This is a genomic window from Rhodococcus sp. 077-4, assembly GCF_047782425.1.
Classification (GTDB): domain Bacteria; phylum Actinomycetota; class Actinomycetes; order Mycobacteriales; family Mycobacteriaceae; genus Rhodococcoides.
The window spans coordinates 1,092,713-1,208,055 of sequence record NZ_JAJPWC010000002.1; the positions used below are offsets into that span (position 1 = coordinate 1,092,713).

108 protein-coding genes and 4 tRNA genes (2 of these 112 running past the window's edge) are annotated in these 115,343 nt (G+C 65.4%); 80 read left to right on the forward strand and 32 right to left on the reverse strand.

Going from position 1 to position 115,343, the window contains the following annotated elements; all coding sequences use genetic code 11:
* Positions 1–217, reverse strand: the 5' portion of a protein-coding gene (locus tag ACNEOT_RS14415) for a hypothetical protein (protein WP_415974681.1). 272 nt of this gene lie to the left of the window's left edge; 217 of the gene's 489 nt are visible here — the first part of the coding sequence; it begins with the start codon at positions 215–217; its stop codon lies beyond the left edge, outside the window.
* Positions 218–283: 66 nt separating this feature from the next.
* Here ACNEOT_RS14415 and ACNEOT_RS14420 point away from each other — a divergent pair, with 66 nt between their 5' ends.
* On the forward strand, positions 284–745 hold the full coding sequence (locus ACNEOT_RS14420; RefSeq protein WP_415974682.1) for a hypothetical protein: 462 nt from the start codon (positions 284–286) through the stop codon (positions 743–745).
* A 602-nt stretch (positions 746–1,347) separates the two neighbouring features.
* On the opposite strand, the gene msrB is transcribed toward ACNEOT_RS14420, so the two are convergent.
* The 4 genes from msrB to ACNEOT_RS14440 form a co-directional block, all read right to left on the reverse strand.
* Entirely contained in the window at positions 1,348–1,776 is a 429-nt protein-coding gene (gene msrB, locus ACNEOT_RS14425; protein WP_415974683.1) for a peptide-methionine (R)-S-oxide reductase MsrB, read from the reverse strand.
* Positions 1,777–1,785: 9 nt separating this feature from the next.
* Positions 1,786–3,042: a glycosyltransferase family 87 protein gene (locus tag ACNEOT_RS14430; RefSeq protein ID WP_415974684.1), complete on the reverse strand. Its 1,257-nt coding sequence runs from the start codon at positions 3,040–3,042 to the stop codon at positions 1,786–1,788.
* Between the two features lie 78 nt (positions 3,043–3,120).
* Complete coding sequence (locus ACNEOT_RS14435; protein WP_415974685.1) at positions 3,121–4,695, reverse strand: alpha/beta hydrolase; 1,575 nt, start codon at positions 4,693–4,695, stop codon at positions 3,121–3,123.
* A 9-nt stretch (positions 4,696–4,704) separates the two neighbouring features.
* Positions 4,705–5,493, reverse strand: coding sequence for a pyrimidine reductase family protein (locus tag ACNEOT_RS14440; protein WP_415974686.1), 789 nt, complete (start codon positions 5,491–5,493; stop codon positions 4,705–4,707).
* A gap of 34 nt (positions 5,494–5,527) precedes the next feature.
* Here ACNEOT_RS14440 and zapE point away from each other — a divergent pair, with 34 nt between their 5' ends.
* Positions 5,528–6,541 (forward strand): cell division protein ZapE, encoded by a 1,014-nt coding sequence (gene zapE / locus ACNEOT_RS14445; RefSeq protein WP_415974687.1) that lies wholly within the window; start codon positions 5,528–5,530, stop codon positions 6,539–6,541.
* Between the two features lie 6 nt (positions 6,542–6,547).
* Here zapE and ACNEOT_RS14450 read toward each other — a convergent pair whose 3' ends face one another.
* The 7 genes from ACNEOT_RS14450 to ACNEOT_RS14480 form a co-directional block, all read right to left on the reverse strand.
* On the reverse strand, positions 6,548–7,075 hold the full coding sequence (locus tag ACNEOT_RS14450; RefSeq protein ID WP_415974688.1) for a GNAT family N-acetyltransferase: 528 nt from the start codon (positions 7,073–7,075) through the stop codon (positions 6,548–6,550).
* Complete coding sequence (locus tag ACNEOT_RS14455; protein WP_415974689.1) at positions 7,072–7,524, reverse strand: hypothetical protein; 453 nt, start codon at positions 7,522–7,524, stop codon at positions 7,072–7,074. Before ACNEOT_RS14455 ends, ACNEOT_RS14450 begins: the two co-directional genes overlap by 4 nt.
* A gap of 16 nt (positions 7,525–7,540) precedes the next feature.
* A complete protein-coding gene (locus ACNEOT_RS14460) occupies positions 7,541–8,248 on the reverse strand; it encodes an alpha/beta fold hydrolase (protein WP_415974690.1) in 708 nt (235 codons plus the stop codon).
* Positions 8,241–8,525, reverse strand: coding sequence for a hypothetical protein (locus ACNEOT_RS14465; protein WP_415974691.1), 285 nt, complete (start codon positions 8,523–8,525; stop codon positions 8,241–8,243). Before ACNEOT_RS14465 ends, ACNEOT_RS14460 begins: the two co-directional genes overlap by 8 nt.
* Positions 8,526–8,651: 126 nt before the next feature.
* A tRNA-Val gene (locus ACNEOT_RS14470) sits at positions 8,652–8,726 on the reverse strand.
* Positions 8,727–8,763: 37 nt separating this feature from the next.
* A tRNA-Cys gene (locus ACNEOT_RS14475) sits at positions 8,764–8,834 on the reverse strand.
* A 17-nt stretch (positions 8,835–8,851) separates the two neighbouring features.
* A tRNA-Gly gene (locus ACNEOT_RS14480) sits at positions 8,852–8,923 on the reverse strand.
* A gap of 242 nt (positions 8,924–9,165) precedes the next feature.
* On the opposite strand from ACNEOT_RS14480, the gene ACNEOT_RS14485 reads away from it, so the two are divergent.
* From ACNEOT_RS14485 to pdxS, 9 genes are all read left to right on the forward strand, one after another.
* Positions 9,166–9,237 (forward strand) — tRNA-Val (locus ACNEOT_RS14485).
* 100 nt (positions 9,238–9,337) lie between these two features.
* A complete protein-coding gene (locus ACNEOT_RS14490) occupies positions 9,338–9,760 on the forward strand; it encodes a TIGR02611 family protein (protein ID WP_415975183.1) in 423 nt (140 codons plus the stop codon).
* A 101-nt stretch (positions 9,761–9,861) separates the two neighbouring features.
* A complete protein-coding gene (gene thrS, locus ACNEOT_RS14495; RefSeq protein WP_415975184.1) occupies positions 9,862–11,922 on the forward strand; it encodes a threonine--tRNA ligase in 2,061 nt (686 codons plus the stop codon).
* Positions 11,923–11,924: 2 nt separating this feature from the next.
* Positions 11,925–12,467, forward strand: a complete 543-nt coding sequence (locus ACNEOT_RS14500) for an HIT family protein (protein ID WP_415974692.1) — start codon at positions 11,925–11,927, stop codon at positions 12,465–12,467.
* Between the two features lie 25 nt (positions 12,468–12,492).
* Entirely contained in the window at positions 12,493–13,176 is a 684-nt protein-coding gene (gene pgsA, locus ACNEOT_RS14505; protein ID WP_415974693.1) for a phosphatidylinositol phosphate synthase, read from the forward strand.
* The gene (locus ACNEOT_RS14510; protein ID WP_415974694.1) at positions 13,173–14,078 is read left to right on the forward strand and encodes a phosphatidylinositol mannoside acyltransferase; all 906 of its coding nucleotides are present in this window, start codon (positions 13,173–13,175) and stop codon (positions 14,076–14,078) included. Before pgsA ends, ACNEOT_RS14510 begins: the two co-directional genes overlap by 4 nt.
* Complete coding sequence (locus ACNEOT_RS14515) at positions 14,075–15,199, forward strand: glycosyltransferase family 4 protein (RefSeq protein ID WP_415974695.1); 1,125 nt, start codon at positions 14,075–14,077, stop codon at positions 15,197–15,199. Before ACNEOT_RS14510 ends, ACNEOT_RS14515 begins: the two co-directional genes overlap by 4 nt.
* Positions 15,199–16,224 (forward strand): NUDIX hydrolase, encoded by a 1,026-nt coding sequence (locus ACNEOT_RS14520; protein WP_415974696.1) that lies wholly within the window; start codon positions 15,199–15,201, stop codon positions 16,222–16,224. Before ACNEOT_RS14515 ends, ACNEOT_RS14520 begins: the two co-directional genes overlap by 1 nt.
* A 241-nt stretch (positions 16,225–16,465) precedes the next feature.
* Positions 16,466–17,341 (forward strand): pyridoxal 5'-phosphate synthase lyase subunit PdxS, encoded by an 876-nt coding sequence (pdxS, locus tag ACNEOT_RS14525; RefSeq protein ID WP_415975185.1) that lies wholly within the window; start codon positions 16,466–16,468, stop codon positions 17,339–17,341.
* Positions 17,342–17,351: 10 nt separating this feature from the next.
* Here the strand turns inward: pdxS and ACNEOT_RS14530 are convergent, their stop codons facing one another.
* Positions 17,352–18,002 carry a hypothetical protein gene (locus ACNEOT_RS14530; protein WP_415974697.1) on the reverse strand — a complete coding sequence of 217 codons (651 nt, stop codon included), beginning with the start codon at positions 18,000–18,002 and terminating at the stop codon, positions 17,352–17,354.
* A 37-nt stretch (positions 18,003–18,039) separates the two neighbouring features.
* Here ACNEOT_RS14530 and ACNEOT_RS14535 point away from each other — a divergent pair, with 37 nt between their 5' ends.
* The 12 genes from ACNEOT_RS14535 (at position 18,040) to ACNEOT_RS14590 (ending at position 31,225) form a co-directional block, all read left to right on the forward strand.
* Positions 18,040–18,891 carry an acyl-CoA thioesterase gene (locus ACNEOT_RS14535; protein ID WP_415974698.1) on the forward strand — a complete coding sequence of 284 codons (852 nt, stop codon included), beginning with the start codon at positions 18,040–18,042 and terminating at the stop codon, positions 18,889–18,891.
* Positions 18,888–19,490 (forward strand): pyridoxal 5'-phosphate synthase glutaminase subunit PdxT, encoded by a 603-nt coding sequence (gene pdxT, locus ACNEOT_RS14540; protein ID WP_415974699.1) that lies wholly within the window; start codon positions 18,888–18,890, stop codon positions 19,488–19,490. Before ACNEOT_RS14535 ends, pdxT begins: the two co-directional genes overlap by 4 nt.
* 87 nt (positions 19,491–19,577) lie before the next feature.
* Complete coding sequence (locus tag ACNEOT_RS14545) at positions 19,578–20,336, forward strand: YebC/PmpR family DNA-binding transcriptional regulator (RefSeq protein ID WP_415974700.1); 759 nt, start codon at positions 19,578–19,580, stop codon at positions 20,334–20,336.
* A gap of 106 nt (positions 20,337–20,442) precedes the next feature.
* Positions 20,443–21,060, forward strand: coding sequence for a crossover junction endodeoxyribonuclease RuvC (ruvC, locus tag ACNEOT_RS14550; protein WP_415974701.1), 618 nt, complete (start codon positions 20,443–20,445; stop codon positions 21,058–21,060).
* The gene (ruvA, locus tag ACNEOT_RS14555; RefSeq protein WP_415974702.1) at positions 21,057–21,662 is read left to right on the forward strand and encodes a Holliday junction branch migration protein RuvA; all 606 of its coding nucleotides are present in this window, start codon (positions 21,057–21,059) and stop codon (positions 21,660–21,662) included. Before ruvC ends, ruvA begins: the two co-directional genes overlap by 4 nt.
* Before the next feature lie 54 nt (positions 21,663–21,716).
* On the forward strand, positions 21,717–22,745 hold the full coding sequence (gene ruvB / locus ACNEOT_RS14560) for a Holliday junction branch migration DNA helicase RuvB (protein ID WP_415975186.1): 1,029 nt from the start codon (positions 21,717–21,719) through the stop codon (positions 22,743–22,745).
* A 138-nt stretch (positions 22,746–22,883) separates the two neighbouring features.
* Positions 22,884–23,291, forward strand: a complete 408-nt coding sequence (gene yajC, locus ACNEOT_RS14565) for a preprotein translocase subunit YajC (RefSeq protein ID WP_415974703.1) — start codon at positions 22,884–22,886, stop codon at positions 23,289–23,291.
* Positions 23,292–23,470: 179 nt separating this feature from the next.
* On the forward strand, positions 23,471–25,258 hold the full coding sequence (secD, locus tag ACNEOT_RS14570) for a protein translocase subunit SecD (protein ID WP_415974704.1): 1,788 nt from the start codon (positions 23,471–23,473) through the stop codon (positions 25,256–25,258).
* A 1-nt stretch (position 25,259) separates the two neighbouring features.
* Positions 25,260–26,441 (forward strand): protein translocase subunit SecF, encoded by a 1,182-nt coding sequence (gene secF, locus ACNEOT_RS14575; protein ID WP_415974705.1) that lies wholly within the window; start codon positions 25,260–25,262, stop codon positions 26,439–26,441.
* 25 nt (positions 26,442–26,466) lie between these two features.
* Positions 26,467–28,176, forward strand: a complete 1,710-nt coding sequence (locus tag ACNEOT_RS14580; RefSeq protein WP_415974706.1) for an ABC transporter substrate-binding protein — start codon at positions 26,467–26,469, stop codon at positions 28,174–28,176.
* Complete coding sequence (locus ACNEOT_RS14585; RefSeq protein ID WP_415974707.1) at positions 28,173–28,712, forward strand: adenine phosphoribosyltransferase; 540 nt, start codon at positions 28,173–28,175, stop codon at positions 28,710–28,712. Before ACNEOT_RS14580 ends, ACNEOT_RS14585 begins: the two co-directional genes overlap by 4 nt.
* A 71-nt stretch (positions 28,713–28,783) precedes the next feature.
* Positions 28,784–31,225 (forward strand): RelA/SpoT family protein, encoded by a 2,442-nt coding sequence (locus ACNEOT_RS14590; protein WP_415974708.1) that lies wholly within the window; start codon positions 28,784–28,786, stop codon positions 31,223–31,225.
* Positions 31,226–31,291: 66 nt separating this feature from the next.
* On the opposite strand, the gene ACNEOT_RS14595 is transcribed toward ACNEOT_RS14590, so the two are convergent.
* Entirely contained in the window at positions 31,292–32,089 is a 798-nt protein-coding gene (locus ACNEOT_RS14595; RefSeq protein ID WP_415974709.1) for a peptidylprolyl isomerase, read from the reverse strand.
* Positions 32,086–32,952: a peptidylprolyl isomerase gene (locus tag ACNEOT_RS14600; protein WP_415974710.1), complete on the reverse strand. Its 867-nt coding sequence runs from the start codon at positions 32,950–32,952 to the stop codon at positions 32,086–32,088. Before ACNEOT_RS14600 ends, ACNEOT_RS14595 begins: the two co-directional genes overlap by 4 nt.
* A gap of 191 nt (positions 32,953–33,143) precedes the next feature.
* Here ACNEOT_RS14600 and ACNEOT_RS14605 point away from each other — a divergent pair, with 191 nt between their 5' ends.
* Genes ACNEOT_RS14605 through ACNEOT_RS14615 form a run of 3 tightly spaced genes read left to right on the forward strand, consistent with a single transcriptional unit; the run spans position 33,144 to position 35,738 of the window.
* The gene (locus ACNEOT_RS14605) at positions 33,144–33,836 is read left to right on the forward strand and encodes an MBL fold metallo-hydrolase (RefSeq protein ID WP_415974711.1); all 693 of its coding nucleotides are present in this window, start codon (positions 33,144–33,146) and stop codon (positions 33,834–33,836) included.
* Positions 33,837–33,838: 2 nt separating this feature from the next.
* Positions 33,839–35,110, forward strand: a complete 1,272-nt coding sequence (gene hisS, locus ACNEOT_RS14610; RefSeq protein WP_415974712.1) for a histidine--tRNA ligase — start codon at positions 33,839–33,841, stop codon at positions 35,108–35,110.
* Complete coding sequence (locus ACNEOT_RS14615; protein ID WP_415974713.1) at positions 35,100–35,738, forward strand: hypothetical protein; 639 nt, start codon at positions 35,100–35,102, stop codon at positions 35,736–35,738. The genes hisS and ACNEOT_RS14615 overlap by 11 nt, the downstream gene beginning before the upstream one ends.
* A 7-nt stretch (positions 35,739–35,745) precedes the next feature.
* Here the strand turns inward: ACNEOT_RS14615 and ACNEOT_RS14620 are convergent, their stop codons facing one another.
* Entirely contained in the window at positions 35,746–36,216 is a 471-nt protein-coding gene (locus tag ACNEOT_RS14620) for a DUF3237 family protein (protein ID WP_415974714.1), read from the reverse strand.
* Between the two features lie 121 nt (positions 36,217–36,337).
* Here ACNEOT_RS14620 and ACNEOT_RS14625 point away from each other — a divergent pair, with 121 nt between their 5' ends.
* Positions 36,338–37,366, forward strand: coding sequence for an Rv2578c family radical SAM protein (locus tag ACNEOT_RS14625; protein ID WP_415974715.1), 1,029 nt, complete (start codon positions 36,338–36,340; stop codon positions 37,364–37,366).
* A gap of 11 nt (positions 37,367–37,377) precedes the next feature.
* Here the strand turns inward: ACNEOT_RS14625 and ACNEOT_RS14630 are convergent, their stop codons facing one another.
* Positions 37,378–38,298 carry a neutral zinc metallopeptidase gene (locus ACNEOT_RS14630; RefSeq protein WP_415974716.1) on the reverse strand — a complete coding sequence of 307 codons (921 nt, stop codon included), beginning with the start codon at positions 38,296–38,298 and terminating at the stop codon, positions 37,378–37,380.
* A gap of 169 nt (positions 38,299–38,467) precedes the next feature.
* Between ACNEOT_RS14630 and aspS the strand changes: the two genes are divergently transcribed.
* Positions 38,468–40,255: an aspartate--tRNA ligase gene (gene aspS / locus ACNEOT_RS14635; RefSeq protein WP_415975187.1), complete on the forward strand. Its 1,788-nt coding sequence runs from the start codon at positions 38,468–38,470 to the stop codon at positions 40,253–40,255.
* Positions 40,256–40,319: 64 nt separating this feature from the next.
* Here aspS and ACNEOT_RS14640 read toward each other — a convergent pair whose 3' ends face one another.
* Both ACNEOT_RS14640 and ACNEOT_RS14645 read right to left on the reverse strand, forming a co-directional pair.
* Positions 40,320–41,456 carry a hypothetical protein gene (locus ACNEOT_RS14640; protein ID WP_415974717.1) on the reverse strand — a complete coding sequence of 379 codons (1,137 nt, stop codon included), beginning with the start codon at positions 41,454–41,456 and terminating at the stop codon, positions 40,320–40,322.
* A gap of 127 nt (positions 41,457–41,583) precedes the next feature.
* On the reverse strand, positions 41,584–42,204 hold the full coding sequence (locus ACNEOT_RS14645) for an RDD family protein (protein WP_415974718.1): 621 nt from the start codon (positions 42,202–42,204) through the stop codon (positions 41,584–41,586).
* Positions 42,205–42,411: 207 nt separating this feature from the next.
* On the opposite strand from ACNEOT_RS14645, the gene ACNEOT_RS14650 reads away from it, so the two are divergent.
* From ACNEOT_RS14650 to aroB, 13 genes are all read left to right on the forward strand, one after another.
* Entirely contained in the window at positions 42,412–45,801 is a 3,390-nt protein-coding gene (locus ACNEOT_RS14650; RefSeq protein ID WP_415974720.1) for a DUF2126 domain-containing protein, read from the forward strand.
* Positions 45,802–45,926: 125 nt separating this feature from the next.
* Positions 45,927–48,659: a circularly permuted type 2 ATP-grasp protein gene (locus ACNEOT_RS14655; protein WP_415974722.1), complete on the forward strand. Its 2,733-nt coding sequence runs from the start codon at positions 45,927–45,929 to the stop codon at positions 48,657–48,659.
* Complete coding sequence (locus ACNEOT_RS14660) at positions 48,659–49,558, forward strand: transglutaminase family protein (RefSeq protein ID WP_415974723.1); 900 nt, start codon at positions 48,659–48,661, stop codon at positions 49,556–49,558. The genes ACNEOT_RS14655 and ACNEOT_RS14660 overlap by 1 nt, the downstream gene beginning before the upstream one ends.
* 156 nt (positions 49,559–49,714) lie before the next feature.
* Positions 49,715–50,884 (forward strand): kinase, encoded by a 1,170-nt coding sequence (locus ACNEOT_RS14665; RefSeq protein ID WP_415974725.1) that lies wholly within the window; start codon positions 49,715–49,717, stop codon positions 50,882–50,884.
* A gap of 52 nt (positions 50,885–50,936) precedes the next feature.
* On the forward strand, positions 50,937–52,328 hold the full coding sequence (locus ACNEOT_RS14670) for a replication-associated recombination protein A (RefSeq protein ID WP_415974726.1): 1,392 nt from the start codon (positions 50,937–50,939) through the stop codon (positions 52,326–52,328).
* A gap of 43 nt (positions 52,329–52,371) precedes the next feature.
* Positions 52,372–55,041 carry an alanine--tRNA ligase gene (alaS, locus tag ACNEOT_RS14675; RefSeq protein ID WP_415974728.1) on the forward strand — a complete coding sequence of 890 codons (2,670 nt, stop codon included), beginning with the start codon at positions 52,372–52,374 and terminating at the stop codon, positions 55,039–55,041.
* 2 nt (positions 55,042–55,043) lie between these two features.
* The gene (gene ruvX / locus ACNEOT_RS14680; RefSeq protein WP_415975189.1) at positions 55,044–55,577 is read left to right on the forward strand and encodes a Holliday junction resolvase RuvX; all 534 of its coding nucleotides are present in this window, start codon (positions 55,044–55,046) and stop codon (positions 55,575–55,577) included.
* Positions 55,574–56,986, forward strand: a complete 1,413-nt coding sequence (locus ACNEOT_RS14685) for an endolytic transglycosylase MltG (protein WP_415974729.1) — start codon at positions 55,574–55,576, stop codon at positions 56,984–56,986. Before ruvX ends, ACNEOT_RS14685 begins: the two co-directional genes overlap by 4 nt.
* Before the next feature lies 1 nt (position 56,987).
* On the forward strand, positions 56,988–57,800 hold the full coding sequence (locus ACNEOT_RS14690; RefSeq protein WP_415974731.1) for a shikimate dehydrogenase: 813 nt from the start codon (positions 56,988–56,990) through the stop codon (positions 57,798–57,800).
* A 122-nt stretch (positions 57,801–57,922) separates the two neighbouring features.
* Positions 57,923–58,495 carry a prepilin peptidase gene (locus ACNEOT_RS14695; RefSeq protein WP_415974732.1) on the forward strand — a complete coding sequence of 191 codons (573 nt, stop codon included), beginning with the start codon at positions 57,923–57,925 and terminating at the stop codon, positions 58,493–58,495.
* Between the two features lie 12 nt (positions 58,496–58,507).
* Entirely contained in the window at positions 58,508–59,695 is a 1,188-nt protein-coding gene (aroC, locus tag ACNEOT_RS14700; RefSeq protein WP_415974733.1) for a chorismate synthase, read from the forward strand.
* Positions 59,692–60,243, forward strand: coding sequence for a shikimate kinase (locus ACNEOT_RS14705; RefSeq protein ID WP_415974735.1), 552 nt, complete (start codon positions 59,692–59,694; stop codon positions 60,241–60,243). The genes aroC and ACNEOT_RS14705 overlap by 4 nt, the downstream gene beginning before the upstream one ends.
* Positions 60,244–60,257: 14 nt before the next feature.
* Positions 60,258–61,370: a 3-dehydroquinate synthase gene (aroB, locus tag ACNEOT_RS14710; protein ID WP_415974737.1), complete on the forward strand. Its 1,113-nt coding sequence runs from the start codon at positions 60,258–60,260 to the stop codon at positions 61,368–61,370.
* A 92-nt stretch (positions 61,371–61,462) separates the two neighbouring features.
* Here aroB and ACNEOT_RS14715 read toward each other — a convergent pair whose 3' ends face one another.
* On the reverse strand, positions 61,463–62,122 hold the full coding sequence (locus ACNEOT_RS14715) for a B-4DMT family transporter (RefSeq protein WP_415974738.1): 660 nt from the start codon (positions 62,120–62,122) through the stop codon (positions 61,463–61,465).
* 107 nt (positions 62,123–62,229) lie between these two features.
* On the opposite strand from ACNEOT_RS14715, the gene ACNEOT_RS14720 reads away from it, so the two are divergent.
* From ACNEOT_RS14720 to ACNEOT_RS14800, 17 genes are all read left to right on the forward strand, one after another.
* The gene (locus ACNEOT_RS14720) at positions 62,230–63,333 is read left to right on the forward strand and encodes a M24 family metallopeptidase (protein ID WP_415974740.1); all 1,104 of its coding nucleotides are present in this window, start codon (positions 62,230–62,232) and stop codon (positions 63,331–63,333) included.
* A 77-nt stretch (positions 63,334–63,410) separates the two neighbouring features.
* The gene (gene efp, locus ACNEOT_RS14725) at positions 63,411–63,974 is read left to right on the forward strand and encodes an elongation factor P (protein WP_415974741.1); all 564 of its coding nucleotides are present in this window, start codon (positions 63,411–63,413) and stop codon (positions 63,972–63,974) included.
* A gap of 1 nt (position 63,975) precedes the next feature.
* Entirely contained in the window at positions 63,976–64,527 is a 552-nt protein-coding gene (gene nusB / locus ACNEOT_RS14730; protein ID WP_415974743.1) for a transcription antitermination factor NusB, read from the forward strand.
* A gap of 120 nt (positions 64,528–64,647) precedes the next feature.
* Positions 64,648–65,235, forward strand: coding sequence for a bifunctional pyr operon transcriptional regulator/uracil phosphoribosyltransferase PyrR (pyrR, locus tag ACNEOT_RS14735; protein ID WP_415974744.1), 588 nt, complete (start codon positions 64,648–64,650; stop codon positions 65,233–65,235).
* Positions 65,232–66,179, forward strand: coding sequence for an aspartate carbamoyltransferase catalytic subunit (locus ACNEOT_RS14740; protein WP_415974746.1), 948 nt, complete (start codon positions 65,232–65,234; stop codon positions 66,177–66,179). The genes pyrR and ACNEOT_RS14740 overlap by 4 nt, the downstream gene beginning before the upstream one ends.
* The gene (locus tag ACNEOT_RS14745) at positions 66,176–67,510 is read left to right on the forward strand and encodes a dihydroorotase (protein ID WP_415974747.1); all 1,335 of its coding nucleotides are present in this window, start codon (positions 66,176–66,178) and stop codon (positions 67,508–67,510) included. The genes ACNEOT_RS14740 and ACNEOT_RS14745 overlap by 4 nt, the downstream gene beginning before the upstream one ends.
* Positions 67,511–67,513: 3 nt before the next feature.
* On the forward strand, positions 67,514–68,020 hold the full coding sequence (locus ACNEOT_RS14750) for a transporter (RefSeq protein WP_415974749.1): 507 nt from the start codon (positions 67,514–67,516) through the stop codon (positions 68,018–68,020).
* A complete protein-coding gene (gene carA / locus ACNEOT_RS14755) occupies positions 68,017–69,147 on the forward strand; it encodes a glutamine-hydrolyzing carbamoyl-phosphate synthase small subunit (RefSeq protein WP_415974750.1) in 1,131 nt (376 codons plus the stop codon). The genes ACNEOT_RS14750 and carA overlap by 4 nt, the downstream gene beginning before the upstream one ends.
* Complete coding sequence (gene carB / locus ACNEOT_RS14760; RefSeq protein WP_415974751.1) at positions 69,147–72,488, forward strand: carbamoyl-phosphate synthase large subunit; 3,342 nt, start codon at positions 69,147–69,149, stop codon at positions 72,486–72,488. The genes carA and carB overlap by 1 nt, the downstream gene beginning before the upstream one ends.
* Positions 72,485–73,309: an orotidine-5'-phosphate decarboxylase gene (pyrF, locus tag ACNEOT_RS14765; protein ID WP_415974752.1), complete on the forward strand. Its 825-nt coding sequence runs from the start codon at positions 72,485–72,487 to the stop codon at positions 73,307–73,309. The genes carB and pyrF overlap by 4 nt, the downstream gene beginning before the upstream one ends.
* Positions 73,310–73,522: 213 nt before the next feature.
* A complete protein-coding gene (gene mihF / locus ACNEOT_RS14770; RefSeq protein ID WP_415974754.1) occupies positions 73,523–73,843 on the forward strand; it encodes an integration host factor, actinobacterial type in 321 nt (106 codons plus the stop codon).
* Positions 73,844–73,848: 5 nt separating this feature from the next.
* Positions 73,849–74,463 (forward strand): guanylate kinase, encoded by a 615-nt coding sequence (gene gmk, locus ACNEOT_RS14775; protein WP_415974755.1) that lies wholly within the window; start codon positions 73,849–73,851, stop codon positions 74,461–74,463.
* Positions 74,464–74,535: 72 nt separating this feature from the next.
* Positions 74,536–74,841, forward strand: coding sequence for a DNA-directed RNA polymerase subunit omega (rpoZ, locus tag ACNEOT_RS14780; RefSeq protein WP_032377808.1), 306 nt, complete (start codon positions 74,536–74,538; stop codon positions 74,839–74,841).
* A 23-nt stretch (positions 74,842–74,864) separates the two neighbouring features.
* Positions 74,865–76,115 (forward strand): bifunctional phosphopantothenoylcysteine decarboxylase/phosphopantothenate--cysteine ligase CoaBC, encoded by a 1,251-nt coding sequence (gene coaBC / locus ACNEOT_RS14785; protein ID WP_415974756.1) that lies wholly within the window; start codon positions 74,865–74,867, stop codon positions 76,113–76,115.
* Positions 76,116–76,301: 186 nt separating this feature from the next.
* Positions 76,302–77,516, forward strand: coding sequence for a methionine adenosyltransferase (metK, locus tag ACNEOT_RS14790; RefSeq protein WP_415974757.1), 1,215 nt, complete (start codon positions 76,302–76,304; stop codon positions 77,514–77,516).
* Positions 77,517–77,663: 147 nt separating this feature from the next.
* On the forward strand, positions 77,664–79,631 hold the full coding sequence (locus tag ACNEOT_RS14795; protein WP_415975190.1) for a primosomal protein N': 1,968 nt from the start codon (positions 77,664–77,666) through the stop codon (positions 79,629–79,631).
* 81 nt (positions 79,632–79,712) lie between these two features.
* Positions 79,713–80,564: a cyclase family protein gene (locus tag ACNEOT_RS14800; protein ID WP_415974758.1), complete on the forward strand. Its 852-nt coding sequence runs from the start codon at positions 79,713–79,715 to the stop codon at positions 80,562–80,564.
* On the opposite strand, the gene ACNEOT_RS14805 is transcribed toward ACNEOT_RS14800, so the two are convergent.
* Positions 80,480–80,914 (reverse strand): diguanylate cyclase domain-containing protein, encoded by a 435-nt coding sequence (locus ACNEOT_RS14805; RefSeq protein WP_415974759.1) that lies wholly within the window; start codon positions 80,912–80,914, stop codon positions 80,480–80,482. The two genes, ACNEOT_RS14800 and ACNEOT_RS14805, sit on opposite strands and share 85 nt — an antisense overlap.
* Before the next feature lie 205 nt (positions 80,915–81,119).
* Between ACNEOT_RS14805 and ACNEOT_RS14810 the strand changes: the two genes are divergently transcribed.
* The 3 genes from ACNEOT_RS14810 to ACNEOT_RS14820 all read left to right on the forward strand — a co-directional run bounded on the left by ACNEOT_RS14810 (position 81,120) and on the right by ACNEOT_RS14820 (position 84,299).
* A complete protein-coding gene (locus ACNEOT_RS14810; protein ID WP_415975192.1) occupies positions 81,120–81,821 on the forward strand; it encodes a PadR family transcriptional regulator in 702 nt (233 codons plus the stop codon).
* A gap of 88 nt (positions 81,822–81,909) precedes the next feature.
* A complete protein-coding gene (fmt, locus tag ACNEOT_RS14815; RefSeq protein WP_415974761.1) occupies positions 81,910–82,833 on the forward strand; it encodes a methionyl-tRNA formyltransferase in 924 nt (307 codons plus the stop codon).
* The gene (locus tag ACNEOT_RS14820) at positions 82,830–84,299 is read left to right on the forward strand and encodes an RsmB/NOP family class I SAM-dependent RNA methyltransferase (protein ID WP_415974763.1); all 1,470 of its coding nucleotides are present in this window, start codon (positions 82,830–82,832) and stop codon (positions 84,297–84,299) included. Before fmt ends, ACNEOT_RS14820 begins: the two co-directional genes overlap by 4 nt.
* A gap of 34 nt (positions 84,300–84,333) precedes the next feature.
* Here the strand turns inward: ACNEOT_RS14820 and ACNEOT_RS14825 are convergent, their stop codons facing one another.
* Complete coding sequence (locus ACNEOT_RS14825; protein ID WP_415974765.1) at positions 84,334–84,723, reverse strand: MmcQ/YjbR family DNA-binding protein; 390 nt, start codon at positions 84,721–84,723, stop codon at positions 84,334–84,336.
* Positions 84,724–84,759: 36 nt separating this feature from the next.
* Between ACNEOT_RS14825 and rpe the strand changes: the two genes are divergently transcribed.
* The 17 genes from rpe to ACNEOT_RS14910 all read left to right on the forward strand — a co-directional run bounded on the left by rpe (position 84,760) and on the right by ACNEOT_RS14910 (position 101,603).
* Positions 84,760–85,434, forward strand: a complete 675-nt coding sequence (gene rpe, locus ACNEOT_RS14830) for a ribulose-phosphate 3-epimerase (protein WP_415974767.1) — start codon at positions 84,760–84,762, stop codon at positions 85,432–85,434.
* Positions 85,434–86,465, forward strand: a complete 1,032-nt coding sequence (gene ribD, locus ACNEOT_RS14835; protein ID WP_415974769.1) for a bifunctional diaminohydroxyphosphoribosylaminopyrimidine deaminase/5-amino-6-(5-phosphoribosylamino)uracil reductase RibD — start codon at positions 85,434–85,436, stop codon at positions 86,463–86,465. Before rpe ends, ribD begins: the two co-directional genes overlap by 1 nt.
* A complete protein-coding gene (locus ACNEOT_RS14840; RefSeq protein WP_415974770.1) occupies positions 86,466–87,077 on the forward strand; it encodes a riboflavin synthase in 612 nt (203 codons plus the stop codon).
* Positions 87,078–87,164: 87 nt separating this feature from the next.
* Positions 87,165–88,418 (forward strand): bifunctional 3,4-dihydroxy-2-butanone-4-phosphate synthase/GTP cyclohydrolase II, encoded by a 1,254-nt coding sequence (locus tag ACNEOT_RS14845; RefSeq protein WP_415974772.1) that lies wholly within the window; start codon positions 87,165–87,167, stop codon positions 88,416–88,418.
* Positions 88,415–88,912: a 6,7-dimethyl-8-ribityllumazine synthase gene (ribH, locus tag ACNEOT_RS14850; RefSeq protein ID WP_415974773.1), complete on the forward strand. Its 498-nt coding sequence runs from the start codon at positions 88,415–88,417 to the stop codon at positions 88,910–88,912. The genes ACNEOT_RS14845 and ribH overlap by 4 nt, the downstream gene beginning before the upstream one ends.
* Positions 88,913–88,935: 23 nt before the next feature.
* Complete coding sequence (locus tag ACNEOT_RS14855; RefSeq protein ID WP_415975194.1) at positions 88,936–89,394, forward strand: PH domain-containing protein; 459 nt, start codon at positions 88,936–88,938, stop codon at positions 89,392–89,394.
* A gap of 71 nt (positions 89,395–89,465) precedes the next feature.
* A complete protein-coding gene (uvrC, locus tag ACNEOT_RS14860; RefSeq protein ID WP_415974775.1) occupies positions 89,466–91,553 on the forward strand; it encodes an excinuclease ABC subunit UvrC in 2,088 nt (695 codons plus the stop codon).
* An 83-nt stretch (positions 91,554–91,636) separates the two neighbouring features.
* Entirely contained in the window at positions 91,637–92,503 is an 867-nt protein-coding gene (gene rapZ / locus ACNEOT_RS14865) for an RNase adapter RapZ (RefSeq protein ID WP_415975195.1), read from the forward strand.
* Entirely contained in the window at positions 92,500–93,501 is a 1,002-nt protein-coding gene (locus ACNEOT_RS14870) for a gluconeogenesis factor YvcK family protein (RefSeq protein ID WP_415974777.1), read from the forward strand. Before rapZ ends, ACNEOT_RS14870 begins: the two co-directional genes overlap by 4 nt.
* Positions 93,492–94,475, forward strand: coding sequence for a DNA-binding protein WhiA (gene whiA / locus ACNEOT_RS14875; RefSeq protein WP_415974778.1), 984 nt, complete (start codon positions 93,492–93,494; stop codon positions 94,473–94,475). The genes ACNEOT_RS14870 and whiA overlap by 10 nt, the downstream gene beginning before the upstream one ends.
* Positions 94,476–94,596: 121 nt before the next feature.
* On the forward strand, positions 94,597–95,616 hold the full coding sequence (gene gap, locus ACNEOT_RS14880) for a type I glyceraldehyde-3-phosphate dehydrogenase (RefSeq protein ID WP_415974780.1): 1,020 nt from the start codon (positions 94,597–94,599) through the stop codon (positions 95,614–95,616).
* A gap of 5 nt (positions 95,617–95,621) precedes the next feature.
* On the forward strand, positions 95,622–96,833 hold the full coding sequence (locus ACNEOT_RS14885) for a phosphoglycerate kinase (protein ID WP_415974782.1): 1,212 nt from the start codon (positions 95,622–95,624) through the stop codon (positions 96,831–96,833).
* A 3-nt stretch (positions 96,834–96,836) separates the two neighbouring features.
* Positions 96,837–97,622 (forward strand): triose-phosphate isomerase, encoded by a 786-nt coding sequence (tpiA, locus tag ACNEOT_RS14890; RefSeq protein WP_415974784.1) that lies wholly within the window; start codon positions 96,837–96,839, stop codon positions 97,620–97,622.
* A 110-nt stretch (positions 97,623–97,732) separates the two neighbouring features.
* Positions 97,733–97,966 carry a preprotein translocase subunit SecG gene (gene secG, locus ACNEOT_RS14895; protein ID WP_027497008.1) on the forward strand — a complete coding sequence of 78 codons (234 nt, stop codon included), beginning with the start codon at positions 97,733–97,735 and terminating at the stop codon, positions 97,964–97,966.
* A 51-nt stretch (positions 97,967–98,017) separates the two neighbouring features.
* Positions 98,018–100,849, forward strand: a complete 2,832-nt coding sequence (gene ppc, locus ACNEOT_RS14900) for a phosphoenolpyruvate carboxylase (protein ID WP_415974787.1) — start codon at positions 98,018–98,020, stop codon at positions 100,847–100,849.
* Between the two features lie 77 nt (positions 100,850–100,926).
* A complete protein-coding gene (locus tag ACNEOT_RS14905; RefSeq protein WP_415974789.1) occupies positions 100,927–101,307 on the forward strand; it encodes a hypothetical protein in 381 nt (126 codons plus the stop codon).
* Between the two features lie 116 nt (positions 101,308–101,423).
* Positions 101,424–101,603, forward strand: coding sequence for a hypothetical protein (locus ACNEOT_RS14910; protein ID WP_415974791.1), 180 nt, complete (start codon positions 101,424–101,426; stop codon positions 101,601–101,603).
* Positions 101,604–101,613: 10 nt separating this feature from the next.
* On the opposite strand, the gene pgl is transcribed toward ACNEOT_RS14910, so the two are convergent.
* Genes pgl through tkt form a run of 5 tightly spaced genes read right to left on the reverse strand, consistent with a single transcriptional unit; the run spans position 101,614 to position 108,048 of the window.
* Positions 101,614–102,360: a 6-phosphogluconolactonase gene (gene pgl / locus ACNEOT_RS14915; protein WP_415974793.1), complete on the reverse strand. Its 747-nt coding sequence runs from the start codon at positions 102,358–102,360 to the stop codon at positions 101,614–101,616.
* On the reverse strand, positions 102,353–103,261 hold the full coding sequence (gene opcA / locus ACNEOT_RS14920; protein WP_415974794.1) for a glucose-6-phosphate dehydrogenase assembly protein OpcA: 909 nt from the start codon (positions 103,259–103,261) through the stop codon (positions 102,353–102,355). Before opcA ends, pgl begins: the two co-directional genes overlap by 8 nt.
* Entirely contained in the window at positions 103,258–104,814 is a 1,557-nt protein-coding gene (zwf, locus tag ACNEOT_RS14925; RefSeq protein WP_415974795.1) for a glucose-6-phosphate dehydrogenase, read from the reverse strand. The genes opcA and zwf overlap by 4 nt, the downstream gene beginning before the upstream one ends.
* 6 nt (positions 104,815–104,820) lie before the next feature.
* On the reverse strand, positions 104,821–105,945 hold the full coding sequence (gene tal / locus ACNEOT_RS14930) for a transaldolase (protein ID WP_415974797.1): 1,125 nt from the start codon (positions 105,943–105,945) through the stop codon (positions 104,821–104,823).
* A 3-nt stretch (positions 105,946–105,948) separates the two neighbouring features.
* The gene (tkt, locus tag ACNEOT_RS14935) at positions 105,949–108,048 is read right to left on the reverse strand and encodes a transketolase (protein ID WP_415974799.1); all 2,100 of its coding nucleotides are present in this window, start codon (positions 108,046–108,048) and stop codon (positions 105,949–105,951) included.
* 396 nt (positions 108,049–108,444) lie between these two features.
* Here tkt and ACNEOT_RS14940 point away from each other — a divergent pair, with 396 nt between their 5' ends.
* Positions 108,445–109,452: a heme o synthase gene (locus ACNEOT_RS14940; RefSeq protein WP_415974800.1), complete on the forward strand. Its 1,008-nt coding sequence runs from the start codon at positions 108,445–108,447 to the stop codon at positions 109,450–109,452.
* A gap of 25 nt (positions 109,453–109,477) precedes the next feature.
* Here ACNEOT_RS14940 and ACNEOT_RS14945 read toward each other — a convergent pair whose 3' ends face one another.
* Complete coding sequence (locus ACNEOT_RS14945; RefSeq protein ID WP_415974802.1) at positions 109,478–110,443, reverse strand: quinone oxidoreductase family protein; 966 nt, start codon at positions 110,441–110,443, stop codon at positions 109,478–109,480.
* A 136-nt stretch (positions 110,444–110,579) separates the two neighbouring features.
* Between ACNEOT_RS14945 and ACNEOT_RS14950 the strand changes: the two genes are divergently transcribed.
* Positions 110,580–110,951, forward strand: coding sequence for a hypothetical protein (locus ACNEOT_RS14950; RefSeq protein WP_415974803.1), 372 nt, complete (start codon positions 110,580–110,582; stop codon positions 110,949–110,951).
* A gap of 137 nt (positions 110,952–111,088) precedes the next feature.
* On the opposite strand, the gene ACNEOT_RS14955 is transcribed toward ACNEOT_RS14950, so the two are convergent.
* The 4 genes in view from ACNEOT_RS14955 to mptB are tightly spaced (at most 54 nt apart) and all read right to left on the reverse strand, a layout consistent with a single transcriptional unit that may run on beyond the window.
* Positions 111,089–112,075 carry a COX15/CtaA family protein gene (locus tag ACNEOT_RS14955; protein WP_415974805.1) on the reverse strand — a complete coding sequence of 329 codons (987 nt, stop codon included), beginning with the start codon at positions 112,073–112,075 and terminating at the stop codon, positions 111,089–111,091.
* A 54-nt stretch (positions 112,076–112,129) separates the two neighbouring features.
* Positions 112,130–112,924, reverse strand: coding sequence for an ABC transporter permease (locus tag ACNEOT_RS14960; protein WP_415974806.1), 795 nt, complete (start codon positions 112,922–112,924; stop codon positions 112,130–112,132).
* A 2-nt stretch (positions 112,925–112,926) separates the two neighbouring features.
* Positions 112,927–113,871 (reverse strand): ABC transporter ATP-binding protein, encoded by a 945-nt coding sequence (locus tag ACNEOT_RS14965; protein WP_415974807.1) that lies wholly within the window; start codon positions 113,869–113,871, stop codon positions 112,927–112,929.
* A protein-coding gene (mptB, locus tag ACNEOT_RS14970) for a polyprenol phosphomannose-dependent alpha 1,6 mannosyltransferase MptB (protein WP_415975197.1) crosses the window boundary here: on the reverse strand, positions 113,868–115,343 show its 3' portion. The gene runs 195 nt beyond the window's last position; the window shows 1,476 of its 1,671 coding nt (coding positions 196–1,671); its start codon lies beyond the right edge, outside the window; it ends in the stop codon at positions 113,868–113,870. The genes ACNEOT_RS14965 and mptB overlap by 4 nt, the downstream gene beginning before the upstream one ends.

A 115,343-nucleotide genomic window follows, 5' to 3' on the forward strand; every position in this document is an offset into this window, starting at 1 on the left:
TGTTAAATCGCTTGTGTGACGAGAATTCGGTGATGTAGCTACTGATGTATTTGCTGCGTTGGGTGGACAGTTTAATTAAATCAACTGCAGTTTTAGTCAGTGTGTCCCGTCGCCACTTGGCATATTCACGGCTGTCGGTGCGTCGTTGAACCCACACCACACCGCCGAGTGATACGAACAGCGCGAGCACTGATATACCAATCGACAACGGTTGCATCTGATGATGATAGTGCCGGTGCTACGGTCGTTCAGTTACAACACACCGACACAGAAGGATAGTTCAATGGGCGTTCGTACCATCGTTGTTAGCGACTACTCGGGCGATGAACTGCCAGATGACACGAAACCGACCAAGATCACCATCCAACCAGCTGGTACAGCCGCCAAGGACGCTACGACACTCGAAATTTATGTGTCCGAGCGCGAGCTAGCCGAGCTGATCGAAAATATCGAGTCGGGCCAGCCGATTATTCCGAGGTCTCAGCCTGCCAGCAGGCCTGCCAGCCGTAGCGCGACGTCCAGCAGCGCGCCGCCCGTCAACGAGAAGCAGCGCGAGGCCTGGGCTAAGTTCCTCGAACTCAAGCCTGAGGGCAGCACCAACGCCGAGTTCGCGAGCACGCTTGAGGACTGGCTCAAAGAGAACCCGGTGAAGAAGCTCAGGGGTGACGGCAACTACGACAAGATTCAGCCGACCGAGCGCGGCATTGCTGCGCCCGTGATCGAGGCCTACGCGGCAGCTCAGTAGACGGGGCGTTACGAGAGACGCGGGTAGTTGTTGTTCTCTGCGACACGCCAGCGGGACACGGCCTGACGACAAGCACAGAGCCTTGACCTGCGAATACCAAGCATGTTGTTCGCAACATCTCGTGTTGTAGCCAGATGTCGGACACTAGGGGTAGTATCTGAACCGATCGAGAAATCGATCACACGCAGAAGAGCCCCGCCAAGGGGTTTCGAGGCGGGGTCCGTCTGATTAGGTTGCACTAGCCCGTGCCTAGCTAGGCTACTCGCTAAGAGGGTTTTCCGTCCAATTATCGGGCGTAAGGCTTCTCCGCCGTGTCCAGTAGAAAGTTGTTCGCCGTGGCGACAATTAGGCGCACCAAGCGCATCATCACCGTCCCTGTCCGTCGAGTTCGCATTACGCGGACCATCACGATCAAGCCTGTGCGATGAGCGCGGGTAAGCATCAGCCTCCGCAGGTGCCCAAGCGTGGAGGCGGTACGCAGGATCGGTCGCAGAACAACGACGGTCGTTGGCGTGACAAGCGCAGCGACGCGGGCAAGAAGCGCAAGTAGGCGCTAGGCCGAAAGAAACGCCCCGGTTCAGTGAACCGGGGCGTTTCTTTTGTCACTTGGACGGGTGTAAAACGAGACTTATGGAGTTGATGCAGTAGCGCTGGTCGGTCGGCGTGGGGTAGCCCTCACCCTCGAAGACGTGGCCGAGGTGGCTGTGGCAGGTGCGGCAGATGACCTCGACGCGGCGCATTCCGAGTGTGGTGTCTTCTTTCAGGATGACGGCGTCACTGTCGGCCGGGTCGAAGAAGGACGGCCAACCGCAGTGCGACTCGAACTTCTCGGTGCTGCGGAACAGTTCTGCCCCGCACGCGCGGCATTCGTAGATGCCCTCGGTGGTGGTGTCGGTGTATTCGCCCACGCCCGGGCGTTCGGTGCCTGCCTGACGAAGTACCGCATATTCTTCGGGGGTCAGCTTCTCGCGCCACTGAGCGTCGGTGAGCTGGACGGCCGGGGCGGAATTGTTGGCGGTTGCTGAACTCATGCTCACACGCTAATACGATTTGTCGGTCTGTGCCGTTTTCGCTGGTGACGTGCTCGGCAACAGGTAACTCGGTTCGATTCCGTCGGCCAGTCGCCCTTCGCTTCGAGCGGCGAAATAGCGTCCGACGAGAACACCGAAGATGACGACGATCAGTAGCGCCCACCCGAACGTGGTCCGCAGGTAGTCGAGCGCGCGACCGGTTTCGATCCACCGCCCCGACAGCCATCGGTCGTAGTTCATGAATCCGTAGATCGCGAGCCAGGCGGGCCAGTTACGCAGTAGCGAGTTCTTCAGTACGACGGTCATCAGTAGTGGGAACAGCATCATGGAGTAGTACATCTGGCCCAGGGAGCCGAGCAGCCAGTGCGCGGTGAGGATCAATCCGGAAGTCGTGGCGAAGAAGAACAGGCGGTCCTCGCGGCAGTACCGGTACAGCAACCACAGCGAGACGAGAACCATGATCGCGAGAACCGCACGGATGCCGAGGGTGAGAAGTTCGGGAACTCCGTAGTAGCGGCCGTTACCCACAATTGCGCTGTTGAAGTAGTCGCGAGTCTGCAGCAGGTACGGCAACGTTCGGTCGATGAAGTTCATCGGATCGGCCGACAGTGGCCAGGCGATGGCCATCATCACCACGGGGATCGCGATCGAGGTGACGAAGACCTTCCATTGACGCGTCATCAGCGGAAGTAGCAGCAGCGGTGCGAGCATCGGTTTCACGGCCAGGGTCAGTCCCATGGCGACGCCGGCCGACAGATCCTTGCGCTGGAGGAGAAATCCGAGGAAGGCCACCTCACCGAGGAGTACGAAGCCGTTGAAGTTGGTGAACACCAACGTGTTCGTCACCGTTTCGCTGACGAATGCGGCAAGCAGCAGTGCCGGTGCGGCGACCGAATCGAGCCGGAACCCGAAGATCCGCAGCAGGATGTACAGCGCCAGAAGAATTGCGATGGTGCTGGCGATGATGAACAGCCAGCGGGACCGCTCGGGATCGATGACGGCGATGGGGGAGAGCAGCATCGTTGCGCTCGGTTGATACAGGTAGTGCGGATCGACGGAGTCGAAGTTCGCCGTGTACACAGGCTGACGGTTGAGGAACGCAAGGGCCGCGCTGTACACGGGGTTGAAGTCGTTGGTGACGTCGCCGTTGACCGCTTTGATGACCACGCGCTGGATGACGGTCATGATGGCGATCGGCCACAGGGCGTACTTGATTACCTCGGCGGTCGTCCGCCCTGACCGCGGCTCCAGAAAGCTAAGTGACACCCGGGAACGGTACCCGAGGCGGTCACCGCACCGGCGTAGGACACCCCTCGCGGGTCGGGTTGCCGATGGGTCCCAGAATCAGGCGGGGCACACGGTGCCATCGGTCGGAAGCGCGGTGTCGCGCGCGTAGTTCACCGCGGCGCTCTGCAGACACTGTGATCCGCCCAGGCTCGGATGCCCGCTGCCCTGCCACGCGGCCGAGGCAACGCCTGCACCTGTCGCCCCGACCAACCCCGTGATCGACGACAGCCCGCCGTTGCCGACGATCGGGTCGCCTGCGTTGGACAGGACCAGCACCGGAAGGTCGAGAGAACTCGGCAGGGGGATCGACGGAGCCGTCGGCCAGGACGAGCAGAGCAGCGCAGTCAAGGCAGCGTCGGTGCCGTAGATCGGATACCGGTCGGTCCACTGCGACGACAGGTCGCGGACGCCCTGCGGTGACGGCCACTGTTGCCCGTCCGTGCAGCGGGAGACGAATTGACCGTCGGTGCCGTACGCGTTTCTGCCTCGTTCGGCGAGGGCCGCGAGGCCATCGGTGTCGGACCCGGCAGCCGAGGACAGGGTGTTCGCCAGGCCGGTGGCCCGCGAGGAGGCGTCACCCGCGGTCGATGCGAGAGCGAAGGTGATGCCGTCGAGAATTTCGTGGGTGGACAGTGGTGCGAATTCGCCACCCGCGGCGCGTCGGAGCAGCTGCGCGACAGCGGCCGTCGGATCGCTGCCGAGTGAGCAGTTCAGCGCGACGCACCGCTGCGCGAACGCCGCGAACGCCGCCTCTTTGCCCTGCGTTCGTTGCTCGGCCAGCGTGATCTGATCGGCGTTGACCCCGGTCGGTGAATCGAGGATCAAACGAGAAATGTTGTCGGGGAACTTTGCCGCGTAGGCCAACGCGGTGAGGGCGCCGTTGCCCGATCCGATCAGTCCCATTCGGTCCACACCCCAGAGCTGCCTCAGGCGGTCCAGGTCGTCCGCGGCGTAGGTGGTTGCGAAGGCGAGTTCCTGCGGTTGCAACGTGTCGGTGCACTCGATGGTGGCGTCTCGGCCCGCGTCGACGGCGCGGTCGACGGTGTCCGCGTCCGATCTGGTGAACTGCCCCAGCGCGTCGACGGCAGACTTGGTAGGAGACTGAGCGGTGTCGAGGATGCAGTCCACGGCAGTCGAGCGTCCGATGCCGCGTCGGTCCACCGCGACCACGGGGTGCGCCTCGAGCAGTGTCGCGAGCGGACCCGCGGCCATGGTGGCCAGGGTCGCGATCGACGAACGATCCGAACCGGACGTGAACACCAGAGGTCCTGCGTCGACGGGTGTCCGATCGAGCCGCGCTCGTAGCGCTCCGACTGCGAAGGTGCCGAGCATCTGCCCACTCGCGTCGACATCGGCTTCGTACTCCGCGCATTCGAGCGTCAGACCGGGAGTGTTGGAGGTGAGGCCGAATGTATCCAGCGTCGCGCCGGTGCAGTCGGCCCAGTCGAGATCGGTTGCCGGAACGGCAATCGCGACCGGCTCGGGAGGCGCAGCCGACGGCGACTCGGCGGGCTGACCGGGGGAGCGTTGTTCCACCGCCACGTCGGGTCGGATCGACGGACCGCCGCCACAGGCCGTGCACAACGTGGCGACGGCGAGGGCCGCGGCGAGCAACGTTCGTTTCTGCGTCACGCTGCGAGGCTATCGACTTTCGGCTCGGTGCCGCGCGCGCACCCAGCGCGTGAGCAACGTGCCGTCCGCATCGCCCAGAACGTGAGCTCGATCCATCGGCAGGTCGGACGCGTGGGCAGCGTGAGCGATGCGGCCGGCCGATCCGACAACCAGCATCGGCGAGATCGTCAGGCACAGTTCGTCCGCCGCCCCGTCGGAGACCAACTGCCCGAACAGTCCTGGTCCGCCCTCGCACAGGATGCGGTGAAACCCGAGATCGTCGAGAGTCGCGACGATGTCGCCGGTCGACACCGTGTCGCCGGATACCTCGATCACCGTCACACCCGCCGTTCGAAGCGCGGCCACCTTCGAGCCGTCGGCCGCGGCCGAGGTCACCACCACCGGCTTCACCTCGGTGTCGGTGACCAATCGAGACTCCGCGTCGATCGAACCCGACGCGGTGACCACCACGATCGTCGGAACCGGTGCCAGTCCGCTCGCTACCCGCCGTGCCTTCTCCTCGGCGGATAACGAGACGCCGCCGTAGTTCTCGGCTCGAGCGGTCCCGGCACCGACCAGAACCGCATCACAGAGTTCTCGCAGGATGCCGAACAACCGGGCATCGGCGGGGGTACCCAGACCGGCCGAAGCGCCGTCCGCGGTGACCGATCCGTCGATGCTGGAGACGAAGTTGGTCCGGATCCACGGTCGGTTCAGATCCTCCGGGTAGGCATGCAGCGCGCGCACTGCATCGTCGTCCACGTCGGAGCCGACGGTGAGGTCCGTTGTGAGGTAGGTCCCAATATCGAGAAGCTGCATGAGAGTGATCAGACCACGTCGTTACGCTCGACGAATGCCTGCACGCCTTGTCGACCGAAATCCCGTGGTCCCGTCCGATCAGTTGATCGCGCAGATGGTCCCGCCGGCGATGTTCGACGACGTCAGTTTCTCCTCGTACATCCCCGACCCCAAGGAGCCGACGCAGGCTGCTGCGGTTGCGAAGGCCGAGGAGTTCGCGAACAAGGTGCAGAAGATCCGCGGCAAGGGCAAGCGTGGCCTCTTCGGCAAGAAGACCCCGGCCATCGGTGCCGGGCTGTACCTCGACGGCGGCTTCGGTGTCGGTAAGACCCACTTGCTCGCATCGATCTATCACAGCGTCCCCGAGCCCAAGGCGTTCGGCACGTTCGTCGAACTCACCCACGTGGTCGGTGCGCTCGGATTCAACAAGGCACTCGAAGAACTCTCGAACCACAGCGTCCTGTGTATCGACGAGTTCGAGCTCGACGATCCGGGCGACACGATGTTGGTCTCGCGTCTGCTCTCCGAGCTCTCGCAGCGCGGAGTGTCGATAGTTGCGACGTCGAACACTCTGCCCGGGCAGCTCGGCGAGGGCCGATTTGCCGCCGAGGACTTCATGCGAGAGATCAAGAAGCTCGGTTCGATCTTCGAGTCCATTCGTGTCGACGGCCCCGACTACCGCCACCGCGATCTGCCCCCGGCTCCGGAGCCGACGTCCGAGTCCGAGCTGATCGAGCGCGCCGATACCGTCGAGGGCGCAACCCTGGACGACTTCGACGAGCTGCTGGCGCACCTGAGCACGCTGCACCCCTCGCGCTACGGCAAGTTGCTCGACGGAGTTCCCGCGGTGTTCCTGAAGAACGTGCATCCGGCGTCCGATCAGGCCATCGCCCTGCGACTGGTCGTTTTGGCCGACCGTCTGTACGACGCGGGCATTCCGGTGACGGCCTCGGGCGGCAAACTCGACGAGATCTTCACCGAGGAGATGTTGGCCGGCGGCTACCGCAAGAAGTACCTACGTGCCACGTCGCGTCTGCTGGCGTTGTCCCGCTTCGCCGCCGTCGGTTGACCTGCTTCAGAGCTGAACCTGCATGACGTAGTCGTCGTGCGTCTGGTCACCGACGACGAAAATCTTGGTGCCGACTATCTCGAATCCGTGTTTGGCGTAGAACTTCTGCGCCCGCACGTTCTGCTGGTTGACGCCCAACCACGCTGCAGCGCAACCGGATTCGCGTGCATGGCTCACCGAGAATGTCATCATGCGCGCCGCTGATCCGCTGCCGTGCGCGGTCGGTGTTACGTAGAGTTTGCTGATTTCCATGGTCGGGGTGTGCGAGAGGGCGGCGCGAACGGCGGGGTCCGCGGGCGTCCCGGACACGAGCATGGCGTAACCCACCACGTCGGCGTCGGGTGTTTCGTCGATCAGAACAGTTCTGCTCGCGTCGGCGATGTAGCCCTCGAAGTGCTTGGCCGACAACACGTTCGAGATGAACCGATCGATGTCCTCGGGTCGGGTTCCCGGCGGGCAGGCGAGCGGGAAGGTGGCCGCAGCCACCTCGGCTACGCGGTGCGCGTCGTCGATCGTGGCAACTCGGACCGTCACAGCAGATCCACCGCGTTCTTGGCATCGCGCAACGACAGACCCGTTCGGTCGCGCAGGAGCTTGATCGCAGCGATCGCCTTGCCCTCGGACTTGAGCGTGCTCAAACGAGGAATCAAGTCGTCCCACGGCACCGGGCCCGCCTGTGCGGCATCGAGGATCGTCGACGAGGGTGGGAACTGCCCACCGCGCTGGAGGGATTCGATGGCGTTCTTCGCATCGAGGAGCCCGGCACCTGTTCGTTCACGAAAGATCTTGATGGCCTGGATCTTCTTGTTCGCGGCCAACAATTGATGAATGTCTGCCCGGGCGCTGTCGTCGAGGCCGATCAGCCTGATGTTGCGTGAGGTCTCGGGGGACGAGCCGGGCTTCTTGCGGGCCAACAACCACGCCGCCAGCACCGCCGCATCGATAAGGATCAGCGCAACGATGAACCATCCCCAGGTCGGCATGCCTTAGTAGACCACTTCAGCGTGACGGGTCGAAGAGCGGGACGACCACCGAGGAATCGGACGTGGGGGAACCGAACAACGAGACGGCGCCGTCGAGGGTCTTCGCTGCTGCGTCGTATTTGACGGGAGCGAGGTCGTGGCCGGCTCCCTCAATGTCTACGAGCAGCGTCGGGGCTGGTACCAGCGTGAGGGCCGCACTCAGTTCGGCTGTGGTGCCGAACGGATCCCGCGTGCCGTGCACCACGACCGTCGGCGTTCGCAGTTCGGGAAGATGTTGGGTACGAGCCTTTTCCGGTTTACCCGGCGGGTGCAGGGGATAGGACGTAAGAACGAGTCCGTCGACCAGATCCGGGCGTTCGGCCGCGATCATCGCCCCCTGCCTACCGCCGTAGGAATGCCCACCGAACGCGATGAAGCCGGTGGTATCGGTGCGAAGTCGTTCTATCGCGGCGACGATTCCCAGCCGATCCTCGGCCGACCGGGACGGGTGCGGCGGACCCTTGGGCTTGCGCACTCGAAACGGAAGGTCGAACCGCAGCACCGTGAAGCCGGCTGCGGTCCACACCGTGGCGATGCGCTGCAGTAGAAGCGACTCGCAGTTACCGCCCGCACCGTGAGTGAGTGCGAGGCCGCCCCGTGACGGTATCGAGGGTGTGTGCAGAAACGCGACGCCCCCGCCGAGTTCGATATGGGCGGGGGCGTCGGGACCGTCGAGATCAGGCATCGTGGGAGGACGTTACCTTTTTCTCGGTGTCGGCGTGGTCTCTGTCAGTGGAGCTGTCGGAGTCGGTGGAGTCCTGGTCGTCTGCGTCCACCAGCTCACCGCTGTCGTCGACCATGTCCGCGAAGGCGGTTCCCGCGACGGTGCCGTTGGTTCCCGGCAGGGCCACGGTGGGCCGGGCACCGGGTCGATACCGATCGTCGAGGCCCTCGACGGACTTCTTCGCCTCCTCCAGGGTGGCGTCGTCGACTGTGGGTTCGCTCTGAGCATCGTCCGACACGTGAGTGTCCTTCCATCGAAGTGTGTGCGTCGTCTCCACTGTGCACTTCTATGGCGTGAATCACCACATCTTGAACAATGAACACAAAAAAGACCCCCTCGAAAGGGGGTCTGATCTGTTCTGCTCTGGTGCGCGATACTGGGATTGAACCAGTGACCTCTTCCGTGTCAGGGAAGCGCTCTCCCGCTGAGCTAATCGCGCGTGTCCTCGCATCGATCTTGCAATCGATGCACTAGCGAGGTGGAGACGGGAATCGAACCCGTGTGCACGGCTTTGCAGGCCGTTGCCTCACCACTCGGCCACTCCACCATGGGTCGAGACCCTCGAGCGGATGACGGGATTCGAACCCGCGACCCTCACCTTGGCAAGGTGATGCGCTACCACTGCGCCACATCCGCATACCCCGGAGGCGCTCACTGCTGGGCAGTTGTTGTCTCCGTGGTGCGGGGAAAACATTAACCCAACGGGAGTGAAACTCACAAATCTCGTGGTCAGCTGCGGAATTCGCGCATTCGGACCGTGTGAAAGGTGTGAAAGCAGTGGCGTGACGGCACTCGACGGGGCATCTGACGACGAGTCCGACGGTCGAGCAGGCGATTCGGTTCGCTCCAACACCTCGTGTTAATGTTTTGCCTCGTTCGGTCCCGTGGCTCAGTGGAAGAGCGTCCGCTTCACACGCGGAAGGTCGCTGGTTCGATCCCAGCCGGGACCACAGAAGAGAAGGCCCGCACCGCTCGTCGGTGTGGGCCTTCTTCGTGTACGGCGGCCGGTAGCCTGAGCCGGTGAGCACCGAAGAGTCGAAACGCCAGGCCGTGGACGCCGAGCAGGGTCCGGCCGACACCGTGAAGAAGAAGCACCGGCGTTTTCGGGCGCGCATTGCCGAGAACAAGTCGCTCGACCTGGCGTACCGCATCACGGTCGGCGTGGTCGGAACAGTGGTACTGATTCTCGGTGTTCTCGCCATTCCGTATCCAGGCCCCGGCTGGCTGATCGTGTTCGCGGGCCTGGGCATTCTGGCCTCGGAGTTCGAGTGGGCAAAGCGGGCACTGCGGTTCGTCCGCAAGAGGTACGACGCGTTCATGGACTGGTTCTCGAAGCAGTCCATCGTGATCAAGGCACTCGGCGTCCTGTTCACCACCGTCGTGGTGCTCGCGACGCTGTGGTTGCTCGGTACTTTCGCACTGGTCGGGGGTTGGTTCGGCCTCGAATGGACGTGGCTCGAGAGCCCGATCTGACGTACGCGTCGCGCTGAGGCCAATCGAGTGGACCGTTGCCGATAGGCTGTCAGAGGCTTTCCTGGCCGCAACAACCGATCGAGGAGTACATCGCTGTGAGCATGCCCGTTGTCGCCGCTGTTTCGCCCGCCCGCATCATGGTGCCGGCCGGAACGACGGCAGGTACGGCGCTCCGCGACACCGGCCTGCCGAACAAGGGACCCGACGCCATCGTCGTCGTGCGTGATCCCGACGGCAAACTCCGCGATCTGTCGTGGGCACCGGAGGGCGACATCGAAGTCGAGCCGGTTCCGGCGAACACCGAGGACGGCCGAAGCGTCATCAGGCATTCGGCTGCACACGTGCTGGCGCAGGCCGTTCAGGATCTCTTTCCCGGCACCAAACTGGGCATCGGACCGTTCATCAAGGACGGCTTCTACTACGACTTCGACGTACAGCAGCCGTTCACCCCCGAGGACCTGACTGCGCTCGAGAAGAAGATGAAGCAGATCGTCAAAGCCGGACAGCGGTTCTCGCGTCGGGTGTACGAATCGGTCGAGCAGGCTCGCGAGGAACTGGCGAACGAGCCGTACAAGCTCGAGCTGATCGACGACAAGTCCGGGATCGACGACCCGGAGGTCATGGAGGTCGGCGCGGGAGAGCTCACTGCCTACGACAACCTCAATCCCCGCACCGGCGAGCGCATCTGGGGCGATCTGTGCCGCGGCCCGCACATCCCCACCACCAAGTACGTGCCCGCGTTCAAACTCACCCGCAGTTCGGCGGCCTACTGGCGCGGCAATCAGGACAACGCAGGCCTGCAGCGCATCTACGGCACCGCGTGGGAGTCCACCGAAGCCCTCGATGCGCATCTCGAACTGTTGGCCGAGGCAGAGCGTCGTGATCACCGCAAGCTCGGGTCGGAGCTGGACCTGTTCAGCTTTCCCGACGAACTGGGCTCCGGTCTGCCGGTGTTCCATCCCAAGGGTGGGGTGATTCGCAACGAGTTGGAGAACTACTCGCGCCAACGGCACATCGAAGAGGGCTACGAGTTCGTCAACACCCCGCACATCACCAAGGGCCATCTGTACGAGGTCTCGGGTCACCTCGATTGGTACCGCGACGGCATGTTCCCGGCGATGCACCTCGATGCCGAACTCGACGAGAACGGCGACGTCCGCAAGCCCGGCCAGGACTACTACCTCAAGCCGATGAACTGCCCGATGCACAACCTGATCTTTCGATCCCGCGGCCGCTCGTACCGCGAACTGCCGTTGCGCCTGTTCGAGTTCGGCTCGGTGTACCGGTACGAGAAGTCCGGCGTCATCCACGGTCTGACGCGAGTGCGCGGCATGACCCAGGACGACGCGCACATCTTCTGCACCCGCGAGCAGATGCGCGGAGAGCTCACCACCACCCTCGAATTCGTTCTCGGACTGCTCAAAGATTACGGTCTGGACGACTTCTATCTCGAACTCTCCACCCGCAATCCGGAGAAGTCCGTCGGCAGCGACGAGGTCTGGGAAGAGGCGACCAACACCCTCGCCGAGGTCGCGGCGGCGTCGGGCCTGAATTTGGTTCCCGATCCGGGCGGTGCTGCTTTCTACGGACCGAAGATCTCGGTACAGGCCAAGGATGCGTTGGGTCGCACCTGGCAGATGTCGACCATTCAGCTCGACTTCAACCTGCCCGAACGCTTCGAGCTCGAATACACCGGCTCGGGTGGCACCAAGGAACGCCCCGTGATGATTCACCGAGCGCTGTTCGGTTCCATCGAGCGCTTCTTCGGGGTGCTCACCGAGCACTACGCGGGAGCGTTTCCGGCGTGGCTCTCACCGGTTCAGGTCGTCGGGATTCCCGTTGCCGAGGTCTACCAGGACCACCTGTTCGCGGTGGTGAAAGAACTGAAGAAACGCGGAGTGCGGGCCGAGGTGGACGCCAGTGACGATCGCATGCAGAAGAAGATCTTCAATCAGACCGCACAGAAGATCCCGTTCATGCTTCTCGCCGGCGAACGCGACGTCGAGGCCGGTGCTGTGAGCTTCCGATTCCGGGACGGCACCCAAGTGAACGGTGTTCCCGTTGCAGAGGCCATCACCCTGGTCACCGACTGGATCGCCCAACGCAACAACGCATCACCGACTGCCGAGCTCGTGCGGACCAGCATCGCAGGAGTGAGCTGATCATGCCGGAACAGGACGCGTCGATCGTCGTCACCGGTGCCGGTGAGCCCGATCGGCTGCAACGACTGTGGACTCCGCACCGCATGTCCTACATCGCCGAGGCTCCCCAGAGCTCGGCGAAGTCCAACGAGCCGTTCTCGGACATCCCGAAGATGAGCGACGAGGACGGTCTCGTCGTCGCTCGTGGTGAGTCGGTCTACGCGGTACTCAACCTGTACCCGTACAACCCCGGCCACACCATGATCGTGCCGTACCGCCGCGTCGCGGCACTGGAAGATCTCACGCCCGCCGAGAGCGCCGAACTGATGTCGTTCACGCAGCAGATGATTCGCGTCATCAAGCGGGTGTCGCGTCCACACGGCTTCAACGTCGGACTCAACCTGGGCGCTGCCGCGGGCGGGTCGTTGGCCGAGCACCTGCACCAGCACATCGTGCCGCGGTGGGGTGGCGATGCGAACTTCATCACCGTGATCAGCGGCGCCAAAGTCATGCCGCAGTTGCTCCGCGACACTCGGGCCCTGCTCGCCTCGGCCTGGAACGAATGAACAACAGGCGAGAGGAGCACGCGCCGTGCTGAGCATTTTCGGCCGCGCGCCGGTGTCGAAGGTGACCGCCCCGCTCGGGCGCGCCCTCAACAGCACCGGACTGACCCCCAACTCGGTGACGATCATCGGCACCGTCGTCACCGTCACGGCTGCGGTCACGATGTACCCCGCCGGCTACCTGTGGTGGGGTTCGGTCGTCATCACCCTGTTCGTGTTGTTCGACATGCTCGACGGTGCGATGGCGCGGGCTCGGGGCGGTGGCACCAAGTACGGTGCCGTGCTCGACGCGACGTGCGATCGAGTGGCCGACGGTGCGATCTTCGGTGGATTGGCCTGGTGGGCGGTGTATTCCGAACAGGACAAGCCGCTGCTGGTGGCCACCCTGATCTGCCTGGTCACCTCGCAGGTGATCTCGTACGCCAAGGCACGCGCCGAGGCGAGCGGTCTCTCGGCCGACGGTGGTTGGATCGAACGCCCCGACCGCCTCGTCATCGTTCTCGTCGGAGCCGGGCTCACCGGTGTGGGACGACATTTCGACATTCCGTGGCTGGACAGTCTCATCTACCCGGCGATGTGGATTCTGGCCGCGCTCAGCATTGTGACCGTGTTCCAGCGAGTACTGGCTGTCCGCGGATCCGAGGGGGCGCGCGAGATCATCGCGCCCCCGGTTCCGTCGGCTTCCGACGACGGTGACGTGGCCGCGTCGTGAATTTGTCCGAGAGAGCCAGCGATGCGGGCTACGCCGCCGGTTGGCGACTGGTCCGGTCGCTGCCCGAGTCGGTGGCGCGGGGTCTGTTCGATCGCGGAGCCGACTTCGCGTCGACACGCAACGGCGGTCCGGATCAATTGCGTCGCAATCTCGCCCGCGTTCTGTCGACCACTCCAGCCGAGGTGCCCGACGAGCTGATCCGAGACAGCGTCCGCTCGTACGCGCGCTACTGGCGCGAGGCATTTCGGCTGCCGTCGATGGATCTGGCCGCCCAGGCCGCCGTCATCGACCGGTGCGTGTACGGCCAAGAGCATCTGGACGCTGCGCTCGCCGCAGGCAAGGGTGCCGTGCTCGCGCTGCCGCACAGCGGCAACTGGGACATGGCCGGAATGTGGTTGGTGCGCAAGCACGGTGGGCTCTCGACAGTGGCAGAGCGTCTGAAGCCCGAGTCGCTATATCAGCGATTCGTCGCCTATCGGGAAAGCCTGGGCTTCGAGATCTTCCCACTGAGCGGCGGAGAACAACCGCCCCTGCAGGCGCTGTCGGAAAGACTGCGCCAGAACAAGGTCGTCTGCCTGCTCGGCGAGCGCGACCTCGCCAAGCACGGTGTACCGGTCACCTTCTTCGGTGAACCGACCCGGATGCCCGCGGGTGCCGCGAAGCTCGCGATCGACACCGGTGCGACTCTGCTGCCGGTGCACGGCTACTTCGACGGTGACGGTTGGGGCTTCGATATCTCGCCCGCCGTGGACGTTTCGGCCGGGATCGTCCCTGCCACACAGGCTTTGGCCGATCATTTCGCCGCCGGCATTCGGGCTCACCCGGCCGACTGGCACATGCTGCAACCGCTGTGGATGAGCGATTGGTCGGCGGAGCGACGCGCTCGAATCGAGGGCGCGTGAAGATCGGCATGGTGTGCCCGTACTCGTTCGACGTTCCCGGCGGAGTGCAGGCTCACGTTCAGCAGTTGGCCGAGGTGTTCATCGAGCGCGGACACCGCGTCAGCGTCCTGGCTCCCGCGTCCGAGGGCGTCGAGCTGCCGGATTTCGTGGTGTCGGCGGGCGAGGCACTCGCCATTCCCTACAACGGTTCTGTTGCGCGTCTGCGGTTCGGGCCCGTGACGTACTCGAGGATTCGTAAGTGGATCGCAGAGAACGACTTCGATGTGTTGCACATCCACGAACCCAACGCGCCCAGCCTGTCGATGTTGGCGCTCAAAGCCGCCGACGGCCCGATCGTGGCGACTTTCCATACTTCCACTACGAAGTCCCTGGTACTGAGCACTTTTCAAGGTGTGCTGCGCCCGTACCACGAGAAGATCAGTGGACGGATCGCCGTCTCCGAGCTCGCCCGACGCTGGCAGGTCGAGGCACTCGGATCCGACGCCGTCGAGATCCCCAACGGCGTCGACGTTCCCGCATTCGCCGACGCTCCTGTGCTGAACGGCTACCCGCGGGCCGGCCGCACCGTGCTCTTTCTCGGCCGGTTCGACGAGCCACGCAAGGGCATGGCCGTCCTGCTCGGTGCGCTGCCGACACTTGTCGAATCTCATCCCGACATCGAAATCCTCATCGTCGGTCGCGGTGACGAGGACAAGCTGCGCAAAGAAGCAGGCGCACTGGCGTCGCACCTGACCTTCCTGGGCCAGGTGGACGACGCGACGAAGGCATCCGCGATGCGCAGCGCCGACGTCTACTGCGCACCCAACCTCGGTGGCGAGAGCTTCGGCATCGTGCTCGTCGAGGCCATGGCAGCCGGAACACCCGTGGTGGCAAGCGAACTGGATGCCTTTCGGCGGGTGCTGCGGGACGGCACCTGCGGACTGCTGGTCCCGATCGACGATTCCGACGCGCTCGCCGCCGCCGTCACCTCGATTCTGTCCGACGACACCGTTCGCGCGCGACTGGTCGACGCTGCCTCGGTGGCCGTGGCCACGTACGACTGGCCCGTCGTCGCCGAGCAGATCTTGCGTGTCTACGAAACCGTCACCCTCGGGGGCCAGAAAGTGCGGGCAGCAAACTGATGACCCTCTCGGCGCTCACGATCCTGGTACTCGGGCTGATCGCGGTACTGATCCTCGTCGTCGGCCTGTGGGCCTACGGAACGGCGAACCGACTCGACCGCTTGCACGTGCGCACCGATCTCGCCTGGCAGGCGCTCGACGCAGCACTCGCTCGCCGAGCCGTCGTCGCGCGAGCGGTGTCGGCTGCCACCCGTGAGACGGTGCCGTCGAGCAGAGAACTTGCCGCGCTTGCCGATCGAGCCGAACGGGTCGACCGATCGCAGCGCGAGGAGGCAGAGAACGCAGTGTCGATGGCGCTGGCCGTCGTCGAGCCGAATGCGCTACCCCCGCAACTGGTCGCGGAACTGGCCGACGCCGAGGCGCGCGTGCTCATCGCTCGACGCTTCCACAACGATGCCGTCCGCGACACCCTGGCATTGCGAGTCCGACGCCCCGTCCGCTGGTTGCATCTCGGCGGAACCGCGGCACTGCCGTCCTACTTCGAGATCGCGGAGCGCTCTGCCGCCGCGACGTTCGGCAGCGAGAACCGAGCCACTCCGAGAACCTCCGCGCGGGTGGTGCTGCTCGACGAACGTGGCCGTGTGCTGCTCCTGCGCGGGCACGATCCGACGGTGCCCGACACCTTCTTCTGGTTCACGATCGGTGGGGCCGTCGAGAAGGGCGAGTCGCTCCGCGACGCAGCGGTGCGAGAGGTGCACGAGGAGACCGGCCTGACCGTGGCTGCCGCCGATCTGCGCGGTCCACTGTGGCGCCGGGTCGCGACGTTCCCGTTCAACGGAACGCTGATTCGGTCCGAGGAACTGTTCTTCGCTCACCGCACGCAGGAGTTCGAACCGCAGAGCGCCGGTTTCACCGACTTCGAGCGTCGAACGGTGACCGGACACCGGTGGTGCACCGAGTCCGACATCCGTGCGCTCAGCGCGGTCGGCGAGAACGTCTATCCCCAGGACCTGGCGGAACTGCTCGACGAGGTCAACGTCGCTCTCGCTCGACGTGGCGACCCGGACGTGCGCGCGATCCGCTGAAAATCTGGACCTTTTCGAGCAGTCCAGCAATATCGAAGTGGTTATGGGAATCCGTGGCCCCGCGGCCTACAGTTCTGGGCGCGAGTTCGCGCCGCGCCGGATTCGTCCGCGCGCGAGCGACCGCGATTATCAGCCCGGAGCGCCGTGTCGGCGCCGAAGAACACAGGAGTTTCGCTTGAGTACCCCACACGCATCTGACACGCCCGCTGGATCCACCGAAGGTGGGTCGAGCGAGAACGGAATCGGCACCGCACGCGTCAAGCGGGGGATGGCCGAGATGCTCAAGGGTGGCGTCATCATGGACGTGGTCACCGCCGATCAGGCGAAGATCGCCGAAGACGCCGGAGCAGTGGCCGTCATGGCACTCGAGCGTGTTCCCGCCGACATCCGCGCCCAGGGTGGGGTGTCGCGAATGAGCGATCCGGACATGATCGACAGCATCATTTCCTCGGTGAGCATCCCGGTGATGGCGAAGGCCCGCATCGGACACTTCGTGGAGGCGCAGATTCTGCAGAGCCTCGGCGTCGACTACATCGACGAGTCGGAGGTACTCACCCCGGCCGACTACGCCAACCACATCGACAAGTGGAACTTCACCGTTCCCTTCGTCTGCGGTGCCACCAACCTGGGCGAGGCCCTGCGTCGAATCACCGAGGGCGCGGCCATGATTCGCTCCAAGGGTGAGGCCGGTACCGGCGACGTCTCGAACGCGACGACGCACATGCGCAAGATTCGTGACGAGATCCGTCGACTCACCTCGCTTCCCGAGGACGAGTTGTACGTCGCGGCGAAGGAACTGCAGGCTCCGTACGACCTCGTAGTCGAGATCGCCCGCGCAGGCAAGCTGCCGGTCACGCTCTTCACTGCCGGTGGAATCGCGACTCCAGCCGATGCAGCGATGATGATGCAGCTCGGTGCCGAGGGCGTGTTCGTCGGATCGGGAATCTTCAAGTCCGGCAACCCCAAGGAGCGTGCCGAGGCAATCGTCAAGGCCACCACGTTCTTCGACGACCCGGACGTTCTCGCCAAGGTTTCCCGTGGCCTCGGTGAAGCGATGGTCGGCATCAACGTCGACGACCTTCCCGTCGGACACCGCCTCGCCGAGCGCGGCTGGTGACCGCCGTCCGCTAGCGACGTTCGAGTGCCGGGCGGTCCGGGTGGTCCCATCGGACAAGGAAATCCGGCCGCTCGGCCGAGTTCGCGAGGCTGTCGTAGTACTCGAGCAGCGGCGGGCACGTCCACAGGTCGGCTGGATCGGTTCTGCGCCGCAGGGCCTTCTCCGATAGCCGTAGATGCACCGACAGATCGACCTTCAAGCCTCGTCCGAGCAACATCGGTCCGGCGATGAGAACGATCTGATCCGGCGCGGCTTCCACGCTGCGGGCGCGGGCCGAGCGGTCGGTGGACTCATTCCACAGTCGCGGCAGAAAGTGACCGCTACCACCGTCTCGCAACGGGGCGACAACCTCACGGACGAGGGCTTCGTAGTCGAACCACAGTGTGCGATAACTCAATTCGTCGGTACGCGAGTACTCGAAGCGGATGGACGCCGGCCGAACGTAGTCGTGCAGGTCGACCACGGCCGCGGCACGGCCGCGCGAGCGAGCGTGTTCGGCTGTGCGCGTGGCGAATTCGACCGGACGCGCGGCATCAGCGCCGTCGACCAGGACGATCGATCGATCACCTGCGGGGCACGAATCGACGATGGACCCCATCAGAAGCTCGGGAAATATCGGCACCGGTTGACCCACACCGACCATCTTGCCTGGTCGATCCATTGTTAGCCTTGCCCCCGGAGAAAGGTGGGCACCAGCCATGGCCAGCATCGAGGACATTCTCGAATTGGAACGGATCGAGAACGACATCTATCGGGGACGGACGTTCCCGAGTCGGCTACCCCGTACGTTCGGCGGTCAGGTGGCGGGCCAGGCGCTCGTCGCGGCGGTACGCACGGTTGCCCCCGAGTTCCGCGTCCATTCGCTGCACGGCTACTTCCTGCGACCGGGCAATCCCAACGAGCCGGCCGTGTTCATGGTCGATCGAATTCGCGACGGGCGATCGTTCTGCACGCGTCGAGTCACCGGAATCCAGAACGGCAAGGCAATTTTCACGATGTCCGCGTCGTTCCACGGTGACGACGACGGCATTTCGCATCAGGACCTCATGCCCGAGGTCGTCGGTCCGGAAAGCCTGCCCGATCCCACCACCCTCGCCGAGTACGACCACTCGTACTACAAGGAGTGGTCGGAGTGGGACATTCGTCTCATTCCTGACGACCAGACGGTCAAACATCCGAGTTTTGCTGCACAGCAACGTGTCTGGTTTCGCTACCGAGACAGGCTGCCCGACGATCAGGTCTTCCATGTCTGCGCGCTCGCCTACATGAGCGACATGACGCTGATCGGATCCGCCAAGGTTCCGCACCCGGACGCCGTCACGCAGACGGCCTCCCTCGATCACGCACTGTGGTTCCTGCGGCCGTTCCGGGCCGACGAATGGTTGCTCTACGACCAGACGTCACCGTCCGCCGATTTCGGGCGGGCACTGGCTCAAGGGCGCATTTTCGACACATCCGGACGGATGGTTGCCGCCGTGGTGCAAGAAGGGCTGATGCGCTACGAACGGGATGCCAACGCGCCCCACGTCGATCCCTTCGGCCTCAAGTGACCGCTCCGACCATCGGAGTTCTGGCCCTGCAGGGCGACGTTCGCGAACATCTGGCCGCGCTCGAGTCGAGCGGTGCGCACGGTGTCACCGTGCGGCGCCCCGCCGAGCTGGCGCAGATCGGCGGGCTGATCATTCCCGGTGGGGAATCGACGACCATGAGCAACTTGCTCGGCGTATTCGACCTCCTCGACCCGCTGCGTGCTCGATTGGCCGAGGGACTGCCCGCCTACGGTTCGTGCGCGGGAATGATCCTGTTGGCGTCCGAGATTCTCGACACCAGGCCCGACGCCCGGCATCTCGATTCCCTCGACATCACGGTGCGGCGCAACGCATTCGGTCGTCAGGTCGATTCGTTCGAGACCGATCTCGACGTCACCGACATCGACGGCGGCCCGGTACGAGCGGTGTTCATCCGTGCGCCGTGGGTCGAACGGGTGGGGGAGCACGTCGAGGTGCTCGCCACTGTTCCGCACGGACCGGCAGCCGGACGAGTGGTGGCCGTTCGCCAGAACTCCGTCTTGGCGACGAGCTTTCACCCCGAGGTCACCGGGGACGACCGAGTGCATCGACTGTTCGTCGACATGGTGCGCCGCAGTTAGTACGCCTGGGTGCCGGTCGGTCCCGAGGGTCGTAGCAGGCGAGTAAAGTCGGCAAGACCGATTTCGACCAGGAAGGGGCTCTATCGCATGAGCGGCCACTCAAAATGGGCCACCACCAAGCACAAGAAGGCGGTGATCGACGCCCGACGCGGCAAGTCTTTCGCCAAGCTCATCAAGAACATCGAGGTGGCGGCCCGCACGGGTGGTGGTGACCCCGTAGGCAACCCGACGCTCTTCGACGCCATCCAGAAGGCGAAGAAGACTTCGGTGCCCATCGACAACATCGAGCGGGCGCGCAAGCGCGGAGCCGGTGAAGAAACCGGTGGGGCCGATTGGCAGACCATCATGTACGAGGGCTACGGCCCCAACGGCGTCGCCATACTGATCGAGTGCCTCACCGACAACCGCAATCGCGCCGCCGGTGAGGTTCGGGTGGCGATGACCCGCAACGGCGGCAACATGGCGGACCCGGGTTCGGTGTCGTACCTGTTCTCGCGCAAGGGCGTGGTGACCCTGGAGAAGAACGGCCAGAGCGAGGACGACGTCCTGACGGCAGTCCTCGAAGCGGGAGCCGAGGAAATCAACGACAACGGTGACACGTTCGAGATCGTCAGTGAGCCGACCGATCTGATCGCCGTACGCACTGCGCTGCAGGAGGCCGGAATCGACTACGACTCGGCCGAGGCGAGCTTCCAGGCATCGGTCAGCGTTCCCGTCGACGCGGATGGTGCGCGCAAGGTGTTCAAGCTCATCGACGCACTCGAAGACAGCGATGATGTCCAGAACGTCTGGTCCAACGTCGAGCTGTCCGACGAGGTCATGGCAGAGCTCGACGAAGAAGACTGACCTGCTGCGTTCCGTTCGGGCAACAGGCCGGGTGTCGTATCCCTGATCCGACGGCGGGCTCCGCTACGCTATCGAACAACAGTTCGTAAGCGGAAGGTGTGGTGGCGTGCGGGTGATGGGTGTCGACCCCGGTCTTACCAGGTGTGGGCTCAGTTTGATCGAGGGCGGAGCGGGCCGAACGGTGGTCGCACTCGACGTGGATGTGGTGCGCACGCCTGCAGACATGGATCTGGCGCAGCGTCTGTTGCGGATCTCCGAGGCGGCGGAGTACTGGCTCGATACCCACAAGCCCTCGGTGGTGGCCATCGAGCGTGTCTTCGCACAACACAACGTGCGGACGGCCATGGGCACCGCGCAGGCCGGCGGCGTCATTGCCCTCGCGGCAGCCAGGCGCGGCGTCGATGTCTGCTTCCACACTCCCAGTGAGGTGAAGGCGGCCGTCACGGGTAACGGCTCGGCCGACAAAGCACAGGTCACCGCCATGGTGATGCGCATTCTCGGCCTGCAGACCGCGCCGACTCCCGCCGACGCGGCCGACGCACTGGCGCTCGGTATCTGTCATTGCTGGCGGGCTCCCATGATCGCCCGGATGGCCAAGGCCGAAGCCATGGCCGCAGAACAGAAGCGCAAATACGATGCGCGTCTGGCCGAGGAGCGCAAGGCTCGCGCCGTCGTCGCACGCAGAATCGAGAAAATGGCCAAGAAGGAGGCGGGCGCACGATGATCGCATCCATCAGGGGCTCGGTGGTCGACATCGCGCTCGACCATGCAGTGCTGGAGGCGGCGGGCGTCGGATATCGCGTCAACGCCACTCCGGCAACGTTGGCCACGCTGCACCGGGGAAGCGAGGCCACGCTCCTGACGACCATGATCGTCCGCGAGGACTCGCAGACTCTGTACGGGTTTCCCGACAAGGAGTCGCGTGAGTTGTTCGAGTTGCTTCTCACCGTGTCCGGAGTCGGGCCGCGCATCGCCATGGCCACGCTCGCCGTACACGAGCCCGACTCACTGCGAACAGCGTTGGCGGACAGCGATATCGGGGCCTTGACCAGGGTTCCGGGTATCGGCAAACGTGGCGCGGAGAGAATGGTCGTCGAGCTCCGCGACAAGGTCGACGCGGTGATCGGGCGCGCTGGAAGCTCGGTCGTGCCGGGATCGGGTGCCGGCAATTCGATGCGAGATCAGATCGTCGAGGCGTTGATCGGTCTCGGTTTCCCGGTGAAGCAGGCCGAGGAGGCCACCGACGCCGTACTCGCGCAGCAGCCCGAGGCCACGACATCGATCGCGTTGAGGTCGGCACTGGCCTACCTCGGAAAGTCCAGGTAGACCCACGTGACCGAGGACGACCAGTTCGGCGAATCCCAGGTCGGTGCGGACGCCATGTCCGACGATCTGGATGTCGAGACGAGCCTGCGTCCGAAGAATCTCACCGATTTCATCGGTCAACCCCGAGTGCGGGAGCAGCTCCAGCTCGTGTTGTCGGGGGCCAAGATGCGCGGCGGAACGCCCGATCACATCTTGATGTCCGGTCCGCCGGGACTCGGCAAGACCAGTATGGCGATGATCATCGCGGCAGAGCTCGGTACCTCGCTGCGGCTCACATCCGGGCCTGCGCTCGAGCGGGCCGGTGACCTCGCGGCGATGCTCAGCAACCTGGTCGAAGGCGACGTGCTGTTCATCGACGAAATCCACCGGATCGCCCGTCCGGCGGAGGAGATGCTGTACCTGGCGATGGAGGATTTTCGCGTCGACGTCATCGTCGGCAAAGGACCCGGAGCAACGTCGATTCCGCTCGAGGTCGCACCGTTCACGCTCGTCGGGGCCACCACCAGATCCGGTGCACTCACCGGACCACTGCGAGACCGTTTCGGATTCGTGGCGCACATGGACTTCTACGAACCCAGCGAACTCGAGCGCATCCTGATGCGATCGGCGGGGATCCTGGGCGTGCCGATCGACCGGGACGGTTGCGCCGAGATCGCCGGGCGCTCGCGCGGCACCCCCCGAATTGCGAACCGATTGCTCCGCCGAGTCCGCGACTACGCGGACGTGCGGGGCGACGGCACCGTCACCCAGGACACTGCCAAGGCGGCCCTGGTGGTCTACGACGTCGACAAACTCGGGCTCGATCGACTCGACCGCGCGGTGCTCAGCGCGCTCATCCGAAGCTTCGGCGGGGGACCGGTGGGGGTATCGACGCTGGCCGTCGCCGTCGGCGAAGAGCCGTCGACAGTGGAGGAAGTGTGCGAGCCGTTCCTGGTACGGGCCGGAATGATCGCCCGAACTCCACGTGGACGGGTGGCAACTGCAGCCGCATGGCAACACCTCGGCCTGACGCCGCCCCCCGATCTTGCGGTCGGGGGAATTTCGGTCCGATCCTCGGAGGCTGCGCAGGGCTTATTCGACTGAAACGGGCACAACACGACACGAGCGGACCGCACCGCTTGCCGGTGATGGCACACTGGGTAGCTGCGAGGCCCGCATCAGCGACGTTTTCGCACGAGACAATGATGATTATCGAACCGAACTTCGAGGACTGACCTTCCGATGGATTTGCTGTTTCCGCTGCTGATCGTTGCCCTTCTGGTACCGCTGTTTCTCAATGCGCGTCGACAGAAGAAGGTGCTGGCCAAGACCACGGAGATGCAGGACTCGCTGAAGGTCGGCGACGAGGTCGTCACCACGGCCGGCCTGTACGCCCGCGTGGTTCTGGTCGAAGACGACACCATCGACCTCGAAATCGCCGACGGCATCATCACCACCTGGTCGCGTGCCGTGGTCCGAGAGGTGCTGCCCGACGATTCCGATTTCGACAACACCGAATCCGATACCACCCACTCGGACATCGCGGCCCTCGGTTCGAGCGACATCACCGGACCGTCGTTGAACAAGGCAGATGCGAGCCGGCCGGACGAGACCGTCGAGCAGACGTCGAAGAGGCTCGAAAAAGAGTGACCAGGCGTTGATCCGAACCGCTGTCGGAGACTCGAATCCGGCAGCGGTTTCGTCTGCGGTGACCGATGTGGTGCACAATCGCACCGCTCACCGCGGACACGCTCATCGCTGACACATTGGGCCGTCAGGCCTTGGAACAAACCCGATACTTTCCACCGCCCAGAGGAGAATCACACACCGTGGCACCTTCCAGCGGATCGGTGCAACCCGCCCGCTATCTCGCCGTTTTCGCGGTGCTGATGGCAGCGGTGTATGCCCTGGTCTTCTTCACCGGAGACAAAGACCCCTCGCCGAAGTTGGGAATCGACCTGCAGGGCGGCACGCGTGTGACACTCACCGCGCGGACCCCCGACGGCAATGCGCCGACGCAGGACAGCCTGAAGCAGGCGCAGCAGATCATCGAGACTCGCGTCAACGGTCTCGGTGTCTCTAACTCCGAGGTGGTCATCGACGGTGACAACCTGGTCATCACGGTGCCCGGTGACGACAGTTCTCAGGCGCGCACACTCGGCCAGACCGCACGGCTGTTCATCCGCCCGGTGGTGGGATCGGTTGCCCCCACGGCAGGCCAGGGTGCAGGGTCCCAGCAAACACCGGTCGATCCAGCTGCGCCTGTCGATCCAGCTGCGCCGGTCGATCCGGCTGCCCCTGCAGCACCGGCCGCGACTCCAGATCCCGCAGCACCGGCCGCGCCGCCCGCACCGCAAGGTCGCGTTTTCCCGGCGCAGGATCCGTCGGCGGTCGATCCGACACCCGCACCCGATGCCCCGTCCACGGATGCGCCCGCGACCGACGATCCCGCTGCCGATGCGTCGCTGTCCGACGCCGATCGCGCAGCGCAGGAGATCGCCGACGCCAAGGCACTCCGACAGAGCGAGGACCAGCAGATCCAGCAGCTGGCCATGCAGTCCCTCGACTGCAATGCCGCCGATCCGCTGGCGGGCAACGATGATCCAGCGCTCCCTCTCGTCGCATGCTCGACCGACGGGACGGCGGTCTACCTGCTCGGCCCGACGATCATCGACGGGCAGCAGATATCCGACGCGACGTCCGGTTTCGACAGTCAGCAGGCCCAGTTCCAGGTGAGCCTGACGTTCGACTCGGACGGATCGAACACCTGGGCTCAGTTCACTGCGGCCAACCTGCAGAAGCAGGCTGCGTTCGTGCTCGACTCGAAGGTCATCAGCGCACCGGTCATCCAGGGTGCCACCCCGGCCGGTAGCGCTACCTCGATCACCGGCAACTTCAATTCCCAGAGCGCTACCGAGCTCGCCAACACCCTCAAGTACGGCTCGCTGCCGCTCTCCTTCGCGTCCTCCGAAGCCGAAACGGTCTCGGCCACACTGGGATTGGCCTCGCTCGAGGCAGGTCTGATCGCCGGTGCCATCGGCTTGGCGCTCGTGCTGGTGTACTGCCTGCTCTACTACCGTGCCCTCGGCCTGCTCACGGCCCTGTCTCTGGTGCTGGCCGGTCTCGTCGTCTACGGAATCATCGTTCTGTTGGGCAGGTGGATCAGCTTCACGCTCGACCTCGCAGGCATCGCCGGACTCATCATCGGTATCGGCATGACCGCGGACTCGTTCGTGGTGTTCTTCGAGCGCATCAAGGACGAGATCCGGGAAGGACGCAGCTTCCGTTCGGCCGTTCCGCGCGGTTGGGCTCGCGCACGCAAGACGATCCTGTCGGGTAACGCGGTCAGCTTCATCGCGGCGGCGGTGCTGTACCTGCTGGCCGTGGGTCAGGTCCGCGGCTTCGCCTTCACCCTCGGCTTGACGACCATCCTCGACATCATCGTCGTGGTCCTCGTGACATGGCCGCTGGTGTACCTCGCGTCCAAGTCGAAATTCTGGTCCAAGCCGTCCGTCAACGGACTCGGTGCCGTTCAGCAGATCGCGCTCGAACGCAAACGCGCGGCCAACAAGGCGCTCGCCGTCAAGACCGGCACTGCGCCGTCGAAGGAGGCATGACATGTCGGACACGACCACGTCCACCCCATCGCCCCTCGACGATTCGAGTGTCGACCAATCCGCCCAGCCCAAGCACACTTGGCTCTCGCGGCTGTACACCGGTACCGGTGCCTTCGACATCGTCGGCCGTCGCCGGTTCTACTACATTCTGACCGGCGTCATCGTGCTGGTGTGCCTGCTCAGCTTCCTCGTTCGCGGTTTCACCCTCGGCATCGACTTCGAGGGCGGAACCCGCATCTCTCTGCCCGCTGCCGACAACATCTCGACCGAGCAGGTCGAAACCGTCTACAACGATTCGCTCGGCATGCCGCCGGTGTCGGTGCAGACGGTCGGGTCCGGTGCGGCAGCAACGGTGCAGATTCGCTCCGAGGCGCTCGACGCCGGAGAGGTCGACAGCCTGCGTCAGGCGTTGTTCGAGGCATTCTCGCCGCAGGACAACTCCGGTACCGCAACCCCCAATGCCATCAGTGTGTCCGACGTCAGTGAGACCTGGGGGAGCCAGATCACCCAGAAGGCGCTGATCGCACTCGCGGTCTTCTTGGTCATCGTCAGCATCTACATCGCCATTCGGTACGAGCGTGACATGGCCTTTGCTGCGCTGGCGGCTCTGGCTTTCGACCTCATCGTCACCGCAGGGGTGTACTCACTCGTCGGATTCGAGGTGACTCCGGCGACGGTCATCGGCCTGCTGACGATCCTCGGCTTCTCGCTGTACGACTCCGTGGTGGTGTTCGACAAGGTCGAGGAGAACACTCGTGGCATCCTCAACCTGCACCGAAAGACATACGCAGAGCAGGCGAACCTCGCCGTCAACCAGACTCTGATGCGCTCGATCAACACGACCGTGATCGGCGTGCTCCCTGTGCTCGCGCTCATGATCATCGCGGTCTGGCTGCTCGGTGTCGGCACTCTCAAGGACCTGGCGCTGGTGCAGCTCGTCGGCATGATCGTCGGTGCATACTCGTCCATCTTCTTCGCTACCCCGCTGCTGGTGACCCTCAAGGAGAAGTGGGGCCCCGTCGCCGTACACACACGCAAGGTCCACTCCAAGCGGGCCGATGCGGCGGCCCGCGCAGCCGGTATCGCTCCCGAGCCGGTGGCGGTCGGCGTCGCGGCCCCCAAGGCGTCGGCTCCCCAGCCGGGCAACCGCCCCACCGGGAAGCGGAACAAGAAGCGTCGGTAGGAACCACACTCGACAGGGACGGAGAGTGCACGTGAAACGCAGGTCGATCGCGGCACTGGCGGTGGCGGGTCTCGCCGCGGTGTCCATCACCGCGTGTTCGTCGCCCGAGGACAAGGTGCCCTCGATCGGATACTCGTTCGACAACGTGGTGAACACCTACAACGCGAGAACCGTCGACGGTGCAGCATCCGGAGCCCGGCAGGCATTCACTCGGGTCCAGGTGGGCTTCAGCTACCTCGGGCCCGAGGGAGATGCGTTGTCGGACAACGACATCGGAACCGTGTCGGTGGTTCCCGGTGATGTCTTGACCGTCCAGTACTCCATCGCTCCGGCGGCAACCTACTCCGACGGTGCGCCCATGGCCTGTGACGATCTGGTGCTGGCCTGGGCGGCGAACAGTGGCAGATTCGCCACCGACCGCCCCATGTTCGACGCGGCGTCGACGGCCGGGTATTCCGACATCCAACGCATCGACTGCGTTCCGGGATCGAAGGAAGCAACGGTTGTCTACGCCCCGGGCCGCAGCTACCAGAACTGGCGCGCACTGTTCGGCGCCACCGATCTACTGCCGGCTCACGTGGCGGCGCGGGCTGCGGGTGTACCGAATGTCGTCGACCCCATCCTGGCCGAGGACGACGACGTCGTGAGTCGAATTGCCGAGTTCTGGAACACCGGATGGACTCTGACACCGGGCTCGATCGATCTGTCACTGCTGCCGTCGGCGGGCCCGTACCGCATCGAGTCCTACACGGCCGAGGACGGTCTCGTTCTCGTCTCGAACGACGCCTGGTGGGGAGTCCCACCCCAGACCGAGCAGGTCGTCGTCTGGCCCAAGGGCACCGACCTGGCGGCGAAGTCGGCGGATGGCTCACTCGACGTGATCGACCACGGTGCCGGTGCCGGTGCCGTCGACCTCGGCACCATCGAGGGATTCACGACCACCGAGGAGCCGTCGCGAGGCGTCGAGCAGTTGACCTTCGCTACACAGGGCGTGCTGGCCGACGCGAGTGCCCGACGCGCAGTGGCGGCGTGCATCCCCAGATCGGATCTGTTCGACACACTGGGTCACCCCGGTGTCGAGGCGGCCTCGGCGGGTCTCGGCTCGGGCGTCGTCGACTCACGACTGATCCGACCCGACACACTGGAGTATCCGTCGGTCGCCACGGTCGTCGGCGATCGGTACCAGCGCTCGGACCTCGATCAGGCGGGCAGGGAACTGGCCGCCGCGGGCGAGAACGCCCTGACCGTTCGTGTCGGCTACCGCGGACCGGATGCGCGTCGCGCCCAGGAGGTGAGCCGCATGGCCACCGACTGCGCAGCCGCAGGCATCACCGTCCAGGACGCGAGCTCACCGGACTTCACTCCGTCCGCTCTGCGTGCCGGAGCTGTCGATGCCGTCCTCGGCAGCAGTGGGTCACTTCCCGGACCGTCGGGTTCGGCCGCTGGGGTCACCGCACGGTATTCGTTGCGGACGGGAATCGGTCTGAACGTCGGCGGATACAGCAACGGCAGAATCGACTCCATCATCGATCAACTGGCGGTGACGGACGACCCCGAGCGAATACTGGCGCTGGCCACCGAGGGCGAGAACATCCTGTGGAACGACATGCCGTCGCTTCCCCTGTACAACGAGCCGCGTACCACCGTCGTCAGTGACGGCATGCAGGACGTGGTGCCCAACCCGACGGCCGCAGGTGCCGGATGGAACATGGATCGGTGGGTGCTTCTTCGATGAACGACGCAGGTGATCGCGAAGGTGCGGCCGCTGCCGTGACGCGGCTGACGCGGTGGGTCGAGAATTTCCCCGTCCCCGGTGTCCGTTTCGGCGATCTGACCCCGGTGTTCGCCGACGGGGCGGCGCTTCGTAGTGTCGTGTCGGAATTGGCGGAGGGTTTCGAGAACGTCGATCTGGTGGCGGGAATCGATGCCCGAGGATTCCTGCTGGGAGCAGGCGTGGCACTCGAGCTCGGGTGCGGTGTGCTCGCGGTGCGTAAGGCCGGAAAGCTGCCGCCACCGGTGCATTCACGGTCGTACGACCTCGAGTACGGGACGGCCGAGCTGCAGATCCCGACGGCTATCGATGTGGCCGGCCGTCGAGTGTTGGTGGTCGACGACGTGCTGGCAACCGGCGGCACGGTCGATGCCACGGCTCGGTTGTTGGCCGATCAGGGTGCGGTGATCGCCGGTGCCGCCGTCGTTCTCGAAATCGCGGCTCTGGGTGGGCGGAACAAGTGCAGCGGCTACCCGCTCGGCTGCCTGGTTCGGGTATGAGGACTAAAGTCTGTTCGTAGTGCGTTGACCGGGTGCGTTCGTGGTCACCGTGGAACGTGTGGCAGGAGGTGATGAGAGTGACCCGTTACATCGATCAGCCCTTGCCGGAAGGGCCTGCCGCCGTCGAGCAGCCCGCAGTTGCCGAGCAGCCGGCAGTCGCCGATCGGACCGCAGTCGTCACGAACAACGAACCCGTGTCCGCAGACCCGGCGTCGACCGATTCTCAGGCTCCGTCCGGTGCGCGAAACTCGGCACCCGTCCCCACGTCGGCGTCGCGACGTGTGCGCGCGCGTCTGGCTCGCCGCATCACCGCAGGACGCAGCGCGGCAGTCAAACCGGTGCTCGAGCCGCTCGTGAGCCTGCACCGCGAGCTCTATCCCAAAGCCGACCTCACGCTGCTGCAGCGGGCCTACGACGTCGCGGACGAGTTGCACGCCTCTCAGATGCGCAAGTCCGGTGATCCCTACATCACGCATCCGCTGGCCGTGGCGAGCATCTTGGCCGAGCTTGGCATGGACACGACGACGCTCGTTGCCGCTCTGCTGCACGACACGGTCGAGGACACCGGGTATTCGCTCGCCAAGTTGACCGAGGAATTCGGCGACGAGGTCGCGCATCTCGTGGACGGGGTGACCAAACTCGACAAGGTGGTGCTCGGAACCGCAGCCGAGGGCGAGACCATCCGCAAGATGATCATCGCCATGGCGCGAGATCCGCGGGTACTGGTCATCAAGGTGGCCGACCGGTTGCACAACATGCGCACCATGCGCTTCCTGCCTCCGGAGAAGCAGGCGCGCAAGGCCAAGGAAACGCTCGAAGTCATTGCGCCGCTTGCTCATCGACTTGGGATGGCCACGGTCAAGTGGGAGCTGGAAGACCTGGCCTTCGCCATTCTTCATCCCAAGAAGTACGACGAAATCGTGCGTCTCGTCGCCGATCGTGCGCCGTCCCGCGACACTTACCTCGAGAAGGTGCGCGCCGAGATCAATGCGACACTGGCCGCGTCGCGCATCAGCGCGGTGGTGGAGGGCCGTCCGAAGCATTACTGGTCGATCTACCAGAAGATGATCGTCAAGGGTCGCGACTTCGACGACATCCACGACCTCGTCGGCGTACGCATTCTGTGCGACGAGATCCGCGATTGCTACGCCGCGGTGGGCGTCGTGCACTCGTTGTGGCAGCCGATGGCCGGCCGGTTCAAGGATTACATCGCGCAGCCGCGCTACGGCGTCTACCAATCGCTGCACACCACCGTGATCGGACCCGAGGGCAAGCCCCTCGAGGTGCAGATTCGCACGCGCGACATGCACCGCACGGCCGAGTTCGGAATTGCTGCCCACTGGCGATACAAGGAAACCAAGGGCAAGCACTCACAGGACAACGCCGAAGTCGACGACATGGCGTGGATGCGCCAGCTTCTGGACTGGCAGCGAGAAGCCGCCGATCCGGGGGAGTTCCTCGAATCGCTGCGCTATGACCTCGCGGTGAAGGAGATCTTCGTCTTCACTCCCAAGGGCGATGTCGTGACGCTGCCTGCCGGATCGTGTCCGGTGGACTTCGCGTATGCAGTGCACACCGAGGTGGGGCACCGCTGTATCGGTGCGCGGGTCAACGGTCGGCTCGTCGCGCTCGAACGCACCCTCGACAACGGTGAAGTGGTCGAGGTGTTCACCTCCAAAGCTGCCACCGCCGGCCCGAGTCGGGACTGGCAGGGGTTCGTTGCCTCGCCGCGAGCGAAGACCAAGATCCGCCAGTGGTTCGCCAAGGAGCGTCGCGAGGAAGCACTCGAGGCCGGTAAGGACGGCATCGCCAAGGAGGTTCGCCGAGGCGGACTCCCGTTGCAGCGCTTGATGAACGCCGAGTCCATGTCGGCGATCGCGCACGAGCTGCGGTACGTCGACGTGTCGGCGCTCTACACGGCGGTCGGCGAGAATCATGTGTCCGCTCGCCACGTGGTGCAGCGGTTGGTGGCCCATCTCGGTGGCGTCGGCGACGTGGAGGAAGAACTCGCGGAGCGGTCGACCCCGTCGACCATCCCGACGCGACCCCGCCAGGTCGGTGACGCCGGAGTGTTGGTCACCGGTGCCGAGGGCGTCGTCGCGAAGCTCGCGAAGTGCTGTACTCCGGTGCCGGGCGACGAGATTCTCGGATTCGTCACCCGCGGTGGATCGGTGAGCGTGCACCGTACCGATTGCACCAACGCCCGCTCGCTGGAAGAGCAGTCCGAGCGGTTCATCGAAGTGCAGTGGGCACCGTCGGCATCGTCGGTGTTTCTGGTCGCCATTCAGATCGAAGCGCTCGACCGGCATCGGCTGCTGTCCGACGTCACCAAGGCGTTGGCCGACGAGAAGGTCAACATCCTCTCGGCATCCGTCGCGACCTCGGGGGACCGGGTTGCCATCAGCAAGTTCACATTCGAGATGGGTGATCCGAAGCATCTCGGGCATGTGCTGAACGTCGTGCGCAACGTCGAGGGCGTCTACGACGTGTATCGGCTGACATCGGCAGCCTGACCGGTTCGAATACGGCGAGAGGGTGAGCAGATTCTCTGCTCACCCTCTCGTCTTTCGAATCCGAGTTCAGGTCGCGGACTTCACGATCACCGGGTTCGCGGGGGCACCGTCCTCGGCACCACCGGTGACGCCGCCTGCCGCGATGGCATCGAGGGTGGCCAGACCGGTGTCGGAGATCGTGCCGAACACGGTGTACTGAGGCGGCAACACCGAATCTGCGTACACCAGAAAGAACTGGCTCCCGTTGGTGTCGGGGCCTGCGTTGGCCATGGCGAGCGTGCCGCGGGGGTAGACCACCGGATTCTGGGCCTGCGCCGGATCGCCGGTGTACGCCGTGGTGGGGTACTCGTTGGCGAAGCTGTAACCCGGTCCGCCCTTACCGGTTCCGGAGGGGTCGCCGCACTGCAGTACTTCGAGACCCGGCGACGTCGTCAACCGGTGGCAGGGGGAGCCGTCGAAATATCCCTGCTGCGCGAGGCTGACGACACTGTTGACCGTGCAGGGGGCCTGGGTCCGGTCGAGAGTGATGGCAATCGGTCCCTGATCGGTCGACAACGTCAGATCCACGGTGCCGTACACGTCCACGTTGTCCGCAGAAGGCGCAGACACCTTCTTGGCTGCGGGGGTTCCGCTCGGATATGCGCAGGAAACCGTATCGGTACTCGGCTGGGGCACCGGCGGCAACGCACCGAAACGAGACAGGTCCAGTGCCGGACGCGGGGTGGTCGTTGCCGCCGCAGTCGAGGTCGACGACGACGGCGTGGTGGTGGTCGGTGCGGCGGCAGGCTCGGTAGAACCGGAACAGCCTGCCAGCAGCAGAGCGGTGGCGGCGACAGTGATCGTCAGAACGGAAGTACGGTTCACAGGTCGCTCAACATGGACGTGACCTCGACCGGTTCGGCGGGCGCTCCGTCGGATGCGCCGCCCTGCGCCCCCTTGGCCGCTATCGCGTCGAGGGTGGCGAGTCCGGTCTCGTCGATGGTGCCGAACGCGGTGTAGGCGGGCGGAAGTTCCGAATCGCCGTAGACGAGGAAGAACTGGCTGCCGTTGGTTCCCGGACCTGCGTTGGCCATGGCCAACGTTCCGCGAGGATAGGAGATCGGGGTCTGCGCAGCCGGGTCGCCCTCTGCGAACGTGTCGGTGGGGAATTCGTCGGCGAACTGGTAGCCCGGCCCACCGGAGCCGGTGCCCGTCGGATCGCCGCATTGCAGCACCTGCAGGCCTGCACCTGTGGTGAGTCGATGACAGGTGGTGCCGTCGAAGTAACCCTGATTGGCGAGTGAGACGAAACTGTTGACCGTGCAGGGGGACTCGGGATTGTTCAGCGTCAGGCCGATGTTTCCCGCAGACGTGGTCATGCTGTAGCTCACCGGTTCGTCGCTGGTGGGGACGTTGTCGGTGCGCGGGGGAGTATTGGGCTTGGCTGCAGGTTGCGCCGCGGCGGGGTACGAGCAGTTCACCGTTTCGGGTAGTGGTTCGGTGCGCCCGGCCGCGATGATCGAATCCGCGGGTGCCGACGTCGTCGATTCCTGGGCGGTGCTCGCATCGTCGTCGTCGCCGCGGGTCACCACGTACACGACCGAGACGACGGCCACGACCGCAACTACGCCCAGAATGGAACCTGCGATCGTCAATTGCTTACGACGCCGCGCTCGCTCTGCACGGCGTACGAGTTGGCGTTCGAGCTTTCTCTTGGCAGCCTCGCGCCGTTGCTCGTTGCTGGGCAATTCGTGTTCCTCCCGCTTGTCGACAATCGACCTCGCCCGCTCGCTGCACGGACCGATCGTGTGGTATCCGGCCGAAAATCGGCCAACGCGAGTTTGCCATCTTCGCCTGAGAGCATGCTGGGGGGACCCGACGGGAGAGGCAGCACTAGGCTTGCTCGGTACTTCGGCCTCAGCCTTTAGGAGCGATCGCCTTGCTCGTCACCGGATTCCCCGCAGGCATGTTTCAGACGAACTGTTACATCCTGGCCCAGGACGACGCGTCCGAGTGTGTCGTCGTCGATCCCGGTCAGGACGCCGCGGATCCGTTGATCGACTTTCTGACGCAATCCTCGCTCACCCCAACCGCGGTGCTGCTCACGCACGGCCACCTCGACCACACGTGGTCGGTGGAGCCGATCTGCGCGAAGTACGGCATTCCGGCGTACATTGCACCCGAGGATCGGTACATGTTGGCCGATCCGATCAAGGGAACCGGTCCGACGCTGGCTGCGGTGCTGGGCGACCTCGAGTTCCACGAACCGGCCGAGGTGATCGAGCTCACCGACGGGCAGCGACTCGAACTGGCCGGAATCGAATTCACGGTGGTCCACACGCCCGGACACACTCAGGGATCGGTGGTGTTCCTCGCCCATGCCGACGGGCCCGACGGCTCGGTTCCACTGGCGCTGACCGGCGATACCCTCTTCGCCGGCTCCATCGGACGAACGGATCTGCCCGGCGGCGATCACAACCAATTGCTGAGGTCCATCGCAACCCGGCTGCTCCCGCTGAGCGACGACACCGTCGTCCTCCCCGGGCACGGCGGACAGAGTTCGATCGGCCAGGAGCGCGGGTCCAACCCGTTCCTCGTTGGACTCACGGGCCCCGAGCAAGGAAAGCTGTGAGCGTGAGCAAGCCGACCACCTTTTCTGCGCCCAAGGGCATTCCCGACTATTTTCCTCCCGACTCGGCCGAGTTCGTCGCCGTGCGTGAAGGGCTGCTCGGTGCCGCCCGCAACGCCGGCTACGGCCACATCGAGCTACCGATCTTCGAGGACACCGGACTGTTCGCCCGCGGCGTCGGGGAGTCGACCGACGTGGTGAGCAAGGAGATGTACACCTTCTCCGATCGCGGCGATCGATCGGTGACGCTGCGACCCGAGGGCACCGCCGGGGTCATGCGCGCGGTGATCGAGCACGGCTTGGACCGGGGCGCTCTGCCGGTCAAGCTGGCCTACGCCGGTCCGTTCTTCCGCTACGAGCGTCCGCAGGCCGGACGGTACCGGCAGCTGCAGCAGGTGGGTGTCGAAGCTATCGGCGTCGACGACCCGGCGCTGGACGCGGAGGTCATCGCCGTGGCCGATGCCGGTTTCCGGGCCCTCGGGCTCACCGGATTCCGGCTCGAGATCACCTCGCTCGGCGACGACACCTGCCGTCCGCAGTACCGAGAGTTGTTGCAGCAGTTCCTGTTCGCGCTTCCGCTCGACGAGGACACCCGTCGTCGCGCCGAGATCAACCCGCTGCGAGTGCTCGACGACAAGCGGCCCGACGTGCGCGCGATGACCGCGGACGCACCGTTGATGCTCGACCACCTGTCCGATTCTGCAAAGGAGCACTTCGACGAGGTGCTGGCATACCTGGACGTGATGAACGTTCCGTACCTGGTGAACCCTCGAATGGTGCGCGGGCTTGACTACTACACCAAGACGACGTTCGAGTTCGTGCACGACGGGCTCGGGGCGCAATCGGGCATCGGCGGGGGCGGACGCTACGACGGACTGATGGAGCAGCTCGGCGGGCAGGCTCTGTCCGGAATCGGATTCGGTCTCGGCGTCGATCGCACCGTTCTGGCCCTCGCGGCCGAAGGCAAGACTGCGGGTTCCACATCGCGATGCGAGGTGTTCGGCGTTCCGATGGGTTCCGGTGCCAAACTGGCGATCGTCGACGTCGCGGCCCAGTTGCGCGAACGAGGCATCGCGGTCGACATGGCCTACGGAAATCGCGGCATGAAGGGATCGATGAAGGCCGCCGACCGATCCGGTGCCCGGTATGCGTTGGTGCTCGGCGATGAGGAGTTGGCAGCGGAATCGATTCTGGTGAAGGACCTCTCGAACGGCGAGCAGGACACCGTCGCTCTGGCCGACGTGGTCGACGCCCTCGGAGTGCGCCTTGGACGGTGACCCACGGCCCGCTGCGGGACCGGTAGCCCTCGATCTGGTCTCGGTCGAAATCCTGGCACCGAGACTGCGCAAGATAATGGTGGGGTCGACGGCGATCGGAATCGTTGTTGCCGTCGTGCTGGCGTTGTTCGTACCGTTGTGGGTTGCAGTGCTCGTCGGGGTCGTTGTCGGCGGTCCGGCAGCACTGTCGGGCTGGCTGGGTTTGCGCAGACGGGTGTGGCTCGACGGACCGCAACTCTGTGCGCGAGGGTTGCGCACTCGTCGGCTGAAGATGCCGGAGGTGGTGACGGCAGAGATGACGATCAGGACGGCCGGTATCGACCAGATCTCGTTGCGGCTGTACGACGGTCGTACTCGAATCGTGGTTCCGCTGGCGCTCTACACGAAGGGCGGGGGCCGAGAACTGCCGATTCTGGCACTGCGGACCCTCGCCGACTCGCTGTGGACCACCGAATTGGTGCCGGCCGCGGCGATCGCGTCGGTACTGGTGGACCAGCTGCGCGCCGAGGCGCGCGACGCCGGACTCGACGAGCGGCCGCTTTATCGCGCAATCGAACTCGTTCGCAGCAAGGGTCGCACCCCACAGGCGACACTGACCGACCGCGAGGTCGCTCGGTTGCTCGATTGAGCAGTTGTCAGGTCACCAGGAACGCGTCGAGTACAACGGCCTCGGCCGATCGGGATCCGGACGTGACCACGAGCGCGCGGTTCAGATAGGTGAACTTCGGCACCGCCGTCGACACGCGCAGGGTGCCGCGGAAGTAGTACGTCGCGGGGTCCACTTCGCGCTCCGGATCGTTCAACGCCTCGATCACCTCGGCCGGGCCGAACTGAACGCCGCGATAGTCGAGCGAAAGGTAACCGCCGCTTGCCAATTCGAGAACAAGGTCGCTGCTGAACTCCGTACAGCCGTCCGGCCGCGTCACGCTGACGACGGTCGACCGGGCGGCGAGGGTTCCCTCGATGTCGGGTCCGGGGGCTGCGCCTCCGAGAACGGTGGTGACCACCCGTTCGCCCTGGGGTACCGAACCGATCTCGATGGCAGGCCCGAGCGTGAGGCCGAGTCGCAGAATGGGTTCGAGGGTCGGTGTGTTCGGGGCGGTCACGTGCGGTGCACTCCTAGGATCGACTGGGACCCACGCTATCGCCTTCCGGTGACCACCTCCGAGCGGGGATCGACATCGAGTCGGCCTTGACACCTCATAGAACAAATGTTCGACTGTGTGCATGCGATGGGCCGGTCAGACTCTCGACGCCGCGGACGACGGCGCGCTACCGGGGCTCGAGCGGTCCGGTCTGGTTCGCAGCGTGCAGACCCCGGAGTTCGAGGGCATCACTTTTCACGAAGTGCTGTGCAAGAGTGCGCTCAACGAGGTGCCGAGCGAATCGCAGGTGCCGTTCTCGTGGACCGTCAACCCGATGCGTGGGTGCTCGCATGCATGTCGGTACTGTTTCGCGCGGCCGACCCACGAATATCTGGATCTGAACTCCGGCAACGATTTCGACTCACAGATCGTCGTCAAGACGAACGTGGCGGCGGTGTTGCGCAAGGAACTCTCGCGCCGGTCCTGGAAGCGGGAGCCGGTGGCGCTCGGAACCAACACCGATCCTTATCAACGCGCGGAGGGGCGGTACCGGTTGATGCCGGGAATCATTCGCGCTCTGACCGAATCCGGGACGCCGTTCTCCATCCTCACCAAGGGCACGCTGCTGCGGCGCGATCTGCCTCTGTTGACGTTGGCCGCTCGGCAGGTCGATGTGCACGTGAGCATCAGCCTCGCCATTCACGACGCGGACTTGCAGAAGCAGCTCGAGCCCGGAACTCCCAGTCCTCGAGCACGATTGGATCTCATCCGTGCCGTCCGGGACGCGGGACTGGACTGCGGAGTGCTGGTTGCGCCGGTGATTCCCTTTCTCACCGACGGTGCCAAGCAACTGGACGGGCTGATCGGAGCACTGGCCGAGGCGGGTGCGACGACCGTGACGGCACTACCGATGCATCTGCGCTCGAGCACCAAGGATTGGTACATGAGCTGGCTGGTGAAGGAGCATCCGGCCTTGGTACGCAGGTACCGCCAGCTCTACGGCCACGGGGCGTACGTCACGCCGGAGTACAAACGGTGGCTGAAGGGCAGAATCGATCCGTTGCTCGAGAACTACGGATTCGCCGCTGAGCAGACCCGCTCGCTGCCCGCGAACGAGCCTGCCGAACCTCGCGAGCTGGTGACCTCGGGGCCGGCCCTCACTCTGTTCTGACGGCCACTCGTTCAGGGATTGTCGAGGTCTCGCGCCGAGAACGTATCGCAGGCCCCAACCTGTCCGGTCTCGTAGCCCGCGGTGAACCACGCCTGCCGTTGCGCCGACGAGCCGTGCGTCCAACCCTCGGGGTTGACGCGGCCGGTCGACGCTTCCTGGATCCGGTCGTCGCCCACCGAGGATGCGGCGGACAGGGCGTCGGCGATATCGGTGGGGGTCAGCGGTTCGAGAAAGGGAACTCCGGTTTTCGGGTCGACCGTGTCGGCCGCATAGTGCGCCCAGATGCCCGCGTAGCAGTCGGCCTGAAGCTCTACCTTGACGCCGCCGGACTCGGGTCCCTGCGGATCGGCCTGCGCGCGGCCGATATCACCCAGCTGATTCTGGATGTGGTGCCCGAACTCGTGCGCAACAACGTACTCCTGCGCCAGAGGTCCACCGCTGGAACCGAATTGGTCGACGAGGACCTGGAAGAAGCTCGTATCGAAATATGCCGTCGAATCGGCCGGGCAGTAGAACGGCCCGACGGCGCTGGTTGCGTTACCGCAGCCGGTATTCGTCGATCCGGAGAACAGGTTGACTTCGGGTTGGACGTAGGCGACGCCGGTCTGCGACTGCAATTGGGATTCCCAGACGGTGTCCAGGCTCGCCACCGTGAAATCGACCCGGCAGTCGACGTTGCTGTTCGCTTCCGCGACATCACAGTCGAGCGTTCCGGACGACCCGGAGTCGTTCTGTCCGGCGGAACTGTCGCCGCCGCTGATCTGGTTCAAGATTGCTCCCGGGTCGCCGCCGAACAGCAGGGCAAGGACGATGATCACCAAGCCACCCGCGCCGCCGCCGATGGCCAACTTGCCGCGTCCGCCGCCCCCGCCCCCGCCGCCGCCGACCGAGACCCGGCCCGGTGTGGACTGCGAGCCTTCTCTGAACGTCATGACCGAGTTCCCCTCCGCCGAGCCCACAACTGTGGTGCGAACCGATGTCGCCTCTATCGGCCCTAGCTTCGCATGCCAGGACAGGATCTCGTTTCCTTCTAGGGTGATGTGCTCCGTAGGATCGGTGAGCGAACAACACGATCAGCGGATTTTTCTCGAAAGGACACCCGTGCTGCGCACCCACCTCGCCGGCTCATTACGCCCCGAGCACGTCGACCGAACCGTGACGCTGACGGGATGGGTGGCCCGTCGACGCGATCACGGCGGCGTCATCTTCATCGATCTGCGTGACGCGTCCGGTGTGTCCCAGGTCGTCTTCCGTGAGGGAGCAGCACTCGAGCAGGCCCACCGACTGCGCGCCGAATACGTCGTGAAGGTGACCGGCAAGGTCGAGAGTCGGCCCGAGGGCAACGCCAACTACGAGATCCCCACCGGCGCGATCGAGGTCGAGGCATCCGAGATCGAGGTGCTGTCCGAGGCGGCACCACTGCCGTTCCAGCTCGACGATCAGCCCGGTGAAGAGGCCCGGCTGAAGTACCGCTATCTCGACCTGCGTCGCGAGGGTCCGGGTCATGCCATTCGGTTGCGTTCGCACGTCAACGCCGCAGCCCGCTCGGTGCTGGCGCACCACGAGTTCGTCGAGGTCGAGACTCCGACGCTCACGCGGTCCACGCCCGAAGGTGCTCGTGACTTCCTGGTTCCCGCGCGTCTGCAGCCGGGTAGCTTCTACGCTCTGCCGCAGAGCCCGCAGCTGTTCAAGCAGCTGTTGATGGTCGGCGGCATCGAGCGGTATTACCAGATTGCCCGGTGCTACCGCGACGAAGATTTCCGCGCCGATCGCCAGCCGGAGTTCACCCAGCTCGACGTCGAGATGAGCTTCGTCACGCAGGACGATGTCATTCTGCTGGCCGAGGAAATTCTGGCGTCGCTGTGGAAGCTCGTCGGGCATTACTTCACCGAGCCCATTCCTCGGATCACGTACGCCGAGGCAATGCGTCGTTACGGTTCGGACAAGCCCGATCTTCGATTCGAGATCGAACTGGTCGAGTGCACGGACTTCTTCTCCGACACCACATTTCGCGTGTTTCAGGCCCCGTATGTCGGCGCGGTGGTCATGCCGGGTGGAGCCTCGCAGCCCCGCAAGCAGCTCGACCGGTGGCAGGAATTCGCCAAGCAGCGTGGACACAAGGGCTTGGCATACGTACTCGTCGGTGAGGACGGCACGCTCGGTGGCCCGGTCGCCAAGAACCTGACCGATGCCGAGCGCGACGGCCTGGCTGCACACGTCGGCGCGAACAACGGCGACGCGATCTTCTTCTCCGCGGGCCCGATCAAGGCCTCGCGCGGATTGCTCGGTGCCGTGCGCGGCGAGATCGCTCGTAAGCTCGACCTGATCGACCCGAAGGCGTGGGCTTTCGTGTGGGTCGTCGACGCACCGCTGTTCGAGCCGACATCCGACGCCACCGCCAGTGGCGACGTGGCCGTCGGATCCGGCGCGTGGACAGCGGTGCACCACGCCTTCACCTCGCCGAAGCCGGAGTCGATGGACACCTTCGACACCGATCCGGGATCTGCTCTTGCCTACGCTTACGACATCGTCTGCAACGGCAACGAGATCGGCGGCGGCAGTATTCGTATCCACCGCAAGGACATTCAGGAACGAGTGTTCGAGATCATGGGCATCGGCAAGGAAGAGGCGCAGGAGAAGTTCGGCTTCCTGCTCGACGCCTTCAGCTACGGCGCACCGCCGCACGGCGGAATCGCGTTCGGCTGGGATCGCATCACCGCGCTGCTCGCCGGAGTCGATTCCATCCGTGAGGTCATCGCGTTCCCCAAGTCCGGTGGCGGCATCGACCCCCTGACCGACGCGCCCGCGCCGATCACTGCGCAGCAGCGTAAGGAATCGGGCGTCGACTTCAAGCCGGAGAAGAAGGAAGAACCGGCCGAGGTTCAATAGCTTCGAATACGAATGGCCCCGTAGCGCTCGAGCGCTACGGGGCCATTCGTCTGTTCGCCGCAGGTCAGCGCGCGGGGGACAGTGTCCCACCGGTGAGAACGCGATACGCGTAGGTGGTGGCGATCACTGAGACGGGCACCGTCACCAGCAAGCCGAGGAAGCACGGGATGGCACCGATGATGTTGATCGCAGCCAAGGCGAGGATCAGCAGAATGACGGGGCCGAAGTTCTTGACGACCAGGTCGACACTGGCTTTGATGGCGTCGATTGCGGGTAGGTTCCGGTCCAGTACGAAGGTCAACGTGAATGCTGTCAGCACGCCGATCACGATCTGCAGAACGGGACCCAAAAACGGAATGAGTCCGAGTACTCCAGTGACCACGGTCAGGATCACAGCCAGGACGGCGATCTGGGGCACATTGGTCAGCCGAAAGAACTGGCCGAACATCGGCTTCTGAGGGCCACCGGTCTCGTCCAGCGCTCCGCGCACGAATACCGCGTTGACGAAATATCCGAGGAAGGTCGCGACGGCGGTAAGGAGTACCGACACTATCGAGAACGTACCGACGTCCAGGGTCTCACCCCGATTGCCGGCGTCCATCGCGGCGGCAAAGGTCGATGCGAAGGCCAGACCGAACGCCACTGCACCCACGACGAACACGATGGCGGTCAGTCCGAGCCACGGACCGACATTGGCCTTGAATTTGTCGAAGCCGTAGCTCAGTGCGGCACCGACATCCAGGCGGCCGGGGTTCGGCCCGAAGGGTGTCTGCCCGTATCCCTGGTTTCCGTAGTTTCCGTAGTTCCCAGGCGGGGGTGGGTAGTTGCCGGGTGGGGGTGGATAGCCGCCGGGTGTGCCGCCTTGGGGCGGGTAGTTTCCGGGCGGTGGTGGGTAAGCACCTGGAGACGGGTAGCCACCGGGAGGCTGGTAACCGCCCTGGGGCCCCGGAGGCGGGTAGCTGCCCTGGGGAGGAAAATTGCCGGGCGGTGGGTAGTTTCCTGGTGGTGGGTAGTTGCCGGGTGGTGGGTAGTTGCCGGGCGCTCCTCCAGAAGGTGGGTAACCACCAGGCGGGGGCGGGTACTGGCCACCGGCAGGAGGCGGTGTGCTGCCCGCGGTCGGCGGGGGATTGCTCGGCGGTTCGAGGCGGTCGGGATCGGATCCCTCGCCGGGTCTCGGGTCGTCGGTCGAATTGTCGCTCACATCGTTCTCCTGGTTTGTGGTTGCGCCGAGCGGGGTCCGTCAGGGCCTCGACTGCTCTGAACACTCGAATGCAGACGAGCGGGCCTCCGGAGAATCCCGGAGGTCCGCTCGTGGGGTGGACGGCGCGTTACTTGACGCTGACGACCTGGGTTCCGCCGGCGATCTCGTCGTGCTTGCCCTGCTTGGTGGGGCTGGAGTTGATGGTCACCGCAATGACGATGTACGCCACCAGCACCAGGAAGTTGCCGAGCAGCGGCACGATGTTGAGCAGCAGGAAGGCATTTCGCTTGGCTGCTTCGGCCTGCGTCGGTATTCCGCCTGCCACGCCGAGGGTACGCAAGCCGAGGAGCTGCTTGCCCAGAGTTTGGCCGCGGGACGACTCGAGAAGCGTGAAGTAGGCGAACCCGATCAGTGCCGTCGCGACGCCCAGCAGGAATGTCCCGATGAACCCGTTCGGGAGAATGAAGTACAGGATGATTTGGACGACTGCGAGCACCAGTCCGTCGATGAACCGGGCCGCGAACCTTATTCCGAGGCTGCCGGGTTGTGCACCGCCGGGCAGCTGAGAGCCGACACCGTATGCCGCGTTACCACCTGCCGGAGGTGGCGGGTAGTTGCCGGGCGGTGGGTAGTTGCCGGGCGGCGGGTAGTTGCCGGGCGGCGGGTAGCCGGACCCTGGGTTCGAGGGGTACTGAGGTTGATTCGGATCGGAGCCGTACTGCGGTCCGTTGGGTGGGTTGTCGCTCACGAAATTCCCCTTGGCTGGAAAGTTTGACGTGCGTAGGTCGAAGACTCGATTTCTCGCTGAGCGAACCGCACGACGGGGTAGGTGTCAAGCACTACACGCCTGCCTGCTGTGCACATTTCGGACACGATTCCTCGCCGAGCGCACCGGGCGTGGTCCCACTAGGGTTGTGTGTTCTACCCATACCGGGACTATCACGAGGGGCTCGCCGTGGGCATCAAAGTTGCACTCGAACACCGCACCAGTTACAAATTCGACCGCACCGTCAAGATCTTCCCGCATGAGATTCGGCTGCGACCGGCACCGCACTCGCGTACGCCCATCGAGGCGTATTCGCTGAAGATCGAACCGGCGGAGCATTTCGTCAATTGGCAGCAGGATGTGTTCGGCAACTTCCTCGCTCGGGTGGTGTTCCCCGAGCGAACCGACCATCTGTCGATCACCGTCGGGCTAGTCGCCGACATGGGCGCGATCAACCCTCTGGACTTCTTCGTCGAGGAGTGGGCCGAGAATTTCGGCTTCGCGTACGAGGAGCACGATCTTCCCGATCTCGAGCCGTATCTGCGGCCGGTGGACGAGGGCAAGGCGGGCTCGGGGCCGGGGCCGGTGGTCTCCGCCTGGGTGGAAAAGCTGCAGGCCGCCGTCGTCGAGCGCGGAGAGTCGTTGCGCACCATCGATTTCCTTGTGATGGCAAACCAGGCGGTCATGGGTGACGTCGGTTACTCCGTGCGCATGGAACCCGGTGTGCAGACTCCGGATCTGACGTTGACCTCTGCTGTCGGTTCGTGTCGCGACTCGGCGTGGTTGCTGGTCTCGGTGCTCCGCCAGATGGGTCTCGCCGCGCGCTTCGTCTCGGGCTACCTCGTTCAGTTGTCCTCGGACGTCAAGTCGTTGGACGGACCGTCCGGCCCGGTGGAGGACTTCACCGATCTCCACGCGTGGACCGAGGTGTATCTCCCCGGCGCGGGCTGGGTCGGGATGGATCCGACCTCAGGTCTGTTCGCAGGCGAAGGCCACATCCCCCTGTCGGCAACGCCGCATCCGTCCACCGCAGCTGCCATTTCCGGTGCAACCAGCAAGTGCAAGGCCGAACTCGATTTCTCCAACACCGTGGTCCGCGTGCACGAGGATCCGCGAACGACGTTGCCCTACACGGCCGAACAGTGGCAGTCGATCAAGGCCACCGCCGAAAAGATCGACAAGCGGATGCTCGATCAGGACATCCGGCTGACAGTCGGCGGTGAGCCCACATTCGTCGCGATCGAGAACCAGGAAGCGCCCGAGTGGAACACCACCGCGGACGGCCCGCACAAGCGCAAGCTGGCAAGTGTTCTCGCCGAACGGCTTCGGACCATCTACGCACCCGACGGCCTGGTGCAGCGCAGTCAGGGCAAGTGGTACCCCGGCGAGCCGTTGCCGCGCTGGCAGGTCGGATTGTTCTGGCGCACCGACGGCCAGGCCCTGTGGCACGACTCCGACCTCATTGCCGATCCCTGGTTGGCAGACGATGTGCGTCCGGAGCCGGTGGACAATTCCGCGTCGCAGGAATTGATCACCGAACTCGTCGAGGCCTTGGGTCTGCCTGCCTCGCAAGCGCGCCCGGCCTACGAGGACCCGCTGGTCAAACTGCTCGATCTGGTGCGTCAGCCGTACGGTGACCCACCCGCCGACGACGAGGATCTGGGGCCAGGAGCCGATTCCGCGGACGCCAGAAAGCGGCTGCTGGAACGGCTCGATGCCAGCACCGACGAGCCGGCGGCGTTCGTGCTGCCCATCTCGCGTACCGAGGACGGCTCGGGCTGGGAGAGTTCGGACTGGAAATTGCGACGCGGTCGAATCGTGTTGCTGGAGGGCGATTCTCCCGCGGGCCTGCGGTTGCCGCTGCGCGCAATCTCGTGGGACGGCGGCCCGGTCGAGAATCCGGCCGACCCCACCGCGCCCAAACCGGACCTGCCCACACCTCAGCTGACGCAGCAACCGCCGCGCGCGATCGACCCGGCGGAGTCCCGCTACGCACAGTTGGTGAACGAGACGTCCGGAGTCGGCGGCACCGCCGTCACCGCTCTCGTCGCCGAGGTCCGCGACGGCGTCCTGCACGTCTTCATGCCACCGATGGACCGCTTGGACGATTTCGTCGACCTCGTTTCCCGCGTCGAGCAGGCCGCGTCGAGCATCGACACCCCGGTCGTCATCGAAGGCTACGGTCCACCGTCGGATCCGCGTATTCAAACCCTCACCGTCACACCGGACCCCGGTGTGATCGAGGTCAACGTTCAGCCGACGTCCTCGTGGGCCGAACAGAACGACCTGATGGAACGCCTGTATCTGGAGGCGCGGAAGTCTCGGTTGAGCACCGAAGGATTCGACAACGACGGCACCACCCGCGGAACCGGTGGCGGCAACCACATCACTCTGGGCGGCGTGACGCCGGTGGATTCACCGGTTCTGCGTCGACCGGATCTGCTGGTGTCCTTGCTGACGCACTGGCAGCGGCATCCGTCGTTGTCGTACCTGTTCTCGGGCCGATTCATCGGCACCACGTCGCAGGCTCCCCGCGCCGATGAGGGCCGCGAGGAATCCCTCTACGAACTCGAAGTCGCCTTCAGCGAGATCAAGAGGCTGACCGGGGCCGACCGATCGGCGTCGCCCTGGGTCGTCGATCGGGCGCTGCGGCACCTGCTCACCGACATCACCGGCAACACGCACCGGGCCGAGTTCTGCATCGACAAGCTCTACAGCCCGGACTCCACCCGCGGCCGCCTGGGCCTGCTCGAGCTGCGCGGTTTCGAGATGCCGCCGCATCATCAGATGGCGATGGTGCAGTCGCTGCTCGTACGATCGATGGTCTCGCGGTTCTGGGACACCCCGCTCGAGGCACCACTGATTCGGCACGGAGCAAACCTGCACGGTCGATACATGTTGCCGCACTTCGTCATCAACGACATCGGTCGCGTCGTCGAGGATCTCCGCGAACACGGGATCGATTTCGACACCAGCTGGCTCGACCCGTTCACCGAGTTCCGATTTCCACGGATCGGAACCACCGTCGTCGGCGACGCCGAGATCGAGCTTCGCGGTGCTATCGAGCCGTGGAACACCCTCGGGGAGGAGTCGACGTCCTCGGGGACGGCGCGGTACGTGGACTCGTCGGTGGAGCGCATTCAGGTGCAGGTCGCCGGTGCCGACGTAGGCCGCTACATGGTGACGTGCAACGGGGTGCCGGTACCGATGCTTCGCACCGATCGTCAGGATGTTCAGGTCGCCGGTGTCCGTTACCGCGCCTGGCAGCCGCCGAGTGCTCTGCATCCGACGATCGAGGTGCAGAGCCCACTGCGTTTCGATCTGGTGGAGTTGCAGACCGGCCGCGCGGTCGGCGGCTGCTCGTACCACGTGGTGCACCCGGGAGGGCGCTCGTACGACGGCCCTCCGGTCAACTCGGTGGAGGCCGAGGCACGTCGTAACGGCCGCTTCGAGGAGGGTGGGTTCACGTCCGGAAAGGTCGACGTAGCAAGATTGCTCGAGATGCACGCTCGCCAAGCGATCGATGTGGCTGCGCCCGGCATGCTGGACCTGCGCCGGACCGGAGTTCACACGCGCTGACGCGTGCACAGGAGAACGAGTCGACCGGTAGCGATCTCGGTCCGACGCGCAACGGGTGGGTTCGGTCTCGAACACGGTCACCCGGCGGCGGAGTGTGATCGACCGACGGAAGGAACAACGGCTCGATGGTGCCCGTGGATACTGCCCTGAGTGGAGCCGGTCGGAACGAACCTGTTTCGAGTGGAGCCGGCCGGAACGACCATGTGTCGAGTGGAGCCGAGTCGGTGTCGGCGGCGGATGCAGTTCGGTCCGACGCGTCCGGTTCGCCGTGGCTGGCTTATCGTGGCCGGCGGGAGGCCGTGGTCGGTCGCGGAGATCTGTTCGACGAAATGCTCGACTCCGAGGGTGCCGTCCGCCCGCACTGGACCGACTTGGTCGATGGAATGCGTGAGGCCGGCCCGGGCGCCATGCAGACGTTGCAGTCGCGGGTGAGCCGTCTGGTCGACGACCATGGCATCACGTACAACCCCATTCCGTCGGGCAGCAGCGAGATGCCCAGTGCCGTCCGATGGGGTCTCGACGGAGTCCCGTTGGTGGTGGCGGCCGACGAGTGGGATCGCCTCGAAGCCGGTTTGGTTCAGCGGTCGATGTTGCTCGACGCTGTGCTCACGGACATCTACGGTGCCCAGGACACCATTCGTCGGGGGTTGATTCCGCCGGAGCTGGTGTTCGGCAACCCCGGTTACCTGCGGACGGCGCATGCGATCACCGTTCCGGGGCCGCATCAGTTGTTCATGCACGCCGCCGATGTCGCTCGTGGGTCCGACGGCAGATTTCGAGTGATCGCCGACCGCACACAGGCACCGTCGGGGGTGGGATACGCGCTCGCGGATCGGCGAGTGATGTCGCGCGCCATGCCCGAGTTGTTCCAGGCCAGCAATCCCAGGCCGTTGTCGACCTTTGCGCGTGCGGTGCGGTTGGCTCTCCGAGATGCGGCGCCCGCCTCGGCAGAGAATCCCGTCGTGGTGGTGTTGAGCCCGGGTTCGCATTCCGAGACTGCGTTCGATCAGGCTTATCTGGCAACGGTTCTCGGCTTTCCTCTCGTGGAGAATGCCGATCTCGTGGTCCGCGACGGCTGTCTGTGGATGCGGTCGCTCGGTAAGCTGCGCCGAGTTGACGTGGTACTGCGCCGAGTCGACGCCGAGTTCGCCGATCCACTCGATCTGCGGCCGGATTCGCATCTGGGCGTCGTCGGTTTGGTGGAGGTGTTGCGACGCGGTGCGGTGAGCGTGGTCAACACCCTCGGTAGCGGGGTTCTCGAGAACCCGGCTCTCCTTCCGCTGCTCCCGGAGCTCAGCCGTGCGTTGCTGGGCGAGGACTTGGTTCTCGGTTCGGTTCCCACCTATTGGGGCGGCGAGCCGAACCAGCTCTCGCACATACGCAATCGCATGCGTTCGCTGGTGCTGCGGTCGACCACGACGCGTCGCACGATCGTGGGGCACGATCTCACCGATGTCGCGGCCGGGGAGCTGTGGGATCGCATCGTTGCCGAGCCGTGGAAGTGGACCGGGCAGGAGGTCCCCGAGTTCTCGTTGGCTCCGGTCGGTTCCTCGATCGACGGTGGACCCGGCGCGCAGCTGTCCGTTGCTCCCGCGCAGGTGGGGATGAGGCTGTTCACGGTCGCACAGCGCGGTGGGTACACCCCGATGCGCGGTGGTCTCGGGCAGGTGGTGCTCACCGCTCCGGTCACCGAGCCGCTCATCACGGTGGCGTCGAAGGACGTGTGGGTCAAGTCGATCGAACGGGTCACCCCGGCCGATTCTGCTCCGCACACTCCGCCTGCGACGGTCGAGGAGTTGCCGCAGTACGCCGCGTCCAACGTGGACGTCGTCAGTTCACCTCGTGTGTTGGGTGACCTGTTCTGGTTCGGCCGCTACAGCGAGCGGGCCGAGGACATGACACGACTGCTCATCGCCGCGCGCGAACGCAATCAGGACTACCGCTCGATGCCGTGGCTCGAGGGCAGCGACAGTCTTCCGATTCTTCTCGAAGCGGTCACGAAGGTCTCGCGCACCTGGCCGGGTTTCCTCGACGAGAAGACTCGCGCCGATGCGACCGTGGAAATGCGCTCGTTGATGCTCTCGACGTCGCGGATGGGGTCACTGGCGCAATCGGTCGACCGGATGCAGCAGGCGGCGCGCGCTGTGCGCGACCAGCTTTCCAATGACACCTGGGCTGTTCTCAATCGCATCGACACTGCGCTCGAAGAGCTCGAGGAATCAGCAGTGCACAACGGCGCGCAACTGGCGTCGTCGCAATCGAGTGTGTTGCGTGGACTGCTTGCGCTGGCCGGTCTGGCGTCGGAGTCGATGGTGCGCGATGCCGGCTGGTACCTGATGGACGCGGGTAAGCGGATCGAACGCGGTCTGCAGCTCACTGCGCTGCTCTCGGCAACACTGAGCCACGCCCTCACGCCGTCGACCGAGCAGGCGGTGATCGATTCGGTGTTGTCGGCAGCCGAGTCCTCGGTGATCTACCGCAGACGCAACAGCGGACGCGCGCGCCCGGCGGCGGTCGCCCAGCTGCTGTTGTTCGACGAGGGCAACCCGCGAGCGCTGGTCTACCATCTCGATCGCCTCAGGGACGACCTCGGCTCACTGCCCGACGCCTCGGGTACGTCACGGCCCGAGCAGCTCGTCGAGCAGATGCGGGTGAGGCTGCGCCGCGTCGACCCCGGCGATCTCGAATCGGTCGATGCCAACGGTCGACGGGTGGAACTGCTCGAGCTGGTCGACGGTATCCACGACTCGTTCGAAGAGTTGTCCCGCGTCGTCCTTGCCACACACATGTCTCTGCCCGGTGGCACACAGCCACTGTGGGGCAGCTCGAGCATTCGAACTGCGAACGGGGTGCGGTGATGAGTCGTCGGTACCGAATCAAACACATCACCACGTACACGTACTCCGATCGCGTGACCTCCTCGTACGGTCGGGGCTTCTTGGCTCCACGCGACATGGACGGACAGCACTGCGTCGAGAAGTCGGTGACCGTCGAGCCGGCTCCCACCGATCAATCCTTCGGTGTCGACGTCTACGGCAACGAGGACGTGTACTTCCACGTGACGCACGACCACGAGAAGCTGGTGGTGACCGCTGATTCACTGGTGGAGGTCTACCCGCGTCCGCAGGACGAGACCACGTCGTGGCCGGCGACGGCATCCTGGGAGTCCGCTCGGATGGCACTGTTCGGTGCGAACGTGCCCGCCGATCCTGCACGCGCGTCGGCCGTCGAGTTCGCTCTGGATCTACCGACTCCGGAGATCACCGACGAGGTGCGTGCCTACGCTGCACCCAGCTTCTGGCCCGGTCGTCCCCTCGTGGACGTCATCGTGGATCTGACGCATCGAATCTTCACCGATTTCCGGTATCTCTCCGGCTCGACGACGGTCTCGACCACCGTGGTCGACGTGCTCGCCGCGCGATCGGGGGTGTGCCAGGACTTCGCTCGCCTGGCCATCGCCTGCCTGCGATCGCAGGGCCTGGCCGCGCGGTACGTCTCGGGATATCTCGCAACCGAACCTCCGCCCGGGAAAGAGCGGATGATCGGCGTCGACGCGACCCATGCGTGGGCTGCGGTGTGGATGCCCAACGATCGGTGGCTTGCATTCGATCCCACCAACGATCAGCTGGTCGACGAGCGGTACGCGACCGTGGCGTGGGGGCGTGACTACGCCGACGTTCCACCCCTGCGTGGGGTGATCTACACCGAAGCGGAGGAGAGCACCATCGCGGTGTCGGTCGACGTTGCGCCGCAGTAGCGAAACCCGGCATAATTCGGTGGCTCGGGGGTAACCGACCATCTGGTCGTATCTGGGGATGAAGTCGTACGAAAGCCGCAAAACGGGCAATCGTGTCTCATTCGTAGCCGCCGACACGGCACAGCAGAACGCAGCGAACGGGTAGCTTGGACATCGATGACCGCAACACTGGCAGACCCTGTATCAGAGGTAGTAGCAGCAGCTCAGCGACTCCTCACCAAACGCACCGGAGCTCCGGTGACGTTGATCGACCCGGTGAATCTGGGCGGTAGTGGCCAGGCTGTCGTGTTGCGAGTCCGAGTGTCCGAGAACCCTTTTCAGCTTCCTCGCACGCTGGTGATCAAGCAGGTACGCGATCTGCCCGGGGAATCGGAACTCCACACGGAGCTCGCCGACATCTCCGGTAAGAGCGCCTTCCTGCGCGAGGCGGCGTCCTACCAGTTCGCCAACGCTCTTGCCACCGACAGCAGGCCTGGACCCGAGCTGCACGCCTACGATCTCGATGCCCGACTGCTCGTGCTCAGCGATCTCGGTGACGCCAGCCCGATCACCACTCTGCTGCGCAATTCGGACGAGGCCGCGGTGACCAATTCGCTGATGGCGATGGCGCAGGCGCTCGGCCGCATGCATGCCGCCACTGTCGGCCGCGAGGACGATTTCGCCGCTCTGCTGCGCCGCGTCGGGCAGCCGGATTCCACCGACGGGATTTCCGCCCAGATTCCCGACGCCCTAGCTCGGGTTCCGAGTTTGCTCACCGGGTTGCTCGGCGTAGGGCCGACCCCGGACGCGATTCTCGATCGCGTCTCCCGCAGCGGACGTCTGTTCGCGCACGGGGCCTTTCGTGCCTTCAGCCCGTCCGATCTGTGCCCCGACAACATCATCGTCAACGACGAAGGCGTCCGATTCCTCGATTACGAGTGGGGCGGGTTCCGCGATGCCACCCTCGACATCACGTACGCGCTGGCGTCGTTCCCCGGCTGCCTGTGCAGTTTCGAGCTCTCCCACGTCCGCGAACAGGCGATGATCGACGCGTGGCGCTCGGAAGTGGTGAGCATCTGGCCTGCGTTGGCCGACGACACCGCGCTGGCGAGCAAGATCCTCGACGCGCGTCTGATCTGGGTGTGGCTGACCACGTACTGGTTCCTTCCCGACGACCACACCCGCATCGCTGCGGCCCGCGCGCACCATCTGTCGGTTCCCCGGTCGCAGGCGCTGATTTCCCGGTGGTCGGTGTTGGCCGATCGCGCGGCCCGTGCGGGCGAAGCCGGGATCGCCGAATACGCCGCGTCGGTCGCGGCTGCTCTGCGAACGAAGTGGGAACGCTGACGCGGGAGGCGTCGTTCGCGTTCACGGCCGTTGGATCGGTAGCGTTCGACCGGTGAGCGGCGGTTTCGGAAGTGACATATCGGTCGGCGACGACTCCGACGACGGACTGTTCGACACGCCTGCTCCGCCGGAGGCGACAATCGCTGAGTCACGCCCCACCTCGACCTACACCAGGCCGGACGCACCACTGGCCGTGAGAATGCGTCCGACGACCCTCGACGAGGTGGTCGGACAGTCCCATCTGCTCGCTCCGGGCGCTCCGCTGCGGCGGCTCGTCGAGGGTTCCGGTGCGTCCTCGGTGATGCTCTACGGCCCGCCGGGAACCGGCAAGACGACATTGGCGTCGTTGATCTCCGGGGCCACCGGACGCAAGTTCGAGGCGCTGAGCGCGCTCTCTGCCGGTGTCAAGGAAGTACGCAACGTCATCGAACTGGCACGACGGCGTCTGCTCTCGGGTGAGCAGACGGTGTTGTTCATCGACGAGGTACACCGCTTCTCCAAGACCCAGCAGGACGCCTTGCTCGCTGCCGTCGAGAATCGAATCGTGTTGCTGGTGGCCGCGACCACGGAGAATCCGTCGTTCTCGGTGGTGTCTCCGCTGCTGTCTCGATCACTGGTTCTGCAATTGCAGCCGCTGGCAGCCGAGGACATCGAATTGTTGCTCACTCGTGCGGCCAACGATCCTCGCGGCTTGGACGGTGCGGTGACCATCGCCGAGGACGCGATGGATCACCTGGTTCGCCTCGCGGCCGGTGATGCCCGCCGTGCACTGACGGCGCTGGAGGCGGCGGCGGGCGCTGCGACCGACGGGACATTGGACCTGGCGACGGTCGAGGCGAGTGTCGACAAGGCCGCCGTGCGTTACGACCGCGACGGAGATCAGCACTACGACGTCATCAGTGCGTTCATCAAGTCGATCAGAGGGTCCGACGTCGATGCCGCACTGCACTATCTGGCGCGGATGATCACGGCAGGCGAGGACGCGCGGTTCATCGCTCGACGTCTCGTCGTGCACGCCAGCGAGGACATCGGAATGGCCGATCCCACGGCGCTGCAGACGGCGACGGCTGCGGCGAGCGCGGTGCAGATGATCGGGATGCCCGAGGCGCGGCTGGCCTTGGCGCAGGCGACGATCCATCTGGCCACTGCCCCCAAGTCCGGTGCGGTGATCAGCGCCCTCGGTGCGGCCATGGCCGACGTCGCGGCAGGCAAGTCCGGATCGGTACCGCCGCACCTGCGCGACGGCCACTACAAGGGAGCGCAGGGGCTGGGCAACGCCGTCGGGTACAAGTATCCGCACAACAGTCCGGGCGGCGTGCTCGGGCAACAGTATCCACCGGACGAGCTGGTGGGTGTGAACTACTACGAGCCCACCGAGCACGGAGCCGAGCGAGAAATAGCGACCAGGGTGGGGAAACTGCGTCGAATCATCCGGGGCCGATAGGGCCTCGGTTCGGGACGGGGTCCGACGACGCTAACCTGTATCAGTGCAGACCCATGAGATCCGCAGGCGTTTCCTCGACCATTTCGTGAAGGCGGGACACACCGAAGTACCCAGTGCGTCGTTGATTCTCGACGACCCCAACCTGCTGTTCGTCAATGCGGGCATGGTTCCGTTCGTGCCGTTCTTCCTCGGTCAGCAGACGCCGCCGTACAACACTGCGACCAGCGTCCAGAAGTGCGTGCGCACCCTCGACATCGAGAATGTCGGCATCACCACTCGGCACAACACGTTCTTCCAGATGGCCGGCAACTTCTCCTTCGGCGACTACTTCAAGCGAGACGCCATTCGGCATGCCTGGTCTCTGTTGACGGACAGTGTCGAGGACGGCGGATACGGGTTCGATCCCGAACGCATATGGGCCACAGCCTATCTCGACGACGACGAGGCGATCGAGCTGTGGAAGGAAATCGCCGGTCTGCCCGACGAGCGCATCCAACGGCGCGGAATGGCCGACAACTACTGGTCCATGGGTATCCCCGGCCCCTGCGGACCCTGCTCCGAGATCTACTACGACCGCGGACCGGAGTTCGGTGTCGAGGGTGGTCCCGAGGCCGACGAGGATCGGTACATCGAGATCTGGAACCTCGTGTTCATGCAGAACGAACGCGGCAAGGGAATCAGCAAGGACGACTTCGAGATTCTCGGTCCGCTGCCGAAGAAGAACATCGACACCGGTATGGGCGTCGAGCGCGTTGCGTTCCTGCTGCAGGGCGTGGACAACGTCTACGAGACCGATCTCGTTCGCCCGGTGATCGCCAAGGCCGAGGAGCTCTCGGGACGCGCTTACGGCGCTGACCACGACAACGACGTGCGTTTCCGCGTCATCGCCGATCACGCGCGCACCGCGGCGCTGCTCATCTCCGACGGCGTCAACCCCGGAAACGACGGGCGCGGCTACGTGCTGCGTCGGCTGCTGCGCCGCATCGTCCGATCCGCACGTCTGCTCGGGGCTCCCGACGAGACGATGGCGCAGTTCATCACCGTCGTACGCGACACGATGGCCGAGTCCTACCCCAACCTGGTCACCGATTTCGATCGCATCCTCACGGTCGCCGTGGGGGAGGAGACGGCGTTCCTCAAGACCCTCACGTCGGGTTCGCGCCTGTTCGAGGGCGCGGCCGAGGCCGTCAAGGCGTCGGGTGCGAAGAAGATCGGCGGCGCAGAAGCATTCGCCCTGCACGACACCTACGGATTCCCGATCGACCTGACCCTGGAGATGGCAGCCGAAGCAGGCCTGTCGGTGGACGAGGACGGCTTCCGGTCGCTGATGGCCGAGCAGCGCAACCGCGCCAAGGACGACGCCCGCGCCCGCAAGCACGCGCACACCGACCTCACGGTCTACAAGGACTTCGTCGACGGTTCGCCGACCGAGTTCACCGGATTCGACGAACTCGGTTCCGAGGCAACGGTATTGGCGTTGATCTCCAACGGTGTCCGCGTTCCGACCGCGGTTGCGGGGGAGAGCATCGAGATCATTCTCGATCGCAGCCCCCTGTACGCGGAGTCCGGCGGCCAGATCGCCGATATCGGCACCATCACCGCACCCGGGCTCGGCGTCAAGGTCAACGACGTGCAGAAGATCGCCAAGAAGGTCTGGACGCACAAGTCGGTGGTCGAATCCGGTCAGATCACCGAGGGCGACACCGTCCACGTCGACGTCGACCATGCGTGGCGTAAGGGTGCGACTCAGGGGCACTCGGGTACCCACATGGTGCACGCCGCACTGCGACAGGTACTCGGGCCCAACGCGACGCAGGCCGGTTCGCTGAACAAGCCCGGCTACCTCCGATTCGACTTCTCGTGGCAGGGTGCGCTCTCGGAGGCCCAGCGCGACGACATCGAGAACGTGGCCAACGATGCGGTCGGCTCGGACTTCGCGGTCAACACCCTGGTCACCGATCTCGACAGCGCCAAGAAGATGGGCGCGATGGCGCTGTTCGGTGAGAACTACGGCGACGAGGTCCGCGTGGTCGAGATCGGCGGCCCGTTCTCGATGGAACTGTGCGGCGGTACCCACGTGGAGCACTCGTCGCAGATCGGTCCGGTCACCATTCTCGGAGAATCCTCCGTCGGTTCGGGAGTGCGGCGCGTCGAAGCGTTCGTCGGTCTCGATTCGTACCGCTATCTGGCCAAGGAACGCGCTCTGCTGGCCGGCATCGCGTCGTCGCTGAAGGTGCCCTCCGAGGAGGTGCCGGCACGCATCGAGAACCTCGTCGAGCGGCTGCGCGTCGCCGAGAAGGAACTCGACGCGGTCAAGGCGGCCGCGGTGCTGGCCTCGGCCGGTGAGTTCGTCGGAAAGGCCGAACGATTCGGTTCCGTGCGTGCGGTGATCGCCCAGGCACCGGACGGTGTAGGCGGCAACGACCTGCGCACCCTGGTGACCGACATCCGGGGCCGGTTGGGCACGGATCCGGCGGCGGTGGTGCTGTTCGGCACGGTTAACGGCAAGGTCCCGTTCGTGGTCTCGACCAACAAGGCTGCCCAGGACGAGGGCGTCGCCGCGGGCGATCTGGTCGCTGCGTTCGGTCCCAGTATCGGTGGCCGCGGTGGTGGCAAGCCCGAACTGGCTCAGGGATCGGGGTCGGACGTCGCCGGTATCGCAGCCGGTATCGACGCTGCCCGGGCCCGATTGACCGAACTCACCACCCACTGACGATCGTGACAACTCAGGGGCGCGGCCCCGATCGGCCCGGCGTCGACGATCCGGGCCGTGGCCGTCGGATCGGAATCGACGTCGGCAGCGTCCGCATCGGCATCGCGTCGAGCGACCCCGACGGGGTACTCGCCACACCGGTCGAGACCGTCCCGCGGTCGAAGATCAAGGGTCCGGACGCTCCGGACGTGGTGCGCGTAGCGGAGATCGTTGCCGAGTACGAAGCCGTCGAGATCGTGATCGGGCTACCTCGGACCCTGCGGGGGGAGCGCGGCAGCGCCGTCGACGCGGCCGAGAGATTCGGACGCTCCCTGCACCGGCGGTTGGGAGATGTACCGATTCGGATGGCCGACGAGCGACTGACTACCGTGAGCGCGTCGCGGGCTCTACGGGACAGCGGCGTGCGAGCCAAGAATCAACGTTCGGTGATCGATCAGGCTGCGGCGGTGGCGATACTGCAGGGCTGGCTCGACGAGCGTCGTGCCGTGTCGGATCGTGCAGCGAACAATCCAGGATCGACGGAGGTCGACGAGTGAACTACCAAGGGTCCGATCGGGACCGGCGAGATGCGCGCTCGGACGAGGCGCACACCGACCCGATCGGGTATCGCGTGGACGAGGGCAGCGACTTCCACCGGAGCGTGCACGGCCATCCGCAGCGTCAGGAACCGCACCCCAGGGCCTCCCGCAACGCAGATCGCGGGCTCGACGACGAGGCCGGGCGCGGAGCGGTGCCACAGGAAGTCGGGCGCAGCCGCGCAGCCGTACGCAGGGACCGAGCCGCGACCAGCCGCAAGCGTCGTGGACGTGCAATCGCAGCGGTCCTCGGGCTGCTGGTGGTCCTCGCGGTAGCAGGCGGAGGGTATTTCGCGGTGAACAAATTCGGCGATCGAACGACACCCAACGCGGATTTCGCTGCAGGCGAGTCCGGTGATGGAGTCGTGATTCAGGTGCATCCCAACGACACCGCCGAGCAGATCGGTACCCAGGCAGCGGACAAGGGTGTCGTTGCCAGCTCGGGCGCGTTTCTCGAAGCAGCGCTGCAGAACAACGCCATCACCTCGGTCCAGCCCGGCTTCTATCTGCTCACCGGCAACGTGCCTGCTGCGCGGGCAGTGAGCGAACTCGTCGACCCCGCGTCGCGGGTGGGCAACATGGTGATCTCGGAGGGTCGTCAGCTGCACGACGCGCGAGACGTGAACACCGGTGCCGTCAAGAAAGGCATCTACACGCTGATCTCCGAGGCCAGCTGCGTGGACCGAACCGGAAGCGGGACCCCCACCTGCGTGAGCTACGACGATCTCAACGCCGCAGGTGCCGTCGACGACCCTGCGGCGTTGGGCGTGCCCGACTGGGCCACCGATCGCGTCGAAGGAGTACCGGATCGCGATCGCCAGCTCGAAGGTCTGATCGCTGCGGGAACCTGGGACTTCGATCCGAGTGCTGCTCCGACCGACATTCTGAAGCAGTTGGTCTCCGAGAGCGCGACCCGCTACGAGGACACCGGAATCCTCAGCGCGGGTACCGAATCCGGGCTGACGCCGTACGACACCCTCGTCGCCGCCTCCCTCGTCGAACGTGAGTCCCTGCCGCAGGATTTCAGCAAGGTGGCCCGGGTGATCCTCAACCGCCTCGCGGTGCCGCAGAAGCTCGAATTCGATTCGACCGTCAATTACTCGCTCGACACGACCGAGGTGGCCACCACGGACGCCGACCGTGCCCGCGTGACCCCGTGGAACACCTATGCCAGCGAAGGGCTGCCGGCAACCCCGATCTCCGCGCCGAGCATCGGCGCGGTGCAGGCGGTCGAGAAGCCTGCCGACGGTGACTGGTTGTACTTCGTGACCATCAACCAGGCGGGCGAAACTCTCTTCACCCGCAGCTACGAGGAGCACCTGGCGAACATCACGAAGGTCGAGCCGGGCTTCCTCGACAGCGGTCGCTGACGTGCGTGCCGCCGTGCTCGGCAGTCCCGTCGAACACTCGAAGTCGCCACTGCTGCACCGCGCTGCGTACGGTGCACTCGGACTGGCCGACTGGACCTACGACCGCATCGAGTGCACCGGTGAGCAGTTGCCCGGCCTTCTCGACGGTTTCGGTCCCGAATGGGTCGGTGTGTCGGTCACCATGCCGGGCAAGGTCGCCGCTCTGACGTACGCCACCGAACGCACCCAGCGGGCAGTTCTGGCCGGCTCCGCGAACACCCTGGTGCGCACCGCGTCCGGCTGGCGCGCGGATTGCACGGACGTCGACGGAATCGTGGGTGCACTGCGCGACGCGGGAATCGAGGACCTGTCCGGTTGTGCCGTGACGGTGATCGGTGCAGGTGGAACGTCGAGGCCGGCGATCGTCGCGCTGGCCGGACTCGGCGCCGCTGCGGTCACCGTCGTCGCGCGTTCGGCCGACCGCGCCCGAGACACACTCGCCTGCGCCGTCGCCGCGGGCATGCGCGCGGAATTCGCGCCCACGACCGATCCCGGTCTCGCCGCGATCGCATCGGGGTCCGCTGTGCTGGTCAGCACCGTTCCCGCAATCGGAGCCGCCGAGATCGCGAAAGCTCTCGCACATGCGCCGGTGGTGCTCGATGCCATCTACGATCCGTGGCCGACCCCTCTCGCTTCCGCCGCGGAGGCAGCCGGGGGGACCGTCATCGGTGGCCTGTCGATGCTGCTCAATCAGGCGTTCGGGCAGGTCGAACAGTTCACCGGCAGGCCGGCTCCCCGAGACATCATGAGGGACGCGCTGACCGCCGTTATGTGAGCACGACATCGTCGGGTGTCCACAGATCGTGAGTTGTCCACAGGTGTCGAGTTGTCCACAGGGCAATGTGCCACCTGGGGTTCTGTGGCCGGTCATTGCTGCGGCGATGCGACCCTTCGACGATGGTGAGTCTGTGGGTAGCTGTGGTGGTCGGTGCCGTTGCCGGGGAGGCGATGCGCCGCGGCCTGGTCCGGTGGGATCCCCGGTTCCTGCCGCTGCTGTCCGCGATCGGCACCGGATGGATCTGGTGGCGGTTCGGCGGTTCCGAGTACGTGGTTCCTTTGTGCGTCACGACGTGGTGGTTCGCCGCGCTCACTGCCGTCGACCTGCAGCGGCGCCGGTTGCCGAACGCGTTGACGATTCCTGGTGCGATCGTGGTGACGGTGGCGCTGGTTGCCACCGGCTCGGCGAGGGCGCTGCTCGGCGGCGCCCTGTTGTTTGCGATCTACCTCGTCGTGCATCTTCTCGCCCCCGCGGCGTTCGGAGCAGGAGACGTCAAGCTCGCCTGGTCGGCGGGCTCGATCGCGTGCCTCGGTGGCAGTGAGGGATGGGTGATTGCCGCGCTGTCGGCGCCGCTGGCAACTGCGGTGGTGGGGTCGGTCGCCGCGGTATTCGGGCATCGGAGAGCGCGCATCGCGCACGGCCCGTCCATGTGCGCTGCCACCCTGCTGGCAGTCGCGGCTTCCCTGGCGTGAAAAGATGTTCGAGTGCTGCGCTGGATAACTGCCGGAGAATCCCACGGACCCGCTCTCGTCGCCATCCTCGAAGGAATGGTTGCGGGAGTAGAGGTGACCTCGGACGACGTTGCCTCTCAACTTGCCCGCCGACGCCTCGGCTACGGTCGCGGTGCCCGCATGAAGTTCGAGGCGGACAAGGTCACCCTCACCGGCGGTGTTCGCCACGGACGAACCATGGGCGGTCCCGTCGCGATCGAGGTCGGCAACACCGAGTGGCCCAAGTGGGAGCAGGTGATGTCTGCCGATCCAGTCGACGAGACGGTGCTCGCAGATCTCGCACGCAACTCTCCTCTGACGCGGCCGCGGCCCGGGCATGCCGATTTCTCCGGGATGCTCAAGTACGGCTTCGACGATGCGCGTCCGGTCCTCGAACGCGCCAGCGCGCGAGAGACCGCCGCGAGGGTCGCTATCGGCACCGTCGCCCGTCTGTTCCTGAAGCAGGCGTTCGGTATCGACGTCGTGTCCCACGTGATCTCCATCGGCGCGTCGGACCCCTACGTCGGTCCGCCGCCCGCAGGTGCGGACCTCGATGCGATCGACGCTTCCCCCGTTCGCGCGTTCGACAAGGCCGCCGAGGAATCGATGATCGCCGAGATCGAGGCCGCGAAGAAGGACGGCGACACGCTCGGTGGCGTCGTCGAGGTCGTCGTGCACGGCCTCCCCGTCGGCCTCGGCTCGTTCGTCTCGGGCGAACGCAAGCTCGATGCCAGGCTCGCGGCCGCCCTGATGGGAATCCAGGCCATCAAGGGCGTCGAGATCGGGGACGGCTTCGAGACCGCGCGTCGACGCGGCAGTGTCGCCCACGACGAGATGAAGCCAGGACCCGACGGTGTGCTGCGTTCGACCAACCGCGCAGGCGGCATCGAGGGTGGCATGACCAACGGCGAAGCCCTGCGGGTGCGGGCGGCCATGAAGCCCATTTCCACCGTGCCGCGCGCGCTGGCGACGGTCGACATGACCACCGGCGACGAGGCGGTCGCCATTCATCAGCGCTCGGACGTCTGCGCCGTTCCGGCCGCCGGAGTCGTCGCCGAGACCATGGTGGCCCTCGTGGTCGCACAGGCAGCGTTGGAGAAGTTCGGTGGGGACTCGCTGGCGGAGACGACGAGCAACGTCGACCACTATGTGAAGGGCACCGCCGCCCGACCTCCACGATGAGCCCGTACGCGGTCCTCGTCGGGCCGCCGGGAGCAGGCAAGTCGACCATCGGTCGGCGGTTGGCGCAGGCCCTGGACCTGGACCTGTTGGACACCGATGTGGCCATCGAGCGAGACACCGGTCGCACGATCGCCGACATCTTCTCCCGCGACGGCGAACCTGTTTTCAGGCAGATCGAGGAACGGATCGTCGCCGGTGCGCTGGCCTCGCACGACGGCATCGTCTCCCTCGGCGGCGGTGCCGTGTTGTCTCCGGCGACCCGTGCTCTGCTGTCGAACCACACCGTGGTCTACCTGGAAATCAGTGTGGCAGAAGGGCTTCGGCGGACGGGTGCCAACACGGTCCGACCCCTGCTCGCAGGACCCGACCCGCGCGCGAAGTACCAGGAACTGATGCATCATCGGCGACCCCTCTACCGCTCGGTCGCCACGGTGCGAGTGCGCACCGACAGTCGCAGCCCCGCTCGTGTCGTGGGCCAGTTGGTGGCGAAGCTGACGGCGATCGCCCCCGTTCCCGGGCGCGACGCGAACGAGAAAAGCCCCCAGTAGATGAAGGTGATTCGATGACAGAGCCAGTGCGCGTCCAGGTCGAGACTGCCAACCCGTATCCGGTGATCATCGGCCGAGGTCTGTTGACGGACCTCGTCGACGAGCTCGCCGGAACCGCCACGGTGGCGATCTTCCATCAGCCCCCGCTGGCGGAGACCGCCGAGGCCGTGCGGGCGGCGTTGGCAGACAAGGGAATCGACGCTCACCGCATCGAGATCCCCGATGCCGAGGACGGCAAGGACCTGGCTGTGGCCGGGTTCTGCTGGGAGGTTCTCGGCCGCATCGGTCTCACCCGGAGCGATGCCATCGTCAGCCTGGGCGGTGGAGCGGCAACCGACCTGGCCGGATTCGTCGCGGCGACGTGGATGCGCGGTGTGCGTATCGTCCACGTCCCGACGACGCTGCTCGCCATGGTCGACGCGGCCGTGGGTGGCAAGACGGGTATCAACACCGATGCAGGCAAGAACCTCGTCGGGTCGTTCCACGAACCGGCCGCCGTGTTGATCGATCTGGCGACTCTCGAGACCGTGCCGAAGAACGAAATCGTTTCCGGTCTGGCCGAGGTGATCAAGACCGGGTTCATCGCCGATCCCGAAATCCTGAACATCATCGAGGCCGACCCTGCCGCTGCGCTCGATCCGACCGGTGATGTTCTGCCGGAGTTGATCCGGCGCTCGGTCGAGGTCAAGGCGAAAGTCGTGGCGGCGGATCTACGCGAATCAAACCTGCGGGAGATCCTCAATTACGGGCACACTCTCGCCCACGCCATCGAGCGGCGGGAGCAGTACCGCTGGCGCCACGGTGCCGCGGTGTCGGTCGGTCTGGTGTTCGCGGCCGAGCTGGGACGGCTGGCCGGACGCCTGGACGACGTCACGGCCGACCGCCACCGTTCGATCCTCGAATCGGTCGGCTTACCGGTCACCTACGACGAGCACGCATTCGCGGATCTGCTCAAGGGGATGCAGAAGGACAAGAAGAATCGTGCGGGACTGCTGCGGTTCGTGGTGCTGGACGGTCTGGCCAAGCCCGGCCGGCTCGAAGGCCCGGATCCGGCGCTGCTCGTCGCCGCGTTCTCCGCGGTCGGTCGCGAGGCCCCTGCTGCAGGTGGGTCGGCCGTTCTGTTGTGAGCCCGAAGTCCCCGACGTGGGGCCGAACGAAAAACGGGCGGTGATCGACGCGTTGTGCGTCGATCATCGCCCGTGGTCCGATGCAGGGAAGTTCAGGAACCGTCGGCGCTTCCGTGACGACCGCCCCGCTTGTCCAGCCGGGGCTTTCCCTCGGCGTCGACTGCCGAGAACACTTCGGTGTCGGCCTCGCCGTGCTCGGCCGCCCACTGAGGTTCGGCATCCGGTGCGCGGTTGTCGCGTCCGGTGCTCCGGGTCCGCTCGGTGTTGCCCGCGTTGACCAGCTCGCGGTCGTGTGCACGCTCGGCGTCCGATGCGGCCAGCTTCTTCTTGGCGTCACGGTTGACGATGTGCCGACCCACGAAGACGGCGACGCTGGCGGCGATGAAGATGGTGAGGATGGTGAACGCCGCACCGGAGGTGAGCTCGAAGATCAGACCGTTCTGCCCCAGGCTGAAGTCGACGAAGAAGTCGACGATCCAGCTGAGGAGGCCGCCGAGGAGGCCGCCGACCACCGCGGCTTTGAGCCAGACCATCGTCAGGTCCTCGCCGTCGTCGGGGTCAGGATGCTTGCGTCGGTCGCGAATGCCGTCGATGCCGGCCCACACGATGATCACGAGCAGCACGAGGGCATACGCCACCCACCGCAGCGCCGATCCGCTCAGCGGCCACATCGACACTGCCGCCCCCAGCAGCAGTCGAACGACGACGTTGACCAATCCCATTGCTATGCCACGCACTGCCCACCCAGTCATGCGGCACAGCATATCCGCACGTCGGAAGTTTGTGTGTCGGGGCCCACACGTTTGCGGCCCGGTTCTACGCAGACGGAGCCTGCAGGACGCCCGGTAATGTCGAGATCATGCCTGCCGACTTCGGTGCCCGTCGTGGTGCCCTGCGTGAACTGTTGGCCGCCGACGGCCTCGATTCGATACTGATCACCGATTTGCTGAACGTCCGATATCTGACGGGTTTCACCGGGTCCAATGCGGCGTTACTGGTCTCGGCAGCCGATTCGGACGCGGACGAGGATCGAACGGTCATCTGCACCGACGGTCGGTATGTCACCCAGGTGGCCGAGCAGGTGCCGGACCTGCGCGCCGAAATCGATCGGGCATCGGCGGTGCATCTGCTTCGTTCGGAAGCCTCGGGCCGCGGTGGTCGAGTCGGTTACGAGAGTCATGTCGTGACCGTCGACGCACACCGGGCATGGAACGAGATCGACGGCGGCGTCGAGCTGGTGCGCGCGCCGGGCGTCGTGGAGTCGCTGCGCATCGTCAAGGACGAGTTCGAGGTGGGTCTGCTACGCGATGCGTGCCGGGCCGCCGACGACGCGCTGGCCCAGTTGGTGAACGACGGAGGCATCCGGGCCGGCCGGACCGAGCGCGCAGTGGCCCGAGAGTTGGAATCGCTGATGCTCGAGCACGGCGCCGATGCCATCTCGTTCGAGACCATCGTCGCCGCCGGGGCGAACTCGGCGGTGCCTCATCATCGGCCCACCGACACGGTGCTCGCCGACGGTGATTTCGTGAAGCTCGACTTCGGTGCGCTCGTCGGCGGGTACCACTCGGACATGACGAGGACGTTCGTCATCGGCACACCTGCGCAGTGGCAGCGCGACCTGTACGAGCTCGTTCAGCGGTCACAGACGGCCGGTCGGGAGGCACTGGCACCGGGGGTGAACACCGCCGCAGTCGATGCTGCCTCGCGGTCGGTGATCGAGGACGCCGGGTACGGGGAGTACTTCCTGCACGGGCTCGGTCACGGTGTCGGCCTGGAAATCCACGAAGCGCCGGGAATTGCGAAGACGAGCACCGGTACACTGCTGAGCGGTGCAGCGGTCACCGTCGAGCCGGGTGTCTACCTCTCCGGCCGCGGCGGCGTTCGGATCGAGGACACACTCGTCGTTCGCGACGGGGGTCCGGAACTGCTCACCCTGACAAGCAAGGAACTCACGTCCGTCTAGCGCGCGGGCGGGAGCGACATCCCGCACGTGACCGACGGCGCGTCACGCGCACAAACGATTGAGGAGACGCGAAGCAAGTGGCTTCCACCAGCGATTTCAAGAACGGTCTGGTTCTCAAACTGGAGAACCAGCTGTGGACGATCATCGAATTCCAGCACGTCAAGCCCGGTAAGGGACCTGCCTTCGTGCGGACCAAGCTCAAGAACGTGCTCTCGGGCAAGGTCGTCGACAAGACGTTCAACGCCGGTGTGAAGGTCGAGACCGCAACGGTCGACCGTCGCGACATGACGTACCTCTACCACGACGGTAGCGACTACGTGTTCATGGACGCCGACACCTACGACCAGCTTTCGATCGGTGAGGCCACCGTCGGTGACGGCGCGCGCTTCCTGCTCGAGAACCTGCGAGTTCAGGTAGCCATGCACGAGGGCCTTCCGCTGTACGTCGAGCTTCCCGTCACCGTCGAGCTCGAGGTCAAGCACACCGATCCCGGCCTGCAGGGCGATCGCTCCACCGGCGGCACCAAGCCCGCGACCATGGAGACCGGGGCCGAGATCTCGGTGCCGCTGTTCATCAACACCGGCGACAAGCTCAAGGTCGATTCACGCGACGGCAACTACCTCGGGCGTGTGAACTCCTAACGTGTCTTCGAAGAAGTCGACATCTTCCGCCTCGCAGCACGGTGCCCCCGGTGCGAAGAAGCTCGGTGCACGCCACAAGGCCCGCAAGCGTGCGGTGGACTTTCTGTTCGAGGCCGAGGCCCGCAACGTCGATCCGGTGAATCTGACCACCGAGCGCATCGAACTCGCGCGGGGCGACGACACGATCGCGCCCGTCAGTGAGTACACGTCGACTCTGGTCGAGGGGGTCGCGGAGAATCTGGATCGACTCGACGGGGTGATCGCCGATCACCTCAAGGACTGGACGCTCACCCGTCTACCTGCAGTCGATCGGGCGATCCTTCGCATCGCGGTGTGGGAGTTGTTCCACGCCACCGACGTACCGCCGGTCGTTGCAGTGGACGAGGCCGTCGAGCTGGCCAAGCAGCTGTCCACCGACGATTCGCCCGGATTCGTCAACGGCGTACTCGGTCAGATCGTCCTGGTCGCGCCGCAAGTACGGGCCGCTGCAGCGGCGGTGTCGAGCCGTACGCAAGCCGCTGCGACCGGTGAGACGGCCGTCGACGCCGAGTAGTGACCGAACGCTCTGCGATCCTGGTAGGTGTGGCTCGCAGAGCGTTGCTAGGCTGTGTGCAGTTCTGTGTCAGACATCCTTTAACGATCCGTCCAGAGAGGCGGAGAAGGAGGTCGTAGTTTGCCTGCGCCCGAAAGCTCGTCCGCGAACCCCGCCGTTCGCGAGTTGCTGTCCTCGGCCGATGTGGGACGCACCATCTCCCGCATGGCCCACCAGATCATCGAGAAAACCGCCCTCGACGCCGCCGACTCGCCGCGTGTGGTGTTGCTCGGCATTCCCACTCGCGGTACCACGCTGGCCGAGCGTCTCGCCGAGCGCATCGAGTCCTTCTCCGGGGTGCGCCCCCCGCTGGGTTCCCTCGACATCACTCTGTACCGCGACGATCTGCGGAACAAGCCGCACCGCCCGCTCGAGCGGACCTCGGTGCCGGTCGGCGGTGTCGACGACGCATTGGTCGTCCTGGTCGACGACGTGCTGTTCTCCGGGCGGACAGTCCGGTCCGCACTCGACGCCCTGCGTGATCTCGGGCGCCCCCGTGCCGTTCAGCTCGCGGTCCTGATCGATCGAGGTCACCGCGAGCTTCCGCTACGTGCCGACTACGTGGGCAAGAACGTGCCGACTGCGCGCACCGAGGACGTGTCGGTGCTGCTGTCCGAACACGACGGCCGCGACGGAGTCAGCCTGTCCGAGGGAGGATCCGCTCGATGAAGCACCTGCTCTCGGTCGCCGACCTGACGGTCGAATCGGCCACCGAGCTTCTCGACGAAGCCGAACGTTTCGAGCAGGCGCTCCTCGGCCGCGAGGTGAAGAAGCTCCCGACGCTGCGCGGACGCACCATCATGACGGTGTTCTTCGAGAACTCGACGCGTACGCGAGTCTCGTTCGAGGTGGCGGGCAAGTGGATGAGCGCCGACGTCATCAACGTCAGCGCGAGCAGCTCCTCGGTGTCGAAGGGAGAGTCCCTCCGCGACACCGCGATGACGCTTCGAGCCGCGGGAGCCGATGCCCTCATCGTCCGACACCCGGCATCGGGTGCCGCACACCAGATCGCCCAATGGACCGCCGATCAAGGCGGGTCGGGCGGCCCCGCGGTGATCAATGCCGGCGACGGCACGCACGAACATCCCACTCAGGCGTTGCTCGATGCCCTCACCATCCGTCAACGACTCGGCGACATCGCCGGCCGTCGGGTCGCCATCGTCGGCGACATCCTGCACAGCCGGGTGGCGCGCTCGAACGCGATTCTGCTCGCAACGCTCGGTGCCGAGGTGGTGCTGATCGCACCGCCGACCCTGCTGCCCGTCGGAGTGAGCAGCTGGCCGGTGCGGGTCTCCCACGACATCGACGCCGAGTTGCCCGGTGTGGACGCGGTGCTGATGCTGCGAGTGCAAGCCGAGCGCATGAACGGTGGGTTCTTTCCCTCCGCTCGGGAGTACTCGATCACGTACGGACTCTCGCAGCGCCGGCTCGAGCTGCTGCCCGAGCATGCAGTCGTGCTGCACCCCGGCCCGATGCTCCGCGGCATGGAGATCGCATCCTCGGTGGCCGACTCTCCGAAAACTGCAGTTCTGCAACAGGTTACGAATGGAGTTCACGTGCGGATGGCGGTGCTGTTCCGGTTGCTGGTCGGTTCGGACGGGGGAGCGTCATGACGGCTCCGACCCCGTCGGTACTGCTACGCGGAGTTCTTCTCTACGGAGAGGGTCCCGAGACCGACGTGTTGATCACCGGCGAGGAGATCGCCGCAATCGGTTCCGACCTCGACGCCGACGGTGCCGACGTCGTCGATGCCCGCGGTCACATCCTGCTGCCCGGATTCGTCGACATGCACACACACCTGCGCGAACCCGGCCGAGAGGATACCGAGACGATCGAATCGGGTTCTGCTGCAGCAGCTCTGGGCGGCTACACCGCGGTGTTCGCGATGGCGAACACCGATCCGGTAGCCGATTCGGTGGTCGTGACCGACCACGTCTGGCGTCGCGGACAGGAAGTCGGCCTCGTCGACGTCCATCCCGTCGGAGCGATCACCGTCGGTTTGAAGGGCAAGCAGCTCGCCGAGATGGCCACGATGGCAGCCGGAATCGGCCGGGTCAAGATGTTCTCCGACGACGGCCACTGCGTCGACGACCCACTGATCATGCGCCGGGCATTGGAGTACTCGAGTTCGCTCGGTGTGCTGATTGCGCAGCATGCCGAAGAACCTCGGTTGACCGTCGGTGCAGTCGCACACGAGGGACCGAACGCGGCTCGGCTCGGACTGGCCGGTTGGCCTCGCGCGGCAGAGGAATCGATCGTCGCACGTGACGCCCTGCTGGCCCGCGACGCGGGTGCGCGGGTGCACATCTGCCACGCATCCACCGCGGGAACCGTCGAATTGATGAAATGGGCACGCGGACAGGGTATTTCGATCACCGCCGAGGTAACCCCACACCACCTGCTGCTCGACGACTCGCGGCTCGAGACGTACGACGCGATCAACAAGGTGAACCCGCCGCTGCGCGAGAAGTCCGATGTCGACGCCTTGCGCAAGGGCCTGGCCGACGGTGTGATCGATTGTGTGGCAACCGATCACGCACCGCATGCCGAGCAGGACAAGTGTTGCGAGTTCTCGATCGCCCGTCCCGGGATGCTCGGACTCGAAACTGCACTGTCGATCGTGGTCGACACGATGGTGACCCCTGGCCTGCTCGACTGGCGGGGTGTGGCGCGCGTGATGAGCGAGCGTCCCGCCCAGATCGTCGGATTGGCCGACCAGGGCAGGCCGATCGAGGTCGGTGAGATCGCGAACCTCACTCTGGTCGATCCGGACGCGAGCTGGACGGTATCGGGCAAGAATCTGGCCAGCGTGGCGCACAACACACCGTTCGAGGACATGTCCTTCTCCGCGAAGGTGAGCACGACGGTGCTTCGCGGACGAATCACGGTCCGCGACGGCGCAGTGGCACACAGGGGCTCAGCAGCGAACAGAACGGGAGCGTAGGGCGTGGACAGAGTTCTCATCGTCATCGGATTCGTCCTGTTCTGGGCACTGATGATCGCGCTCATCTTCTGGGGTTGGCGAGGACGGCAGAAGCGTCAGGAGGGGCGGATCGGAGAATTCCCGGCCGTACCCGAGAACCTGGGTGCCACTCGCATCGAACCCGCCACCGGGTTGTACGTCGGCAGCACCATTGCGCCGAGCTGGCAGGACCGCATCGCCGTCGGCGACATCGGCCATCGCGCTACCGGTGAGCTGTCCCGATACGAGAAGGGCATCCTCCTCGACCGAGACGGCGAATCGCCCATCTGGATTCCGGCGGAATCGATTCGAGCAATCCGCACCGAACGCGGGTTGGCAGGCAAGGTCATGACCAAGGACGGGCTCCTGGTCATTCGCTGGGAGCTGCCGACGGGGACCGAGATAGACACCGGCTTCCGGGCCGACGACAAGCAGATCTACCCGGTGTGGACAGCGAGTTCCATCGGAGAAACCAAGGAGGAAACCGCGTGAGCAGCGCAGTTCTTGTTCTGGAGGACGGCCGGACATTCCGCGGCACCACATTCGGCGCACTGGGGCGCACCCTCGGCGAGGCCGTGTTCTGCACCGGAATGACCGGATACCAGGAAACACTCACCGACCCGAGTTACCACCGACAGATCGTCGTCGCGACGGCGCCGCAGATCGGCAACACCGGTTGGAACCAGGAAGACGGCGAAGCCGCAAGCGCGCAGGATCCCAACAAGATCTGGGTCGCCGGCTACGTCGTACGAGATCCGGCGCGCCGCATCTCGAGTTGGCGCTCCACCGGCTCGCTACAGGACCAACTCGAGGCGCAGAACGTCGTCGGCATCGCCGGGATCGACACCCGCGCCCTCGTACGGCATCTGCGTACCCGCGGATCGATGCGAGCGGGAGTGTTCTCGGGCGACGCGCTCGGCACCTCCGACGAGATGCTCGAGCAAGTGGTCGGTCAGCCGTCGATGCTCGGCGCCGATCTCGCCGGTGAAGTCACCACCGGAGCCGGCTACACGATCGAGCCGTCCGGCGACGCTCGATTCACCGTCGTTGCCGTCGATCTCGGTATCAAGACCAACACTCCGCGGATGTTCGCCGAGCGCGGGATCCGCGTGCACGTGGTGCCCTCGAACACCACCATCGAGCAGGTTCTCGAGCTGAACCCGGACGGTGTCTTCCTGTCCAACGGACCGGGGGACCCGGCCACGGCCGACACCAGCGTCGCGTTGACCAGGCAAGTGCTCGAACGCGAGTTGCCGCTGTTCGGCATCTGCTTCGGTAACCAGATCTTCGGGCGGGCACTCGGCCGCGGCACCTACAAGATGAAGTTCGGCCACCGCGGCATGAACATCCCGGTGATCGAGCACACCACCGGCCGCATCGCCATCACCGCCCAGAACCACGGGTTCGCACTCGAGGGCGAAGCAGGCGAGGAGTTCGACACCGACTTCGGCCGCGCCCGCATCAGCCACACCTGCGCCAACGACGGCACCGTCGAGGGCGTCGAATTGATCGGCGGCAGCGCCTTCTCGGTGCAGTACCACCCCGAGGCCGCGGCCGGTCCACACGACGCCGCCTACCTCTTCGACCGTTTCACCAGCGTCCTTCAGGAGAAGAAGTAATGCCACGCCGCACAGACCTGAACCACGTCCTGGTCATCGGATCCGGCCCGATCGTCATCGGTCAGGCCTGCGAGTTCGACTACTCCGGCACCCAGGCGTGCCGAGTGCTGCGCGAGGAAGGCCTCCGCGTCAGCCTCGTCAACTCCAACCCGGCCACGATCATGACCGATCCCGAGTTCGCCGACGCCACCTACGTCGAGCCGATCACCGCCGAGTTCATCGAGAAGATCTTCGCCCGCGAAGCCGAGCAGGGTCACCCCATCCAGGCCGTGCTCGCCACCCTCGGTGGCCAGACCGCACTCAATGCCGCGGTCGCACTGCACGATCAGGGCATTCTCACCAAGTACGGCGTGGAACTCATCGGTGCCGACTTCGACGCGATCCAGCGCGGCGAGGATCGGCAGAAGTTCAAGGACATCGTCGCCAAGGTCGGTGGCGAATCCGCCAAGTCCGCCGTCTGTTACACGATGGACGAGGTGCGCGAGACCGTCGCCGAGCTCGGATTCCCGGTGGTCGTACGGCCGTCGTTCACCATGGGTGGGCTCGGATCGGGACTGGCGTACAACGACGAGGACCTGACCCGGATCGCCGGTGGCGGGCTCGCCGCGTCGCCGACCGCGAACGTCCTCATCGAGGAGTCGATCCTCGGATGGAAGGAATACGAGCTCGAGCTCATGCGCGACGGCCGCGACAACGTGGTCATCGTGTGTTCCATCGAGAACGTCGATCCTGTCGGCGTGCACACCGGTGATTCGGTGACCGTCGCGCCGGCGATGACGCTGACCGACCGCGAATACCAGAAGATGCGCGACCTCTCCATCGACATCCTGCGCGAGGTGGGCGTCGACACCGGTGGCTGCAACATCCAGTTCGCGATGGATCCGGCGGACGGACGCCTCGTCGTCATCGAGATGAACCCGCGCGTGTCTCGTTCCTCGGCGCTCGCATCGAAGGCGACCGGCTACCCGATTGCCAAGATGGCAGCCAAGCTGGCGATCGGTTACACCCTCGACGAGATCGTCAACGACATCACCAAGGAAACCCCGGCGTGTTTCGAGCCGACCCTCGACTACGTCGTCGTCAAGGCACCGCGGTTCGCGTTCGAGAAGTTCCCCGGTGCCGACGGCACGTTGACCACGACGATGAAGTCCGTCGGTGAGGCGATGTCCATCGGCCGCAACTTCGCCGAGGCATTCGGCAAGGTGATGCGTTCGCTCGAGACGAAGCGCGCGGGCTACTGGACCGGCCCCGACGTCGAGGCCGAAAGCCTCGAGGCGCTGCTGCAGGACCTGTCCGTTCCTCAGGACGGTCGGATGTACGGGATCGAGAAGGCGTTCGCGATGGGCGCCACCCTCGAGCAGCTCTTCGAGGCGACCAAGATCGACCCGTGGTTCCTCGACCAGTTCCAGCAGATCCACGAACTCGGAGTCCAGGTCCGCGAGGCCGCCGAATTCGACGAGGCGTTGCTGCGACAGGCGAAGTACCACGGCCTGTCAGACCGTCAGATCGCCGCGCTGCGACCCGAACTCGACGGCGAGGACGGTGTGCGTGCCTTGCGCGACGAGCTCGGTGTGCACCCGGTCTACAAGACCGTCGACACCTGCGCCGCCGAGTTCGAGGCCAAGACCCCGTACCACTACGGCACCTACGAGCTCGATCCCGAGGCCGAGTCCGAGGTCGCCGCGCAGCCGGACCGTCCCAAGGTCCTTATCCTCGGCTCGGGCCCCAACCGCATCGGTCAGGGCATCGAGTTCGACTACAGCTGTGTGCACGCGGCGCTGACGCTGTCGGAGGCCGGATACGAGACGGTCATGGTCAATTGCAACCCCGAGACCGTGTCCACCGACTACGACACTGCCGATCGCTTGTACTTCGAGCCGTTGACCTTCGAGGACGTCCTCGAGGTGTACCGGGCCGAGGCGGCGTCGGGCACCGTGCGAGGCGTCATCGTGCAGTTGGGTGGCCAGACCCCGCTCGGCCTGGCCAAGCGGCTGAAGGCCGCAGGCGTCCCCATCGTCGGAACATCCCCGGAGGCCATCGACCTCGCCGAGGATCGCGGTGAGTTCGGCAAGGTGCTCGACAACGCCGGTCTGCCCGCAGCCAAGTACGGCACCGCGACCACGTTCGACGGAGCCCGCGAGATCGCAGCGGGCATCGGCTACCCGGTGCTGGTGCGTCCGTCCTACGTGCTCGGCGGACGTGGCATGGAAATCGTGTACGACGAGGCGTCCCTGGCGACGTACATCTCCAACGCGACCGAGATCTCGGACGACCGTCCGGTGTTGGTGGACCGCTTCCTCGAGGATGCAGTCGAAATCGACGTCGACGCACTGTGCGACGGCACCGAGGTCTACATCGGCGGAATCATGGAACACATCGAGGAGGCCGGTATCCACTCCGGCGACTCGGCGTGCGCGTTGCCGCCGATCACGCTCGGCAAGACCGACATCGAGAACGTCCGACGGTCCACCGAGGCGCTTGCCAAGGGCATCGGCGTGCGTGGGCTGCTCAATGTGCAGTACGCGCTCAAGGACGACATCCTGTACGTCCTCGAGGCCAATCCTCGTGCGAGCCGCACGGTTCCGTTCGTCTCCAAGGCGACCGCCGTGCAGCTCGCGAAGGCCTGCGCACGAGTGATGCTCGGAGAGACCATCGCCGAGCTGCGGACCGCAGGCATCCTGCCCGAGACCGGGGACGGTGGCACCGTCCCGGCCGGTGCCCCGATCGCAGTCAAGGAAGCGGTATTGCCCTTCAACCGGTTCCGTCGGGCGGACGGAACCGGGGTGGACACCTTGCTGAGCCCGGAGATGAAGTCCACCGGCGAGGTGATGGGAATCGACTTCGATTTCGGTACCGCCTTCGCCAAGAGTCAGACCGCCGCGTACGGCTCCTTGCCCGCAGGGGGAGCGGTGTTCGTGTCGGTGGCCAACAAGGACAAGCGATCGCTCATCTTCCCGGTGAAGCGTCTCGCAGATCTGGGCTTCACCATTCTGGCCACCGAGGGCACCGCAGATGTGTTGCGGCGCAACGGAATCAAGTGCGAGCAGGTATACAAGCAATCCGGTGAAGACGTGCCGGACGGCGAGCGGACCATCGTCGACCGGATCCTCGCCGGTGACGTCGCCATGGTGATCAACACCCCGTACGGTAACTCCGGCCCTCGCGTCGACGGTTACGAGATCCGCAGTGCCGCAGTGGCACAGAACATTCCGTGCATCACCACGGTGCAGGGTGCCTCGGCAGCCGTGCAGGGAATCGAAGCCGGCATCGCGGGAGGCATCGGGGTCCGCTCGCTGCAGGATCTGCATGCGGGGCTGAAGCAGGGGCTGGGAGTGGAATGAGCCATCGGAGTTGGTCGGATCGGTTGCGCGCAGCAGCGAGTACGCGCGGCCGGCTGTGCGTCGGCATCGATCCGCATCCAGCGCTGCTCGACGCGTGGGAGTTGCCGCGCTCGGCGGACGGTCTCGAGGTGTTCGCCGAGCTGTGTGTCGAGGCGTTCGTCGGTGAGGTGGCGATCGTCAAGCCTCAGGTGGCGTTCTTCGAGGCGTACGGATCCGCCGGGTACGCGGTGCTCGAACGCACCGTCAGTGTGCTGCGCGATGCAGGCACGCTGGTGATCGCCGATGCCAAGCGCGGCGACATCGGCACCACGATGGACGCGTACGCGCAGGCCTGGCTGGAGCCCGAGTCGCCGTTGTCCTCCGATGCCGTCACGGTCTCGCCGTACCTCGGTTTCGATTCGCTGGGGGAGACCGTCGACCGTGCAGTGCACCACCAGCGCGGGCTGTTCGTGCTTGCTCGGACGTCGAATCCCGAGGGGACTGCCCTCCAGCAGGCCGCGACGTCGACCGGGTCGGTGGCTCAGTCGATCGTCGACGCGGCAGCGACGCGCAATCGCATCCATGCCGACACGGTGGGCTTGGTCGTCGGTGCCACTCGTGATCATGGTCTCGACCTGTCCAACTACACCGGTCCCATCCTCGCGCCGGGTCTGGGAGCGCAGGGAGCCACGGTTGCCGATCTCGCGGATATCTTCCGCGACTCGCGTGAACTGTTGCTGCCCAACTCCTCTCGGGGCGTCCTGGCCGCAGGCCCGTCTGTGACTGCACTGCGCGACGTGGCGACGCGATTGCGTGACGAAATCGAAGCCGGTCTCGCATAGTCGATCCTGTGGCGCTGCGGCAGTCGGGGGCGAGTTAGCGATGAAGGCGAGTCGTCGGTACGGTCGCTAACGCTGCCGCAGAACAATGCGGATCGGCCCCGCCGAGCCGGTGGTCGGAGCCGCGCACCGTGGTAGCCGAACACCGATGGTCGACGTACCGACAGAGATCGGATGCGCCGCATCGCCCAGAACGAGAAGACGGAGGAACCGACAGTGGCCCTTCCCCAGTTGACCCCCGAGCAGCGTGCCGCTGCCCTCGAGAAGGCAGCTATCGCCAGGAAAGTACGCGCCGAACTCAAGGAGCGTCTCAAGCGCGGTGGTACCGATCTCGAGCAGGTACTCAAAGATGCCGAGACGGACGAAATCCTCGGCAAGATGAAGGTGTCCGCGTTGCTCGAAGCCCTGCCCAAGGTGGGCAAGGTCAAGGCCGCCGAACTGATGACGGAACTGGAGATCGCACCGACCCGTCGACTCCGCGGTCTCGGCGATCGACAGCGCAAGGCGCTGTTGACGAAATTCGATTTCGAGGCCTGACAACCGTGAACGGCACCACGGCACACGAAGTACCCTCTGCCACGGAACGGGGCCGGTTGGTGGTGCTGTCCGGCCCCTCCGGCGTCGGCAAATCCAGCGTCGTGCGGCTGGTGCGCGCAGCACTGCCCGAGCTCGTCTTCAGCGTCTCGGTCACGACGCGGTCCCCGCGGCCGGGCGAGGTGGACGGTCAGGACTACCACTTCGTCTCGGCCGACGAGTTCGACCGGATGATCGCCGAGGACGAACTGCTCGAATGGGCGAGTATTCACGGTGGTCTGCAGAGGTCGGGTACTCCGTCCGCACCCGTGGAGTCTGCGCTGGAAGCGGGTAGCCCGGTTCTGCTCGAGCTCGATCTGGCCGGTGCCCGTGCCGTGCGGGTGTCCAAACCGGAGGCGTTGCTCGTGTTCATGGCTCCGCCGACGTGGGACGATCTGGTCTCGCGATTGGTCGGGCGCGCAACCGAGGAGAGTGCGGCCACCGAGCGGCGTCTCGAGACCGCACGGGTGGAATTGGCCGCACAGGACGAGTTCGACACGGTGGTTGTCAATACCGATGTCGACCATTCGTGCGAACAGTTGGTATCCTTGTTGGTCGGTAGGTCGTCGGTCGGCAACAGCTGACCATTTTCACGGCGCACGAGGCCCCGACCAGCTAGTTCGTAGCACCAACGATGCAATTTCAGGAGATCATCAGTGAGCAGCATTTCAGCGGCCGTTTCCGACTTCGACGGACGCAGCGCTCTGCCGGCCTACGACACGCCGCTCGGCATCACCAATCCACCCATCGACGAGCTGCTCGCCCGCACGTCGTCCAAGTACGCCCTCGTCATCTACGCAGCCAAGCGTGCGCGTCAGATCAACGATTACTACAACCAGCTCGGTGACGGCATCCTCGAATATGTGGGACCGCTGGTCGAGCCGGGTCTGCAGGAGAAGCCGCTGTCGATCGCTCTCCGCGAGATCCACGCCGATCTTCTCGAGCACACCGAAGGCGAATAAGAACCTCACAGAGGACATCTGACTTGCACGTTGTCGTCGGAGTCGGCGGAGGTATCGCCGCCTACAAAAGTTGTTCGCTCATCCGTAGTTTCACCGAGAGCGGGCATCAGGTACGGGTGATTCCGACCGCGTCCGCGCTCGAGTTCGTCGGTCGCGCGACGTTCGAGGCGCTGTCCGGCCAGCCGGTGCACACCGGGGTCTTCGCAGACGTGCCGGAGGTCCCACACGTGCGCCTCGGCCAGGAGGCCGATCTCGTGGTGGTGGCCCCGGCCACTGCCGACCTCATGGCTCGAATCGCCGGCGGGCGCGCCGACGACCTGCTGACCGCCACCCTGCTCACCGCGCGGTGTCCGGTCGTTCTGGCACCGGCGATGCACACCGAGATGTGGGAGCACCCGGCCACGGTCGCCAACGTGGCCACCCTTCGCTCCCGCGGGACTCACGTGATCGAACCGGCGTCCGGGCGTCTGACCGGACGCGACACCGGTTCGGGTCGGCTACCGGAGCCCGACGAAATATTTGCATTGTCGATGCTCGTGACCGAACGGGTGGACGCGCTTCCTCGCGACCTCGAAGGACGCCATGTTCTGGTGTCTGCCGGGGGCACTCGTGAACCTCTCGATCCGGTCCGTTTCCTGGGCAACCGGAGCTCCGGCAAACAGGGGTACGCGCTGGCGCGAGTCGCTGCGCAGCGCGGAGCTCAGGTGACGTTGGTCGCCGGGTACACCAGCGACCTCGATACTCCGGCCGCGGTCGACGTGGTGCACGTCAAGACGGCGTCGGACATGCAGGATGCCGTCCGCAAGCTGGCAGTCGGAGTCGATGCGGTGGTGATGGCGGCCGCGGTCGCCGATTTCCGCCCGGAATCCATCGCGGGCAGCAAGATCAAGAAGGGGTCGAACGAACCGTCGTCGATCCCACTGATACGCAACGACGACATCCTGGCCGGCCTCGTCGCCGCTCGCCGCGATGGTGAACTCGAATCGTCCACGGTCATCGTCGGTTTCGCCGCCGAGACGGGTGACGCTGACGGGGACGTGCTGACGTACGCGCGCGCAAAACTCGAACGCAAGGGCTGCGATCTGCTCGTGGTCAATGCAGTCGGCGACGGTAAGGCCTTCGAGGTCGACCACAACGACGGGTGGTTGCTCGGTTCCGACGGTTCCGAGGTGGCGCTGGGCGAGGGTTCCAAAGCACTGCTCGCCAGCCGCGTGCTGGATTCGGTGGCGCAGATCCTCGATGTGCGGAGCCCCGGATCGAGTTCGAATCCGTGATGATGCCAAGGGTGCACGAGCGATGTCGTAGCGGCTACGGTGCTGTGCAGCACGAGGTGTGCGGGCGATAGAGGTTTGCCGGATTCCGGCAACGGCGATAACACCGAGGGAACGTCAAATTTTCGTAGAGTGCTCGGCAGGCGCGAGGCGTCGGGTCGAGCAAGAACGTGCGTCGAGAGGAAGTCCGTGAGCAAGTCCGGTAGTCGGCTTTTCACCAGCGAGTCCGTCACAGAGGGTCATCCCGACAAGATCTGTGATGCCATCAGCGATTCGATTCTCGATGCATTGTTGACGGAGGATCCGCGCGCCCGCGTTGCCGTGGAGACTCTCGTCACCACCGGACAGGTGCACGTGGCCGGTGAGGTGAATACCACCGCGTATGCCGACATCCCGAAGATCGTGCGTGAGAAGGTGCTCGAGATCGGGTACGACTCGTCGGCCAAGGGCTTCGACGGAAACTCGTGTGGGGTGAACGTCGCGATCGGTGCGCAGTCTCCGGAAATTGCTCAGGGCGTGGATCATTCGCACGAAGCTCGTGTCGAGGGGCTGTCCGACGACGAGATCGACCGTCAGGGCGCGGGCGATCAGGGACTGATGTTCGGGTACGCCAACACCGATACTCCCGAGCTGATGCCGTTGCCGATCGCGTTGGCGCACAGGCTTTCTCGGCGTCTGACCGAGGTTCGCAAGAGCGGCGTTCTGCCGTACCTGCGTCCGGACGGCAAGACCCAGGTGACGATCGAGTACGACGGCGACAATGCCGTTCGACTCGACACCGTGGTGATCTCGACTCAGCATGCAGCCGATATCGACCTCGACAACCTGCTGACTCCCGATATTCGCGAGAAGGTGCTGGGCTCAGTGCTCGCCGAGTTGAACGTGCCGACGCTGGACACATCCGATGTACGTCTGTTGGTCAACCCCACCGGGAAGTTCGTACTCGGTGGCCCGATGGGTGACGCCGGGCTGACCGGTCGCAAGATCATCGTCGACACCTACGGTGGCATGGCTCGGCACGGCGGTGGAGCGTTCTCGGGCAAGGATCCGTCCAAGGTCGATCGCAGCGCTGCGTATGCCATGCGGTGGGTAGCCAAGAACGCTGTTGCGGCGGGGCTCGCCGATCGCATCGAGGTCCAGGTGGCGTACGCCATCGGCAAGGCTGCTCCGGTCGGGTTGTTCGTGGAGACGTTCGGCACCGAGAAGACCGATCCCGCACGCATTCAGGCGGCGATCAGCGAGGTCTTCGACCTGCGACCCGGCGCCATCATTCGCGATCTCGACCTACTGCGGCCGATCTACGCACCGACCGCGGCGTACGGTCACTTCGGCCGTACCGACATCGATCTGCCGTGGGAGTCCACCGATCGCGCCGACAAGCTCCGGGATGCTGCCGGCCTGTAGCAACGGCACCGACAGTTCTGCACGTACCCTGCTCGCACCGGCTCGGTGCTCGTACACCGAGTGTGGGGTGAGAATCGAGATGGAGGTGCGGTGGCGGGCGTAGCACGGGTTGCGGCGACGGATCTGCCGATCGCGCGCGTACTTCCGATGTTGCCCCTACCGCACCTCGACCGCGAGTTCGACTACCTCGTTTCCGAGGAGATCAGTGCCGATGCTCAGCCCGGGGTCCGCGTTCGAGTGCGGTTCGCCGGCCGACTGGTCGACGGCTTCGTGCTGGCCAGACTGGCCGAGACCGAGCATTCCGGCAAGCTCGGCTGGCTCGATCGGGTGGTGTCCGCGGAGCAGGTTCTGACCCCGGAGATCGCCGAACTCGCCGAGGCGGTAGCCGATCGTTACGCCGGGACCAGAGCCGACGTGCTGCGCCTGGCAATTCCGGCTCGTCACGCGCGAGTCGAGGCGGAGGACAAACCTGTTCTCGATCCGCCGGACGAGGGTGCCGTAGACCGGTCGGCATGGTCGGCCTACACCTATGGCTCGAAATTTCTCGACGCCTTGGCCTCGGGGCGCGTTCCTCGCGCGGTCTGGCAGGCATTGCCCGGCGAGCAGTGGCCCGTTCGACTGGCGGAGGCCGCCGCGGTGACGGTGGCAGGCGGGCGGTCCGCTGTGATCGTGGTGCCGGATCAGCGCGACCTCGATCGCCTGGAGGTGGCCTGCGCGGCGCTGCTCGGTGCCGACCGTGTGGTGGCGTTGTCGGCCGGACTGGGCCCGGCGAAGCGTTACCGGCAGTGGTTGCGCGGCCTGCGATCGGGGCCGGTCGTCGTGGTGGGAACGCGCAGCGCCGTGTTCGCTCCGGTGACCACACTGGGCATGATTGCCATCTGGGACGACGGTGACGACAGCTTCGCCGAGCCCCGTTCGCCGTATCCGCACGCCCGAGAAGTGGCGCTACTGCGAGCGCACGTATCCGGGGCGGCGGTGGTGATCGGCGGACATTCGCGAACGGCGGAGGCCGAGGCTCTCGTCGACTCCGGTTGGGCCCACGACCTGGTGGCTCCACGTGAACTGATCCGAGAGCGTCAACCCCATGTGGTGGCGTTGGCAGATTCGGACCACGCGCTCGCGCGGGATCCGGCGGCCCGCGTCGCACGGCTTCCTGCCATTGCCTTCGAGGCTGCGCGAGCCGCCTTGAAGGCCGATGCGCCTGTGCTGGTTCAGGTTCCGCGCGGCGGGTACGTTCCGTCACTGGCGTGCGCGAAGTGTCGACATCCCGCTCGGTGTCGCCGGTGCAACGGGCCGTTGGCGCTACCTTCGGCCCCGGGGAGCGACGGTGCAGGCAGTCCGACGTGCTCGTGGTGTGGCATCGCCGATACCGCGCACCGGTGCACGGTCTGTGGTTCACGGAACCTGCGAGCGGTCGTGATCGGAGCCGGCCGCACTGCCGAGGAACTGGGGCGGGCTTTCCCCGGCGTTCCGATACACAACTCCGGGGGAGCTGCCGTGCTCGACGCCGTCGCGCCGGGTGCCGGTCTGGTCGTGTCCACAGTCGGGGCCGAGCCGACGGTCGAGGGTGGCTACGGCGCGGCTCTGCTGCTGGACGGTTGGGCACTGCTGGGGCGGGCAGACCTGCGCGCTGCGGAGGAGACACTGCGTCGATGGATGACGGCCGCGGCGATGGTCCGGCCGGGCTCGGCGGGCGGCCGCGTGGTCGTTGTGGCCGAGTCCGAGATTCCGACGGTGCAGGCGCTGGTTCGCTGGGATCCGCTGTGGCACGCGCGCAGTCAGTTGAACGAACGGATCGAGGTTCGTTTTCCGCCCGCCGTGCACGTTGCGGCGATCGACGGAGCCACCGATGCCATCACAGCGCTGGTGGACAGCGCCGATCTGCCCGAGGCTGTGGAGGTACTCGGACCGGTCGATCTGCCGGACGGCCAACGTGCTCCTGCGGGCAGCGGCGAGGACGCACTCCCCGGCGATGTGCAGCGACTGTTGATCCGGGTGCCGCGTAGTACCGGAGCGGCGCTGGCGCGGGCGCTTGCCACCGCGCAGGCCTCGCGTAGTGCCAAGAAACTCGGCGCGGGAGTGCGGGTGCAGATAGACCCGATTCGGATCGGGTGACGCTGCATTCCGGGCGGGACGTGGCCTAGGGTTGCGTCGGGAGGCGGCGCGCTGCGCACCGACGAAAGGTGGGTCGGGGATATGCGAAGAAGTCAGCTCTTCCGCCGTGCGACAACGGGTGTGGCGGTGCTGCTCGGGGCCCGCCTGGTTGCACCCGCCACCGCCGACGCCCTGCCCGGTACCGGCTCCGCGCAGCCGTCGAGACCAGCAGTTCCGCTGGATCGACTGCTGCAGATCGTGTCTCTGTCTCACGTCAACGATCCAGCGCTGACCCCGATCTTTCCCGGTGATCCGGAATTCTCCCTGGAGACGGCATTCACTGTGGCCGACGACGGCTTCTACCTCCAATACGTCAAGGAGGGCGAGCACACCGGTACGCACTGGGGTGCACCCGTGCATTTCCAGGAAGGTGGGCTGACCGCCGACCAGCTCGATCCGGAGGATCTCTTTCTGCCCGCGGTCAAGATCGACATTCGTGAGCGGGCGGCTGCCGACGCCGACTACGCCGTCACGGTCGCCGACCTACAGAATTGGGAGGCGGTCAACGGAGCGATACCGGCGGGGGCGGCCGTCATCGCGTGGACCGGATGGGCAGCGCGCTGGGGGACCGAGGCCTACGCCAACGCGGACGCCGACGGTGTGACCCATCAACCCGGTTTCTCTGCGGAGGCGGCGCAGTGGTTGATCGATACCGGAAAGCTCGCCGATCGCGGTGCGCTCGGCACCGATACCTTCGGGCCCGACCTCGGAAAGCACGAGACCTATCCGGTCTCGGTCAAGCTCTACGATCGGCGTCGGATCAGCTTGGAGAACCTGACCAATCTGGAGTCGATTCCCACCACGGGTGCCTACGTTCTGGTCGGTGGTCCGATCAACCGGGCCGGATCTGGTTCGCCTGCAACCATTTTCGGGTTGGTACCCAGGCTCTCCTGATCCGAACCGCTCGGCACAGCACTGCACAGCACTGGGCGTGCCTGCGGTGCTGTAGGCGTCGATTCCGGCCTAGCCCTCCCCGCTCGGCTCGGTACATCGCGTGATCGGCAAGCCGCATCGGCTCGTCCTCGTCGACATCGGTGTGCCAGTTCGACCAACCGTTCGTCGCCACCGCCGCACCCGAATCTGTCGTCGACGCCCTCGGAGTCATCCAGGTCGATCAAGGGGAGGGCAGCACGTGCCCGGCTGTTACGGGCGTTGTGAAGTGCTGCTCGGAGATGTTCGTCGAGAGCTCGTGCCGACCTGGTCATGTCGACGAGTAGTGCCGTTCGGCGACGCGTTCCGCGCATTTAATAATTGGGAGGTTGCCTCTGGACCTTGCCAAAGTTCTATTGTCGATATATCGTCGACTTGTCCAAACGACAGAAGGAGAAGGACATGAATTACGCATTCGAAGGATTCGCACACGAATTCGGACGCCGCGGAGGGCCTCGTACAGGACCGTTCGCAGGCAGGGGAGGTGGACGCGCACACATGCGCGGAGCACCGTTCCAGATGTGGGTCGCGCAGAGTGACGAGCACGATGCGTCGGGCCACGACGATCACCATGAGCGAGGTCGCGGAAAGAGGGGACACGGTGACCGGGCACGGCGAGGTTCCGGTGGTCCGTTCGGCCGAGGACGCGACGGCGCACGCCCCGGTTTCGGTGCAGGCGGTTTCGGGCCGAACGCCGATTTCGGTCGAGGCCGCGGCAGGGGAGGGCGAGGCCGACGCGGAGACGTGCGGGCTGCGATTCTGCTACTGCTCGAAGAACGTGCGATGCACGGATACGAGCTGATCCAGCAGATCGCCGAGAAGAGCAACGGAACATGGAAGCCGAGCCCGGGCTCGATCTATCCGGCTCTGTCGCAGCTCGAAGACGAGGGTTTGGTCCTGATCGACAAGGTGGCCGGTCGTAAGACGGCTGCCCTGACCGACGAGGGTCGGGCGCACGTCGAAGGTCATCGAGACGACCTGGGTAGCCCGTGGGACGACGTGGCCGAGTCCGTGGGCGTCGACGCCCGGGACCTACGAGCGCTCATCGGGCAGTTGATGGGCGCCGCCGGTCAGGTGGTAGCGGTCGGCACGTCACGGCAGGTCGAGCAAGCCGCCGAGATCCTCACCGAAGCACGCAAGTCGCTGTATCGGATCCTCGCCGAAGACGGTCCTACCGATCGCGAGCCCGACGAGACGGTCGACGCTCCCGACGCGACGTGACCGACGGGGACGGAATCGTCCGCAGCTCCCGCGACTCCCTAGGATGGACACCCGAGATCATTTCGTCCATCCCAGGGAGTTGCCTTCAGTGCGTGTCGTCTTCGCCGGTACACCGGAGCCCGCAGTTCCGTCGCTGCGGCGGCTGTTGGAGTCCGATCGCCACGAGGTGATCGCGGTGGTGACCCGCCCCGACGCCGCAGCCGGTAGAGGGCGAAAGACGGTTCGCTCCCCGGTCGGGGCCCTGGCCGACGAACACGACATACCGGTGTTCACGCCCGCGAAGCCCTCCGACCCGGATTTCGTGTCACAGCTGATCGACCTCGCACCCGATGTCTGCCCGGTCGTCGCATACGGAGCGCTGTTGCCGCAGCCGGTACTCGACGTTCCTCGATTCGGCTGGATCAACCTGCACTTCTCGCTGCTACCCGCATGGCGCGGTGCCGCACCGGTGCAAGCCGCCATCGAAGCAGGCGACGACGTCACCGGGGCTTCCACGTTCCTGCTCGACGCGGGAATGGATACCGGTCCGGTGCTCGGAGTCGTCACCGAGAGAATTCGCCCAACCGACACCACGGGAGATCTGCTCACCCGACTCGCATCGAGCGGGGCCGAGTTGCTCACCGCCACCCTCGACGCGATCGAGGACGGAACTGCCGGAGCCCATCCGCAGCCCCAGGACGGTGTCTCGTACGCGAGCAAAGTCACCGTCGACGCGGCGCGTATCGACTGGACCCGATCGGCGGCGTACATCGATCGGCACATCAGGTCGGTCACCCCGGCACCGGGTGCCTGGACGACGATCGGTGATCTTCGCGTCAAGATCGCCCCGGTCGCGATCTCGACCGAGACGTCGACCCCCGGCGCGATCGAGGTACGCAAATCCGGTGTGCACATCGGAACAGGCACCACCGCAGTGGTTCTCGGCGATATTCAACCGCAGGGCAAGAAGGTCATGAAGGCACTCGACTGGGCGCGCGGCGCTCGGCTGGACGATACGGCGGTAGCGCGATGACAGAACCCGACAGGCCTCGTAAGCGCGAGTCGAGTCCACCCCGCAAGAACGTCAAGAAGTCGCCGGGCGCCCGTGGCCCCAAGGGAAACCGGCCCCCGCAGGGTGCAGGCCCGCGAGCTGTCGACGCGATCGATCCGGCGCGCCGCGCGGCCAGGGACGTTCTGAAGGCCGTGCGTGAACGTGACGCATACGCCAACCTGGTGCTGCCCGGCTTGCTCCGAGAGCGGAAGCTGGACTCGCGCGACGCCGCGCTGGCCACCGAACTCGCGTACGGCGCGTCCCGCGCGCGTGGGGTGCTCGACGCGGTGATCGCCCATGCGGCAGGTCGGCCGGCCTCAGAGATCGACGGCCCGCTTCTCGACATCCTGCGACTGGGCTCCTATCAACTGCTGCGCACACGGGTGGCGCCGCACGCGGCAGTCGCCACGTCGGTGGACCTCGCTCGGTCCGAATTCGGCACCGGCAAGGCAGGTTTCGTCAACGCCGTGCTGCGTCGTGTGTCCGAACGCACTGCCTCGCAATGGGTGGACGAGCTCGCGCCCGCATCGTCGACCGACCCCGTCGGCCACCTCGCCTTCGAGTACGCACACCCCAAGTGGATCGCGCAGGCCTTCGCCGATGCGCTCGGAGCCGATGCCGGGGAACTCGCGGCCGTGCTCGAAGCCGACGACGCGCGTCCCTCGGTCCACCTCGTTGCCCGTCCTGGCGAGATCTCCGCGGAAGAATTGGCGCTGATCACCGGAGGAGAAGAAGGACCCTATTCCCCGTATGCCGTACACCTCGACGGCGGCGATCCCGGCAAGCTCGACGCCGTCCGTGACGGACTCGCCGGAGTTCAGGACGAGGGCAGTCAACTCGTCGGCCGTGCGCTCACCCTCGCACCGCTCCTCGGTGCGGACGGTGGCCGGTGGCTCGACCTGTGCGCCGGCCCCGGCGGGAAAGCGGCCCTGCTCGGTGCCATCGCCGAACTCGACGGTGCCACGGTCGATGCCGTCGAGCCGACCCCGCATCGCGCCGATCTGGTGTCCAAGACGACGAAGGACCTCCCCGTGACGGTGCACACCGTCGACGGTCGCGCATCCGGACTCGACAGCGGCTACGACCGCGTACTCGTCGATGCCCCCTGCACCGGCCTCGGTGCTCTGCGCCGCAGGCCCGAGGCACGGTGGCGTCGACAACCCTCGGACGTGGCGGCCCTGGTGACACTGCAGAAGGAATTGCTGGCAGCGGCAATCGACCTGGTTCGCCCCGGCGGTGTGGTGCTGTATTCCACGTGCTCGCCGCACCTGTCCGAGACCACCGCCGTCGTTGCCGACGCCGTCCGCCGCTACGGCGTCGAACAGCTCGACACCCGCGAGCTCGTGCCGGGAGTGCCGCAACTCGGCGACGGTACGTCCGTGCAACTGTGGCCACACAGGCACGGCACCGATGCGATGTTCATGGCGGCGCTGCGTAAACCTGTGTGAGCTGCGCACACCGATGTGACCGGCAGGCCGGTGATCAGTTGCCGGCCAAGAACGTCTCGGCGACGTCCTTCGGGGCGTAGACGAGCCAACCGTCGATCATCAGTTCGCGCACTTCGTCGTCATCGGTGTTGTCGATGTCGACCAGAACGGCAGCGAATCCGTCGAAGTGCGCAATGGTGAAGCAGGACCGCGGGTGTGCGGCAAGGATTGCTTCCTTCTCGTGCAGATCAGCGGTGCGGACGGCGAGGATCGGCCCGCTGGGCGGAATCTCGTCGCCGAACCGCTTCAGATCGGCCTTGCTGAAAGGGCGGACCCACGCGAACACGTTCTTGCCCACCGACCACGCCGGATGTCCGTACCTGACGCTCTCGGTGACCTCGGGAAGCCCGGCGATCACCGCCGTGACGGAATCCATGGTGGTCATGGGCGAACGATACCGGCTCGGCTAGGCTCGTCAATCGTGGTTTCCCCGATGATTGCTCCCTCGATCCTGTCCGCAGACTTCGCGCGTCTGGCTGCCGAAGCCGACGCCGTGTCCGGAGCCGACTGGCTGCACGTCGACGTCATGGACGCGCATTTCGTACCCAACCTCACGCTGGGGCTGCCGGTCGTGGAGAGCCTGCTGAAGGCGACGAGCATCCCGCTCGACTGCCACCTGATGATCGAGGATCCCGCGCGCTGGGCACCGCCCTACGCCGAGGCAGGGGCATACAACGTCACGTTCCACGCCGAGGCGACCGACGACCCGTCCGCGGTCGCGCGTGACATCAGGGCAGCGGGGGCGAAAGCGGGCCTGTCCGTCAAGCCGGGCACGCCCATCGAGCCGTACCTCGAGATCCTGCGCGATTTCGACACCTTGCTGGTGATGAGCGTCGAGCCGGGCTTCGGTGGACAGTCGTTCATGCCGGAAGTACTCGCCAAAGCGAAAGCTGTTCGCGCACTTGTCGATTCCGGTGATCTGCGACTGGTCGTCGAGATCGACGGCGGGATCAACTCCGACACCATCGAACAGGCCGCCGAGGCCGGAATCGACTGCTTCGTCGCGGGCTCCGCCGTCTACAACACCGCCGACCCGGCTGCCGCAGTCCGCGATCTCCGCGCTCGCGCCGCCAGCGCATCGCACCACCTGTCGTAATGAGCGCCGAAGGCAGAGCGGTCTCGATCGCCGACGCCATGGCCATTGCCGTCGAAGCATCCGAAACCGCTCGGGGCATCAGCAGTCCCAACCCCGCGGTCGGAGCGGTGATTCTCGACGCCGATGGCACCGTCGTCGGAATCGGGTCGACGCGTCCGCCCGGCGGACCGCACGCCGAGATCGTCGCGCTGGCCGAGGCCGGGGATCGAGCCCGCGGCGGCACCGCGGTGGTGACTCTGGAGCCCTGCAACCACACCGGACGTACCGGGCCGTGCTCGCAGGCCCTCATCGAGGGGGGAATCTCCTCGGTCGTGCACGCCGTCGCCGATCCGAATCCGCTCGCATCCGGTGGCGCGGAAGCTTTGCGCGCGGCGGGCATTCGCGTCGAACAGGGGATCGGCGAGACCGAGGTGAGCTGCGGGCCACTGCGAGCGTGGCTGCACAAGCAGCGCACCGGGCGACCCCACGTCACGTGGAAGTACGCCGCCACCCTCGACGGACGCAGCGCGGCAGCGGACGGCACGAGTCAGTGGATCACCGGACCCGAGGCTCGAGCGCATGTACACGCGGAGAGGGCCAAGCTCGACGCCATCGTCGTCGGAACCGGGACCGTACTGGCCGACGACCCGCGACTGACCGCACGACGTCCCGACGGCACCCTCGCGTCCCATCAGCCCGTACGCGTCGTCGTCGGATCGCGACCGATACCGAACACCGCGGCGATTCGCGGGTCCGAGGCACCAACGGTGTTTCTCGACACACACGACCCCGCGGCGGTGCTCGAGGCTCTGCGCGAGCACACCGACATCCAGATCGAGGGCGGTCCGACGCTGGCCGGAGCGTTCCTCGCGGCCGGTCTGGTGGACCGCGTCGTGGCCTACGTGGCGCCGGCCGTGTTGGGCAGCGGGCCCACAGCGGTGGAGAATGCGGGCATCGGAACAATTGCCGACGCAATTCGGTTCCGCACGGAGACAGTGACCATGATCGGCAACGACATTCTGATCGGCGTCGTGCCCGAAGGAGCGAAGTAGATGTTCACCGGAATTGTCGAAGAGCTGGGCGAGATCGTCGCCAAGGAAGAGCTGCCCGACGCTGCTCGCTTCACCGTCCGCGGCCCGGTGGTGACCTCCGACGCGGGCCACGGTGACTCCATCGCGGTGAACGGCGTCTGCCTGACCGTCGTCGAGGTACTTCCGGACGGTGGATTCACTGCCGACGTCATGCAGGAAACGCTGAACCGGTCGAGCCTCGGCGCCCTCGATGTGGGCAGCCGCGTCAACCTCGAACGGGCCGCAGCGCTCGGCAGCAGGCTCGGTGGTCACCTCGTACAGGGCCACGTCGACGGCACCGGAACCATCCTCGGCCGTTCCCCGTCCGAGAACTGGACCGTCGTGCGTATCGGACTACCCACCTCGGTTGCGCGCTACGTCGTGGAGAAGGGCTCGATCACCGTCGACGGCGTCTCGCTCACGGTGTCCGGACTCGGCGTGGACGACGGCTCCCACTGGTTCGAGATCTCCCTGATCCCCACCACCCTCGACCTGACCACACTCGGCACGGCCGAGGTCGGATCACCGGTCAACCTCGAAGTCGACGTCATCGCCAAGTACGTGGAGCGGCTGCAGACGATCGACGCACAGTAAGTACTGTTGACGTGCACGCATCGAAGTGGTGCATCGGAGAATTTCCAGGGCGCTGAGCCAGGCCCGAGACGTATGGAGCGCACCGTGGTGACCAGGTTCGACAGTATCGAGCGCGCAGTTGCGGACATCGCTGCGGGCAAAGCAGTGGTGGTCGTGGACGACGAGGACCGCGAGAACGAAGGCGACCTCATCTTCGCCGCCGAGAAGGCCACCCCGGAACTGGTCGCCTTCATGGTCCGCTACACCTCCGGCTACCTTTGCGTTCCGCTCTCCGGTGAGGACTGCGACCGCCTCGGCCTACCGCCGATGTTCGCCACCAACCAGGACAAGCACGGCACGGCCTACACCGTCACCGTCGACGCTCGCGAAGGCATCGGCACCGGAATCTCGGCTTCCGACCGTGCGGCCACGATGCGGCTGCTCGCCGACCCCGACACCGGTGCCAACGACTTCACCCGCCCCGGCCACGTGGTACCCCTGCGCGCCAAGGACGGCGGAGTGCTGCGTCGTCCCGGCCACACCGAAGCCGCTGTAGACCTCGCCCGCATGGCCGATCTGCGGCCCGCAGGCGTCATCTGCGAAATCGTCAGCCAGAAGGACGAGGGCGCGATGGCCCAGACCGACGAGCTGCGCGTCTTCGCCGACGAACACGACCTCGCGCTGATCTCCATCGCAGACCTCATCGCGTGGCGTCGCAAGCACGAGAAGCACGTCGTCCGCGTCGCCGACGCCCGAATCCCCACCAGCCACGGCACCTTTCGCGCCGTGGGCTACCAGAGCATCTACGACGAGGTCGAACACGTCGCGCTCGTCCGCGGCGACATCGCCGGCCCCGACGGAGACGGCAACGACGTCCTCGTTCGAGTGCACTCCGAGTGCCTCACCGGCGACGTGTTCGGTTCGCTTCGCTGCGACTGCGGGCCACAGCTGGACGCAGCCCTCGAGATGGTCGCCGCCGAAGACCGGGGAATCGTGCTGTACATGCGCGGACACGAGGGCCGCGGAATCGGCCTGCTGCACAAGCTGCAGGCCTACCAGCTTCAGGACGCAGGCTCCGACACCGTCGACGCCAACCTCCAGCTCGGACTACCCGCCGACTCCCGCGACTACGGAATCGGTGCCCAGATCCTCGTCGACCTCGGTGTCACCTCCATGCGGCTGCTGACCAACAACCCCGCCAAACGAGTCGGACTGGACGGCTACGGACTGCACGTCACCGAACGAGTGCCGATGCCGTTGCGCGCCAACGCCGAGAACTTGACCTACCTGCGGACCAAACGCGACCGCATGGGCCACGACCTCACCGGCCTCGACGACTTCGAAAAAGGGGTCACCTCATGAGCGGCGAAGGCGAACCCACCCTGCAGCTCGCGGGTGCATCGGATCTCAAGCTCGCGATCGTGGCCGGTCAGTGGCATCGGAAGATCTCTCAGGCGCTGCTCGACGGTGCACTCCGCAAAGCCGAATCGGCGGGAGTTCACGACGTCACGGTCATCCGAGTGGCCGGTGCCATCGAACTTCCGGTCGTTGCGCAGGCGCTGGCTCGCAACCATGACGCCGTCGTCGCTCTCGGCGTCGTCATCCGAGGGGGCACACCGCATTTCGAGTACGTGTGCGACGCCGTCACCGCAGGCCTGACGCGAGTATCACTGGACGAGGGCACTCCGGTCACCAACGGAGTGCTCACGACCAACGACGAGCAGCAGGCACTCGATCGCGCAGGCTTGCCCGGTTCGTTCGAGGACAAGGGTGCCCAGGCGACCGCTGCTGCCATCGACACGGCCTTGACGCTCAAGCATCTGCGTCAGCCCTGGACCGACCAGGAGTTCAAGTGAGCGAACCGGCGGCCCACTGGGACATGGAAGTCAAGTCGCGCAAGTCGGCTCGCTACGCCATCGCGACCGCAGTACTGCTCGTCGTGGTCCATTCGACCGTCGCCGTTCTGCTGCGAGTGTCGCCGACCGGGGTGTATTTCAGGACCGCCGACCAGCTTGCGATGGCGGGGATCGGCGTGCTGCTCGCCGGTCTCGCGCTGATGCTAACCCGCCCGCGAATTCGCGTCGGTCCCGCAGGTGTGGCAGTGCGAAACCTGTTGTCGGAGCGGCTCATCGAGTGGGATTTGGTGCGCGGGCTGTCCTTTCCCGATGGAGCGATGTGGGCCAGGGTCGACATTCCCGACGACGAGTTCATCAATGTGATGGCCATCCAGTCGAACGACCGTGACCATGCGGTCGCGGCCGTCCGCACGTTCCGCACACTCGAACGAAAGTATGCGCCCGCCGCGTCTGTTCCGGACATCGCGGTCGATCAGGACTGACGTTTCGGCTCGGCACCACAGCTGAGCTGCGGATGCGGAGAACGTCGGACCCGACGGCTAACGTGGATGCCGTGTCCGACCCCGCTACCTACCGCCCGGCCACCGGAACCATCCCGGTGGAGCCGGGGGTGTACAAATTTCGCGATCCACACGGTCGCGTCGTCTACGTAGGCAAGGCCAAGAGCCTGCGCAGTCGTCTCAATTCCTACTTCGCGGATATCGCCTCGCTGCATCCCCGAACCCGTCAGATGGTCACCACCGCAGCGTCGGTGGAGTGGACCGTGGTGACCACGGAGGTCGAGGCGCTGCAGCTCGAGTACAACTGGATCAAGGAGTTCGATCCGAGGTTCAACGTCCGCTACCGCGACGACAAGAGCTATCCGATGCTCGCGGTGACCATGAACGAGGAGTACCCGCGGTTGTTCGTCTACCGCGGACCCCGGCGCAAGGGCGTGCGTTACTTCGGCCCCTACGCGCATGCGTGGGCCATTCGCGAGACGTTGGATCTGCTGCTGCGGGTGTTTCCCGCGCGTACGTGCTCTACCGGAGTGTTCAAGCGGCACAAGCAGATCGGTAGACCCTGCCTGCTGGGGTACATCGACAAGTGCTCGGCGCCGTGCGTCGACCGGGTCAGCGCCGACGAGCATCGCCGCACCGTCGAGGACTTCTGCGATTTTCTGGCGGGCAAGACCGACAAGCTGGTTCGGCAGCTCGAGAAGAAGATGCAGGCAGCGTCCGAGGACCTGGACTTCGAGACGGCCGCGCGCCTAAGGGACGACGTCGGTGCGCTGCGTCGAGCATTGGAGAAGCAGGCCGTCGTACTCGGCGACGGCACCGACGCCGATCTCGTCGCCTTCGCCACCGATGCCCTCGAAGCCGCCGTTCAGGTCTTCCACGTCCGAGGCGGCCGCGTGCGAGGCCAACGGGGTTGGGTGGTGGAGAAGGCGGGAGAGGTGATCGAGCGGCAGGACGAGGCCGATCTGCCCGCACTGGTCGAACAGTTCCTCACGCAGTTCTACGGCGAGCAGGCAGCTCTGTCCGCACAGGTACCGGGCGGCGACGACGGTGGTTCCAACGCCGTTCCGCGCGAGGTGCTCGTGCCGGTTCTGCCGGACAACGCCGACGAGGTGCAGGTGTGGCTCAGTGAACTCCGCGGGGCGAACGTGACACTGCGTGTTCCCCAACGCGGAGACAAGAAGGCGTTGGCCGAGACGGTCGAACGCAACGCCAAGGAGGCCCTGCAGCAGCACAAACTCAAGCGCGCGGGTGACTTCACGTCGAGATCGGCTGCGCTGCAGGGGATTCAGGAGGCGCTCGATCTGGACTCGGCACCGTTGCGCATCGAGTGCATCGATATCTCGCACGTGCAGGGAACCGACGTCGTGGCCTCGCTCGTCGTGTTCGAGGACGGATTGCCCCGCAAGAGCGACTACCGCCACTACGCGATCAAGGAAGCCGCAGGCGATGGGCATTCCGACGACGTGGCAAGCATCGCCGAGGTGACTCGGCGTCGATTCCTGCGGCATTCTGCCGACGGCTCGGCCGAGTCCGGCGGCGATCTGGCCCCCGAAGCGGCATTGGATCCGCAGACCGGTAGACCACGTAAGTTCGCGTACCCACCGAACCTGTTCGTGGTGGACGGCGGAGCCCCTCAGGTAGCCGCAGCCGCGGCCGTGCTGGACGAACTCGGAGTGACCGACGTCGCGGTGGTCGGTCTGGCCAAACGGCTGGAGGAAGTCTGGGTTCCGGGGGAGGAGGATCCGGTCATCCTGCCGCGAACGAGCGAGTCGCTCTATCTCCTGCAACGAGTCCGTGACGAGGCGCACCGCTTCGCGATCACATTCCATCGCAGCAAGCGATCGCGTCGCATGACCGCCTCGGCCCTCGATTCGGTCCGCGGACTCGGCGAGTCGCGTCGAACGGCGCTGGTGGCACATTTCGGTTCGGTGGCCAATCTCAAGCGCGCGACGGTCGCGGAGATCGTCGAGGTTCCGGGAATCGGCGAGACCACGGCCAAGTCGGTGCTGGCCGCGCTGGGTTCCGGCACGGACGACGCCGATGTAGGCGATGATGGCAGCGCAACTGCAACGACATCGGGCGAGAACACGACGGAACATGCGATCGCACCGCGTGTGGAATCGGCGGGACAGGCTTCGTAGTGAGCGAACACCAGACACAGAGACATCCATCGTCCGAAGAGCACCTCGAACAACCCTCCGAGGGAGAGTCGCGGCACGACGAGATCGAGGTGGCGTTGGTCACCGGGGTATCGGGTGCAGGATTGCGCACCGCGGCCAAGATTCTCGAGGACCTCGGCTGGTACGTCGCAGACAACCTGCCTCCCGAGCTGATTTCCAAGATGGTCGATCTCGGGCTCGAGTCCAAGCCCAGAATCGAGCGGCTGGCACTGGTGATGGACGTCCGAAGTCGCCTGTTCACCGGTGATCTGGGTTGGGTCGTCAAGGAGCTCGACTCCAAGGGCGTACGCAACCGAGTGCTGTTCCTCGACGCGTCCGACGCCGTGCTGATCCGTCGATTCGAATCCAACCGGCGCAGCCACCCACTGCAGAACGACGGCCAGGACGGCACCCTGACCGAGGGCATCACTGCCGAGCGGTTGCGGCTCGCTCAGGTCAAGGCAGCGGCCGATCTCACAGTGGACACCACAGCACTGTCGGTACATCAGCTGCGGCGCAAGATCGAGACGGTGTTCGGCGAAGCCGACACCACCGGCGTCGGCGTCACCGTGCAGTCGTTCGGTTTCAAATACGGCCTGCCGATGGACGCAGACCTGGTCTGCGACGTCCGTTTTCTGCCCAATCCACACTGGGTGCCGGAGCTACGCGAACACACCGGGCAGGACGCGGACGTCCGCGACTACGTGCTGGGGCAGAACGGTGCCGGCGACTATCTGCAGACGTACACGCACCTGCTCAATCTGACGATCGAAGGGTACGTGCGGGAAGGCAAGAGGTACATGACTGTGGCCGTGGGCTGTACCGGAGGAAAGCACCGAAGTGTGGCCATGACCGAGGCGTTGGCCGCAATCCTCGCCGAGCAGGGCGATGTCTCGGTCCGTGTGCTGCACCGCGACTTGGGTCGCGAATGAGCAAGTCTCCCAAGATCGTCGCCCTCGGAGGCGGGCATGGCCTGTACGCCACCCTGTCCGCCGCTCGGTTGCTCGGTCACGACGTCACCGCCATCGTCACCGTTGCCGACGACGGGGGGTCCTCGGGACGTCTTCGCGCCGAGCTCGGCGTCATCCCACCCGGGGATCTACGTATGGCACTGGCCGCGCTGGCACGCTCGGACGAGCGAACGCAGCTGTGGACCGACGTCCTGCAGCACCGGTTCGGTGGCACAGGTGCCTTGGCGGGCCACTCGGTGGGCAACCTCATCCTCGCCGGACTCACCGAGGTACTCGGCGACCCGATCGCCGCTCTCGACGAGATGGTGCGGATGCTCGGTATCGACGGACGAGTGCTCCCGATGTCGCCCATCGCACTCGACATCGAGGCCGACGTTTCCGGGCTGGAGGACGACCCGCGGGTCAGTCGCGTCATTCGTGGGCAGGTCGCAGTGGCGACGACTCCCGGCAAGGTTCGCCGCGTGCGACTGCTTCCCGCCGAACCGCCTGCTTCGGCCGACGCCCTCGCTGCGATCCACGCGGCCGACCTCGTCGTACTCGGCCCCGGATCGTGGTTCTCGAGCGTCATTCCGCACGTGCTCGTACCGGATCAGCTCTCTGCGTTGGCTCGCACGAGCGCGCCGAAAGTACTCGTGTTGAACCTGGCGCCCGAGCTGGGGGAGACCACCGGATTCTCCGCCGAGCGTCATGTCCACGTACTCTCCCAACACGCACCGAATTTGGGAATCGACTACGTGTTGGTCGATTCCGCCTCGGTCCCGGAAGGCAGCAACCGCGAGCACGTGGCGCGGGCAGCGGCCCGGCTCGGTGCCGAGGTCGTCTACGTCGACGTTGCCGAAAACGGCACCCACGCACATCATTACGGCAAGCTTGCTGCGGCTCTCGGCTCCATCGTGTCGTCCACCGACGGCACCGCACCGACTGCCGCACGCAGAGAGGGGATCACTTCGTGGCCATGACAGCGGAGGTCAAGGACGAGCTGAGCAGGCTCACCGTCAGTCAGGTCAGTTGCCGCAAGGCCGAGGTGTCCGCACTCCTGCGATTCGCTGGCGGACTGCACATCGTGGCAGGCCGAGTGGTGGTCGAGGCAGAAGTGGACCTCGGGTCCATCGCGAGACGACTGCGTCGGGAGATCTTCGAGCTGTACGGCTACTCGTCCGATGTGCACATGCTCGGAGCAGGTGGGTTGCGCAAGACCTCGCGCTACGTGGTCCGCGTGGCCAAGGACGGTGAGGCGCTGGCCCGCCAGACCGGCCTCCTGGATCTGCGCGGTCGCCCGGTTCGCGGACTGCCCGCGCAGGTCGTCGGCGGCACGGTGGGGGACTCCGAGGCAGCGTGGCGCGGCGCGTTCCTGGCGCACGGCTCGCTCACCGAACCGGGCCGGTCGTCCGCACTCGAGATCAGCTGCCCCGGACCGGAAGCAGCGCTCGCGCTCGTCGGAGCCGCTCGACGCCTCGGCGTCGCCGCCAAGGCCCGCGAGGTTCGAGGCAGCGATCGGGTGGTCGTCCGCGACGGCGAAGCGATCGGAGCTCTGCTGACCCGCATGGGCGCACAGGACACCCGGTTGATCTGGGAGGAACGCCGGATGCGCCGCGAGGTCAGGGCCACAGCGAACCGGCTCGCCAACTTCGACGACGCCAACCTGCGCCGCTCGGCTCGGGCCGCCGTCGCCGCCGCAGCACGCGTCGAGCGGGCACTGCACATCCTCGGTGACGACGTGCCGGATCATCTGGCGGCCGCCGGCTCGCTCCGAGTCCAGCACCGGCAGGCATCACTGGAGGAACTCGGTCAACTGGCCGACCCGCCGATGACGAAAGACGCCGTCGCGGGTCGCATTCGCCGCCTGCTGTCCATGGCCGATCGCAAGGCGAAGGACACCGGAATCCCGGACACCGAGTCCGCGGTCACCGCCGAGCTGCTCGACGAGGCGTGAACGGCTCCGATCGTGTGATGCGCGCGCTCTGCCTGCGCGCACACTAGGGTGGGACACGCGTGTGGCACCCCGCACGCAGGCACGATCAGACATTTGTTTTCACAACTTTTAGGAGCGAACAGTGACGATCCGGGTAGGCGTCAACGGCTTCGGCCGCATCGGGCGTAACTTCTTCAGGGCAGTCGACGCGCAGAAGGCGCTCGGTACCACCGACATCGAAATCGTTGCTGTCAACGACCTGACCGACAACGCATCGCTCGCACACCTGCTCAAGTACGACTCGATCCTGGGTCGCTTGGCACACGATGTCTCGCTCGAAGGCGAAGACACGATCGTCGTCGGCGGCCAGAAGATCAAGGCGCTGTCGCTGCGCGAGGGCCCGTCCGCACTGCCGTGGGGTGACCTGGGTGTCGACGTCGTCGTCGAATCCACCGGCATCTTCACCGACGCTGCGAAGGCACAGGGTCACATCGACGCCGGTGCCAAGAAGGTCATCATCTCCGCCCCCGCCAAGGGCGAGGACATCACCATCGTGATGGGCGTCAACGACGACAAGTACGACGGCAGCCAGAACATCATCTCGAACGCGTCGTGCACCACCAACTGCCTCGGTCCCATCGCCAAGGTTCTCGACGACGAATTCGGCATCGTCTCCGGTCTGATGACCACGATTCACGCGTACACGCAGGATCAGAACCTGCAGGACGGCCCGCACAGCGACCTGCGTCGTGCACGCGCGGCAGCTCTCAACGTCGTCCCCACCGGCACCGGCGCGGCCAAGGCAATCGGCCTGGTCCTCCCGCAGCTGCTCGGCAAGCTCGACGGCTACGCACTCCGGGTCCCGATCCCCACCGGCTCGGTCACCGACCTCACCGCGCTTCTGAAGAAGTCGGCCAGCGCCGACGACATCAACGCCGCGATGAAGGCAGCTGCAGAAGGACCCCTGAAGGGCATCCTGAAGTACAACACCGATCCGATCGTCTCCTCGGACATCGTCACCGACCCGCACTCGTCGATCTTCGACGCGCCGCTGACGAAGGTCATCGACGACCAGGTCAAGATCGTCTCCTGGTACGACAACGAGTGGGGCTACTCCAACCGCCTCGCCGACCTCATCGGTCTCGTCGGCAAGTCCCTCTGACACCGATGGCTGTCAAGACACTGCAAGATCTGCTCGATGCCGGTGTCGAAGGCCGTGGCGTCCTCGTGCGGTCGGACTTCAACGTCCCGCTCGAGGACGGCACGATCACCGATCCGGGTCGTATCCAGGCGTCGATCCCCACCCTCACGGCGCTGGTCGAAGCCGGTGCCAAGGTCATCGTCACCGCACACCTCGGCCGACCCGACGGTAAGCCCGACGCGAAGTACAGTCTGGCTCCGGTTGCCGCCAAGCTCGGCGAACTGCTCGGACGCCACGTCCAGCTCGCCGGTGACGTGGTCGGTCAGGATGCCGAGGCACGCGCCGAGGGTCTGACCGACGGCGATGTGTTGCTGCTCGAGAACATTCGCTTCGATCCACGCGAGACCAGCAAGGACGAGGCCGAGCGAGCAGCGCTGGCTCGTGAACTCGTTGCGCTCGCCGGCGACGACGCGGCGTTCGTCTCCGACGGCTTCGGTGTCGTCCATCGCAAGCAGGCGTCGGTGTACGACGTGGCGCAGTTGTTGCCCCACTACGCAGGCACGCTCGTGGCAGCCGAGGTCGAGGTGTTGGCCAAGCTCACCGAGGATGCGGCACGCCCGTACGCGGTGGTCCTCGGCGGTTCCAAGGTCTCGGACAAGCTCGGTGTCATCGAGGCGTTGGCCCCCAAGGTCGACACCCTCGTCATCGGCGGCGGCATGGCCTTCACTTTCCTTGCAGCGCAGGGATATTCGGTAGGAAACTCGCTGCTGCAGGAAGATCAGATCGGGGTCTGCAAGGACCTGCTCGAGCGGTTCGGCGACGTGATCCATTTGCCCGTCGACATCGTCGTCGGAGACAAGTTCGCCGCAGACGCCGAGGCGAAGACCGTGAAGGCGTCCGAGATTCCGGACGGCTGGATGGGCCTCGACATCGGACCGGACTCGGTCAGTCGTTTCGCTGTCGTTCTCTCGAACGCCAAGACCGTCTTCTGGAACGGACCGGCCGGAGTGTTCGAGTTCGACAAGTTCTCGGCCGGCACCAAGGGCATCGCGGAAGCGATCATCGGAGCCACCGAGAAGGGCGCGTTCAGTGTGGTCGGCGGCGGCGATTCCGCGGCTGCGGTGCGCACCCTCGGGCTGCCCGACGACGGCTTCTCGCACATCTCCACCGGCGGCGGTGCATCCCTCGAATACCTCGAAGGCAAGCAGCTCCCCGGCCTATCCGTCCTGGAGGCGTAACGCATGGCACGTAAGCCGCTCATCGCGGGCAACTGGAAGATGAATCTCAACCACCTCGAGGCCATCTCGCTGGTGCAGAAGATCGCGTTCTCGTTGCCCGAGAAGTACTTCGACAAGGTCGACGTGACGGTGATCCCGCCGTTCACCGACATCCGGAGTGTGCAGACTCTGATCGAGGGCGACAAACTCCTGCTCACCTACGGCGCGCAGGACGTCTCGTCCGAGGACAAGGGTGCCTTCACCGGCGAGATCAGCGGATCCATGCTGGCCAAGCTGGGATGCACCTTCGTCGTCGTCGGTCACTCCGAACGACGCACGCTGCACAGCGAGGACGACGCCGTCGTGCTTGCCAAGACGAAGGCGGCGCTGAAGAACGGTCTGACGCCGATCGTGTGCATCGGTGAGGGCCTGAACATCCGCGAAGCAGGCGAACACGTGGCCTACAACGTCGCGCAACTGCGCGGTTCCCTCGACGGACTCTCGGCCGACGACATCTCCAAGGTCGTCATCGCCTACGAGCCGGTGTGGGCAATCGGTACCGGCCGTGTCGCGTCGGCCTCGGACGCTCAGGAAGTGTGCGGTGCCATCCGTGAGGAGCTGAAGTCGTTGTCCTCGGCCGAGGTTGCCGCGGGAGTGCGCGTGCTCTACGGTGGCTCGGTCAACGCGAAGAACGTCGGCGAGATCGTCGGCCAGCCGGACGTCGACGGCGCTCTGGTCGGTGGAGCTTCGCTGAAGGCGGACGAGTTCGCCACACTGTCGGCAATCGCCGCAGGCGGACCCTTGCCCTGATCGGTGAGGCCGCACGACACGCATTCGGACACCTCGCTTCGGCGGGGTGTCCGAAGTCGTTCACGGGCCAGGTAGGCTGCTGAGGGCATCGAATCGAGTTTGAGGTGGACATGGATCTGTTTCTGGATATTCTGCTGGTCATCACCAGTCTGGCGCTGATCTTGCTGATCCTGCTGCATCGCGGCAAGGGCGGCGGATTGTCCAGTCTGTTCGGTGGCGGAGTGCAGTCCAGCCTGTCCGGTTCCACGGTCGTCGAGAAGAACCTGGACCGCCTCACGGTGTTCACCGGCCTCATCTGGCTCATCGCGATTCTCGGTATCGGTCTCGAGATCAAGTACACCTGATCCACTTCGGCTCCGAGTGCGAGTTCGTGGTGGAGCGACGATACTGGGTGGATGAGCGAATCCTCCTACGAGTCAGTCGGTTCCCCAGCTTTCGTACCACCGACAGCTCAGGGTCGGGAGTTGACAGAGCCTCTTCGTGAGGACATCCGCTATCTCGGCGGCATACTGGGTGAGATCATTCGTGAACACGAGGGCGAGGACGTCTTCGATCTGATCGAGGCTGCACGCGTCGAATCGTTCGCGGTACGCCGGTCCGAAATAGAACGTGACGATTCGGTCGGCCGGTACACCGACGTCGAAGTGGCACAAGCTGTTCCACTCATTCGGGCGTTCAGTCACTTCTCTCTGCTGGCCAACCTTGCCGAGGATCTGCACCGCGAACGTCGTCGCGCCATTCACCTCGACCGCGAGGATCCGCCGCAGGACAGCAGTCTCGACGCCACCTGGCTCAAGATCGATGCGGCCGCGCCCTCTCGTGAGCAAGTGGCCGCCGCCCTGACCGACGCGTTGGTCGCGCCGGTGATCACTGCGCACCCCACCGAGACGCGTCGACGCACCGTGTTCGATGTGCAGTCGAAGATCACCGAGCTGATGCGTCGACGCGATGTCGCTACCGCTGCGCGCGAGGGCAAAGCCGCCAGTGCGGCCAAGGAATTGGACGCCATCGACGTACAGATCCGCAGGCAGGTGCTCACTCTCTGGGAGACGGCTCTGATTCGGTTGTCGCGGTTGCGAATTCAGGACGAGATCGAAGTGGGACTCCGGTACTTCGAGTCCTCCCTCTTCGACGTCATACCTGCCCTCAATGCCGATGTTCGCACGGCGCTGCGAGCGCGGTGGCCCGAGGACGACTTGTTGCCGAGGCCCATTCTGCGGCCCGGATCCTGGATCGGCGGCGACCGCGACGGAAACCCGAACGTCACCGCCGAGGTGGTGCACACGGCGACGCATCAGGCCGGCTACGTCGCGTTCCAGCACTACCTCGACGAACTGGTCGCGCTGGAGAAGGAATTGTCGATGTCCGCGCGACTCGTCGCGGTCACCGCCGAGCTGGAGGCTCTTGCCGAGGCATCCACGGAACCGGACGATCGCCGTGCCGACGAACCGTACCGAGTTGCCGTGGTGGGAATCCGGGCCCGCCTGACGGCGACGGCACGAGCCGTTCTGGACGCAGTTCCGGTGTCCGGCATCGATCTCGGTGCCACGAAGTACGCGGGACCGCAGGAGATACTCGACGACCTCGACACCCTCGACCGCGCGCTCCGCGCTGACGGGGACGGGTTGATCGCCGACGATCGGCTGCTCCGGCTCCGGCAGTCGGTGGAGACGTTCGGCTTTCACCTGCAGGCTCTGGACATGCGGCAGAACTCCGAAACGCACGAGGAAGTGGTCGCGGAGCTGCTCGCCTGGGCAGGCGTTCATCAGGACTATCTTTCCCTCGCCGAGGAAGAGCGCGTCTCCGTTCTGTCGCAGGAGCTGGCGACCAGGCGTCCGCTGGTCGGCCCCAACGCACAGCTCAGTGAGCTCGCAACCAAGGAGCTGGGCATCGTTCGGGCCGCCAAGGAGGCCATCGATCATCTGGGACCCGACACCATCCAGAACTACATCATCAGCATGTGTCAGTCGGTCAGCGACATGCTCGAAGCGGCGTTGCTGCTCAAGGAAGCGGGCATCTTCGATCCTGGAGCCGACGGCTCGTCGCCCACGTCGACGGTGGGCGTCGTTCCGCTGTTCGAGACCATCGAGGACCTTCAGCAGGGTGCTGCGACTCTGCTCGCCACGCTCGACGTTCCGATCTACCGTGCCCTGGTGGCAGGGCGCGGCATGAATCAGGAAGTCATGCTGGGGTATTCGGACTCGAACAAGGACGGCGGATACCTCGCCGCCAACTGGGCCCTGTACCGCGCCGAGCTGGATCTGCTCGAGGCATCGCGCAAAACGGGAATTCGCTTGCGGCTCTTCCACGGTCGCGGTGGCACAGTCGGCCGCGGCGGTGGACCCAGCTACGACGCGATCCTGGCGCAGCCGCCCGGCGTCGTGCAAGGATCTCTCCGCCTCACCGAGCAGGGCGAGATCATCGCGGCCAAGTACGCCGAGCCATCGATGGCGCGCCGCAATCTCGAGTCCCTGGTCGCAGGAACGCTCGAATCGACTCTGCTCGACGTCGAGGGCCTGGGTGACGGCGCAGAAGCCGCGTACGACATCCTCGACGATCTCGCAGCCAAGGCGCGTGCGGCATACGGCCGTCTGGTGCACGAGGAGCCCGGGTTCGTCGAGTACTTTCGCACATCGACGCCGGTGGCCGAGGTGGGCGAGCTGAACATCGGGTCCCGTCCGGCATCGAGGAAGCCGACGAACTCGGTGTACGACCTGCGCGCGATCCCGTGGGTGATGTCGTGGAGTCAGTGCCGCGTCATGCTGCCCGGGTGGTACGGGACCGGCTCTGCCTTCCAGGAGTGGGTCGGCGACGACGACTCCAAGCTCGAGGTCCTGACCGACCTGTATCGGAAGTGGCCCTTCTTCCGGACCGTTCTGTCCAACCTGGCACAGGTCATGGCGAAATCGGATCTGGGTATCGCGGCTCGCTACGCCGAGCTGGTTCCCGACGCCGATCTGCGTGCGCGCATATTCGGCATGATCGAAGCCGAACATGCCACGACCGTGCGGATGTATCTGAAGATCACCGGGCACAGTCGACTGCTGGAGGACAACCCATCGTTGGAGCGCTCGGTGCACAACCGGTTCCCCTACCTGGAGCCGCTGAACCAGATGCAGGTCGAGATGCTGCGGCGCTACCGCAACGGAGATGACGACGAACGCGTCAAGCGTGGAATTCTGTTGACTATGAACGGTCTCGCGACGGCACTGCGCAACAGCGGCTAGCGCGGGGAGTAATGCCCATGTCGATCGAGTAGTTCTACTCGCGCGCCGTGTCGTTGTCGTCGAGCAGAGTGTTGTCCATGACGATATCGACGCAGGTGCAAGTACCTCGACGACGGCTGTGGCTGCACGTTCTCGGCACTGTGGGTTGTGCGATCGGCGCACCGGTACTGGGGTTGCTCTCCGGTACCACAGCCTGGTTCATCGTGTCCGAGGCCGAACCCGACCCGCTGCACCTGTTCGCGACGCAAGTGGTTGCCGTTACGGCGTGGATGCTGTGGATCGGGTTCTGGCCGTTCGCACTGCGAACGGCGGCAGGCGTACGCGAACGAACCGAGTGTGCCCGGGGCATCGTGTGGGCATGGACTTTCGTCGTGGTGGCGATGGGAGTCGCGCACGCGTTCGGCCTCGCATATGCGATGCTCTGGACGGTCATTCCGCTCGGCTCGCTCGCCACCTGAATCTTCTGATGCCGAAGACCGGGCTTCCCCCTTCGTGCGCGTTTTGCGTAGGCCTGCACGCGCAAAACGCGCACGAGGGGAGGAACCGGCCGGCGGCGGATCGCGTCCAACCAGGTATGAGCGTCCAACCGGGTACGAGGCAGTGCAGCAACGACACCCACGCCTGGCACGACGGATCCGCCTACCGCGTGAACGGTAGGCGGATCGGTCGATCGAGCACAGCGCGTGCGGTATGCATCAAGGACTACGACGGCGAGCGGCAGGGACCCGACCCCGACGACGCGGAACCCGCCTAGTCGTCCGGGATCAGACGGTGTCCAGTTTCGATGCTGCACCGCTGTCGAGGAACCACACCGTCGATTCGGTGCCCAGCGCACCGGCGGACGGTACGTCGTCGGCGTCCGCTCCTCCCACTGCAGATGCGACGGCCTCGGCCTTGTTCGCTCCCGAGACGAGCAGCCACACGTGCTGTGCGCGGCGAACGGCGGGCAGTGTCAGGGTGATTCGCACGGGCGGAGGCTTGGGGGAGTCCTCGACCGCGACCACGTAGCGATGCTGCTCGCGTACCGCATCCGTATGCGGGAACAGTGAATTGATGTGGCCCTCGCCGCCCATCCCGAGGAGATGGATGTCGAACTCCGGGGTCGGCTCGCCCTCGGTCCGCGAATGCAGAATCTGCGCGTACGTCGCTGCGGCCACCTCGGGGTCGCTTCCGTGCGGTCCGTCGGAGGCAGCCATTCGGAAAACCCGATCCGGGTGCACGTCGACGTGATCGAGCAACGCCTCCGAGGCCTGCACCTCGTTGCGCTCGGGGTCGCCCGAGGGCAGGAATCGTTCGTCACCGAAATAGATGTCGACTCGGCCCCAATCGACCGAACCGGAGTCCTTGCGCAGAGCCTCCAGCAACGCGATGCCCGTGCCGCCGCCGGTGAGCACCACCGATGCCGAGCCCCGCTGGGCCTGTGCCGCGGTGATGACCTCGACGAACCGAGACCGAGCAGCGTCGACGAGTGACTGTGCATCCAAGTACTGAAGTACCGATGTCTTACTCATAGCTCACTTTCGACAGTCCGTGGAGGGCGAGTTCGTAGATCTCGTCCGTGTCGAGGCGGCGCAGCTCCTCTGCGAGGCATTCGCGAGTGTTGCGCCGCGCAAGCGCAACTTCTGCATCGGGTTGACCGGTGCGCCGCAGGGTAGCGGTCTTTCCGGTCTGCGGCCGCGTCAGCGAGATGCTGCTGTTCTCCCTGATCAGCTCGACCTTCAGCTCGCCCGCACGGCGATGGACCGGCACGTCGAGTTTGGCGGCCAACCAACCAGCCAGAATATCGAGGGCGGGCTCCTCGGCCAGTCCCGATACCGTCGCCGAGACAACAGGCTCGAACGGAGCCTGGTCCAACGCCGTGGCCAATAGACCACGCCAGTAGGTGATGCGACTCCAGGAGAGGTCGGTATCACCCTCGGTGTAGCTGCTGAGCCGTCCCTTGATCGTCGCGGTGGTGTCGGGGGAATTCGTGGCATCGGTGATCCGCCGAATTGCCAAGCGTCCCAACGGATCCTTGGCCGGAACGGCCGGTGCCTCGTCCGGCCACCAGGCCACGATGGGCGTGTCGGGAAGCAGAAATGGGATGACGACGCTGTGCTCGTGGTCGGCCAGTTCGCCGTTGAGGCGCAGCACCACCACCTCCGACGCACCGGCGTCACCGCCGACCCGGATCTGTGCGTCGAGGCTCGACTCGGCGGAGCGGTCGCCGTGAATGAGGACGATGACACGGCAAGGATGCTCGCGGCTCGCCTCGTTCGCTGCGTCGATCGCCCGTTCGGCCTTGGCTGGGTCACGGCTGGCGACGATCAGCGTCAGTACGCGGCCGATGGTCACCGCACCACCTGCTTCGCGAACTTCCACCAACTTCTTGCCGACCTCGGCCGTTGTCGTGGCGGGAATGTCGACAATCACGGCCTTCTCCATTCGCGTCCGGTGCGGTGCATCATTTCGTCACCCGAGGAGGGCCCCCAGGTACCGGCTTCGTACGGTTCCGCGGTGCCACCGGAGGCCCAGAAATCCAGAATTGGATCGAGGATCTTCCACGACAGTTCGACCTCCGCATTGACCGGGAACAGCGAAGGCTCACCGAGCAACACATCGAGGATGAGGCGCTCGTATGCCTCGGGCGAGGATTCGGTGAACGCCTGGCCGTAGCTGAAGTCCATGCTGACATCGCGCACCTGCATGCTCGATCCCGGCACCTTGGATCCGAACCGCATCGTCACGCCCTCATCGGGCTGGACTCTGATGACCAACGCGTTCTGACCCAGTTCCTCGGTCATCGTGGCGTCGAACGGCAGGTGCGGCGCGCGCTTGAACACCATGGCGATCTCGGTGACTCGACGCCCGAGTGCCTTACCGGTGCGGAGATAGAACGGAACTCCGCCCCAGCGTCGTGTGTCCACCTCGAGGGTAATGGCGGCGTAGGTCTCGGTGTTCGATTCGGAGTCGAAGCCCTCCTCCTCCTTGAGCCCCTTCACTTTCTGGCTGCCCTGCCAACCTGCGGAGTACTGACCGCGAGCCGACGTTCGATCGAGGGGCTCGGCAAGTTTTGTTGCCGAGAGCACCTTGATTTTCTCCGACTGCAACTCTCTGGGGTTGAAGCTGACCGGCTCTTCCATCGCCGTGATGGCGAGCAACTGCAGAAGGTGGTTCTGGATGACGTCTCGGGCGGCCCCGATTCCGTCGTAATAGCCTGCGCGCCCGCCCAATCCGATGTCCTCGGCCATCGTGATCTGAACGTGGTCGACGTAGTGCGCATTCCAGATCGGATCGAACAGCTGGTTCGCGAAGCGCAGTGCCAAAATGTTCTGCACCGTCTCCTTGCCCAGGTAGTGGTCGATGCGAAACACGGTGTCCTCGGGGAACACTCGGTTCACGACCGCATTGAGCTCTTTCGCGCTCTGCAGGTCGTGCCCGAACGGCTTCTCGATGACCACACGTCGCCAATTTCCGTCCTCGCTCTGCGCCAGGCCCGAGCGCGAAAGCTGCTCGAGCACAACAGGAAACGCGCTGGGCGGGATGGACAGGTAGAAGGCGTGGTTGCCGCCGGTGCCGCGGGTCTCGTCGAGTTCGGTCAGTGTTCGTGACAGCTCGTCGAACGCGGCGTCGTCGTCGAACGAACCTTGGACGAACCGGAACCCCTCGGCGAGGGTGTTCCACACCTCCTCGCTGAAGGGAGTGCGTGCATGATCGCGCACGGAATCGTGCACGATCTTCGCGAAGTCCTGGTTCTGCCATTCCCGGCGGGCGAACCCGACCAGGGCGAAACCGGGGGGTAGGAGCCCCCGGTTCGCCAGGTCGTACACCGCAGGCATGAGCTTCTTACGCGCGAGATCGCCGGTCACCCCGAAGATGACCATGCTGCACGGGCCCGCAATGCGGGGGAGCCGCTTGTCTCGCGCGTCGCGGAGAGGGTTGACCCAATCCGCGGAGTGGAGAGGTTCGGTTTCTGCGGTGGGCACAGTCGGTCAGCTCTTCTGACCTGCTTGGCGAAGCTGCTCGCCGGTGGCCTCGAGCAACTCGTTCCAGGCCGCCTCGAACTTCTGAACGCCTTCGTTCTCCAGCGTCAGGAAGACATCGGTGATGTCGATCCCGAGCGCGGAGATACGGTCGAAGATCTCCTGCGATTCCGGTCCCTTGCCCGAGACCGTGTCGCCGACGATCTCGCCGTGATCGGCAACTGCGTCCATCGTCTTCTCGGGCATCGTGTTCACGGTGTTGGGCGAGACCAGCTCCGTGACGTACATGGTGTCCGGGTAGGCGTCGGACTTGACGCCGGTCGAGGCCCACAGCGGTCGCTGAGCACGCGCGCCGCTGCCGACGAGCTCACGGAACCGGGGAGCGACCTCGAAGATCTGCTGGTACGCCACGTAGGCGAGACGCGCGTTGGCCAGCGCGGCCTTTCCCTTGAGTGCTTCGGCGTCGGGGGTACCGATCGCATCGAGTCGGGAATCGATCTCGCTGTCCACGCGCGAGACGAAGAACGACGCGACCGAGTGGATCTTGTCGAGGTCGTGACCGGCTGCGCGCGCGGCCTCGAGGCCGCCGAGGTACGCGTTCATCACCAGTTCGTAGCGCTCGACCGAGAAGATGAGCGTGACGTTGACGCTGATGCCCTCACCGATCACCTTGGCGATGGCGGGGATTCCGTCCTCGGTCGCCGGGATCTTGATGAGCAGGTTCGGACGGTCGACGATCTTCCACAGTTCGACGGCCTGCTCGTACGTCTTGTCGGCGTCGTGTGCCACGCGGGGATCGACCTCGATCGACACCCGGCCGTCGACGCCTGCACTCGACTCGTACTGGGGCATCAGGATGTCGCACGCTTCGCGAACGTCGTCAGTGGTGACCGTGCGGATCGTGGTCTCGACGTCGGCACCCTCACCGGCGAGCTTGTTCACCTGCTCGTCGTACGCCTCGCCCTTGCTCAGAGCGGCCTGGAAGATCGACGGATTGGTGGTCACGCCGACGACACTCTTGGTGTCGATCAGGTCTTTCAGGTTGCCCGAGCGGATGCGATCACGGGACAGGTCGTCCAGCCACACCGAAATTCCGGCGGCGGACAGTTCTGCGAGATTCTTGTTCTGGGTCATGAATTATCCCTTCACATTGGTGATGGAGCGCTGCGCGGCTGCCGTTACGGCTTCGGCGGTGAAGCCGAACTCGCGGAAAAGTGTTGCCGCGTCGGCAGATTCGCCGTAATGCTCGAGCGAGATGATCTCACCGAAGCCGCCGACGATCTTCCACCACGGCATTGCGATGCCGGCCTCGATCGACACCCGGGCCTTGACGGTGGGTGGGATCACCTGGTCGCGGTAGTTCTGATCCTGGCTCTCGAACCACTCGACGCACGGCATCGAGACAACGCGGGCGGCAATGCCCTGTGCCTCGAGCTGCTTCTGTGCCTCCACGGCGTACTGGAGCTCCGAGCCGGTGCCGATCAACACGACGTCCGGGGTTGCCTTCGAGGACTCGACGAGGATGTATCCACCCTTCGAGACGCCCTCGTAGCTGGTGCCCTCCAGGATCGGGATGCCCTGACGCGTCAGCGCGAGACCGACGGGACCGCTGCTGCTGGACTTGGCCAGCACTGCCTGCCATGCGAATGCAGTTTCGTTCGCGTCACCGGGGCGCACGACCGACAGGTTCGGGATTGCCCGCAGTGCCGCGAGGTGCTCGACCGGCTGGTGCGTGGGGCCGTCCTCGCCGAGGCCGACGGAATCGTGGGTCCACACGTAGATCGGGTCGATGTCCATCAACGACGCGAGGCGAACCGCCGGCCGCATGTAATCGCTGAACTGCATGAACGTGCCGCCGTAGGCGCGAGTCGGACCGTGCATGACGATGCCCGACAAGATGGCGCCCATTGCGTGCTCACGAATACCGAAGTGCAGCGTCCGGCCGTACGGCTCGGCGTCCCAGTCGTCGGTGGAGATCGACGTGGGGCCGAAGGACTTCGCGCCCTTGATCGTGGTGTTGTTGCTGCCCGCGAGGTCGGCCGAGCCGCCCCACAGCTCCGGCAGAACAGGTCCGACGGCGTTGAGGACCTCGCCCGACGCCGCACGTGTCGCGACGGCCTTGCTACCGGGCTCCCAGGTGGGCAGAACGTCGGTCCAGTTCTCGGGCAGCGTGCCCTGGGTCAGGCGGTCGAGCAGCTTCTTGCGCTCAGGCTCGCGCGCGGCCCAGGCGTCGAACTCGACGGTCCACTCGGCGTGCGCCTTGCGGCCGCGTTCCTGCAGCTTGCGGGTGTGCCCGATGACCTCGTCGGTGACCTCGAACGTCTTGGCGGGGTCGAAATCGAGCGCCTGCTTGACCTTTGCGATCTCCTCGTCGCCCAATGCGGCACCGTGGACTGCACCGGTGTTCATCATGGTGGGAGCCGGGAAACCGATGATGGTGCGCAGCACGATGATCGACGGCTTGTCGGTGACGGCCTTGGCTGCCTCGACGGCCTCTTCGATCGCGGTGACGTTCTCGCCGCCCTCGACCACCTGCACGTGCCAGCCGTAGGCCTCGTAACGTGCAGCCGTGTTCTCGGAGAGGGCGATGTCGGTGGAGTGCTCGATCGAGATCTTGTTGTCGTCGTAGAACAGGATCAGGTTGCCCAGCTGCTGGGTTCCTGCGAGCGACGATGCCTCGGAGGTGATGCCCTCTTCGATGTCGCCGTCGGAGGCGATCACGTAGATGAAGTGGTCGAAGGGGCTCTCGCCCAGTGCGGGCTCGGGATCGAACAGTCCACGCTCGCGACGCGATGCCATTGCCATGCCCACGGCGGAGGCGAGTCCCTGACCGAGCGGGCCCGTGGTGATCTCCACGCCGTCGGTGTGACGGAACTCGGGGTGTCCTGGAGTCTTGGACTTGTAGGTGCGCAGTGCCTCGATGTCTGCGAGTTCGAGTCCGAAACCGCCCAAGTAGAGCTGCAGGTAAAGGGTCAGGCTGGAGTGTCCGCACGAGAGCACGAACCGGTCGCGGCCGATCCAGTGCGTGTCGGTTGGATCGTGGCGCATGGTGCGCTGGAAGAGGGTGTAGGCGAGGGGAGCCAGGCTCATCGCGGTTCCGGGGTGGCCGTTGCCGACCTTCTGCACTGCGTCCGCTGCCAGAACACGAACGGTGTCGACCGCTCGGGTGTCCAGGTCCGTCCAGTCGCTCGGGTGGTGCGCCGTGGTGAGGACGTCAATATCGTCTGTGATCGACACGAGCAGAAATCTCCTGACATTCGTTCGAGTTGTGGCTCCGAGGAAGCGTCGCTCGGCAGAGACTGCCATGCGCCTGGTTGGAGCACGCACGAAGTCGGTGCCGAAGGGCGTCCGTTACCAGCCTAGTTCCGTCCGACCCTACTGTCGTGCCTTCCCCCGGGCGATTGCGCGCGGGTTACCTGTGGGCGACATAATTCTCACTTTGGGTGCCCTGCGAATTGGAGGTGCAAACCCTGCCGTCTACCATCGTCTGTAGTAGGCGCACGATCGTCGGCACCCGTCGCAACTCGAGTATGCGGGCCGATCACCCGTGCGTGTTGGCGTCCAGGGTCGCCGTGAACAGTGAACCCGCAAGTGGCCCAGCGCCAGAGAACGACAGTCGTGCGAGGAGACGCAGTGCGAATTGGGCAGCAGCCGGGCGGACACGGTTTCGCCGGCGGCCCCGGATTCGGAGCAGACGACGCGAGTGAGTCCGCGCAGACCGCACCGGCCGCGTCCGCTCCGCGCAGGGCGCTCGCGCTCGTACTTGCGTACGTCGCGCTGACGAAGCCCCGGGTCATCGAACTTCTCCTCGTCACGACCATTCCTGCGATGTTGCTGGCCGACCGCGGACACGTCGATCCGTGGCTGATCCTCACCACACTCTTCGGCGGAATGCTCGCCGCAGCCAGTGCGAACACACTGAACATGGTGGTCGACGCCGATATCGACAAGGTGATGAAGCGCACCGAGAAGCGCCCACTCGCCCGCGGCGCCATGCCCGTCTCGCACGCCCTGATCTTCGGGCTCGTCCTCGGGGTGGTGTCATTCTTCTGGTTGTGGGCCACGACCAACCTGCTCAGCGGCGTGCTCGCCGTCGTGACCATCGGCTTCTACATCTTCGTCTACACGCTCGTTCTCAAACGGCGCACTTCGCAGAACGTGGTCTGGGGTGGCGCGGCCGGATGCATGCCGGTGATGATCGGCTGGTCTGCGGTCACCGGCACCATCGGTTGGCAGGCACTGGTGATGTTCATGGTGATCTTTCTGTGGACACCGCCGCACACCTGGGCGCTGATGCTCCGCTACAAGGAGGACTACCAGGCCGCGAACGTACCGATGCTGCCTGCTGTCGCCTCGGAGACCAAGGTCACCAAGCACATCGTGATCTACGCGTGGGCCACCGTCGCCGCAACGCTGGCGCTGGCACCGGGCTCGGGCGTCATCTATGCGGCCGTTGCCGTGGCCTCCGGCGTCTGGTTCCTCGTCGTGGCGCATCGTCTGTATGCGGGGGTGCGAGCGGGAACTCCGGTCAAGCCGCTCAAGCTGTTCATTCTCTCCAACGAATATCTGGCCCTGGTGTTCTGCGGCTTGGCCGTCGATTCGGTCCTCGGTTGGCAGACGCTCGCCCAGCTCCTTTCCTGAGCGAGCAACCACCGGGGCAGATCGGTCAAGGAATCAGCACGATCGATCCTGTCGTCTTTCGCGATTCCAGATCGGTGTGAGCTCGAGCCGCGTCCTCCAGTGCATATCGAGCGCCCACCTCGACAGTGAGTGCGCCGCTCGACAACGCCGCGAACACATCTCCGGCGCGCCATTCGAGTTCGGCCCGGTCCCGGATGTGGTGCGCGAGCGTGGGCCTGGTGAGAAACACCGACCCCGCGCCGTTGAGCCGCTGCGGATCGAACGGCGGTACGGGACCACTCGCCGCACCGAACAGAGCCAGCGTCCCTCTGATCCTCAGCGACGCCAGACTGGCCTCGAACGTGTCTGCGCCGACGCCGTCGTACACCGCGTGCACACCGTCACCGCCGGTGAATTCGCGTACGTGCGCCGCGATGTTCTCGTCGTACCGCAACACGAGCGCGGCGCCGGCCCGGGTGGACTGCTCGGCTTTTGAGTCCGTGGAGACCGTGGTGATCACGTTCACGCCCTTGGCCACGGCCATCTGCGTCAGCAACAGTCCGACGCCGCCCGCGCCCGCGTGCACCAGGACGGTGTCTCCTCGCTGGGCGGGATAGGTGGATTCGATCAGGTAGTGCGCCGTCATCCCCTGCAACAGAGCCGACGCTGCTCGATCGCCAGGAACACCGTCGGGAACGGCGATGGCCGACGACGCGTCGACCAGAACGTATTCGGCGTAGCTACCCGGAGCAGCAGCCCAGGCGACGCGATCTCCCGCGGCGAATCCGGTGACGCCCTCGCCGGCGTGTTCGATCACCCCGGATCCCTCGTCGCCGGGAACGTACGGGAGTGCGCGCGGATACAGACCTCGCCGAAAGTACGTGTCGATGTAATTGATGCCGATGGCGTCGATCCGGACCAGAAGTTGCCCTGGTCCCGGCGTCGGTATCGGAATCTCGACGACTTTCATGACGTCGGGTCCACCGGTGTTGTCTATTCGGATGGCACGCATGCACACCGTTCTACACGGGGGAGTTGCATCCGCGCGCACGGATTCGGTCGAAGGACACGAGGGAGCGAAGTTACCGATCAGTAACGAGTGGACGGGTCGGTGCGGGAACGGTGGACGAACTCGGTATCGTGTCCACATGGCTACCGAAATCGACAGTGCGGGCACCGAGAAGAACGAGTCGAACGACGTTCCCAAAGGAACGCTGGCGGCGGTGAAGAGCTTCCTGGCAGATCACGGTAATTCTGCGAATGTGGTGATTCAGCCGATCGGACGGGCCGGAACTCGGCTCACCATGGTGGGTGCAGACGGCGTACTCGGCGATCAGGTGGTTGCCACGTACGCGATCGCCCGCGCCATCGTCGACGGTCTCGACGAGTTGACCGAGGCCGAGTGGGACCGCGAGCTGGTCAGCTCCGTCAATCCGGCACCAGGACACCACGAGAAGATGGCCGGCTGGGTCGCGGGCCAGAAGAAATTCCCGAAGGCGCGCAACCAAGCGATCGTCTGATCTGAAAGACCGCGAAACTTGTTCGATTCGACGGGAACCATCCGAGCACCCGGTGCGTCGAAGTCAGTGGAGGGGCAGTCGGCCATCTGAGGGGGAGGTCGGCTGCCCCTCCACCTCGTTCGAAGCCGGACAGACGGTCACGAGCGGACTGCGTGATTCTCGGTGGCGTCCACATCCGCGGTGACGGCCGGACCTCGGGTTCTGCAGGCCGCCCACACAGCCGCGGTGGCGGCGGTGCACGCGCCTGCACCGGCAACGTGGAACGCAACGAGCACAGCCGGTACTCCGGTGAAGTACTGCACCAAGCCGATCAGAGACTGCGCCAGTACCAGCGCGATCAACACGTGCAGTCGGAACTTCACCACCTGCGGCGCACGGACCGCGTACAACGCGAATCCCAGCCCGACGAGCAGGGCAAGATAGCCGACCAGGAACTGCGAATGGGTGTGCACCAGCGTGACGATCTCGATACCGAGACGCGGTACGGGCTCTTCGATGCTCTTGTCTCCGGCATGCGGACCGGCCCCGGTGACCATGGTGCCTGCGATCAACACACCCGTCAGAGCAACCCCTGACAGCCCCGTGAGCGCGCGCAGAGCGGCGGGGACCGTGGGCCTCGACTCCGATGCCGCGTCGGTCTCGCCGACCTTGGCGTACAGCAGAGTTGCCAACCACACCATGGCCATCGACACGACGAGGTGAACGGCGACTGTCCACCACAGCAGACCCGTCAATACGGTGAATCCGCCGATCACGGCTTGCACGACGGTACCGAGCGGCATCAGCCATGCGAAGAACAGCACCTCACGACGGCGGCGCGCTCTGGTCACAGCGATGACGACGCCGGCGGCTGCGAGAACCACTACGAAGGTAAGCAGGCGATTGCCGAACTCCACCGCCTGGTGCAGCACCGGGACCTCGGACACCCCGACGGGAGTGAAGCTACCGGGGAAGCATTGCGGCCAGGTGGGGCAGCCGAGACCGGACCCGGTCACCCGAACCACGGCCCCGGTGACGGCGATGCCGCCCTGCGTCACGATCGCGATGAATGCCAGCACCCGCTGTACTCGAAGTGACGGCAGTGGCAGGAGATCGACGACGCGCAAGAACGCTCTGTACAGCACCCCACGATGGTAAACGCCGATCAACTACACAGCGTCGTTGGGTGGTGAGGGCTCCTAGGTGAACTTGAACGTGCGCACGGCGAGGGTGCCGCATACAGCTGCCCACACCAGCAGTACGACCACGCCGAAGATGTCGAACGACGAGGTGACCCCGCGGCTCAGTGCCTCGCCGAGTGCGCCGGACGGAACGATCCGCGCAACGTTCTGCAGACCCTGAGGGATCTGGTCGTCCACGAACACCGCGCTGCCGATACCCAGCATGACGAACCACGCGATGTTCGCTAGAGCCAACACGATCTCGGCTCGCAGGGTCCCGCCCAGTAGCAGACCCATCGACGCGAACGTGACGGTTCCCAAGGCGATGATGACGGCCCCGAGCATCAGACCGGTCGCGCTCGGCCGCCAACCCAGCGCAACGCCGATCGACCCGAGCAGAATCGACTGCAGGATCACCACGATCACCACTGCAGCAGATTTGCCGCCGATGATGCCCCAACGCGGCAGCGGTGTTGCTCCGAGTCGCTTCAATGCGCCGTACCGGCGATCGAACCCGACCGCGATCGCCTGCCCGGTGAACGCCGTCGACATGATGGCCACCATCATCACGGCCGGAACCACCCGGGCCACTCGATCCTCGCCCAGTTCGCCGAAGGGCAGCAACGTCAGACCGATCAGCAAGGTGATCGGGATGAACATCGTCAGCAGCAGCTGTTCACCGTTGCGCAGCAACAACTTCAATTCGAGTCGAGTCTGCGCGAACAACATCTGTGCGGCCGACGCGGGCTGCGGTCGCGGCGTGAACAGACCTGTTTCGAATCGGTTGTCGGCGAGCCGGGCTTCTCTGCGCACCGTCACTTCCTCAATTCTCTACCGGTGAGCTCGAGGAACACGTCCTCGAGACGGCGCTGGTCGACCTGCAACTCGGTCGCCAGCACGTCCTGCTGCGCACACCAGGACGTGACGATCACCAGAATCTGCGGCTCGATCACCCCGGAGACCACATACGAACCGGGCGTCGGTTCCGACGGTACGTAACCCGGGGGAAGTGCCGCGTCGAGCATGGACAGTTCGAGTCCGGGGGGAGCGGTGAACCGTAGTTGCCCTTCGGCACCCTGCTTGGTCAGTTCCGAGGGCGTTCCCGAGGCCACGACGCGTCCGTTGTCGATGATCGTCAGACGATCGGCCAGTTGCTCGGCCTCGTCCATCAGATGCGTCGTGAGCAGTACACCGACTCCGTCGCGGCGCAATGCGTCGATCAGCTCCCACACCAGCAATCGGGCCTGTGCGTCCAGTCCGGCCGTCGGCTCGTCGAGGAACACCAGTTCGGGCCGACCGACGATGGCGCAGGCCAACGCCAGACGCTGCTGCTGCCCGCCGGAGAGCCGCCGGTACGGGGTGCGCACGGCGGAGGTCAAACCGAGGCAGTCGAGTAGCCACGCCGGATCGAGTGGGTCGGCCGAGTACGACGCGACGAGTTGGAGCATCTCGCCTGCCTTGGACCCGGGGTATGCGCCGCCGCCCTGAAGCATGACGCCGATGCGTGGACGCAACTGCGCCGACTCGGCGATGGGATCCAGTCCGAGGACCCGAACCGATCCGCTGTCGGGTACCACGAAGCCTTCGCACATCTCGACCGTGGTGGTTTTTCCGGCACCGTTCGGGCCGAGCAGTGCCAGAACCTCGCCGGGCCCGATGTTCAGGCTCAGGCCGTCGACGGCCGTGACGCCGTCGTACGACTTGCGTACGTCGGTCAACTGCACGACAGGTTGCGTCGCGTTCGACGCCCCGGAGATCACGAGGACTCAGCGTATTCGTCGGCGGTACGGCCCTGTGCCGGTGGTCCGGTGCGAATGGGCCAGGGGAGTCGGTTCCGTGTGATCAGGTACAGCACCGCGATGGTCAGAATCGTCATGACCGCTGCCTGCACTATCTGAAAGGGCTGGTACTCGCTGCCGTTCGGCATGAGAATGACGCTGACCAGGGACGAGAACGCGATTGCGGGCCGGCGGAACGACGGGGTCGTGGCCCAGGCCGCCAGCGGAATCACAGCCCACAGCAGGTACCAGGGCTGTACCACCGGGAACAGCAGAACCACGGCACCCAACGCGACACCGAGTGCGCCGACCGGGTGCACTCTGCCGCGTAGGACCGCGATCAGCATGCGCACGACGATCACGCCTGCGACCACGGCAGCGATCGGGCGAGTGAGACCCAACACAGCGGTGGTGTGATCGCCGAGGCCGAGCAGTACTCCCACGAATCCGGTACCCAAGCCGAGGATCGTGGGGATCGACATCCAACTTCGTACGACGCCTGCCGTGCCGAGGGTGTCGATCCAGCCGAAGCCGAGTCCGCTACCCAGGCTGACGGCGACCTGCACGACGATGACGACCGTGCCGAGAAGCAGCGCTACGTACACCACGGACCGGAGCGTGCCACCCCATCGTTTGGACAGCGCCATCCCAACGAAACCCAGTGCGATGAGAGACGGGATCTTGACGGTGGAGGACAGGGCGATGAGGGCGGCTCCTCCGATGAGAAAAGCGAAGTCGATCCGACGCAGTGCCCCAGTGCGTTCGACGGCCCGCAGTGCGAATTCGGTGCCTGCAAGCATGATCCCGATCATCAGAGCCTCGTTGTGGATCCCGGCAACCAGATGGAAGAGCAGCAACGGGTTCGCAGCGCCGAGCCAGAGCGCACTCACCGAGGCCACGCCGCAGCGTCGAGCCAGGCGCGGCAGCGCCCACACGATCAACGCGACGCCGGCCAACGCCAGCAGGCGATGCAGAAAAATACCGGCGACGATGTTCTCGCCGGTCAGGTAGGTGATGCCGCGGCCCATCCACAGGAACAGCGGACCGTACGGTGCAGGCGTGTCGCGCCAGATCGTGGGAACGGTTCGGGTCAGCACGTTGTCGACGCCGAGGGCCGTCGCAGGGCCGACCTCGTAGGGGTCGAGTCCGCGCGCCGTGATCTCGCTCTGCGCAAGGTAGGAGTAGACGTCGCGCGAGAACATCGGCGGCGCCACAGACAGCGGCAGAATCCACAACATCAGTGTGCGGTCCATCTGAGATCGACTCAGTCGCCGCGGAATGGTTCCGGACCGCGTCTGACCGAGAGCAAATCTGCCCAGCAACAACCAGGCGATGACCACGATGACGGTGCCGGTCATCGTGACGGTCAGCGCGGAGGTGGCCATTCGGGACGGCAGACTCAGGAATCGAACGCCGAAGACTGGATTCTGCAGCACCGGCTGCGCTCCCGCGCC

Excerpts from the sequence above, each read along its gene's own strand:
- ACNEOT_RS14420 (WP_415974682.1), top strand. The coding sequence starts at position 284 with ATGGGCGTTCGTACCATCGTTGTTAGCGACTACTCGGGCGATGAACTG.
- msrB (WP_415974683.1), bottom strand. The coding sequence starts at position 1,776 with ATGAGTTCAGCAACCGCCAACAATTCCGCCCCGGCCGTCCAGCTCACC.
- ACNEOT_RS14440 (WP_415974686.1), bottom strand. The coding sequence starts at position 5,493 with ATGCAGCTTCTCGATATTGGGACCTACCTCACAACGGACCTCACCGTC.
- zapE (WP_415974687.1), top strand. The coding sequence starts at position 5,528 with ATGCCTGCACGCCTTGTCGACCGAAATCCCGTGGTCCCGTCCGATCAG.
- ACNEOT_RS14455 (WP_415974689.1), bottom strand. The coding sequence starts at position 7,524 with ATGCCGACCTGGGGATGGTTCATCGTTGCGCTGATCCTTATCGATGCG.
- ACNEOT_RS14460 (WP_415974690.1), bottom strand. The coding sequence starts at position 8,248 with ATGCCTGATCTCGACGGTCCCGACGCCCCCGCCCATATCGAACTCGGC.
- thrS (WP_415975184.1), top strand. The coding sequence starts at position 9,862 with ATGCCCGTTGTCGCCGCTGTTTCGCCCGCCCGCATCATGGTGCCGGCC.
- ACNEOT_RS14500 (WP_415974692.1), top strand. The coding sequence starts at position 11,925 with ATGCCGGAACAGGACGCGTCGATCGTCGTCACCGGTGCCGGTGAGCCC.
- ACNEOT_RS14520 (WP_415974696.1), top strand. The coding sequence starts at position 15,199 with ATGACCCTCTCGGCGCTCACGATCCTGGTACTCGGGCTGATCGCGGTA.
- ACNEOT_RS14530 (WP_415974697.1), bottom strand. The coding sequence starts at position 18,002 with ATGGATCGACCAGGCAAGATGGTCGGTGTGGGTCAACCGGTGCCGATA.
- ACNEOT_RS14535 (WP_415974698.1), top strand. The coding sequence starts at position 18,040 with ATGGCCAGCATCGAGGACATTCTCGAATTGGAACGGATCGAGAACGAC.
- ACNEOT_RS14545 (WP_415974700.1), top strand. The coding sequence starts at position 19,578 with ATGAGCGGCCACTCAAAATGGGCCACCACCAAGCACAAGAAGGCGGTG.
- ruvA (WP_415974702.1), top strand. The coding sequence starts at position 21,057 with ATGATCGCATCCATCAGGGGCTCGGTGGTCGACATCGCGCTCGACCAT.
- ruvB (WP_415975186.1), top strand. The coding sequence starts at position 21,717 with ATGTCCGACGATCTGGATGTCGAGACGAGCCTGCGTCCGAAGAATCTC.
- yajC (WP_415974703.1), top strand. The coding sequence starts at position 22,884 with ATGGATTTGCTGTTTCCGCTGCTGATCGTTGCCCTTCTGGTACCGCTG.
- secF (WP_415974705.1), top strand. The coding sequence starts at position 25,260 with ATGTCGGACACGACCACGTCCACCCCATCGCCCCTCGACGATTCGAGT.
- ACNEOT_RS14585 (WP_415974707.1), top strand. The coding sequence starts at position 28,173 with ATGAACGACGCAGGTGATCGCGAAGGTGCGGCCGCTGCCGTGACGCGG.
- ACNEOT_RS14590 (WP_415974708.1), top strand. The coding sequence starts at position 28,784 with ATGAGAGTGACCCGTTACATCGATCAGCCCTTGCCGGAAGGGCCTGCC.
- ACNEOT_RS14625 (WP_415974715.1), top strand. The coding sequence starts at position 36,338 with ATGCGATGGGCCGGTCAGACTCTCGACGCCGCGGACGACGGCGCGCTA.
- ACNEOT_RS14630 (WP_415974716.1), bottom strand. The coding sequence starts at position 38,298 with ATGACGTTCAGAGAAGGCTCGCAGTCCACACCGGGCCGGGTCTCGGTC.
- ACNEOT_RS14655 (WP_415974722.1), top strand. The coding sequence starts at position 45,927 with ATGGTGCCCGTGGATACTGCCCTGAGTGGAGCCGGTCGGAACGAACCT.
- ACNEOT_RS14660 (WP_415974723.1), top strand. The coding sequence starts at position 48,659 with ATGAGTCGTCGGTACCGAATCAAACACATCACCACGTACACGTACTCC.
- ACNEOT_RS14665 (WP_415974725.1), top strand. The coding sequence starts at position 49,715 with ATGACCGCAACACTGGCAGACCCTGTATCAGAGGTAGTAGCAGCAGCT.
- ACNEOT_RS14695 (WP_415974732.1), top strand. The coding sequence starts at position 57,923 with ATGGTGAGTCTGTGGGTAGCTGTGGTGGTCGGTGCCGTTGCCGGGGAG.
- ACNEOT_RS14705 (WP_415974735.1), top strand. The coding sequence starts at position 59,692 with ATGAGCCCGTACGCGGTCCTCGTCGGGCCGCCGGGAGCAGGCAAGTCG.
- aroB (WP_415974737.1), top strand. The coding sequence starts at position 60,258 with ATGACAGAGCCAGTGCGCGTCCAGGTCGAGACTGCCAACCCGTATCCG.
- ACNEOT_RS14715 (WP_415974738.1), bottom strand. The coding sequence starts at position 62,122 with ATGACTGGGTGGGCAGTGCGTGGCATAGCAATGGGATTGGTCAACGTC.
- ACNEOT_RS14720 (WP_415974740.1), top strand. The coding sequence starts at position 62,230 with ATGCCTGCCGACTTCGGTGCCCGTCGTGGTGCCCTGCGTGAACTGTTG.
- ACNEOT_RS14740 (WP_415974746.1), top strand. The coding sequence starts at position 65,232 with ATGAAGCACCTGCTCTCGGTCGCCGACCTGACGGTCGAATCGGCCACC.
- ACNEOT_RS14745 (WP_415974747.1), top strand. The coding sequence starts at position 66,176 with ATGACGGCTCCGACCCCGTCGGTACTGCTACGCGGAGTTCTTCTCTAC.
- carB (WP_415974751.1), top strand. The coding sequence starts at position 69,147 with ATGCCACGCCGCACAGACCTGAACCACGTCCTGGTCATCGGATCCGGC.
- pyrF (WP_415974752.1), top strand. The coding sequence starts at position 72,485 with ATGAGCCATCGGAGTTGGTCGGATCGGTTGCGCGCAGCAGCGAGTACG.
- ACNEOT_RS14795 (WP_415975190.1), top strand. The coding sequence starts at position 77,664 with ATGTTGCCCCTACCGCACCTCGACCGCGAGTTCGACTACCTCGTTTCC.
- ACNEOT_RS14800 (WP_415974758.1), top strand. The coding sequence starts at position 79,713 with ATGCGAAGAAGTCAGCTCTTCCGCCGTGCGACAACGGGTGTGGCGGTG.
- ACNEOT_RS14805 (WP_415974759.1), bottom strand. The coding sequence starts at position 80,914 with ATGCGCGGAACGCGTCGCCGAACGGCACTACTCGTCGACATGACCAGG.
- ACNEOT_RS14810 (WP_415975192.1), top strand. The coding sequence starts at position 81,120 with ATGTGGGTCGCGCAGAGTGACGAGCACGATGCGTCGGGCCACGACGAT.
- ACNEOT_RS14820 (WP_415974763.1), top strand. The coding sequence starts at position 82,830 with ATGACAGAACCCGACAGGCCTCGTAAGCGCGAGTCGAGTCCACCCCGC.
- ACNEOT_RS14825 (WP_415974765.1), bottom strand. The coding sequence starts at position 84,723 with ATGACCACCATGGATTCCGTCACGGCGGTGATCGCCGGGCTTCCCGAG.
- ribD (WP_415974769.1), top strand. The coding sequence starts at position 85,434 with ATGAGCGCCGAAGGCAGAGCGGTCTCGATCGCCGACGCCATGGCCATT.
- ACNEOT_RS14840 (WP_415974770.1), top strand. The coding sequence starts at position 86,466 with ATGTTCACCGGAATTGTCGAAGAGCTGGGCGAGATCGTCGCCAAGGAA.
- ribH (WP_415974773.1), top strand. The coding sequence starts at position 88,415 with ATGAGCGGCGAAGGCGAACCCACCCTGCAGCTCGCGGGTGCATCGGAT.
- ACNEOT_RS14855 (WP_415975194.1), top strand. The coding sequence starts at position 88,936 with ATGGAAGTCAAGTCGCGCAAGTCGGCTCGCTACGCCATCGCGACCGCA.
- ACNEOT_RS14870 (WP_415974777.1), top strand. The coding sequence starts at position 92,500 with ATGAGCAAGTCTCCCAAGATCGTCGCCCTCGGAGGCGGGCATGGCCTG.
- ACNEOT_RS14885 (WP_415974782.1), top strand. The coding sequence starts at position 95,622 with ATGGCTGTCAAGACACTGCAAGATCTGCTCGATGCCGGTGTCGAAGGC.
- tpiA (WP_415974784.1), top strand. The coding sequence starts at position 96,837 with ATGGCACGTAAGCCGCTCATCGCGGGCAACTGGAAGATGAATCTCAAC.
- secG (WP_027497008.1), top strand. The coding sequence starts at position 97,733 with ATGGATCTGTTTCTGGATATTCTGCTGGTCATCACCAGTCTGGCGCTG.
- ppc (WP_415974787.1), top strand. The coding sequence starts at position 98,018 with ATGAGCGAATCCTCCTACGAGTCAGTCGGTTCCCCAGCTTTCGTACCA.
- ACNEOT_RS14905 (WP_415974789.1), top strand. The coding sequence starts at position 100,927 with ATGACGATATCGACGCAGGTGCAAGTACCTCGACGACGGCTGTGGCTG.
- ACNEOT_RS14910 (WP_415974791.1), top strand. The coding sequence starts at position 101,424 with ATGAGCGTCCAACCGGGTACGAGGCAGTGCAGCAACGACACCCACGCC.
- pgl (WP_415974793.1), bottom strand. The coding sequence starts at position 102,360 with ATGAGTAAGACATCGGTACTTCAGTACTTGGATGCACAGTCACTCGTC.
- tal (WP_415974797.1), bottom strand. The coding sequence starts at position 105,945 with ATGACCCAGAACAAGAATCTCGCAGAACTGTCCGCCGCCGGAATTTCG.
- ACNEOT_RS14945 (WP_415974802.1), bottom strand. The coding sequence starts at position 110,443 with ATGCGTGCCATCCGAATAGACAACACCGGTGGACCCGACGTCATGAAA.
- ACNEOT_RS14950 (WP_415974803.1), top strand. The coding sequence starts at position 110,580 with ATGGCTACCGAAATCGACAGTGCGGGCACCGAGAAGAACGAGTCGAAC.